The following is a 115,343-nucleotide window of genomic DNA, read 5'->3' as shown; positions in this document are numbered from 1 at the left end:
GACCGAAGCCCGAACCGGTGGCGGTGCCGCCAGCGGTGGTGTTGGAGCTGGTGACGAACGGGTAGGTGCCGTGGTCGATGTCCAGCAGCGAGCCCTGGGCGCCTTCGAACATGATGTTCTCTTCGGCGCGGCGCAGGTCGTGCAGGGTGCCGGTGACGTCGGCCAGCAGCGGCTTCAGTTGCTCGGCGTAGTCCATGCACTCGTCCAGGGTCTTCTGGAAGTCGACCGCCGGCTCCTTGTAGTAGTTCTGCAGGACGAAGTTGTGGTAGTCCAGCAGCTCGCCCAGCTTGGCGGCGAAGCGCTCGCGGTGGAACAGGTCGGCCACGCGCAGGCCGCGGCGGGCGACCTTGTCTTCGTAGGCCGGGCCGATGCCGCGGCCGGTGGTGCCGATCTTGGCGTCGCCACGGGCGCGCTCGCGCGCCTGGTCGAGGGCGACGTGGAAGGACAGGATCAGCGGGCAGGACGGGCTGATGCGCAGACGCTCGCGCACCGGTACGCCTTTCTCCTCCAGCTTGGCGATCTCGCGCAGCAGCGCGTCGGGCGCCAGCACCACGCCGTTGCCGATCAGGCACTGCACGCCTTCGCGCAGGATGCCCGACGGAATCAGGTGCAGCACGGTCTTCTCGCCGTCGATCACCAGGGTGTGGCCAGCGTTGTGGCCGCCCTGGTAACGAACCACGGCAGCAGCCTGGTCGGTGAGCAAGTCGACGATCTTGCCTTTGCCCTCATCACCCCACTGGGTGCCCAGGACTACGACATTCTTACCCATAACACTTGTCCCCATCGTGGATATTCGGTGCCGGCCTCGGCCGGCGGAAACTCGCGGTGCCCGTCGATCACGGGTCAGAAGGGCACCACCTGCCAATTGCCTTCGCGCAGCTGCAGTTGCGCATCGCAACCCGCCTCGCGCGCCGAAGCCGCATCCTGCCCGGGCAGCGCCTGAACCACGCGCCGCCCGTCGCGGCGCAGCTGCTGCACCGCCTGCCAGAGCCCGGCCCCTTCGGCCGGCGCCCAGATGCCTTGCACCGACGCGTCCAGCCGCACCTGGCCCAGGGTCACCAGGGTTTTCAGGTCGGTGGAGAAGCCGGTGGCCGGCCGCGCACGGCCGAAGTCGGCGCCGATGTGGTCGTAGCGACCACCCTGGGCGATGGACTCGCCGACGCCGGGCACGAAGGCGGCGAACACCACCCCCGTGTGATAGTGGTAGCCGCGCAGCTCGCCGAGGTCGAAATACAACGGCAGCTGCGGGAAGCGTTGCGCCAGGGAGTTGGCGATGACGACCAGGTCGGCCAGTGCGGCCTTGACCACCGCCGGCGCATCGGCCAGCACTTCGGCGGCCTGCTCCAGCACTTCGCGGCTGCCGCACAGCTCGGCCAGGGCGCGGAGCATGCCGGCGAGCTGGGCCGGCAGACCGTCGGTGAGCGCGGCGACTTCATCCACCGCCTTGCGCTGCAAGGCGTCGAACAGAGCCTGCTCGGCTTCGCCGGACAGGTCAGCGGCGCGGGCCAAGCCACGATAGATACCGACGTGGCCGAGGTCCATGTGCACGTCCGGCACCTCGGCCATGGCCAGCATGTCGAGCATCAGGCTGATGACTTCGACGTCGCTCGCCGGGCTGGCGTCGCCATAGAGTTCGGCGCCCAGCTGGATCGGGCTGCGCGAGGTGGCCAGGGCGCGCGGGCGGGCATGCAGCACGCTGCCGGCGTAGCACAGGCGGTTCGGGCCCTCGCGGCGCAGGCTGTGGGCGTCCATGCGCGCCACTTGCGGCGTGATGTCCGCGCGGAAGCCCATGAGCCGGCCCGAGGCCGGGTCGGTGACCTTGAAGGTGCGCAGATCCAGGTCCTGGCCGGCACCGGTCAGCAGGGACTCCAGGTATTCGATATGCGGGGTGACGACGAACTCGTAACCCCAGCGCTGGAACAGGTCCAGCACCTGACGGCGGGCTGCTTCCACACGCGCCGCCTCAGGTGGCAGCACTTCTTCGATCCCATCTGGCAGCAGCCAGCGGTCTACCGTTGCCATGTCGCCTCTCCCCTTTCAGCCGGGCGGCAATTCATCTAGTGAATCCAGTAAAGAAGGCCGGTGCCGAGCAGCATGCTGCCCAGCCCGATGAGCCGCAGGCGCCGGTCGTCGAGGCGACCGAGCCCGCTGACGGCCTCACGCCAGCCACGCGGATACAGGAAAGGGAGGATGCCCTCCAGCACCAGCAATAGACAGAATGCTTTGCCGAATTCCTGCCACATGACCCTTGTACACAAATCTCGCGGACGCAAAAAAGCCGGGATTTCCCGGCTGACCCATGATAACACGTTTTCTCCGGCGGGCGCTGCCGCCCGCCGGAGAACCCACTCAGGGCTTGGACTTCTCCAGGTAACGGAAGAACTCGTTGTCCGGGCTCAGCACCAGGACGTCCTTCTTGTCGGCGAAGCTGTCGCGGTAGGCCTTGAGGCTACGGGTGAAGGCGTAGAACTCCGGCTCCTGGTTGTAGGCCTTGGCATAGATGGCAGCCGCCTTGGCGTCGCCCTCACCGCGGGTTTCCTCGGACTGCCGATAGGCCTCGGCCAGCAGCACGCGGCGCTGGCGGTCGGCATCGGCGCGGATACCCTCGGCCAGTTCGCGGCCCTTGGCGCGGTGCTCGCGGGCCTCGCGCTCGCGCTCGGTGCTCATCCGCTCGAACACGCTGCGGTTGACTTCCTTCGGCAGGTCGATGGCCTTGACGCGCACGTCGATGACCTCGATGCCCAGCTCCTTCTGCGCCATGCGGTTGAGCGACGCAGTGATGTCGCCCATCAGGGCGTCGCGCTCGCCGGACACCACCTCGTGCAGGGTGCGCTTGCCGAACTGGTCGCGCAGGCCGGCTTCCAGGCGCCGCGACAGGCGTTCGTCGGCGATCTGCTTGAGGCCCGAGGTCGCGGTATAGAAGCGCTCGGCGTCGGCCACACGCCACTTGGCGTAAGCGTCGACCATCACCGCCTTCTTCTCCAGGGTGAGGAAGCGCTGGGTCGGCGAATCCAGGGTCAGCAGGCGGCCGTCGAACTTGCGCACCTGGTTGACGTACGGAATCTTGAAGTGCAGGCCGGGCTGCACGTCCGACTCGACCACGCGGCCGAAGCGCAGCAGCACCGCGCGCTCGGTCTGCTGCACCACGTAGATGCTGCTCCACAGCGCCACGGCAGCCACCACGGCGGCGATCAGGGCGATCAGGGATTTGTTACTCATCAGCGGCTCTCCCTGGTGCGCAGGTCACGTTGCTGCAGGTCGCTGGCGACCCGCGAGCCGATGTCCGGCGTGCTGCTCGTCGTACCCGCCGCGCCACTGCCCGGGGTCGCCGAGCCACGGCCGTCGATCATCTTGTCCAGCGGCAGGTAGATCAGGTTGTTCTGCCCCTGCTGACCGGTGACCAGCACCTTGCTGCTCTGCGACAGCACGTCCTGCATGGCATCCAGGTACAGGCGCTCGCGGGTGACTTCCGGCGCCTTGCGGTATTCGCCGGCCAGCTTGCTGAAGCGGTCGGCCTCACCCTCGGCGCGGGCCACCACTTCGTCGCGGTAGCCGTTGGCTTCCTCGATGATGCGCTGGGCCTGGCCACGGGCTTCGGGCACCACGCCGTTGGCGTAGGCTTCGGCCTGGTTCTTCTCGCGCTGCTCGTCTTCGCGGGCGCGGATCACGTCGTCGAAGGCTTCCTGCACCTCGCGCGGGGCGGCAGCGCTCTGGATGTTCACCTGGGTCACGGTGATACCGGTCTTGTAGGTGTCCAGGAAACGCTGCAGGCGATCGCGCACCTCGGTGGCCATCTGTTCGCGGCCCTCGGTGAGGATCTGGTCCATGGTGGTGGAGCCGGCCACGTGGCGCAGGGCGCTCTCGGTGGCGTGCTGCAGGCTGACCTCGGGCTGGTCGACGTTGAGCACGAAGTCCTTCAGGTTGCTGACCTTGTACTGCACGGTCAGCGGGACCTCGACGATGTTCTCGTCCTCGGTGAGCATCTGCCCCTGCTTGCTGTAGGCACGCTCGCGGGTGACGTTCTCCTGGAACTTCTTGTCGATCGGCGGGAAGTAGAAATTCAGGCCCGGACCTACGGTGTCGTAGTACTTGCCCATGCGCAGGATCACCGCCTGCTCCTGCTCGTCCACCACATAGATGGCGTTGTACAGCCAGAGCACGGCGAGCACGGCCAGGCCGATGCCGAACAGGCCCAGGCCACCGCCCTTGCCGCCGACGGGGCTGCCGCCGCGCGGTTTCTTGCCGCCGAAGATGCGATTGAGGCTGTCCTGCAGCTTGCGGAAGGCCTCATCGAGATCCGGAGGGCCCTGTCGGCCGCCACCACGGCGCCCGCCCCAGGGGTCCTGATCGTTCTTGTTCGAGTTGTCACCCGGCTCGTTCCAAGCCATAGCGCTCTCCATCTAATAACGCGAAACGCGCCTGCGGCGCGACCACCCATGCTACCGAATGCCCCGCCCGGTGCCAAAAGCACCGTTCCAGGCTTTATTGCAAAGTGTGTTGCGCAATGAACTCCGCCGGCTGCCATCCCTCGCGGCTGATCAGGCGGTTCAACTCGACACGCGGCAGGCGAACCTGCAAAACGGCGCGTCCCTGCTCGTCGTGGTCCTCGGATTGCACCGCGCCCAGCTCGAAGAACTGTGCGCGCAGGCGCCCCAGGCGCTGCGGCAGGCAGAGCGTGCCGACGAACAGGTCGTCGCCCAGCAGCTCGGCCACCGCCTTTTCCAACAGTTCCAGCCCGCGCCCGTCACGGGCGGAGAGCCAGACCCGCACCGGTTTGCCGGTCTCGTCGCGCTGGATTCGCGCGTCCATGTCCGGCAGCAGGTCGATCTTGTTGTACACCTCGAGCATCGGCAGCTCGTTGGCGCCGATCTCGGTCAGCACCGCGTGCACCTGTTCCACCTGCGCGTCGCGCTCCGGCTCGTGGGCATCGATCACGTGCAGCAGCAGGTCGGCGTTGCTCGACTCTTCCAGCGTAGCGCGGAAGGCCTCGACCAGCTTGTGCGGCAGGTGGCGGATGAAACCCACGGTATCGGCCAGCACGACCGGGCCGACGTCCTCCAGCTCGAGCCGGCGCAGGGTCGGATCGAGGGTGGCGAACAGCTGGTTGGCCGCGTAGACCTCGGAAGTGGTCAAGGCGTTGAACAGCGTGGACTTGCCGGCGTTGGTGTAGCCGACCAGGGAAACCGAGGGGATTTCCGCCCGGCGCCGGCCACGACGGGCCTGCTCACGCTGGCTGCGGACCTTCTCCAGGCGCTGCTTGATCTGGCGGATGCGTGCGCGCAGCAGGCGGCGGTCGGTTTCCAGCTGGGTTTCACCTGGGCCACGCAGGCCGATACCGCCCTTCTGCCTTTCCAGGTGGGTCCAGCCGCGCACCAGGCGCGTGCTCATGTGTTCGAGCTGCGCCAGCTCCACCTGCAGCTTGCCCTCATGGGTGCGGGCGCGCTGGGCGAAGATGTCGAGAATCAGACCGGTACGGTCGAGCACCCGGCATTCGAGGACGCGCTCGAGGTTGCGTTCCTGGCTGGGCGTCAGGGTGTGGTTGAAGATGATCAGCTCGACGTCCTGGACTTGCACCAGGTCGCGCAGCTCATCGACCTTGCCACTGCCGATCAGGAACTTGGCCGACGGCTGATGGCGCGAAACGTTGACGAATGCCACCGACTCCGCGCCCGCCGAACGGGCCAGCTCCTGGAATTCCTGCGGGTCTTCGCGCGCCTCGGGGTCCTGACCTTCCAGATGGACCAGAATGGCCCGTTCCCCACCACCCGGGCGCTCAAAGAACAAGGCGGGCTACCGTCAAGCGTTGCCCGGCTCGGCCGGTTGATCGCCGCTGGGCAGACGCACCGGACGGCTGGGCACGACGGTGGAAATGGCGTGCTTGTAGACCATCTGGCTGACAGTGTTCTTCAGCAAAATCACGAACTGGTCGAAGGATTCGATCTGACCTTGCAGCTTGATACCGTTCACCAGGTAGATGGAGACCGGTACGCGTTCTTTTCGCAGGGTATTCAGGTAAGGGTCTTGTAGCGAATGCCCTTTTGACATATGCCGCACTCCTTTAGGGAATCAATAGATTTAGTAGTAGTCGAATGGCTTGTTGCCGTCGGTAACCCCAAGGATAGACGGCTGAATTATGGTCTCGAACCTATATGGAGACCGCCTCAAGATATTTCAAGGCACGCGGCAGATTGTCGCCTGCCAGACTGTCCAACCAGTGTAGATGGCCCCAGCTGCGCAGCCAGGTGAACTGGCGCTTGGCTAGTTGCCGGGTGGCAATCACGCCGCGCTCCTCCATCTCAGCGTAGGACAGTTTGCCCTCGAGGTATTCCCATACCTGTCGGTAGCCCACGGCACGAATGGATGGCAGCCCGGCGTGCAAGTCGTCTCTCGCGCGAAGTGCTTCGACCTCGGCGATGAAGCCCTGTTCCAGCATCTGACGAAAACGTTGTGCGATTCGCGCGTGCAGTACCTGGCGCTGCTGAGGTGCAATCGCCAGTTGCGCCACAGTATACGGTAATTGCGCCGCGCCTGGCGCGCTGGAACCGGCATTTTCAGCCGCCTGGCGGCGGCGGTGGTCGCTCATCGACAAGCCGCTGACGCGTTGCACTTCCAGCGCCCTGACCAGGCGTTGCGGGTCGTTGGGGTGGATGCGCGCCGCCGACTCCGGGTCGACCCGCTGCAATTCGGCATGCAGCGCCGCCCAGCCCTCGGCCGCGGCCCAGGCTTCCAGCTCGGCGCGCACCGCCGGATCGGCGCTGGGCATGTCCGCCATGCCTTCCAGCAATGCCTTGAAATACAACATGGTGCCGCCGACCAGCAGGGGGATGCGCCCCGCCGCGGTGATCTCGGCCATGGCCGCCAGGGCGTCGGCGCGGAATTCCGCCGCCGAATAGCTTTCGGCCGGATCGCGGATGTCGATCAGGCGGTGCGGGAATTCGGCCAGGACTTCCTTCGAGGGCTTGGCCGTGCCGATGTCCATGCCACGGTAGACCAGCGCCGAGTCGACGCTGACCAGTTCGATGGGCAGCAGCCGCGCCAGTTCCAGCGCCAGGTCGGTCTTGCCGGCGGCGGTCGGGCCCATGAGGAAGATGGCGGGAGGCAGGGAGGACATCGGCAACTCTTCGGCAGAACGGGCGCGTGCATACCGCGCGCTGAATCGATTGGCGCGCAGTTTACTGCACTTGGCTTAACGCTGGCTTTATTTCAGCGCCCGCGCAGGAAGAGTTTGTCCAGCTCGTCCAGGCCCAGCTGTGTCCAGGTGGGCCGGCCATGGTTGCACTGGCCGCTGCGCTCGGTGATTTCCATGTCGCGCAGCAGGGCGTTCATCTCCGGCAGCGTCAGGCGCCGGTTGGCGCGCACCGCGCCGTGGCAGGCCATGGTCCCGAGCAGTTCGTTGAGATGCGCCTGGATGCGGTCGCTGGTGCCGTATTCCAGCAGGTCGGCAAGCACGTCGCGCACCAGCTGGGTCGCCTCGGCCTGCTTGAGCAGCGCGGGAACCTGGCGGATCGCCAGGCTTTCCGGGCCCAGGCGCTGCAGTTCGAAGCCGAGCCGGCTGAACCAGCCGCCGTGTTCCTCGGCGCAGTCGGCCTCGCGCTCGCTCACCGCCAGGGATTCGGGCACCAGCAGCGGTTGGCCGCGCAGGCCTTCGCTGTCCATGGCGATCTTCAGGCGCTCGTAGGTGATGCGTTCATGGGCCGCATGCATGTCCACCAGCACCAGGCCGTGGGCATTCTCGGCGAGGATATAGATGCCCTTGAGCTGGGCCAGGGCGTAGCCCAGCGGCGGGACGTCCTGGGCGCTCTCGGGGAGCGGCTGGGGCGTGGACTGCTCCGGCAGCGGCGCGAAATAGGTGCGGTAGGCGCCCTGGGCCTCGGCGGCGGGCGGCATGTCCTGGCGCGGCGGCTGGTAGGAATAGCCGCCGGAGGAACCGGAGGAACCGCCCGAGCCGCTCCAGGTACGCGCCGCGGCCGGGGCCTCCAGCACCTTGTCCGACAGGCTCATCTCGCCCTGCGGGCCGAATTCCCCGGCGGCCTGCCCGGTGGGGCGCGGCATGGTCAGGGTGGTGGCCCCCGGCGGCGCCAGCTGGTCGTCCGGGCGCACCTCGGCGAGCGCCCGGTGCAGGGTGCCGTAGAGGAAGTCGTGGACCATGCGGCTGTCGCGGAAGCGCACTTCGTGCTTGGTCGGGTGCACGTTGACGTCCACCGTCGCCGGGTCGACCTCCAGGAACAGCACGAAGGTCGGGTGGCGGCCGTTGTAGAGCACGTCACGGTAGGCCTGGCGCACCGCGTGGGCGACCAGCTTGTCGCGCACCATGCGGCCGTTGACGTAGAAATACTGCAGGTCCGGCTGGCTGCGGGAGAAGGTCGGCAGGCCGACCCAGCCCCACAGGTGCAGGCCGTTGCGCTCGATCTCGATGGGCAGCGCCTGCTCGAGGAAGGCCGGGCCGCACACGGCGCCGACGCGGCGCGCGCGGGCGGTCTCGTCCGCGGCCTCGTGCAGGCTGAAGATGGTCTTGCCGTTGTGGCGCAGGTGGAAGGCCACGTCGAAGCGGGCCAGGGCCAGGCGCTTGATGACTTCCTGCAGGTGGTCGAACTCGGTCTTCTCGGCGCGCAGGAACTTGCGCCGCGCCGGGGTGTTGAAGAACAGGTCGCGGACCTCGACGCTGGTGCCCACCGGGTGCGCCGCCGGCTGCACCCGCGGCTGCATGTCGCGGCCCTCGGTCTCCACCTGCCAGGCCTGCTCGGCGTCGGCGGTGCGCGAGGTCATGGTCAGCCGCGACACCGAGCTGATCGAGGCCAGGGCCTCGCCGCGGAAGCCCAGGCTCATCACCGCCTCGAGGTCTTCCAGCTCGCGGATCTTGCTGGTGGCGTGGCGCGCCAGGGCCAGCGGCAGGTCGTCGGCGGGGATGCCGCCGCCGTCGTCGCGCACCCGCAGCAGCTTGATGCCGCCCTGCTCCACCTCGATGTCGACGCGCCGGGCGCCGGCGTCCAGGCAGTTCTCCAGCAGCTCCTTGATCACCGAGGCCGGGCGCTCGACCACCTCGCCGGCGGCGATCTGGTTGGCCAGCCGCGGGCTGAGCAGCTGGATGCGGCGTGCTTCGTTCATTGCTGCGCCGCCAGGGAAGTCGCAGGGATGTTCAGCACCTGGCCGATGCGCACGCTATCGGTCTTCAGGTTGTTGGTGCTGCGCAGGGTGGCCATGCTCACGTCGTAGCGCGCGGAGATCATCGACAGGCTCTCGCCGGCGCGCACCACGTGCTGGCGCGGCCCGCTGGAAATCTGCCCGCCGTCGCGCAGCGAGGCGATGTAGGTGCCCGGCGGCGGCGTCTGCACGAAGTACTGGCGCACACCGGCGGCGATGGAGCGGGCCAGGGCCTGCTGGTGCGAGGCGCTGTTGAGCTTCTGCGACTCGCCGGGATTGGAGATGAAGCCGGTCTCCACCAGGATCGACGGGATGTCCGGCGACTTCAGCACCATGAAGCCGGCCTGCTCGACGCGGTTCTTGTGCAGCGAAGTGACGCGGCCGACGTTGGTCAGCACCTTGTGCCCGACGTCCAGGCTGGAGGACATGGTGGCGGTCATCGACAGGTCGAGCAGCACGCCGGCGAGCATGTGGTCCTTGTCGTCGAGGCTGACGCTGCCGTCGCCGCCGATCAGGTCGGAACGGTTTTCGCTGTCGGCCAGCCAGCGCGCGGTCTCGGAGGTGGCGCCGCGGTCGGAGAGGGCGAACACCGAGGCGCCGAAGGCGCTGCGGCTGGGCGCGGCGTCGGCGTGGATGGAGACGAACAGGTCGGCGCCCTTCTTGCGCGCGATGGCGGTGCGCCCGCGCAGCGGGATGAAGTAGTCGCCGGTGCGCGTCAGCTCGGCGCGGAAGCCCTTCATCTGGTTGATCTGCCGCTGCAACTCGCGGGCGATCGACAGGGTGATGTTCTTCTCGTGCAGGCCGTTCGGGCCGGAGGCGCCCGGGTCCTCGCCGCCGTGGCCGGCGTCGATGGCGATGATGATGTCGCGCTTGCCGCCGGCCGGCACCGGCGCCTTGGCCACCGGCTGCGTCGGCGTCACCGGGGTGGCCGGCTGGTTCGGCGTGGGCGTGGCGGGCACGTCGGGGGCGATGTCCGCGCCCTGGTCGTAGAGGTCCACCACCAGGCGGTTGCCGTACTGCTGGTTGGGCGGCAGGACGAAGCTCTTGGGCGTCACCTGGGCGGAGAGGTCCAGCACCAGGCGCAGGTCGGTGGGCGAACGCTGCGCCGAGCGCACCGAGGTGATCGGGGTGTTCTTCAGCTTGAGCTGGTTCAGCGCGGTGCTCAACTGCGCGCCGTTGAGGTCGATGACGATGCGGCTGGGCGCGCTGAGGGTGAACAGGCTGTGCTGCACCGGGCCGGACAGGTCGAACACCAGGCGCGTGTTGTCCGGCGCACGCCACAGGCGCACGCTCTTGATCTGCGTGATTTGCGCGGCGGCAAGAACCTCTCCGGCGCCCAGCGCCAGCAGGATGAACAACCCGGCCAACAGCGCCCGAAGGCGCAACCCCCAACCCATGTTTTTTCTCATGCTCCCGTAGCCAGGACGGCGCACCAGGCTTCGCCCCGCACTCCGTGCGGTTCCAGGCGCAGCATGCGGCCGCCCGCTTGCGGAGTAATGGTAATGTCCAGGTCGGCCTTTGGCAAAATGCCCGCGCCCCTTTCGGCCCACTCGATCAGGCACAGGGCGTCGCCTTCGAAGTAATCGCGGATGCCCAGATATTCCAGTTCCTCGGGGTCGGCCAGGCGGTACAGATCGAAATGGAAGGCGCGCACCTCGCCCAGCTCATAGGGCTCGACCAGGGTGAAGGTCGGGCTCTTCACCGCCCCGGCATGGCCCAGGCCGCGCAGAATGCCGCGCGAGAGCGTGGTCTTGCCGGCGCCGAGGTCGCCGTGCAGGTAGATCACCCCGCGCCCGCCGGTAGCCTGGGCGATCCTCGCGCCCAGTGCGTACATGGCCTCCTCGCCGTCGGCGAACAGCTTCAGTTCAGGCATGGGGCGAACTCCTCGAGCAACTGACGAACGGCAGGGATCAGGTCGCTGGCCGCGAGCCCCCGCCCCTGCGCGCCAAGCAGCTCGCCGGCGCGGGCGTGCAGCCAGACAGCCAGGCAGGCGGCGTCGAAGGGTTCCAGTTTCTGCGCCAGCAACGCGCCAACTATCCCGGACAGCACGTCCCCCAGGCCGGCGGTGGCCATGGCCGGATGACCATGGGAGCACAGCGCCAGGCGGCCGTCCGGCGCAGCGACCAGGCTGCCGACGCCCTTGAGCACGGCCACCGCCTGGTAGCGGCTGGCCAGCTCGCGCACGGCGGCGGCTCGATCGGCCTGCACCTCGGCGGTGGAGCGGCCCAGCAGGCGCGCCGCCTCGGCGGGGTGCGGGGTGATCACCAGGCTGCCCGCCGTGCGCTGCACCTGGCCCTCGGCCAGCAGGTTGAGCGCATCGGCGTCCCACACCTGGGGCAGCTCCAGGCTCGCCGCGGCGCTGGCCAGGCAACGGCCCCAGGCGTTGCGGCCGATGCCGGGGCCGACCACCAGCACGCTGGCGCGCTCGGCGGCGCGCAGCACCTCGGCGGACGAGGACACGCCGCGGGTCATCAGTTCCGGGCAGCGCGCCAGCGCCGCCGGCACGTGGGCGGCGCGGGTGGCGACGGAGACCAGCCCGGCGCCGCTGCGCAGGGCCGCTTCGCCAGCGAGCAGGGTGGCGCCGCCCATGCCGTGGTCGCCGCCGATCAGCAGCAGGTGGCCGAACAGTCCCTTGTGCGCCGCCTTCGGCCGCGGCGCCAGCTGCGCCAGGCTGCTGGGCGCCAGGCGCGTGGCCTGGGCCTCCTCGGGCAACTGCGCGGGGTCGGCGTCGAGGTTGTCGAAGGCCAACTCGCCGCACTGGTCCGGGCCTTCGCCGGTGAACAGGCCGAACTTGAGGCCGATGAAGGTCACCGTCAGGTCGGCGCGCACCGCGCAGCCCAGCACCTGGCCGGTGTCGGCGCTGAGACCGGAGGGGATGTCGATGGCCAGGACCGGCAGTCCGCTGGCGTTGATCCGCGCGATGGCCGTCGCGTACGGGTCACGCACCGCGCCACCGAGACCAGTGCCGAGCAGTGCATCCACCAGCACGCCGTGCAATTCGGCGTGTTCGTGCCAGGGCAGGATGGTCACGCCGGCAGCCAGGGCCTCGGCGTGGGCGGATGCGGCGTCGCCGGCCAGCCGCGCGGTGTCGCCCACCGCCAGCACGCGCACGTTCCAGCCGGCGCGCTGGGCCAGGGCGGCGACCAGGTAGCCATCACCGGCGTTGTTGCCGTGCCCGGCCAGCACCGTCAGGCGCCCGGCGTCCGGCCAGCGCCGGCGCAGGGCACGCCAGGCCGCGTGGGCGGCGCGCTGCATGAGTTCGAAGCCGGGAGTGCCGGCGGCGATCAGGCGCGCGTCGAGGTCGCGCACCTGCCGGGCGCTGTACAGCGCGGTCGGCAGACTGTCGTGAAGGTGCGAATTCATCGGGTTTCCACGGGGAATCGGGCGCCGGTCGGCGCGGTCTGGCAGAATTATACCTACCCCGGTCCCGCTTTCCCGCCCCCGCATGCACGATTCCACATCCGATTACAGCGCCATCGCCGAACGCATCAAGGCCTGGGGCCGCGAGCTGGGCTTCCAGCAGGTCGGCATCGGCGGCCTGGACCTGGCCAGCCACGGCGAGCACCTGCAACGCTGGCTGGCCGCCGGCTACCACGGCGAGATGGACTACATGGGCGCCCACGGCAGCAAGCGCTGGCGCCCGGACGAACTGGTGCCCGGCACCCTGCGGGTGGTCTCGCTACGCATGGACTACCTGCCCGGCGACACGCGCATGGCCCAGCGCCTGGCCGAGCCGGAGAAGGCCTACGTATCGCGCTACGCCCTGGGCCGCGACTACCACAAGCTGGTGCGCAAGCGCCTGCAGCAGCTGGCCGAACGCATCCAGCAGGAGGTCGGCCCGTTCGGCTACCGCGCCTTCGTCGACAGCGCGCCGGTGCTGGAGAAGGCCATCGGCGAACAGGCCGGGCTTGGCTGGATCGGCAAGAACACCCTGCTGCTCAACCGCAAGGCCGGCAGCTACTTCTTCCTCGGCGAACTCTTCACCGACCTGCCGCTGCCCCTGGACAAACCCCACGACAGCGAACACTGCGGGCGCTGCAGCGCCTGCCTGGACATCTGCCCGACCAACGCCTTCGTCGGCCCCTACGTGCTGGACGCGCGGCGTTGCATCTCCTACCTGACCATCGAACTGAAGGGCCCGATCCCCGAGGAACTGCGCGCGCCCATGGGCAACCGGGTATTCGGCTGCGACGACTGCCAGATCGTCTGCCCGTGGAACCGCTTCGCCCGGCCCAGCGAGCAGGGCGACTTCCAGCCGCGCCACGGGCTGGACAATGCCGAGTTGGCCGAGCTGTTCCTCTGGAGCGAGGAAGAGTTCCTCAGCCGCACTGAAGGCTCGCCGCTACGCCGCGCGGGCTATGAGCGGTGGCTGCGCAACCTGGCGGTGGGGCTGGGGAATGCGCCTTCGAGCATTCCGGTGATAGAGGCGTTGAAGGCGCGGCGGGAGTTTCCGTCGGAGTTGGTGCGCGAGCACGTCGAGTGGGCGCTGCGGCGGCATGGGGTGGGACGGTAGGGGTTCTGCTGGCTGGGTTCGGAGCGCGTCTTGAAGAGCCCCTCTCCCCAGCCCTCTCCCTGAAGGGAGAGGGCGCTTGTCCGTGCCGAAAGAAGGAATGGTTTCAGCTGGAAACCATCGGAGCTGCCGGCTGACTCCAGAGTATCCAAGCACTCCGAACGGTCCCCTCTCCCTTCAGGGCGGGGCGCGCAGCCGAGGGTTAGGGAGAGGGAGCGGAGCCAAACCGACACACCTCAGCCACCTGGAAACCCCGTTCGCGAGCAAGCTCGCTCCTACGAAAAACCAGCGACTCAGACCTTGATGAAGGTCTCGCGGTAATAGAGCAGCTCGGCGATGGATTCGCGGATGTCGTCCAGCGCCAGGTGGGTATTGCCCTTCTTGAAGCCATCCCGCACCTGCGGAGCCCAGCGCGCCGCCAGTTCCTTCAGGGTGGAGACGTCGAGGTTGCGGTAGTGGAACCAGGCTTCCAGCTTCGGCATGTACCTATAGAGGAAGCGGCGGTCCTGGCAGATGCTGTTGCCGCAGATCGGCGAGGCGCGCTTGGGCACCCATTTTTCCAGGAAGGCCAGGGTCATGGCCTCGGCCTGGGCGGCGTCGATGTCGCTTTCGCGCACGCGCTGGGTCAGCCCCGACTGGCCGTGCTGGCGGGTGTTCCACTCGTCCATGCCGGCGAGGGTCTCCTCGCTCTGGTGCACGGCGATCACCGGGCCTTCCGCGAGAATGTTCAGCTCGCTGTCGGTGACAATGGTGGCCATTTCGATGATCACGTCCCGGTCCGGGTCCAGGCCGGTCATCTCCAGGTCGATCCAGATCAGGTTCTGTGGGTTCTGCATGGTGCGCTCCTAGGCTCAAGCCCTCTAGTTTAGCGGGAAGAGCGAATGCGCATGCTAAACTCGCCGGCGATTTTTCCCGTGGATTGCATATGGCCAAGCGTCATCTCACCCGCCGGCAGAGCTGGCGCATCGAAAAGATCCAGGAAGAGCGCGCCGCGCGCGCCGCCAAGCGCGAGTCGCGGGCCCTGGAAGAGCTGGAAGGCGGCGACCTGGGGCCGGAGCAGAACGGCCTGGTGATCGCCCACTTCGGCGTCCAGGTGGAAGTCGAGGCGCTGGAGGGCGAGCACGCCGGCGACGTGCTGCGCTGCCACCTGCGCGCCAACCTGCCGCCGCTGGTGACCGGCGACCGCGTAGTCTGGCGCCCGGGCAACCAGGGCATCGGCGTGATAGTCGCGCAGCTGCCGCGCACCTCCGAGCTGTGCCGCCCGGACATGCGCGGCCTGCTCAAGCCGGTGGCGGCCAACGTCGACCGCATCGTCATCGTCTTCGCCCCGCGCCCGGAACCCCACGCCAACCTGATCGACCGCTACCTGATCGCCGCCGAGCACGCCGGCATCCAGCCGCTGCTGCTGCTGAACAAGGCCGACCTGATCGACGAGCAGAACGCCGAGCAGATCGACGCGCTGCTGGGCACCTACCGCGACCTGGGCTACCCGCTGCTGGAGGTCTCGGCCTTCAACGGCCTGGCCATGGACGCCCTGCGCGCGGCGCTGAACGATCACGTCAGCGTGTTCGTCGGCCAGTCCGGGGTGGGCAAGTCGTCGCTGGTCAACGCCCTGCTACCGGGGGTGGACACCCGCGTCGGCGACCTCTCGGAAATCACCGGCAAGGGCACCCACACCACCACCACGGCGCGGTTGTTCCACTTCCCCGCCGGCGGCGACCTGATCGACTCCCCCGGCATCCGCGAATTCGGCCTGGGCCACGTCACCCGCGACGACGTCGAGGCCGGCTTCATCGAGTTCCGCGATCTGCTCGGGCACTGCCGCTTCCGCGACTGCAAGCACGACCGCGAACCGGGCTGCGCGCTGCTCAAGGCACTGGAAGAAGGCCGCATCAGCCCGCAGCGCATGGCCAGTTATCGGCACATTCTCGCCAGCCTGCCGGAAACGGATTACTGATCAGCGCCCGCGCTCCGACAACTTTGTCGGAGCGCCAGGCCCGCCTTCACTGCTTCTTCAGCTCGTCCAGCTTCAGCTTGCCGTCATCGAACAGGTTGAGCTTCTCGCGCACCTGTTCGGCGGGCAGCGGCTGGGACGCGGGCGCGGCGCCCTGGGGCGGCGTCGGCGCGGCACCAGCGGGCGTCGTAGCCCCGGCCGGCTGGCTGGCCGCCGGCTCCTCGGCGGTGCCGTCCTGGCCCTCGATGGCGCGTTGCGCGCGCTTGGTCAGGACGATGATGTCGATGCGCCGGTTCACCGGGTTCAGCGGGTTCTTGCGGTCGAACAGCTGCGACGAGGCATAGCCCACCACCCGGGCGATCTGCCCTTCCGGGTAGCCGCCGGCCACTAGGGCGCGGCGCGCGGCGTTGGCGCGGTTGGCCGACAGCTCCCAGTTGCCGAACTCGTCGCCAGAGTAGGGCTTGGCGTCGGTGTGGCCGCTGATGCTGATCTTGTTCGGCACCTGCTTGATGGTCTCGGCCATGGCCAGCAGGATGTCCTCGAAGTACGGCTGCAGGCGCGCGCTGCCCAGGTCGAACATCGGCCGGTTCTCGGCGTCGACGATCTGGATGCGCAGGCCGTCGCGGGTGATCTCGAACAGGATCTGGTCCTTGAAGCGGCGCAGCGTGGGGTTCTCGTCAACCTTGTTCTGCAGCTCCTGGAGCAGCAGCTCCAGGCGCTCGTGTTCGATCTGCTCGGCCTGGCGCTCGGCTTCGGCGGGGTTGACCTCTTTCTCCGACTCCGGGCTGATGCGCGTCTCGTCCGCCTCCGGCTGGGCCTGGATCTGCGGGTTGAGGGTCTTGTCCGGGGCCGGCGTCGGCGTGCCGCCGAGGTCGATCACGTAGGGGCTGGCGCTCTCGGTGAAGCCGATGGGATCCTGGAAGTAGCCGGAAATCGCCTTCTTCTGCTCGGGGGTGGCCGAGGACAGCAGCCACAACACCAGGAAGAACGCCATCATCGCCGTGGCGAAGTCGGCGAAGGCGATCTTCCAGGAGCCGCCGTGGTGGCCGGCGGCGTAGCGCTTGACGCGCTTGACGATGATCGGCTGGTTGTTATCCATCGCTTAGCGCCCGCGTACCGCCTGCTCGAGCTCGGAGAAGCTCGGACGGTGCGCCGGCAGCAGCACCTTGCGGCCGAACTCCACCGCCAGAGACGGCGGCATGCCCGAGGCCGAGGCCACCAGGCAGGCCTTGATCGCCTCGTAGAGGTTCAGCTCTTCCTTGGCGTCGTGCTCCAGGGCGTTGGACAGCGGGCCGACGAAGCCGTAGGCGGCGAGGATACCGAGGAAGGTGCCGACCAGCGCCGCGGCAACGTGGTGGCCGATCTCCGCCTGGCTGCCCTGGCCGAGCAGGGCCATGGTGATCACGATGCCGAGCACCGCGGCGACGATACCGAAGCCGGGCAGCGCGTCGGCGACGCGGGTCACGGCGTGGGACGGGTGCTCGAAGTCTTCCTTGAGGCTGCCCAGTTCCATGTCGAACAGGCCTTCCAGCTCGTGGGGCGCCATGTTGCCGGAGGACATGATGCGCAGGTAGTCGCAGATGTAGGCGGTCATGCGCTCGTCCTTCAGCACCGCCGGGTACTTGCTGAAGATGGGGCTGGAAGCGGGTTCCTCGAGGTCGGCCTCGATGGCCATCATGCCTTCGCGGCGGCTCTTGTTGAGGATTTCGTAGAGCATCCCCAGCACTTCCAGGTAGAAGACGTGGGTGAAGCGGTTGCTGAACATCTTCGGCGCCTTCTTCAGCACCGTCATGAAGGTGCTGCCGGGGTTCGCCTGGAGGAAGGCGCCCAGCGCGGCGCCACCGATGATCAGCACTTCGAAGGGCTGCACGATGGCCATGATCTTGCCGCCGGAGAGCAGGTAGCCGCCGAGGACGCTGCCCAGCAGGACAATGATGCCGATGATTTTTGCCATTGAAGAGTCGACTGGAACGGTGGACGGGACGGGAGCGCCAATATGCGCCACCCTCTTGTTATCGGAGAAACCGCGCAAGACTATAGGCTGCAAATTGTAAAAACCAGTTCGGCGGCCCCAGCATGCCCATCCAGACACCCGACCCGCAGCGCCTCGCCTCCTGGCTCCAGTTGCTGGAGGAGTTGCCGCTGCCGGTACCCGCCGAACAGCACGAGCGTGTGCGCCGCGCCCTGGCGGACAACCGCCGGTCCCTGCGCGACATCGTCGACCTGCTGCAGGACAGCCCGACCCTGGCCCTGGCCATCCTGCGCGAGGCCAACCGTGCGCGCATGGCCCAGGACAACCCGGCGGAAAGCCTGGAAGTGGCGCTCAGCCGCCTCGGCCTGGTGCGCGCCGCGGCCCTGCTGGAGGGCCTGCCCAGCGTGCCCGCCGCGCAGATGCCGCCGGCCCTGGGGCAGATGCTGCTGATCAGCCGCCACGCCATGCAGCAGGCCAGCGGCCTGTTCGCCAGCCGCCTGGCGCGCCTGTGGCAGGAAATCCACTGGGGCAGCCTGTTCATCCTGGCGCCGGTCTGGGCCCTGGCCACGGCGCGCCCGGACCTGCTCGAAGAATGGCAGCAGCAGGTGCTCGGCGAAGGCCGCGCCAGCGCCGAGGTGGAGCAGGAATTGCTGGGCATGCGCCTGCTGCCGCTGTGCGCGGCCCTGGCCGAGCGCTGGCGCCTGCCGGAATGGATCGGCCAGGGCCTGCGCCTGCTCGGCGAGGACCACGAGCTGCTGGTCCGCGCCCTGCACCTGGCCCACGCCGAAAGCGAGCCGCTGGCCCAGCAGCAGCGCCTGGACGCCGACCCCGAACTGGCGCGTTGGCTGACGCGCCCGGCCAACACCATCCTCCTGGCCAACAGCCTGGCGATGGCCGCGCACCAGTCCTGGGGCGGGCCGCACATGCTGCGCTGGCAGCGGCTCACCGCGCTCTACCTGCAGGAGCCGCTGGAGGCGCTGCAGCAGCAGGTTCACGCCCTGGCAGTGGAGAGCGCCCGCAAGGACGCCGACGCCCGCTATTGGCACCCGGCCCAGGCGCTGCTCTGGCCCTGGGACAGCCAACGCTGGCTGCCGCGCCACGCGCCCACGTCCGGGCCCACGGCGACGAACGCTCCCGCCCCCGCCGCCGGCAACCCCGAACAATGGCGCCGGCTGTGCGCCGAGCTGCTGCGCACGCCCAGTCCGTTCGGCAACCTGGTGCCGCTGCTGGAATGCGCCAGCGAAGCCCTGCACGCCTGCGGCCTGGGCCGCGCCGTGTTGTTGCTCGCCGACCGCCAGCAAAACCTGCTGCAGGCCCGCCGCAGCTTCGGCCTGGCCCCCGCGGAGCAGAGCCTGCAACTGCCGGTGGCCAGCAGCCAACTGCTGCGCCGCCTGCTGGAACGTCCGGCGCGCCTGCACCTCACCCCGGCCAACATGGCCGAGTATTCCGCGCTGCTGCCCGGCCGCCTGAAGGCGGCGCTGCCCGGCGACCACCTGCTGCTGCGTTCCCTGGCCCGGGGCCAGCGCGTGGTGATGCTGGTGGTCGCCGACCGCAACGGCCACCCCATCGGCGAGTTCCAGGGCCAGGCCTTCGACAAGACTTGCCAGTGCATCGAGCGCGCCCTGCAGCAATTCGGCGCACCTGCGGCCCAGTGACACGCCCTGAAGCGATTGCCCGCCAGCGCCCCGCGCTTTTTCGTTAAACTGCGGGGCTTCGCGGGTAGCCCAGGGCGCCAGCTCACGCCATCCCGTCCCCCGCACCCGCCCTCAGGGAGATGCCGACATGTCCGCCTTTTCCGACCTGCCCCTGGTGATAGAACCGGCCAAGCTGGCCACCCGCCTAGACGCTCCCGAGCTGATCCTGGTCGACCTGACCAGCCCGGCGCGCTACGCCGAGGGCCACCTGCCCGGCGCCCGCTTCGTCGCCCCCGCGCGCACCCAGTGGGGCCAGCCGCCGGCGCCCGGCCTGCTGCCGGCCAAGGCCGACCTGGAAGCGCTGTTCGGCGAACTGGGGCACAACCCGGACGCCGTGTACGTGGTGTACGACGACGAAGGCGGCGGCTGGGCCGGGCGCTTCATCTGGCTGCTGGACGTCATCGGCCACCAGCGCTACCACTACCTGGACGGCGGCCTGCACGCCTGGCTGGCCGAAGGCCGCGAGCTGAGCCAGGCGGTTCCGGCGCCGGCCGGCGGCCCGCTGCCGCTGACGCTGCACGACGAACCCACCGCCACCCGCGAATACCTGCAGAGCCGCCTGGGCGCCGCCGACCTGGCCGTCTGGGATGCGCGCAACCCCAGCGAATACAGCGGCCAGAAGGTGCTGGCGGCCAAGGCCGGACACATCCCCGGCGCGGTCAACTTCGAGTGGACCGCCGGCATGGACGCAGCCCGCGCCCTGCGCATCCGCACCGACATGGCGCAGATCCTCCAGAACCTGGGCATCACCCCGGACAAGGAAGTGATCACCCACTGCCAGACCCACCACCGTTCCGGCTTCACCTACCTGGTGGCCAAGGCCCTCGGCTACCCGCGGGTCAAGGGCTACGCCGGCTCCTGGTCGGAATGGGGCAACCACCCCGACACCCCCGTAGAGGTTTAAGGAATGTCGTTCAAAGATCGTCTGTTCATCCTCGGCCAGTACCTGCTGCCACATCACCTGCTGTCGCGCCTGATCGGCTGCGCGGCCGAATGCCGCGCCGCCTGGTTCAAGAACCGCCTGATCGGCTGGTTCGCCCGCCGCTACCAGGTCGACATGCGCGAGGCGCTGGTGGAAGACCTGCAGGCCTACGAGCACTTCAACGCATTCTTCACCCGCGCCCTGAAGGACGGCGCACGGCCGCTGGACGAGACGCCCGGCGGCGTGCTCTGCCCGGCCGACGGCGCCATCAGCCAGCTCGGCCCGATCGAGCACGGGCGCATCTTCCAGGCCAAGGGCCACAGCTTCAGCCTGACCGCGCTGCTGGGCGGCGACGCCGAGCGCGCCGCGCCCTTCATGGGCGGCAGCTTCGCCACCGTCTACCTCTCGCCGAAGGACTACCACCGCGTGCACATGCCGCTGGCCGGCACCCTGCGCGAGATGGTCTACGTGCCCGGCCGGCTGTTCTCGGTGAACCAGCTCACCGCCGAGCAGGTGCCGGAACTCTTCGCCCGCAACGAGCGGGTGGTCTGCCTGTTCGACACCGAACGCGGGCCCATGGCCGTGGTGCTGGTGGGCGCGATGATCGTCGCCTCGGTGGAAACCGTGTGGGCCGGCCTGGTCACGCCGCCGAAGCGCGAATTGAAGGCCTTCGCCTACGACGAGGCGGCCCGCCAGCCCATCCACCTGGAAAAAGGCGCGGAACTGGGGCGCTTCAAACTGGGCTCCACCGCCATCGTGCTGTTCGGCCCCGAGCAGGTCGCCTGGGCCGAGCAACTGGCCGCCGGCAGCCCGGTGCGCATGGGCCAGTTGCTGGGCAACGCCCACCAGGCGTGAGCCTGCACAGGCCGGCCAGCCTGTATCCGGCCTGTTACCTGAAAGCCAACGGCAGGCCTGCTTCCCAACCTGGGTACGGGCTGCCTTCTCAGGTGGATACTGCTAGAGTTTGAAAAAAACCGGCGCCCAGACCGGCACAACGGTCCAGCGAACGGCCCAGATCGTGGAGCACCTCATCCGACCATGGACAATACGAGTCCCCAGCAATTGCTGCGCGTCCCCACCCCGACGCAGGAAAGCCTGAGCTTCTGCAACGTCACTGCGCGCGATATCAAATACTGGCTGGACCACTTGCCCAAGGCCAACCTCGGCGAGACCGCCCGCCAGCTCTACCAGGGCCTGATCGAGCTGAACCAGCTGAAGCTCCCGGTGGAAGCCCGCCTGCAGCTGCTGGAACTGTTCCGCCCGGAAGTCCAGTCGGTCTGCCATAACCTCGAACGCCACTTCCTCAACCAGTCCATCGTCCTCGACGAGCGCCCGCGCAAGGTCGCCAACCTCTGCCAGGCCCTGCAGAACCACCTGGCCGTCGGCTACAAGCTGGTGGTGGTGCGCGAGGCGCCGCGCTTCACCCGCGAACGCGCGCAGATCCTCACCCTCGCCCTGCAGCGGGCGATCCGCAGCCTCTGCGGCCCGCTGATCCGCGCCCAGCAGCTCTACTGCCCGGTGCCGGAAAGCCTGTGGCTGGAGCTGCACCAGCTCTACCAACTGGCGCGCAGCAAGGGCGTGCAGGCCCTGGCGGTCCGCGACGACCTGGCCAAGCACGGCAACACCCTGACCATCGAACAGGCCTACCTGGTGGCCCTGCTGCTGGGCTGCGCCCGCTGCAACCAGATGCGCCAGGCCGGCATCGCCCAACTGGCCGAAGCCCTGGAGGTCTGGGGCGCGCTGGTGCGCCTGCAGGAGGCCGACCTGCCGTCCAGCCTGTTCGTGGTCGCCCCGCAGGTGGACGGCCCGCCGCGCTACCGCTCGCTGTACAAGGCCGGCGACCTGCACAACGGCCTGGGCATGGACCCGCAGCGCCTGGTGGCGGCGATCAAGGAATACATGGACGCCCCCGCCGAGCAACGCGCCAAGCTGCCGCTCAAGGGCGCCGAGCGCATCAGCATCGACCTGCTGCAACACCTGGCCAGCGCCTGGGGCGACATCGCCGAGCGCAGCTTCCAGCGCACCTCCGGCCAGGGCCAGTTGACCCTCTGCATCGGCATGAGCGCGCTGCACTACTACCTGTCCGGCCGGCGCCCCTTCGCCGACCTGCTCAAGCTGCCCGAACCGGTGCAGGCGACCTTCCAGGCGGAAGTGAACGACGCCTGGGCCAATGCCTTCGATGCGCAGAAGGTCACCGACTGGCAACCGGGCATGCCGCTGGAAGAAATCGAATACCAGCCGCTGCGGACGGCGGAGCAAGGCTCGGCCGACGCCGCCGAGTCGGCGACCAGCGACGAGTACCCGGTCTTCGCCCTGCCCATCGTCAACCACAGCCCCGGCGGCTACTGCCTGACCTGGCCGAAGGAAATCCCCAGCCAGTTGCAGGCCGGCGAACTGCTCGGCATCCAGGACGTTCCCGGCCAGGGCTGGAGCATCGCGGTGGTGCGCTGGATCCGCCAGGTCCGCGGCGGCGGCACGCAGATGGGCATCGAGCTGATCGCCCCCATCGCCCAGCCCTGCGGCCTGCAGCTGCTGCGCAAGTCGGAGCAGAGCAGCCACTACCTGCGCGCCCTGCTGCTGCCGGAGATCGCCGCCATCTCGCGGCCGGCGACGCTGATCTCGCCGCGGCTGCCGTTCCAGGAAGGCAGCCGCGTGCAGATCAACCTGCACGGCGAGGAACGCCGCGCCACCCTGACGCGCAAGCTCACCGCCACCGGCAGTTTCAGCCAGTTCGAATACAGTACCCAGGAGCGTCCGAAGGGCGCCGACGATAAGCCCGTCACAGGAGCGAACGGCCACACGGGACACGGGGAGGAAGACTTTGACTCACTCTGGAAGTCGCTGTAGATTCGGCCGCACTCCATTCGTCGCCTCCTGGCTGCCGTCCGGCGCGCCATAAGCAGCTCTTCATGGCCAATGAAAAGAAAACCGTCCGCCTGCTGATCCTGGAAGACTCGCAGAACGAGGCCGAACGTCTGGTCAGCCTGTTCCGCAACGCCGGGCGTGCGACCCGCGTCCACCGCGTGACCTCCAGCGAAGACCTCGGCGAGGCCCTGCAACAGACCTGGGACCTGCTGATCGCCGCCCCGCACAGCAGCGCGCTGGCGCCGGAGGAGGCCCTGGCCAGCCTGCGCCGCCAGGCCAAGGACATCCCCTTCATCCAACTGGTCGAAGGCAACGACTCCGACAGCATCACCGAGGCCCTGGCCCTGGGCGCCCAGGACGCCCTGCCCCAGGGCGAGGACGAGCGCCTGGTGCTGGTGGCCAACCGCGAACTCGCCGCCCTGGAGGAACGCCGCGCCCGGCGCACCGCCGAGGTCGCCCTGCGCGAGGCGGAAAAGCGCTGCCAGCTGCTGCTGGACAGCTCGGTGGACGCCATCACCTACGTCCACGACGGCATGCACATCTACGCCAACCGCGCCTACGTCGCGATGTTCGGCTACGAGGACGCCGAGGAACTGGAAGGCCTGCCGATGATCGACCTGATCGCCGCCGCCGACCAGGCCACCTTCAAGGATTTCCTCAAGGGCTACCAGCACGGCGAGGGCGACAACGAACTGCTGTGCGACGGCGTGCGCGTCGATGGCCAGACCTTCCGCGCGCGCATGGGCTTCTCGCCGGCCACCTACGACGGCGAGCCGTGCATCCAGGTGGTGATCCGCGCCGAGCAGGACAACAGCGAACTGCAGGAGAAGCTGCGCGAGGTCAGCAGCCAGGACCTGGTCACCGGCCTGTTCAACCGCGCCTACTTCCTCGACCTGATGGATGCCGCCGTGGAGCGCGCCGTCACCGCCGGCCAGCCGGCCACTCTCGCCTACCTGCTGCTCGACCGCGCGCAGCACCTGCAGCTGAGCCTGGGCATCGCCAGCATCGACCTGCTGCTGGCCGACCTCGCCCATCTGCTGCGCGAGCACTTCCCCGAAAGCGCGCAACTGGCGCGCTTCAGCGACGACGCCTTCAGCGTGCTGCTCGACGGCCAGACGCCGGAACAGAGCAAGGCCCTGTTCGCCAGCCTGCTGAAGAAGGTCGAGGGCCACCTGTTCGACATCCACGGGCGCACCGCCCAGGTCACCCTGTCGATCGGCTGCGCCGGGCTCGACGAAAAGACCAGCCGCGCCCAGGACGTCATCGACCGCGCCCATCGCTGCGCCGACGAAATCGCCCAGGCCGAGGGCAACGGCATCAAGCTCTACGACCCGGCCGACGAACTGGCCGCCGCCGCCAGCCGCGGCGACCTGCTGGCGATCATCCAGCAGGCGCTGGAGAAGAATGCCTTCCGCCTGCTGTTCCAGCCGATCATCAGCCTGCGCGGCGACAGCCACGAGCTGTACGAAGTGCTGCTGCGCCTGCTCAACCCGCAGGGCGAGGAAGTGCCCGCCGCCGACTTCTTCGGCGCGGCCAAGGCCGGCGGCCTGGCCGAGCGCATCGACCGCTGGGTGCTGCTCAACTCCATCAAGCTGCTCGCCGAGCACCGCGCCAAGGGCCACAACACCAAGCTCTTCGTGCACCTGTCCGGCCCCAGCCTGCAGGACGCCGGGCTGCTGCCCTGGCTGGCGGTGGCGCTGAAGGCCGCGCGCTTGCCGGCCGACTCGCTGATCCTGCAGGTCAGCGAAACCGACGCCGTGGCCCACCTCAAGCAGGCCAAGGCGCTGAGCCAGGGCCTCGCCGAGCTGCACTGCCAGGTCGCCCTCGGCCAGTTCGGCTGCGCGCTGAACCCGTTCAACACGCTCAAGCACATGAACGTCGACTTCGTGAAGATCGACGGCTCCTACGTGCAGGACCTCAGCCGCCCGGAGAACCAGGAGAACCTGAGCACCCTGATGGCCAGCCTGCACGCCCAGGCCAAGCTGACCATAGTGCCCATGGTGGAAAGCGCCACGGCCCTGGCCACCCTCTGGCAGGCCGGCGCCAACTACATCCAGGGCCGCTACCTGCAGGGTCCGAGCCAGGCGATGGATTACGACTTCTCTTCGGAGGAGTGATCCGCTCAAACACGGCACCCCGTAGGATGGGTTGAGCGAAGCGATACCCATCACCACGGCCGCATGGGTTTCGTAAACTCAACCCATCCTACGAAAGACACGTCGGCGCACGAATTCACTTGTAGGAGCGGGCCCTGCCCGCGAATCGCGCGCAGGGCGCGCTCCTACAGGTCGACACCAAGCTCCGTGGCGGGTGATCGGTAGGGCGCATAACCGTTCGCGGTTATCCGCCGATACTCCCGCGCCTTCCGACAAACGTAGGATGGGTTGAGCGAAGCGATACCCATCACCACGACCGCATGGGTTTCGTAAACTCAACCCATCCTACGAAAGGCACCTCGGCGCACAGATTCATTTGTAGGAGCGGGCCCTGCCCGCGAATCGCGCGCAGGGCGCGCTCCTACAGGTCGACACCGAGCTCCGTGGCGGGGCTCGGTGGGCGCATAACCGTCCGCGGTTATCCGCCGATACACCAAGGCCATGGCCAACATCCAGGTCAATCCGGAGCCGCCGGAAGCGGCGGACACCGCCATGGGCACGGCATTTCCCGTAGGAGCGGATTCATCCGCGATCCGGCCGACAGGCCGGTATTCCCACACCGCCTCAGCGCCCGTCCACGCCCTCGCGGTCGCGGAAGCCCAGCAGGTAGAGGATGCCGTCCAGGCCCAGGGTGGAGATGGCCTGCTTGGCCGACTGCTTGACCAGCGGCTTGGCGCGGAAGGCCACGCCCAGGCCGGCCAGGCCGAGCATCGGCAGGTCGTTGGCGCCGTCGCCCACGGCGATGGTCTGCTCCAGCTGCAGGCCTTCCTTCGCCGCCAGTTCGCGCAGCAGGTCGGCCTTGCGCTGGGCGTCGACGATCGGCTCGATGGCCACGCCGGTGACCTTGCCGTCGACGATCTCCAGCTCGTTGGCGAAGACGTAGTCGATGCCCAGCTTCGCCTGCAGCTGGCGGGCGAAATAGGTGAAGCCGCCGGAGAGGATCGCGGTCTTGTAGCCCAGGCGCTTGAGCTCGGCGAACAGCGTCTCGGCGCCCTCGGTCAGGCGCAGCGAGGCGCCGATTTCCTCGAGCACGTCCTCGGACAGGCCCTTAAGCAGCGCCAGGCGCTCCTTGAAGCTGGCGCGGAAGTCCAGCTCGCCGCGCATCGCCCGCTCGGTGATTTCCGACACCTGCTCGCCGACGCCGGCGGCCTTGGCCAGCTCGTCGATGACCTCGGCCTCGATCAGCGTCGAGTCCATGTCGAACACCGCCAGGCGGCGGTTGCGGCGGTACAGCGAGTCGCGCTGGAAGGCGATGTCGACGTTCAGCTCCTGAGCCACGCTGAGGAACTCGGCGCGCAACGCCACCGGGTCGGCCGGCTCGCCGCGCACGGAGAACTCGATGCAGCCCTTGCCGCGCTCGGCCGGCATGTCCAGCGGCATGCGCCCGGACAGGCGGTCGATGTGGTCGATGTTCAGCCCGTACTTGGCGGTGATCGAGCTGACCCGCTGCAACTGCTCGGCGGTCACCCGGCGCGTCAGCAGGGTGACGATCTGGCGCGGCTTGCCCTGGCCGCCGACCCATTGCTGGTAGTCGGCCTCGGAGACGGGGGTGAAGCGCACCTGCTGGTCGAGCTCGTAGGCGGTGAAGAGCACGTCCTTGAGGACCGCGGAGGCCCGCTCGGTATCGGGAATCTCCACCAGGATGCCGAAGGACAGGGTGTCGTGGATCACCGCCTGGCCGATGTCGAGGATGTTCACCCCGCCCTGGGCCAGCACGCCGGTGATGGCGGCGGTGAGGCCGGGGCGGTCTTCCCCGGTGATGTTGATCAGGACGATTTCGCGCAAGGCGCAGTCTCCGCCATGGAAAAAGCGCACATTCTAGCGCCTTTCTCGGCCGCCGCCTCGCCCGCCGGCGGCACAACCGCCGATCGGATCGTCCGTGCCGGCCGGATCACGGACGGACCGGCGCTTTGCCCGTTTCCGGGGCGCCGTTATACTGCCGGGACTGTCCTTCATAGAAGACCGAGCCCGCTGTGACCCGGCCCACGTCCGTCAAGCCCGACAATTTCTTCCTGTTGCTGTACCACGCCCTGCGCCAGCGCCGGGTGCCCATCGCCCTGCGCATCGCTATCCACAGCCTGTTGCTGGTGGCGGCGGCGCTGCTGATCTACGCCTGGGTGATGGGCATGCAGTTCAAGCAGGCCATGCACCAGCAGGCCGACGCCGTGGGCCAGAGCCTGACCACCCAGACCGCGGCCTCGGCCACCGAGCTGCTGGTGTCCAACGACATCCTCAGCCTCAACGTGCTGCTGGGCAACCTGACCAAGAACCCGCTGGTCGCCCACGCCGCCATCTACAGCGCCGACGGCCGCACCCTGGCCGAGGCCGGCTCGCGGCCCAAGCAGGGCCTGCTGGGCGATAGCGAGGGCGTCTACTCGACGCAGATCACCTTCCAGGAGGTCATGGCCGGCCAGCTGCGCATCAGCCTGGACATGGAGCAGTTCCAGCAGCCGATGATGGTCAGCCTGCAGAGCATGGGCCTGATCAGCCTGATCCTGCTGCTGCTCACCCTGACCCTCAGCCTGCGCCTGGGCCGCCACATCTCCACGCCGCTGCTGCAGCTGCGCGTGTGGCTGCGCGACCCGGACGACCCCGCCCCCGGCGCCGGCCTGCAGAACGAGATCGGCGACCTGGCCCGCCAGCTCCAGGCACGCCTGGTGCCGGAGAAGCCGCCGGCCCCCGAGCCCGCTCCCGCGCCGCGCAAGCCCGCGCCCAAGGCAGCCGCGCCGACCCTGGCGAAAGCCGCGGAGAAGCCCGCCAAGCCCGTCGCCGACGACATCGCCAGCGAGCCGGAGGACGAACGCGAACCCCGCCTCGACCTGCCGCGCGACGAGCACGAATTCGACGAGAACATCTTCGCCGAGGACGAACTGCACGACGAAACGCCTGTGGCCACTGAGGCGTTCGCCGAGGACTTCTCCGAAGAAGCCGCCGAAATCGCCGAAGTGCCCGAGGAAGAACCAGAGCCGGTGCTGCCCAACCCCTGCGCCGTGCTGGCCGTGCAACTGGGCAACCAGGAACAGCTGCGGCGCCTGCCGCGCAGCCGCCTGGTGGACCTGCTGGAGCGCTACCGCGACTGCCTGGAACAGGCCGCACGACTGTACAAGGGCCAGCTGTTCACCCTCAGCGACGGCGGCAGCCTGATTCTCTTCCACGCCCGCGACGACGACGACTACCTCACCCACGCCCTGTGCTGCGGCGAGCTGATGCGCGCCCTCGGCCACGCCCTGCAGATCGAGGTGGTGGACAGCGGCATTACCCTGCAGCTGCAACTGGGCCTGACCCAGGGCGACGAGCTGGCGGAACTGGCCCAGGCCGAGCTGCTGCAGGAAGGCGCCGTGCAGAACGCCCTGAACCTCAGCCAGCACAGCCGCAACCTGCTGCTGATCGAGCGCGCCATCGCCGAGGACGAGCAGGTGCGCCAGCGCGCCCGCGTCCGCGCCATCGCCAACCCGGCCGAGGCCAGTTGCGTGGAATGGCTGAAGGAACCCTACCCGTCGATGCTGGAACGCCAGCTCACCCGCATGCGCGCCCTGCGCACTTCCTGACCGTGCTGCCGCCCGCCCGACGGGCGGCCAGTCTCCTTCTGCAACCTGCTATCGAGCGGCCTCAGGGCAGGTACAGCAGCACATGGGGCTCATGGTCGAAGTCGGCAGCCACCAGCGGCTTCAGGCCAGCCAGGGCCGACGGCTGCAGGGCCCGCAAGCGCGCGGCCGACATCACCAGGTAGAGCGGACCACGCAGGTCCTGCAGTTGGCTGTCCTGGTCGATGAAGCGCGGCGTCAGGTCGTGGTCGAGGTTGACCAGGTACTTGATCGCCTTGGCGTCCTTGCCCAGGCCAACGAAGACCACCGGCGCCGGTTTGGCGGCCATGGCGGCATCAGCGGCCAGGGTGAAGGCGCGCGTGCCGTACAGCGCTCGCTCCATGGGCTCGAAGGCGAGGATATAGGCAGCCCACAGCGCCAGCACGGCGCAGCCGGCCAGCCCCGGCGCCCGCAGCCGCGGGTGGCGCAGCACCCACAGGGCCGAGCCCTGCAGGAGCAGCAACAGCGCCAGGGTGACGTACAGGGCGAGCTGATAGCCCTGCAAGGCTCCGGCCAGACGCCGCCAGGCGAATGCCAGTGCCAGCGCCAACAGCCCGGGCAGGAGCAACCAGACACCCTGCATCACCCAGCGCAACGCCGAAGCCAGGCGGCTGCCAGCCACCTGGAACGGGTACGCGGCGACTATCGCCATGTAGGGCGCCGCCGCCAGGATGTAGCGGGCCTTCTTCGCCTGCGGCACGGAAAGGCCGAGCATCACCAACAGCGCCGCCAGGACGCAGGCCCCAAGCAGTATCCGCGCGCCCTCGGCCTCTCCCCGCCCGCGTGCGCCGGGCAGCAGCAACAGCGCCGGCAGCGCCAGGGGGAAGGCCAGGGCGTAATTGCCGGGCGCACTGAGGAAGTAATAGAAGGGCGAACTGGCACCGGCGCTGCCGTCGATGCGACCGATGACCTGCATCTGCAGCACCTCCCGGACGAAACCGGGGCCGCCGCTCAGCTCGGCGGCGCCCAGCAGGGCCAGGCAGCAGATCACCAGCAGGACCGCAGCGAACGGCCCGAAGACCAGCAGCCGGCGCCAGTCCCGCGCCGCCAGCCAGCAGGCGCAGACCGTTGCGGCGGGAATCACCAGGCCCAGCGGGCCACGGACCAGGAAACCGCCCAGCAGCAGCGCCCCCAGCTTTGCCAGCAGGGGCGGTAGCGGACGTTCACGATCGCGATAGGCGAGGTAGAAGGCACCCAGGGCCAGCGCCGCGACCATCTGGTCCAGCGAGACCGCGCGGGTCTCGCTGACGAAGGTCGCGGTGAGCATCAACAGCGCCACGGCGAGCAGCGCCCAACGCTGCGAGATCGGCTCCAGCAGGCGGTACACCAGGGCCACCAGCGCCGCCGCGGCCAGTGCCGAGGGCAACCAGGCGGCCAGGCTGTCGACCTGGCCGAACGGCAGCGACAGCAGGTAGATGAGCAGCGTCGAGGTGCCCGGGTAGTCCGGGTAGGGTTCGCCATAGGTGCTGGGAAACAGGCTCGGCCCGTGGCGCAGCATTTCCTGGGCGAACAGCACGAAGCGCGAGTCGAAGCCGATGATCGCCCGCCCCTTGGCCTGGGCGCAGAACAGCAGCAGGGCGAGCGCGCCCAGCAGCCAGGCGCGGGCGGCCGGGCTCAGGCTGGCCAGCCTGGAGGGCGACAGGGAGAGGGACACGGGCAAGGGCTTACCCCCGCCGGGGGCCGATCGAAGGGATTCCGATCAACGGTGCCGGCAGAACCGCTGCCTTGTTAGCACCGTCGCGGTCAAGAAATCGTCAATGAAGACGGCCCGCGGAGGAGAACCCTCGCGGGCCGCAGCCGATCAGAAACGGAAGACTTCGACGTTGTTGTGGATGGGCACCACCAGCGGCATCTTCGGCCCTTCCTCCTTGGGCTTGGCGGCCTGCTCGGTGCTCGCCGCCGGCTTGCGCGGAGCGGCCGGCTGCTCGGTGGCCACCGCCACCGGGCGCACGTCCTGGGCCAGTTGCCCGGCGAGGCGGCGCAGCAGTTCGCTCTGCGCACGGACCTGGTCCTGCAGGCTGCCGTCGTGCTTTTCCTCTTCGTGGAACACGCGGCTGTCGCGCAGCGTGCCCTTCTGGTCGAGCAGGCGCCAGCGCGCATCCAGCACCGCCGGCTCCTTCGGGCCGGAATCCAGGCGGGTGATGGTCAGCATCACCTGCACCTGCGGGGTGAACCCCGGCTGTTCCGGGAACAGCGCCAGGCGGGTGGTGTCCAGGCTACTGGACAGCTGGCGCACCAGCAGTTGGCTGACGTTGGTTTCCAGGCTGCCGGCCCAGCGCGCCTCGGTGGACAGGTTGAGGATGCCATCGGCCTGGCGCTGGACCATGGACTCACGTTGCAGGTAGTCGGCCAGTTGCACCGGACCGAGGAGTACGGCGATACCGTTGTCGCGGGTCGGCAGCGGGGCCGCACCGGCATCCAGTTGGTACAGTTGCGTCGGCCGATTCACCGTACAGCCCGTCAGCCCGAGGAGGCCGACGAGGGAAAGACATGCGAGGACGCGCAGGGCGCTCATCGTGCAATCACCGTTAATTCGCCGAAGATCGGCGTCACTTGCTACAAAAAACCACAAACCAAAACGACAATGGAGCCATGGCGCCAGCGTCAAAGGGACCTATCATCCCTTAACCGGCGCCATAGCTCCAGAGGCAGAGTGTATCGCAGAGCGTTTCAGTCCTGAGACAGTGACTCGACCAGCAGCGCATCGACCCTCTGGAAGCCACGCGGCAGCTTGTTGCCGCGCCGCCCGCGTTCGCCCTTGTAGTGCTCCAGGTCGTCGCCGCGCAGCGACAGGGTGCGCTTGCCGGCCTGCAGCACCAGGGTCGCCCCCGGCGGCAGAACTGCCAGGTCGGTCAGGTATTCCTCGCGACTGGCCACGCGCTCGCCCGGCACGCTGATGATCTTGTTGCCCTTGCCTTTGGCCAGCTGCGGCAGGTCGGAGACCTTGAACAGCAGCAGGCGGCCCTCGGTGGTCACCGCCGCCAGCCAGTCCTGCTCGACGTCGGCCACCGGCCGCGGGGCCATGACCTGGGCGCCATTGGGCAGGCTGAGCAGGGCCTTGCCGGCCTTGTTCTTGGCCTGCATGTCCTCGCCCTTGACCACGAAGCCGTAGCCGGCGTCCGAGGCCAGCACGTACAGGGCGTTGTCCTCGGGCAGCAGCACGCGCTCGAAGCTGGCGCCCGGCGGCGGCGTCAGGCGGCCGGTCAGCGGCTCGCCCTGGCCGCGCGCCGACGGCAGGCTGTGGGCCGCCAGCGAGTAGCTGCGCCCGGTGGAGTCGATGAACACCGCGTATTGGTTCGAGCGCCCCGGCGCTGCGGCCTTGAAGGTGTCGCCGGCCTTGTACGAGAGCCCTTCGGCGTCGATGTCGTGGCCCTTGGCGCAACGCACCCAGCCCTTGTCGGAGAGCACCACGGTGACCGGCTCGGTGGGCATCAGCTCGGTTTCCGAGAGGGCCTTGGCCTCGGCGCGCTCGACGATCGGCGAGCGGCGGTCGTCGCCATAGGTCTCGGCGTCGGCGATCAGCTCGTCGCGCACCAGCTTGCGCAGCTTGGCGTTGGAACCGAGGATCGCCAGCAGCTTGGCGCGCTCCTTGGCCAGCTCGTCCTGCTCGCCGCGGATCTTCATCTCTTCCAGGCGCGCCAGCTGGCGCAGGCGGGTGTCGAGAATGTAGTCGGCCTGCACGTCGGTGAGGGCGAAGCGCTCCATCAGCACCGGCTTGGGCTGGTCCTCGGTGCGGATGATGTGAATCACCTCGTCGAGGTTGAGGAAGGCGATCAGCAGGCCTTCCAACAGGTGCAGGCGCTTCTCCACCTTGTCCAGGCGGAACTGCAGGCGGCGGCGCACGGTGTCGGTGCGGTAGGTCAGCCATTCGCTGAGCAGCTGGCGCAGGTCCTTGACCTGCGGCTTGCCGTCCAGGCCGATGACGTTGAGGTTCACCCGGTACGAGCTTTCCAGGTCGGTGGTGGCGAACAGGTGGGTCATCAGTTCGTCGGCGTCCACGCGGTTGGAACGCGGGATGATGACGATGCGGGTGGGGTGCTCGTGGTCCGACTCGTCGCGCAGGTCGGCGACCATCGGCAGCTTCTTGGCCTGCATCTGCGCGGCGATCTGCTCCAGCACCTTGGCCCCGGAGACCTGGTGCGGCAGCGCGGTGACCACGATGTCGCCGTCCTCGACGCGGTATACGGCGCGCATGCGCACCGAGCCGCGGCCGGTCTCGTAGATCTTCTGCAGGTCGGCGCGCGGGGTGATGATTTCCGCCTCGGTGGGGAAGTCCGGGCCCTGCACGTGCTCGAGCAGCTCGCCGACGCCGGCGTCCGGCTGGTCGAGCAGGCGCACGCAGGCCGCGGCCACTTCGCGCAGGTTGTGCGGCGGCACGTCGGTGGCCATGCCCACGGCGATGCCGGTGGTGCCGTTGAGCAGCAGGTTCGGCAGCCGCGCCGGCAGCACTGCCGGCTCCTGCATGGTGCCGTCGAAGTTCGGCACCCAGTCGGCAGTGCCCTGGCCCAGCTCGGAGAGCAGGGTTTCGGCGTAGCGCGACAGGCGCGCCTCGGTGTAGCGCATGGCGGCGAAGGACTTGGGATCGTCCGGCGCACCCCAGTTGCCCTGGCCATCCACCAGCGGGTAGCGGTAGGAGAACGGCTGGGCCATCAGCACCATGGCTTCATAGCAGGCCGAGTCGCCGTGGGGGTGGTACTTGCCGAGCACGTCGCCGACGGTGCGCGCCGACTTCTTGTGCTTGGAGTCGGCGTCCAGGCCCAGTTCGCTCATGGCGTAGACGATGCGCCGCTGCACGGGCTTCAGGCCGTCGCCGATGTGCGGCAGGGCGCGGTCCATGATCACGTACATGGAGTAGTTCAGGTAGGCCTGTTCGGTGAACTCGGCGAGGGAGCGGCGCTCCACGCCTTCCAGGCTCAGATCGAGGGTTTCGCTCATGCGTGCCTCACGGGGAAGTGTTCTGGCGCAGCACCAGGGTGCCGTCGCGCTGGGAGAATTCGAGTTGTCTGAGGGCGCTCATGCCGAGCAGCACCTCGTTGCCGCCCATGCCCGGAGCGATGATCGCCGGCACGTCGCGTAGCAGGATGTCGCCAAGCTCCAGGCGTTGCAGGCGCGTGCGCCAGCCCCGGGTGCGGCCGTTGGCGGTGTCCAGGTCGATGGGCGCGCCACGCTGCAGTTGCAGGCGCAGGGCCAGGCCCTCCGGCACGGCCACGGCGCTGGCGCCGGTGTCCAGCAGGAAGGTCGCCGGGGTACCGTCGATCAGACCGTCGAACACGTAGTGGCCCTGGCGGTTGCCCAGCAGGCGCAGCTCCACGTAGCCGTCGCCGTGCAGCGACTGCGGCTGGACGTTGGGGTTGTGCTGGCGCTTTTCCCACAGGCCGAAGAAGTGCGTGGCCAGGCCGATCCCGGCCAGCCAGGCGAGCAGCATCATGGCCTTGCCGAGGCGGCGCCCGGGTTGCGCGTCGTTCATTTGCCACCCAGCCAGCCCTCCGCCGGGGCGGCGAAGCGCAGCACGTAGGGTCGCGCATCGCCGTCGGCGCGGGCCGCGTCGCCATTGTCCAGGCCGATCCAGGCGCCCTTGTCGTCGATCACCAGGGCCTCGGCCACACCGTAGGGCAAGGCGTAGCGGCGCTCCGGGGCCAGGGCGCCGTCGGCGAACGACCAGCAGCGCTCGGCGGCGCCGCTGTCGGCGTTGCGCCGGCAGACCTGGTGCACCAGGCGCTCCAGGGTGAACAGCTTGCCCTGGTACAGCGCCAGGTCGGAGAAGTCCAGGGCCAGCGGCTTGTCGCTTTCCAGCTGCGGCGGCGGCAGCGCCGTCCCGGCCTCGCTGAGCAGCACGCAGGCGCCGTCGCATTTCCAGCTGCCGTTGTCGTTGCGCAGGCGCAGCAGGCCGCGGCGCTGGCGTTCGGCGGCGAGCCACAGGCGCTTGCCGTCGGCGTCGATGGCCAGGCCTTCGTAGTAGGCGTTGTTGACCATCAGCAGGCCGCTGGCGCGCGCCTGGCGCAGCAGCGTCGGCGGCAGCTCCAGCCATTGCGCGGCGCCGGCCTCCGGCACCCGCAGCACGCCGGCATAGGCCTCGCTGACCAGGTAGCGGTTGCCCTTGCCGTCGCAGCTGACGCCTTCGAAGTCCATGGCCCCGCCACGCACCAGGCCATACAGCCAGGTGCGCGCGCGGGCGCCCCAGGACAGGCCGCTGTCGGGCAGCCCGGGCGCGCTGAAGGTCTCGGCGCGAGCCTGCCAGACGCTGCCCGGGGTTTCGTCCGGGCGCAGGCCGTAGAGGCGGTCGTCGTCGCGGTCGGACACCGTCCACAGCTCGCCGCCGCACAGCGCCAGCCCCGACAGGTTGCCCGCGGGCATGCCTTCCACGGCGTGCTCGGAGAGGAACTGCAGGGCCGGCCCCTGCCCTACCGCGGGTGCGTCCGCCAGGGCCTGGGCGCAGCCGAGCACGGCCGCCAGGGCGGCCAGCGCGCGGCGCATCAGGCCAGGACCTCGGCCAGGTTGCCCTTGGTCTCCAGCCAGGACTTGCGGTCGCCGGCGCGTTTCTTGGCCAGCAGCATGTCCATGATCTCGACGGTGCCCTCGGCGTCTTCCAGGGTCAGCTGCACCAGGCGCCGGGTGTTCGGGTCCATGGTGGTTTCGCGCAGCTGCGGCGGGTTCATCTCGCCCAGGCCCTTGAAGCGGGTGACCTGCGGCTTGCCGCGGCGCTTCTCGGCCAGCAGCCGGTCGAGGATGCCGTCGCGCTCGGCGTCGTCCAGGGCGTAGAAGACTTCCTTGCCCAGGTCGATGCGGTATAGCGGCGGCATGGCCACGTAGACGTGCCCGGCTTCCACCAGCGGGCGGAAGTGGCGGACGAACAGCGCGCACAGCAGGGTGGCGATGTGCAGGCCGTCGGAGTCGGCGTCGGCAAGGATGCAGATCTTGCCGTAGCGCAGCTGGCTCAGGTCGGCGGCGCCCGGGTCGACGCCGATGGCCACGGCGATGTCGTGCACTTCCTGGCTGGCCAGGACTTCGCCGCCGTCCACTTCCCAGGTGTTCAGGATCTTCCCGCGCAGCGGCATGATCGCCTGGAACTCCTTGTCCCGCGCCTGCTTGGCCGAGCCGCCGGCGGAGTCGCCCTCCACCAGGAACAGCTCGGCGCGCATCGGGTCCTGGCCGGCGCAGTCGGCCAGCTTGCCGGGCAGCGCCGGGCCCTGGGTGATCTTCTTGCGCTCGACCTTCTTGCCCGCCTTCAGGCGGCGGCCGGCGTTGCTGATGGCCAGCTCCGCCAGTTGCAGGCCCAGCTCGGGGTTGGCGTTGAGCCAGAGGCTGAAGGCGTCCTTCACGACGCCGGAGACGAAGGCCGCCGCCTCGCGAGACGACAGGCGCTCCTTGGTCTGCCCGGAGAACTGCGGCTCCTGCAGCTTCATCGAGAGGACGAAGGCGATGCGTTCCCAGACGTCTTCCGGGGCCAGCTTGACGCCGCGCGGCAGCAGGTTGCGGAACTCGCAGAACTCGCGCATGGCATCCAGCAGGCCCTGACGCAGGCCGTTGACGTGGGTGCCGCCCTGGGCCGTGGGGATCAGGTTGACGTAGCTTTCCTGCAGCGATTCGCCGCCCTCGGGCAGCCACAGCAGGGCCCAGTCCACCGCCTCCTTGCTGCCGGCCAGGGTGCCGCAGAAGGGCTCTTCCGGCAGGCGCGGCAGCTCGGATACCGAGTCGGCCAGGTAGGAACGCAGGCCGTCTTCGTAGTGCCATTCGACGCGCTCGCCGCTGCTCTTGTCCTCGAAAGTGACCAGCAACCCCGGGCAGAGCACAGCCTTGGCCTTGAGCACGTGCTTCAGGCGGCTGACGGAGAACTTCGGCGAGTCGAAATACTTCGGATCGGGCCAGAAGCGCACGGTGGTGCCGGTGTTGCGCCGGCCGACGCTGCCGATGACCTCCAGGTCGCTGGCCTTGAAGCCGTCGGCGAAGGTCATGCGGTATTCGTTGGCGTCACGCTTGACGCGCACTTCCACCTGGGTGGAAAGCGCGTTCACCACCGAGATGCCCACGCCGTGCAGGCCGCCGGAGAACTGGTAGTTCTTGTTGGAGAACTTGCCGCCGGCGTGCAGCTTGGTGAGGATCAGCTCGACCCCCGGCACGCCCTCTTCGGGGTGGATGTCCACCGGCATGCCGCGGCCGTCGTCGATCACTTCCAGCGAGTTGTCCTCGTGGAGGATCACCTGCACGCTCCTGGCGTGGCCGGCCAGGGCCTCGTCCACGGAGTTGTCGATGACTTCCTGGGCCAGGTGGTTGGGCCGCGTGGTGTCGGTGTACATGCCCGGGCGCTTGCGCACCGGATCGAGGCCGGAGAGGACTTCGATGGCTTCTGCGGTATAGGCGTTCTGCTGGGCCATGGGGTCCCTTTTCAGTCAGCAAATTCAGTCGAAAGTGGAGAAATCGAGGTCGTGCCAGCGGCTCGCCGGCACTCCGGCGAAGGCCAGCAGCGCCGGCAGCCAGCGGCTGAAGCCCTGGAAGCTGTGGTCGCCACCGGCCTCGATGCGCAAGGCGCAGGCCCGGTAGAAGACCGCGGCCACCTTGTAGTCGAGGGTTTCGTCGCCGGTCTGCAGCCACACCTGGTAGCGCGCCGCATCGACCGGCGGCGGCACTTCGAGTTCCGCCAGGGCGTCGACGTGTTCCTGGGTCAGCACCCATTCCTCGCCGCTGTAATGGTTCTTCTGCGGCCCCAGGTAGCCGTCGAAACGGCGGTGGGGCAGCACCGCCGGGTTGATCAGCAGGGCCTTGAGGCCGTGCCGCTCGGCGAGATGGGTCGCATAGTAGCCGCCCAGGGAACTGCCGACCAGCAAGGGCCGGTCGAGTTCGCCGATGGCCGCCTGCAGCTGGGCCATGGCCTGCCGCGGGTGGTGGTGCAGTTCGGGCACCCGCAGGTGCGCCTGCAAGCCCAGGCGGCCCATGACGGCCATCAGCTGGCGGGCCTTCTGCGAGGCCGGGGAACTGTTGAAGCCGTGGATATAGAGGATATCGGTCATGGTGCGGGAGGCTACAAGCAGCGGGCAGCTGCCTGCAAGCCGCACACGTCAGTAGCCCTGGACGCTGTAGTCCACCTGGAAATCGATGCCGGTGACCCGCGACACGCCGGTCTGCACGCCGCCATCGGGCAGCAGGCGCAGCCAGCGGTAGCCCGGCGCCAGGGTGTCCACGCCGAAGTCCTCGCTGCCCGGGGCGAACTGCACGCAGGTGGAGGGGGACGCCAGTAGGCGCACGTCGCCGCGCAGGCGGTCGATCTCCTGGTGCACGTGGCCCCAGAGCAGACAGCGCACATGTCGGTGGCGGTCGAGCACGGCGAACAGGTCGTCCGGGTTGCGGATGCCGATGCGGTCCATCCACTGGCTGCCGATGCTCACCGGGTGGTGGTGGAAGGCCACCAGCACGTGGCGATCGCGCGCGTCGTGCAGGGCTTCGTCCAGCAGCGCCAGTTGCTCGGCGGACACCTGCCCGGGCACCGCGCCGGGGATGGTGGAATCGAGCAGGACGATGCGCCAGGCGCCCAGGTCGAGCACCGGGTCGAGAAGGTCGCTGCCGGCGCAGACTTCGCGCATGGGCGCCAGCTCGTCGTGGTTGCCGGGGAACCAGCGGGCCGGTGCCTGAATGCTGGAACAGATATCCAGGAAACGTCTGTACGACTCCGGGGAACCGTCCTGCGAGATATCACCCGTCGCCAGGACCAGGTCGATCCGCGGCTGCTCCTCGAGGACGCGCTTCACCACCTGTTGCAGGCTGTCCGCGGTATCCATGCCGAGAAGCCGGCCATCGTGCTCGGCGAACAGATGGCTGTCAGTGAGCTGCACCAGCAGCACCGGCTCATTTGAGGAAAATTCTTTCGCAGGCAATGCGCCTTCTCCTGTCAGGCGAGGCGTCGTCGTTGAAGGAAGTATGGTGACAGCCCCGGTGCCGGGCAAACCGGGAAAGAGTCACAGTTCACAGTATGCTCGCCGTCGGCCGGACGAACGACATTCTATCATGGCGCAATGCCATCACCCACGCTTTCAGCGTTGCAGGACCGGCTCCAGCTCGTGGCCGCAGGCCAGGCAGTGGCTCAGCCATTCGCCGAGGAAGAGGTTGAGCTGGCTCTTCTCGTCCGGCTGGTGCATGGCCTGGTTCGGGTAAGGGTAGATGGCCAGCAGGCGGCGCGCCTGCTCGGCGCCGACCACTTCGGCCATGCGCGCGTCATGGTAGACGCGCACTTCCAGGCGCGGCGCGGGCAGCCAGGGCAGGCCCAGCTCCTGGCGCACCTGCAGGGTGGTGGTGTAGGGGCAGGCCTCGATCACTTCCAGGGCCAGCACGCCGAGCAGGCGTTCACCCTCGCTCAGCGCCACGCGGCGCTGCGACTGTACTTCGCGCATGTCCGGCAGCAGCCGCATCAGGCGCAGGTAGTTGGCCTCGCAGGTGGCTTGCAGCCCGGCCAGGTCGACACGGTAGCGTTCACGCAGCAGGTTCACACCCATAGGCCACGAACCTCGGCGCGGTTCAGCGCCAGCCATTGCAGGGCGAGCATGCTCGCGGCGTTGTTGACGCGCCCGTCGCGCACGGCCTGCAGGGCATCCTCGAGGGCCAGCACGTGGACGCGGATGTCCTCGCCCTCCTCCTCCAGGCCGTGGATGCCCGAGGCCCGGCTGCTGTCGCAACGGCCGACGAACAGGTGCACCAGTTCATTGCTGCCGCCGGGCGACGGCAGGTACTGGCTGATCGGCCAGAGTGCGCCGAGGTTCAGGCCGGCTTCTTCCACGGCTTCGCGGCGGGCGACTTCCTCGGGCTCTTCGTCCTTGTCGATCAGCCCGGCGACCAGCTCCAGCAGCCAGGGGTTGACCCCCGCCTCCAGGGCGCCGACGCGGAACTGCTCGATCAGTACCACTTCGTCACGCTGCGGGTCGTAGGGCAGCACGCAGACGGCATCGTGGCGGACGAACAGCTCGCGGCTGATCAGCGGCCCCATGTCGCCGGCGAACTGGCGATGACGCAGGTGCAGACGCTCGATGCGATAGAAGCCGCGGAAGCACTCCTCGCGTCGAGTGATCTCCACGTCGTCTGGACCCGCCTTGAAGATATCCGCCATCCCACACACTCATCGATCGGTTGAACTTCGCGCCATCCTATCGCGACGCCGTGCCCCGCGCAGCCTCTTTCCGCCACCGCCCGGCGGGGAGCCGCGCGACACTGCTACACTCGGCGGCGCGGCGAACCCGGCGCGGCTTCGCCGGTCCAAGCCGCGCGGCCAACCGCCGCCGGACACGCAAAGAAGGACTCCCATGCATTTTCTGAAAACCCTTGCCGCCGCGGGCCTGCTGCTGATGCTCGGCGGCTGCCAGAGCCTCTTCGGCCCCGGCCTAGGCGACCCGCTGAGCGCCCGCCACACCGCCTTCGAACACCAGCAGCCGGGCTGCCAGGGCGAGCAGTGCCCGCTGTTCAACCTGGACACCCTGAGCTTCGACGCAGAGCCCGCGCTGAATGCGGCCATCGAGGCGCAGTTGCTCGACCTCACCCGCAACACCCCGGACGACCCGCGCCCGGCCAGCCTCGCCGGCTACGAGCGGGATTTCCTGGCCAGCGCCAAGCCGGGCTGGAGCAGCTACCTGCAAGCGAAGATACGCGAGCAGCATGACGGCCTGGTGATCGTCGAGCTGTCCAGCTACGTCTTCACCGGCGGCGAATACGGCCAGCCGGGGCGCGCCTTCATCAACTACGACCGCCGCCTGCACAAGGTGCTGACGCTGCAGGACGTGCTGCTGCCCGGCCAGGAAGAGGCCTTCTGGCAGAACGCGCGCCTGGCCCATCAGGCCTGGGTGGTACAGAACAAGCTGGTGGAACAGGACGCGAACTTCCTCAGGGACTGGCCGTTCCAGAAGACTCCGCACTTCGCCCTGACCTTCGGCGCACTGACGCTGAAGTACGACATCGACCGCATCGCCCCGCACTCGGTCGGGCACCCGGAGCTGAAAATTCCGTATCCGCGGCTCAACGGCATCGTCAAGCCGTATTACTTCCCGGGGCGTGGGGCGCAGTAGGGCATCGCGGACAAGGTCCGCTCCTACGCGCGATTCCCATGTAGGAGCGCGCCCTGCGCGCGATTCGCGGGCAGGGCCCGCTCCTACAGATCACCGAGAGGCATGGCGCTGCCCGTAGGAGCGGACCTTGTCCGCGAACGGTGTTCACCGGCGGCAGCAGTGCTTCGGATTCGTTCCCTCTCCCGCAAGCGGGAGAGGGGGCTGTCCGGCATGGACGGGGGTTCGGCATCAACCTGCAGGAGCAGCTGTCTTACAGGCTGCACAGAAGTGCTCTTCGTAGGAGCGAGCTTGCTCGCGAACCGCATGGCACCGCGTTTGTTCGCGAGCAAGCTCGCTCCTACGAGAAGCCATGCCCGCTTGCAACGTAGGAGTGGACTCCGTCCGCGATCCGGCCGCCAGGCCGATCAACCCTTCGCGCCGATGCGCCCCAGCGCCAACTGCAGCACCCCGGCCACCAGCAGCGCCGGCAGGGTGGCGCCCAGGTCCGGGGCGTAGTTGGCCAGCAGGTGGTAGGTGACCACGCCGCCGGCCCAGGCCAGCAGCGAGCCCCAGCGCAGGCCGGGGCGGACTTCGGCGGCGGCGCGGCGGCGCAGCAGGAAGTGGTCGACCAGCACCACGCCGAACAGCGGGGCGAACACCGAGCCGATCAGCAGCAGGAAGTTCTGGTACTGCTCCAGCGGCGCGAACCAGGCGATCAGGGTGCAGAGCACGCCGATGATCAGCGCCAGGTGCTCGACCTTCAGCGGCACCAGGATGCCGCTGGAAACCGCCGCCGAGTGGATGTCGGCGAAGGCCTTTTCCGACTCGTCGAGCAGGATCAGCAGCAGCGGGATGCCCATGCCGGCGCCGGCCAGGGCCAGCAGCAGGGCGTTGGCGTCGCTGCCCTGGGCGAACGCCAGGGTGTAGGCCACGCCCAGGCCCATCAACCAGAAGCAGCCGATGAAGAAGCCCAGCGCGGCGCCACCGAAGACCTGCCCGGCGTGCTTGCCGAAGCGCGAGTAGTCGGCGATCAGCGGCAGCCAGGACAACGGCATGGCGATGGCGATGTCGAAGCCCACCGCCAGCGGCAGCGAGCCGTCGCCGCCACGGGCCCAGATGGCCGCGAGGTCGGCGCGGTGCAGCAGGTCCCAGGTCAGCCAGATGCAGGCCGCCAGCAGCAGCCAGATGCCCCACTTGCGCAGCACGCGGCGGACGAAGGCCAGCGGCCCGCTGACCGCCAGCAGGGTGGCCAGGGCGCCGAACACCAGGGTCCACAGCGCCGGGCTGGTCCAGGCGCTGCCCTCGCCGAAGGCGCGCGCGGCCAGCAGGCTGGCGGCGTCGCGCATGACGATCACCTCGAAGGCGCCCCAGCCCACCAGTTGCAACAGGTTGAGCACAGCCGGCAGTGCCGCGCCGTGGCCGCCGAGGCTGAGCTTGAGCGAGGCCATGGCGGCCAGCCCGGTGTCGCTGCCGATCACCCCGGCGGCGGCCAGCAGCAGCACCCCGACCAGGGTGCCGAGGAAGATCGCCAGCAGCGAGCCGGCCAGGCCCAGGCCGGGCGCCAGCAGCGCGCCGGTCTGCAGCACCATCAGGCCGATGCCGAGGGAGAACCACAGGGAAAACAGATCGCGCAGGCCGAGCACGCGCTGGGCGGCGCCAACGGCGACGGCCGGGGAATAGTTGGTTGCGGTGAAAGTGGTCACGATGTGCGCAAGGCTCTGGGGTTATTGGGATGTGTCTTCTTTTCGTAGGAGCGAGCTTGCTCGCGAACCGGCCCCGAGCCCGGGCTGTTCGCGAGCAAGCTCGCTCCTACAGGTGCCGCGGTGTAGCGATCAGACCTGCTTGTAGATCACCGAGCCCTCGTCCTTGAAGCGCGCGGCCTGTTCCTGGAAGCCGGCCTCGATGGCCTTCTGCTCGTCGGTCAGGCCGTTCTCCTTGGCGTAGTCGCGGACTTCCTGGGTGATCTTCATCGAGCAGAACTTCGGCCCGCACATGGAGCAGAAGTGCGCGACCTTGGCCGAGTCCTTCGGCAAGGTTTCGTCGTGGAAGGCACGGGCGGTGTCCGGGTCCAGGCCGAGGTTGAACTGGTCTTCCCAGCGGAACTCGAAGCGCGCCTTGGACAGCGCGTTGTCGCGGATCTGCGCGCCCGGATGACCTTTTGCGAGATCGGCAGCATGCGCGGCGATCTTGTAGGTGATGATGCCGGTCTTCACGTCATCCTTGTTCGGCAGGCCCAGGTGCTCCTTGGGCGTGACGTAGCAGAGCATGGCGCAGCCGAACCAGCCGATCATCGCCGCGCCGATGCCCGAGGTGATGTGGTCGTAGCCCGGGGCGATGTCGGTGGTCAGCGGGCCGAGGGTGTAGAACGGCGCCTCGTCGCAGCATTCCAGCTGCTTGTCCATGTTCTCCTTGATCAGTTGCATGGGCACGTGGCCGGGGCCTTCGATCATCACCTGCACGTCGTGCTTCCAGGCGACCTTGGTCAGCTCGCCGAGGGTTTCCAGCTCGCCGAACTGGGCGGCGTCGTTGGCGTCGGCCACCGAGCCCGGGCGCAGGCCGTCGCCCAGCGAGAAGCTGACGTCGTAGGCCTTCATGATTTCGCAGATTTCCTCGAAGTGCGTATAGAGGAAGTTCTCCTGGTGGTGCGCCAGGCACCACTTGGCCATGATCGAGCCGCCGCGCGAGACGATGCCGGTGACACGCTTGGCGGTCAGCGGCACGTAGCGCAGCAGCACGCCGGCGTGGATGGTGAAGTAGTCCACGCCCTGCTCGGCCTGCTCGATCAGCGTGTCGCGGAAGATTTCCCAGTTCAGGTCCTCGGCGATGCCGCCGACCTTCTCCAGCGCCTGGTAGATGGGCACGGTGCCGATCGGCACCGGGCTGTTGCGCAGGATCCACTCGCGGGTCTCGTGGATGTGCTTGCCGGTGGACAGGTCCATCACCGTGTCGGCGCCCCAGCGGATGCCCCAGGTGAGCTTCTCCACTTCTTCCTCGATGGACGAGCCCAGGGCGCTGTTGCCGATGTTGCCGTTGATCTTCACCAGGAAGTTGCGGCCGATGATCATCGGCTCCAGTTCCGTGTGGTTGATGTTCGCCGGGATGATGGCGCGGCCGCGGGCGATCTCCTCGCGGACGAACTCGGCGGTGATCTCCTGCGGGATGCTGGCGCCGAAGCTCTGCCCCGGGTGCTGGTCCTTGAGCAGGCCGGCGGCGCGGGCCTCCTGCAGCTTCAGGTTCTCGCGGATGGCGATGTATTCCATCTCCGGGGTGATGATGCCCTGGCGCGCGTAGTGCATCTGCGTGACGTTCTTCCCGGCCTTGGCCCGGCGCGGGGTGCGCACGTGGGCGAAGCGCAGGGCGTCGAGGCTGGCGTCGGCCAGGCGGGCCTGGCCGAAGTCGGAGGTCAGGCCGGGGAGGATTTCGGTGTCGCCGCGCTCGTCGATCCAGCGCGAGCGCACGTCGGGCAGGCCCTTGCGCAGGTCGATGCGCACGGCCGGGTCGGTGTAGGGGCCGGAGGTGTCGTAGACGAACACCGGGGCGTTCTTCTCGCCGCCGAAGGCGGTGGGGGTGTCGGCCAGGGAAATTTCCCGCACCGGCACGCGGATGTCCGGGCGCGAGCCGGTCAGGTAGACCTTGCGCGAATTGGGAAAAGGCTGCGCCGACTGGCGATCGAGCTGTTCAAGGCGGGTGACGTTGTTCTTCTGGGTGCTCATCCTGGCTCTCCTGGATTGATTGTCGGGAGAACCTGGGTGACGCGGGAGCCGCAAGGCACTGCGGAGAAAGGACGCGTCCGGGGAGGGCTGGGGCCGGCCGGAAAGGCACTGGGGACGCGGACTTCTTGTTCCCTACGCGGGTGCTAACCCGATCAGGTTCAACGGGATCCGGAACTATCCGATCTCAGCCCCTCGCAATGGGGCACCCCGACAAGAACGTCCGCAGTCTAAACAAGAGTTCGGCGCTTGGCCAATGCCGCCGGGCCGAAAGTATCCGAAGCGACTTCGCGGTCACGCCCCGGCAACTACAATGCTGCAACGAATTGCCCGAAGATGGCGCCTTGACCGCCAATCGGGGCGACCGTAGCCTTGCCCCACCCGCACACTTTCTAGGACGAACGAATGCTGCGCAGACTCTCCCTGGCTGTCGCCGTGGCCGCCTCCACAGGTTTCGTCTGGGCAGCACAGCCCACGTCGAGCACCGCTCCGCTGCCGACCAAGACCGACCTGATCAGCGTCTACAAGGATGCCGTAGACAACAACGCCGACCTCGCCGCCGCCCAGGCCGACTACCTGGCGCGCAAGGAAGTCGTTCCCCAGGCGCGCTCCGGCCTGCTGCCGCAGATCAACGCCGGCGGCAGCCTGGGCACCAGCCGCACCTCGCTGGACACCCCGGACGTCACCCTCAACCGCAGCAGCCAGCTGGTCCAGGCCAGCCTCAGCCAGCCGCTGTTCCGCGCCGACCGCTGGTTCCAGCTCAAGGCCGCGGAAAACATCAGCGAACAGGCCCAGCTGGAGTTCTCCGCGACCCAGCAGCGGCTGATCCTGCAGACCGCCGAGACCTACTTCGGCGTGCTCCGCGCCCAGGACAACCTGGCCGCCAGCAAGGCCGAGGAAGCGGCCTTCAAGCGCCAGCTCGACCAGTCCAACGAACGCTTCGACGTCGGCCTGTCGGACAAGACCGACGTGCTCGAATCCCAGGCCGGCTACGACACCGCGCGGGCCAACCGGATCGTCGCCGAGCAGTCGGTGGAAGACGCCTTCCAGGCCCTGGTGACACTCACCAACCGCGACTACAGCGGCATCGAGGGCATCCTCCACTCGCTGCCGGTGGTGGTGCCGACGCCGAACGACGCCAAGGCCTGGGTGGATACCTCGGTGCAGCAGAACATCGCCCTGCAGGCCAGCAACTTCGCGGTCACCGCCGCCGAGGAAACCCTGCGCCAGCGCAAGGCCGGGCACCTGCCGACCGTGGATGCGGTGGTGCAGTACCAGAAGGGCGACAACGACGCGCTGGGCTTCACCAACGCCGACGGCAGCGTCCCGCACTACGGCAAGTGGGTGGACCAGACCAGCGTCGGCGTGCAGCTGAACATCCCGATCTACAGCGGCGGCCTGACCAGCTCCCAGGTGCGCGAGTCGTACCAGCGCCTGAACCAGAGCGAGCAGCTGCGCGAAAGCCAGCGCCGCCAGGTGGTGCAGGACGCGCGCAACCAGCACCGCGCGGTGAACACCGACGTGGAAACGGTGAAGGCGCGGCGCCAGGCGATCATCTCCAACCAGAGCTCGCTGGAAGCCACCGAGATCGGCTACCAGGTCGGCACCCGCAACATCGTCGACGTGCTCGACGCCCAGCGCCAGCTGTACAGCGCGGTGCGCGACTACAACAACAGCCGCTACGACTACATCCTCGACAACCTGCGCCTGAAGCAGACCGCCGGCACCCTCAGCCCGGCCGACCTGCAGGCCCTGGGCACCTACCTCAAGGCCGACTACAACCCGGACAAGGACTTCCTCCCGCCGGACCTGGCCAAGGCCGCCGAGCAGCAGCTGGAAAGCAGCAGCAAGGCGCGGACCCAGCAGTGAACGACAAGCCCGGCGAAAGCCGGGCTTGTTGTTTGCGGGGTGGACTCCGTCCGCTCCTACGCCACACCCCACACCATTTCCATGTAGGAGCGCGCCCTGCGCGCGAATCGCGGGCAGGGCCCGCTCCTACAGGTTACTGGGGAGTACGGTATTCCTCCTCCCCCGAGCGGACCTTGTCCGCGATAGCCGGACGTCCCGGCGCGGATCGCGGATGAGATCCGCTCCTACGCCACGCCACCCACGCCATTTCCATGTAGGAGCGCGCCCTGCGCGCGATTTCGCGGGCAGGGCCCGCTACAGGTTGCTGGGGAGCACGGTATTCCTCCTCCCCCGTAGGAGCGGACCTTGTCCGCGATAGCCGGATGTCCCGGCGCGGATCGCGGATGAGATCCGCTCCTACGCCACGCCACCCACGCCATTCCCATGCAGGGGCGTAGGGCGGATAACGTTCGACGTTATCCGCCGTTTGACCGGAGTCGAGGACCGCTCAAGGTCGACCTTGGCGTGGACGACCAGCACGGTTAGGCGGCGTATAACCGCGAACGGTTATACGCCCTACGTCAGTTCCTATAGTTCGGCTGGATGCGGTCCAGCATGCGCAGCAGCGCTTCCCAGGCCAGGTCGATGCCGTCCGGGTCGCTCAGTTCGCCCTCGGCCTGCGGCTGATGCGGTTCGTTGAACTGGCGCTCGGTGCGCCGGCACACCGCGTCCGGCGGGATCACCAGTTCGCCGCCAGCCTGGGCGGCGATCTGGATGTCGCAGGCCTTCTCCAGGTAGTACATGCGCAGGAACGCCTGCTTCACGCTCGCGCCCACGGTCAGCAGGCCGTGGTTGCGCAGGATCATCCCCAGGTGGTCGCCGAGGTCGCGCACCAGGCGCTGCTGCTCGTCGAACGATAGCGCGATGCCCTCGTAGTCGTGGTAGCCCAGGCGCCCGTAAAACTCCATGGACATCTGGTTCAGCGGCAGCAGCCCCGCGGCCTGGGCCGCCACCGCGCAACCGGCGCGGGTGTGGGTGTGCAGCACGCACTGGGCGTCCTCGCGGGCGGCATGGATGGCGCTGTGGATGACGAAGCCGGCCGGGTTGACCTTGTAGCGCGTCGGCGTCACCGGGTGGCCGGCCAGGTCGATCTTCACCAGGCTGGAGGCGCTGATCTCGTCGAACATCAGCCCGTAGGGGTTGATCAGGAAATGGTGCTCCGGTCCCGGAAGGCGCAGGGAAATGTGGGTGAAGATCAGGTCGCTCATGCGGAAATGGGCGATCAGCCGGTAGCAGGCGGCCAACTCCTCGCGCAGCTTCCACTCTTCGGCGGAGCAGGTTTCACGGGAAGGCATCGGGATGGTCATGCCGGGGTTCCTCTTGTTGTTCGAACAACAGGCTACAGGCGAAGAGCATGTGCGGGGCTCTTCGTAGGAGCGAGCTTGCTCGCGAACCGGGCGGGCACGGTGCCGGGTTTGGTTCGCGAGCAAGCTCGCTCCTACAGGGGGGACCGGCTCTTCGCTCTTGCCTGCAGCTTGTAGCTTGCAGCCGCTCCTGACCTATTGCGCCGCCCAGGCGTTGAAGCGCTCTTCCAGCTCCTCGCCATGGTCGGCCCAGAACTCGTCGTCCATGGCCAGGCCCACCTTGATGTTCGCCGGCGCGGTCGGCACCCAGCGCGCCAGGTCCTGCGGCAGGCGTTCGGCGGCCTGCTTGTTGGTCGGACCGTAGGGGATGTTGTGCACGTAGTCGACCTGAGCGTCGGCCTGGTTGGCGAAGGCGATGAAGCGCTTGGCCAGGTCGACGTGCTGCGAGCCCTTGATGATCGCCCAGTAGTCCATGCCGTACAGCGCGCCCGGCCAGACCAGGTCGAGGTTGCGCCCGCTCTTGTGAGCGTCGGCGATGCGCCCGGTGTAGCTGGTGGTCATCACCACGTCGCCGGCGGCGAGCCACTGCGGCGGCTGGGCGCCGGCTTCCCACCACTGGATCGACGGCTTGATCTGGTTGAGCTTGGCGAAGGCGCGGTCGACGCCGGCCTTGGTGGAGAGCACCTTGTACACGTCCGCCGGGGCGACGCCGTCGGCCATCAGGGCGAACTCAAGGTTGTACACCGCGCGCTTGCGCAGGCCGCGCTTGCCGGGGAATTTCTTCAGGTCCCAGAAGTCCTGCCAGCCGCTGGGCGCGGTCTTCAGCTTGTCGGCGTCGTAGGCGATGGCCACGCCCCACACCAGCGCGGCCGAACCGCACTCCTTGGCGGCGTTGGGCACCAGCTGGTCGGCGCCGCCCAGTTGCTTCCAGTCCAGCGGCACGAACATGCCCAGGTCGCAGTTGCGCGCCAGGTCCGGGCCCTCGATCTGCACCACGTCCCAGTCGGCGTGGCCGGTGTCGGTCATCACCTTGATGCGCGCCATCTCGCCGTTGTACTCGGCCTGGGTCAGGCGCGCCCCGCTGGCCTTGGCGAAGGGCTGGAAGAAGGCTACGTCCTGGGCCTTCTGCCCGGCGCCGCCATAGCCGACCACGACCATGGAATCCTGCGCCTGGGCGCTGCCGAGACCGAGTCCCAGGAGCAGCAGCAGGGGTTGCAAAGCGTTCTTGCGCGAAATCATCGAGCGGACCCTCTGTGGATGCGAACCGTGGCCACCGCGGTGGCACGGCGGAGGTGGGTTGGGCGTACCGGAACAACTCGCGGATGGAGGCGGCTGGCAGTCAGAGGCGAAGGGGCGCCGCGGCGTGGAGCGGCCGGCGCGGGTAGATACCGTGGGGTACGGTTCATGCGCATCTCCTCTTGTAGTTGTTGTGGAGTACGTCGCTGGGCACGCCTCGTCGGCGACGGGGCGTGGAAATGAAACTACCCAGTCACTTTTAAAAAAACAAGTTGATTTTTTACTGAAGGTAAATTTCCATGGAAATACGTTAGATGACCATCCGCCCACCAGGAGCCCCGCCGTGTCCGACGTCATCCACTTCCAGAAGTCCGCCCTGCAGTTCCAGCCCTACGCCGGCCAGGCGCCGGAGAACGCCGCCATCTGCCGCCTGGTCGGCCCGGCCGACAGCCAGACCATGGGCGCCGGCCTGGCCCGCTTCGACGGCTGCTCCATCGAGTGGACGGTGCTCTACGACGAGTTGATCGTGGTGCTGGAAGGCCACTTCCGCCTGCGCCTGGGCGAGCGCGTCATCGAGGCCGCGCCGGGCGACGTGATCTGGGTGCCGGAGCGCACGCCGCTGGCCTACGAGGGCGAAAAGGCCTGTGTGTTCTACGCCCTCTACCCGGTCGACTGGCAGGCCCGCAACGCCTGAGCCCCCCCGCAGAACAACAAGAAAGGACGACGTCCGTGAGCCATGCCTTCCCGCACCTGTTCAGCCCGCTGCAAATCCGTGGCAAGCGCCTGAAGAACCGCATCATGTCCACCGGGCACGACACCTCCATGCCCACCGACAACCTGGTCAACGACCAACTGGTGGCCTACCACCAGGCCCGCGCCAAGGGCGGCGTGGGGCTGATCGTGATGCAGGTGGCGGGAGTGCACGACAGCGCCCGCTACACCTCCCACGTGCTGATGGCCACCGACGACGCCTGCATCCCCGGCTACCGCCGCGTCGCCGAGGCCTGCCATGCCGAGGGCACCCTGGTGCTGTCGCAGATCTTCCACCCCGGGCGCGAGATCATGGAGTCCAGCGACGGCCTGCTGGCGGTGGCCTACTCCGCCTCGGCCTCGCCGAATGAGCGCTTCCGCGTGATGCCGCGCGAGCTGGACCAGCGCATGATCGACGAGATAGTCGCCGGCTATGCCGCCGCCGCGCGGCGCCTGCACCAGGCCGGGCTGGACGGCGTGGAAGTGGTGGCCAGCCACGGCTACCTGCCGGCGCAGTTCCTCAACCCGCGGGTGAACCACCGCACGGACGGCTACAACGGCGACCTCGACGCGCGCCTGCGCTTCACCCGCGAAGTGATCGCCGCGGTGCGCGCGGCCACGGCCGAGGACTTCATCGTCGGCCTGCGTATCTCCGCCGACGAGCGCGACCCCGAGGGCCTGACCGAGGACGAATCGCTGCAGGCCGTGCAGTCTCTGCAGGGCGAACTGGACTACGTGCACATAGTCGCCGGCACCTCCGCTTCCCTCGGCGGCGCCATCCACATCGTCCCGCCGATGGCCATCGAGGCCGCCTACCTGGCCAACAATGCGGCGACCTTCAAGGCGCGCCTGGACATCCCGCTGTTCGTCACCGGGCGCATCAACCAGCCGCAGGAGGCCGAGCTGATCATCGCCCGCGGCCAGGCCGACGTGTGCGGCATGACCCGCGCGCTGATCTGCGACCCGCAGATGCCGAACAAGACCGAGACCGGCCACGTCGAGGACGTGCGCGCCTGCATCGCCTGCAATCAGGCATGCATCGGCCACTTCCACCGCGGCTACCCGATCTCCTGCATCCAGCACCCGGAGACCGGCCGCGAGCTGCAGTACGGGCACATCGAGCCGGCCACCCAACGCAAGCGCGTGCTGGTGGCCGGCGGCGGCCCGGCGGGCATGAAGGCCGCGGCGGTGGCGGCCCAGCGCGGCCATGAGGTCATCCTCTGCGAGGCCGGCGCGCAGCTCGGCGGCCAGGTCAACCTGGCGCAACTGCTGCCGCGCCGCGCCGAATTCGGCGGCGCCTCCACCAACCTGCAGCGCGAAATGCAGCTGGCCGGCGTGGAAGTGCGGCGCAACACTCGCGTCGACCGCGCCCTGGTGGAAGCCGAGAAGCCCGACCTGGTGATAGTCGCCACCGGCGCCAAGCCCTACTGGCCGCCCTTCGAGCGCGGCGGCGAACTGCAGGTGGTGGACGCCTGGCAGGTGCTGCGCGGCGAGGTGCAGGTCGGCCGCTCGGTGCTGGTCACCGACTGGCGCTGCGACTGGATCGCCCCGGGCATCGCCGAGCAGCTGGTGCGCGCCGGCCACCAGGTGCGCCTGGCGGTGAACGGCACCCACGCCGGCGAGAACCTGCCGCTCTACGTGCGCGACCACCTGGCCGGCGAATTGCACCGCCTGGGCATCGAGATCACCCCCTACGCGCGGCTGTACGGCTGCGACGACAGCAGCGTCTACCTGCAGCACAGCGCCAGCGGCGAACCGATGATCTTCGAAGGCATCGACACCCTGGTGCTGTGCCAGGGCCACCAGCCGGTGGACGACCTGGCCGCCGAGCTGGAAGGCCTGGTGGAATTCCGCCGCATCGGCGACTGCCTGGCCCCGCGCACGGCCGAAGAAGCGATCTACGAAGGCCTCAAGGCAGCCTGGGCAATCTGAGTCGCTGGGGCGGACGTAGGGCGGATAACCGTTCGCGGTTATCCGCCGCTTGGCCTTGGCCAGCGCGCGCTCGGAGCCGAACCCGAAACCGCCCCGTCCCACGCCAAGTCCAACAACAGCGTCCGCGGCAAGCGAGGTGTAGCTGCGTACAACCGCGAGCGGTTGTACGCCCTACGCGACCCACAGGCGCGGCGCATTGTTTAGAATGCCCCACGACCGACTCGCCAGGACCCGTGCCGCATGAGCCCGAAAGCCCCGCAGCAAGCCCCCGCCAGCGCCGAAGCGCAGTTCCTCGGCACGCGCATTCGCGGCCTGCGCAAGCGGCGCGGCATGACCCTGGCCGAGCTGGCCGAGCAGAGCAAGCTCACCGCCGGCTACATCAGCCAGTTGGAACGCAACCTGGCCTACCCGTCGATCCCGGCGCTGTTCAACATCGCCCGCAGCCTGGGCGTGACCATCCAGTGGTTCTTCGCCAGCGAGGTGCAGGCCGACCCGGCCGACGCCGGTTACGTGGTGCGGCGCAATGCGCGCACCAGCGTGCACTACGAGGACGGCATCGTCGACGAACTGCTCAGCCCGCAACCCACCCGCCAGCTGGAAATCCTCCACTCACGCTTCCCGCCCGGCACCTACAGCCAGCAGAGCTACAGCCACGAGGGCGAGGAAGCCGGCTACCTGCTCAGCGGCACCTTCGAGTTGTGGGTGGGCGAGCGGTATTTCCTGCTCAACGAAGGCGACAGCTTCAGCTACTCCAGCCAGGAGCCGCACCGCTACGGCAACCCCGGGGACGTGGATGCGGTGGTGCTTTGGGTGATTACGCCGCCGACGTTCTGATCCTCAGCGTAGGGCGTATAACCGTTCGCGGTTATACGCCGCCTGACCGTACGGGCCGTCCACGCCAAGGTCAGCCCTGGAGCCGCCTGGGGCCACGGTCAAACGGCGGATAACGTCGAACGTTATCCGCCCTACCCCAACAACCGCGCCAGACCGTCGAGCAGCCGCCGCAACGCCCCCTGATTGGCCTTCAGCACCCCCAACCCAGCCTCAGCCATGCGCTGCGCCACCGCCGGCTCATCCCACAACTGCCCCACCGCCACCGCCAGCGTCGGCGCATCCAGCACCTCGCGCAGGGCGCCGACCTCGCGCAGTTGCGCGGCGATCTCGAGGAAGTTGAACAGCTGCGGCCCGGACAGCACTGGCTTGCCCAGCGCCGCCGGCTCCAGCAGGTTGTGCCCGCCGTTGGGCACCAGGCTGCCGCCGACGAAGGCGACGTCGGCCAGCGCGTAGAGGAACAGCAGTTCGCCCATGGTGTCGCCGAGCAGCACCTGGGTGGCGGCCTGCACCGGCTCGCCGCCGGAGCGGCGCAGCGTAGCGAAGCCCTCGCGGCGGCACAGTTCGAACATGCCGTCGAAGCGTTCCGGGTGGCGCGGCACCAGGATCAGCAGAGCGTCCGGGTGCGTTTCCAGCAGCTTGCGGTGGGCGGCGAGAACGATCTCGTCTTCCCCGGCATGGGTGCTGGCGGCGATCCACACCGGCCGGCCCTCGGCCTGCCAGTCGTGGCGCAGGGCCGCGGCGCGGGCGAGCAGTTCGGCGTCGATGCTCAGGTCGAACTTGATCGAGCCGGTCACGCTCACGCACTCCGGGCGCGCGCCCAGGCGGCGGAAGCGCTCGGCCTCAGCCTCGGTCTGCACCGCCAGCCAGCTCATCTCGCCGAGCATCGGCCGCGTCAGCCCCTCGAAACGCGCGTAGCCGCGGGCCGAGCGCTCGGACAGGCGCGCATTGGCCAACGCCACCGGGATGCCGCGGCGGGCGCACTGGTGGATGTGGTTGGGCCACAGCTCGGTTTCCATGATCACCGCCAGGCGCGGCTTCACCCGGTCGAGGAAGCGCGCCGCGGCCCAGGGCAGGTCGTAGGGCAGGTAGCAGTGCTGGACGCTGTCGCCGAACAGCGCGCGGATACGCTCGGAGCCGGTCGGCGTCATGCAGGTGACGGTGATCGGCAGCTGTGGATAACGCTGCTGCAGGGCGCGGATCATCGGCGCCGCGGCGATGCTCTCGCCCACCGACACGGCGTGCACCCAGATGCCGCCCGGCTGCATCGCCGGCAGGCCGAAGGAAAAGCGCTCGCCGATGCGCCGGGCATAGGCCGGCGCCTTGCGCGAACGCAGGAACAGGCGCAGCGCGACCAGCGGCAGGCCCAGGTGGAACAGCAGGGTATAGAGAGTCCGGTTCATGGCGGCGGAGAGTAGCAAATAACGCCGGGGGTTCGCCTGGCGCCTACCTTGCCGACAGGCTCTTCGTAGGATGGTGTTGAGCGAAGCGATACCCATCACCATGGTCCGATGGGTATCGCAAGCTCAACCCATCCTACGAGAAGCCGTGCCCGCCCGCGGGGTAGGAGCGGATTCATCCGCGATCATGAACCACCACAATGGCGCGGGGCGAGCCATCGCGGACGGAGTCCGCTCCTACAGTCGTGCGTCCTATTCCTTCAGGTGTTCGGCGAAGCAGTCGCCCAGCCACTGCGCCGCCGGGCCCAGGGGCTCGTCGCGGCGCCAGACCAGCTCCACCACCAGCGGCGGCGGCGTCCAGTCGCTGGCCAGCTCCACCAGCAGCGGCTGGTAGGCCGGGTACTGCGCCACGTGGCGCGGCAGCCAGGCCCAGCCGAGGTCGCGCATCAGCAGTTCGGCCATGGCGTAGAAGCTGTCGGCGCGCCACACCAGCGGGCTGATCTGCTCGCCGCCGGGATAGTGGCTGTCCTGCGGCGCCATCAGCAGCTGGCGGTGCCGCGCCAGTTCGCGGCGGTCGGCGTAGTCCAGGCTGGCCAGGACGTGGCCGGCGCCGCACACGGTGACCATCTCGATGGTGCCCAGGTGCTGGCGCTCCAGTTCGTCCGGCATGCCCTCGTGGTGGAACAGCAGGCCGAGGTCGGCGCGGCGCTCCAGCAGCTTGCGCGCCACGTCGCCCTGGGCGCCGCTGGCCAGTTGCACCTCCAGGGTGGGGAAGGCCCGGGCCAGCGCCTGCAGGCCGGAAAGCACCGGTTGGTAGGGCATGGCCTCGTCCTGGGCCAGGCGCAGGCGCGCCTCCTCGCCGCGCACCAGGGCCATCGCCCGGCTTTCCAGGCGCTGGCACTGGCGCAGCACCTCGCGCGCCTCGTCGAGCAGCGCCCTGCCCTCCTGGGTCAGCACCGGCTGGCGGCCGCTGCTGCGGTCGAACAGGCTCACGCCCAGGTCGCTCTCCAGCAGCGCGATGGACGAGCTGACCGCCGACTGCACGCGCTGGAGCTGGCGCGCCGCCGCCGAGAAGGAAGATTGATCGGCGACGCTGACGAAGAGTCGCAACTGGTCCAGGTTCCACTGCATAGCCTATCTCCCTTTCAGATAGGTAATGACTTTATCCCATCGCCAGGAACACTAGAATGTCGCTATTCGCAACATCGGCCGCCCGCCCGGCCGCTCCTGGGGAGGACTGAACATGCCCGGCTATCTCTATCTCGCCATCGCCATCGTCGCCGAAGTCATCGCCACCGCTTCGCTGAAGTCGGTGAAAGGCCTGTCCACGCCCCTGCCCCTGCTGCTGGTGATCGTCGGCTACGCCATCTCCTTCTGGATGCTCACCCTGGTGGTGCGCAGCATCCCGGTGGGCATCGCCTACGCCATCTGGGCCGGCCTGGGCATCGTGCTGGTCAGCGTCGCCGCGCTGGTGCTCTACCAGCAGAAACTCGACGCCCCGGCGCTGCTGGGCATGGGCCTGATCGTCAGCGGCGTGGTGGTGATCCAGCTGTTCTCCGGCAGCGTCAGCCACTGAGCCACAGCCCCCTCGGTTATACTGCGCGCTTCGTTTCACGCGAGGCGCGCCCTTCCATGACCCAACCCCTGAGCACCGACATCCTGGTCGTCGGCGGCGGCATCGCCGGCCTCTGGCTGAATGCCCGCCTGCGCCGCGCCGGCTATTCCACCGTGCTGGTGGAGAACGCCGCGCTCGGCGGCGTGCAGAGCATGCGCTCGCAGGGGATCATCCACGGCGGCACCAAGTACGCCCTGCACGGCGCGCTGACCGGCGCCTCGGAAGCCATCGCCGACATGCCCTCGCTGTGGCGCCAGTGCCTGGCCGGCGACGGCGAGCTGGACCTGCGCGGCGTGCGCGTGCTCTCCGACGCCCACTACCTGTGGTCGCCGGGCGGCCTGGCCGGCAACCTCACCAGTTTCTTCGCCAGCAAGGCGGTGCGCAGCCGCGTCGCCCAGGTGAAGGGCGACGAACTGCCGCCGGCGCTGCAGGACAAGGCCTTCAAGGGCAAGGCCTACCGCCTCTCCGAACTGGTGCTTGACGTGCCCAGCCTGGTCGCCCACCTGGCGGTGCTGGGCGGCGACGGCCTGCTGGCCGGGGAACGCATCGAGCCGCTGCGCGAAGGCGACGAGCTGGTCGGCCTGCGCGTCGACGGCCGAGACATCCGCGCCCAGCGCGTGGTGCTGGCCGCCGGCGCCGGCAACGAGGCGCTGCTGCGCGCACTCGGCCTGGAGCAACCGGCCATGCAGCGCCGCCCGCTGCACATGGTGCTGCTCAAGGCGCCGACGCTGAAGCCGCTGTACGCCCACTGCGTCGGCGGCGGGCCCAAGCCGCGGGTCACCGTGACCACCCACCCGGCCGCCGACGGCCAGTGGGTGTGGTACCTGGGCGGCGACATCGCCGAAGCCGAGGGCGTGGCCCGCAGCGAAGCCGAGCAGATCGCCGAGGCCCAGCGCGAGCTGCGCAAGCTGCTGCCCTGGGTCGACCTCTCCGCCGCGCGCTGGGCCACCCTGCGGGTGGACCGCGCCGAGCCGGCGCAATCCGGCCTGCTGCGCCCGGACAGCGCCTTCCTCGCCGACCAGGGCCGCCTGCTGGTGGGCTGGCCGACCAAGCTGGCGCTGGCGCCGAACTTCGCCGACCGCGTCTTCGAGGCCCTGGACCGCGACGGCATCCGCCCCGCCGCCGGGCAGGCGTTGCCGGAGCTGCCGCGCCCGCCCCTGGCCCGCCCGGTATGGGAGGAGCTGCTGCCATGAGCGGCCTGCACGCACTGCATCGCCCGCTGGGCCGCACCGGCCTGAACGTCTCGCCGCTGGGCCTGGGCACCGTCAAGCTGGGCCGCGACCAGGGCGTGAAATACCCCAGCGGTTTCCGCATCCCCGACGACCGCGAGGCCGCCGACCTGCTGGCGCTGGCCCGCGAGCTGGGCATCAACCTGATCGACACCGCGCCGGCCTATGGCCGCAGCGAGGAGCGCCTCGGCCCGCTGCTGCGCGGCCAGCGCCAGGACTGGGTGATCGTCAGCAAGACCGGCGAGGAATTCGAAAACGGCCAGTCGCGCTTCGACTTCAGCGCCGCCCACACCCGCCTGTCGGTGGAGCGCAGCCTGCGCCGCCTGGAGACCGACTACATCGACCTGGTGCTGGTGCACTCCGACGGCAACGACCTGCACGTCCTGCAGCACACCGAGGTCTACGAGACCCTCGAACGGCTCAAGCAGGAAGGCCTGATCCGCGGCTTCGGCTTCTCCGGCAAGACCGTCGATGGCGGCCTGCTGGCGCTGCAGCGCGGCGACTGCGCCATGGTCACCTACAACCTCAACGAACAGGCCGAGAAAGCGGTGATCGACCATGCCCTGGCGCACCGCCGCGGCATCCTGGTGAAGAAGGCCCTGGCCAGCGGCCATGCCTGCCTGGGCGAGGGCCAGGACCCCGTGCGCGCCAGCTTCGAACTGGTGTTCGGCCACCCCGGGGTGGGCGCGGCCATCGTCGGCACCATCGACCCGCAGCACCTGCGGCACAACGTCGCGCTGGCAGCCGAAGTCCTCGGCGGCTGAGCCCTGGCGGCCGAATCCGGCGGCGCCACGACCGTTGATCGGCAGTCACCCAAGGTTGACACAAAGGGCGCATTCCTGTGCCATGCTCAGACTCCGCGGTGAAAAACCGCGGCACGTAAAATTGCCGCCAAAAGCTCGCTGACAGGGAAAACATCCGAAAACAGAGCGCCTTTCAGGGCTAACCTCGAAATAATCGAGGGTTTTCGAAGTTCGCCGTCAACGCCGTAGCCACTGGCAACCCGGAACGATCGGCCAGGCCGCCCACCCTGAAGGCGGCCCGATGCGCCCTGTACGACGAGGACCGCCCATGCCCCGTACGCTCGCCCGCAAGGACCCGACCGCCTTCAAGACCCTGCCGTTGCTGGTCGAGGCCAACCCCGACAGCCTGGTCTACCAGGGCCTCGGCCTGCCGCTGAATTTCTCCCAGGTCCTGGAGCGCCGCCGCCCGGTCGAGGTGGCCGATACCCAGCGCTTCACCGCCGAGCTGGCCAACCTGGGCGTGTCGGTGCGCCTGACGCTCAACTGGCAGGGCCGCGACTACTGGGTGCTGGTGCGCCAGCAGCGCGCCGACCGCGGCGACACCGTGCTCAAGCTGATTTCCGGCTACGTGCCGTCCCACGAACTGAACCTGCCGCTGCTCACCGCCATCCAGGAAGTGGCCGAAGAATGCCTGGTAGAAACCGCCGACGGCTGGCTGGGCGGGCGCTTCGGCGACACCTGGCTGCCGACGCCCTACCAGGGCACCCTGCGCTACCGCGAGGCCAGCCACTTCTCGCTGACGCCGCTGTCCGGCGCCGCGCGCCCGGTGCAGGCCGGCGCCCTGCGTCTGCTTGAGCGCCCGCAAGCCTACGTGCACCTGCCCACCGCTTCGCTGCAGCTGGTCTACGACCTGCGCATGGAGCTGCCCAAGGACGTGCGCGACGTCAGCCTGTTCCACGTCGACGAGCGCCTGGAAAGCGGCCCCCTGGTGGCCCGCCTGGACCGCCGCCGCCCGGACCTGTACCTGCTGCCGCTGGAACACGGCCAGCCCACCGACGCGCTCTTCACCCTGCGCAAGGGCGAGCTGGTGAAGGCTGCGACCCGTGGTATCTGGCTGTCGGAAAGCTTCGCCGAACAGGATGGCTGGCTGGTGCGCGACGAACGCATCCGCTTCCGCGACTGGCTCGACAGCCTGCCGCCGGCCAACGGCAATTCCGGCAAGGGCCGGCGCACGGCCTGAAATCCGCACCTACGCCCCCGGCAAACACAACCCCCGTAGGATGGGTTGAGCGAAGCGATACCCATCGCCACGACCGCATGGGTTTCGCAAGCTCAACCCATCCTACGAAGAGCACTGCGCGTGCGTACGCCCCCGACCTGTAGGAGCAGGCCCTGCCTGCGAATCGCGCGCAGGGCGCGCTCCTACATGTGAACGGCTGCTCCGGTCACTTCAACTGGCTGGAGGTTTTACCCAGCAAGCGGCGCGCCACGATCAGCAGCTGGATCTGCTGGGTGCCTTCGAAGATGTCGAGGATCTTCGAGTCCCGCGCCCATTTCTCCAGCAGTTCGTCCTCGCCGTAACCCAGGGCGCCGGCCAGTTCCACGCATTTCAGGGTGACCTCGTTGGCCACGCGCCCGGCCTTGGCCTTGGCGATGGAAGCTTCCTTGGAGTTGGGCTGGCGGTTGTCGGCCATCCACGCGGCCTTCAGCGTCAGCAGGCGCGCCGCTTCCCATTCGGCCTCCAGGCGGTACAGGGTCGCCTCGGCATGGCTGACGGAGAGCAGCGGCTTGGCGTAGTCGAAACGGCACCCGGCCTTCTTCAGCAATTCGCGGGCGCGGTCCAGCGAGGCCTTGGCCACACCCACGGCCATGGCGGCCACCAGCGGGCGCGTGTTGTCGAAGGTCTCCATTACGCCGGCGAAGCCCTTCTGCACATCGATCTCGGCATTGCCCAGCAGGTTCGCCGCCGGCACCCGGCAATCGCTGAAGCTGATGGAGGCGGTATCCGAGGCCTTGATCCCGAGTTTCTTCTCCAGGCGGGTGACGGTCATGCCGGGGGTGCCCTTCTCCACCACGAAGGACTTGATCGCCGCGCGGCCCAGGCCACGGTCCAGGGTGGCCCAGACCACCACCGCGTCGGCGCGGGCGCCGGAGGTGACGAAGATCTTCTCGCCGTTGAGCACGTAGTGGTCGCCGTCCTTGCTCGCCGTGGCGCGGATCGCCGCCGAGTCCGAGCCGCAGCCCGGTTCGGTGATGGCCATGGCCGCCCAGGTGCCGCCGAAGCGCTTGAGCTGTTCGTCATTGGCCACCGCGGCGATGGCGGCGTTGCCCAGGCCCTGGCGCGGCATGGCCAGCAGCAGGCCGACGTCGCCCCAGCACATTTCCATCACACCCAGGCAGGCGGAGAGGTTGCCGCCGTTCTTCACGCCCTCCTCCGCCGCGGCGCCCTTGCGCTTGCTGGCCGAGGTGGCGCCAACCGCATCCGGCGAGCCGGCGTTCATGCCGTCCAGCAGCGCGGCCAGCAGGTCCAGTTCCTTGGGGTAGGCGTGCTCGGCCTTGTCGTATTTACGCGAGATCGGCCGCAGGTAGTTTTCCGCCACCTGGTGCGCCTGGTTGACCAGGCCACGGAATTTCTTCGGGGTTTCCAGGTACATGCAGGCGCTCCTCAGAGGTGCAGGCCGCCGGCCATCACGGCCACGGCGCGCAGGTCGCGGTACCAGCGCTCGGCTGGGTGTTCCTTGGTGAAGCCGTGGCCGCCGAGCAGCTGCACGGCGTCGGTACCGATCTTCATGGCCTTTTCCGCGCAGAGCAGGCGCGCCAGGTAGGCCTCGCGATGGAACGGCTGGCCGCGCTCGGCCAGGGCGCAGGCGCGCCAGGTCATCAGGCGCATGGCGTCCAGCTCGATGGCGATGTCGGCGACCATGAAGGCTACGCCCTGGCGGTGGCTGATGGGTTCGCCGAAGGCCTCGCGCTCGTTGCAGTAGCCGGTCACGTAGTCCAGCGCCGCCTGGGCAGTGCCCAGGGCCAGGGCGCACCAGGCCAGGCCGCTGAGGTCGAGGAAGGCCTGGTAGTCGAATTTCTCCGCAGCCAGGCGCCGTTCGGCGGCCACCTTCACGCTCTTCAGGCGGATGCGCGCGGTGCCGGCGGCTTTTAGGCCCATGGCCGGTTCCGGACGGCGTTCCACGCCCCTGGCGGCGGCATCGACCAGGAACAGCGCCGGGCCGTCGGCAGTCTGTGCGGCGACCAGCAACTGGCTGGCGTCCAGGCCGCGCACCACCAGGCACTTCTCGCCGGACAGCAGGTAATGGCGGCCGCGCTTGCGCGCCTGGGTCTTCAGTTGCGCGGCGTCGGCCAGCAGCTGCGGTTCGCCGACGGCGATGCCGATCAGCGGCGGGCCGTCCTCGCCGACGAACGCCGGCAGCCACTGCGCCTGCTGCTGCGGGCTGGCCCAGCGGCGGATGCAGTTGGCCGCCGACAGCGGCACCAGCAGCGCGGCGGCCAGGCTCAGGTCACCGCGGGCCAGGGCTTCGGCGATCAGCGCGTTGGTCAGCACGGTGCGCTCACCGGCCATGCCGCCGTGCACTTCGTTCACCCCGTAGTAGGCCAGGCCCAGTTCCAGGGCCTGGTTGAGCAGTTCGGCGGGCACCCCGGCGTTGGCGTCGGCATCGTGGGCGGCCGGGCGCAGCACCTCGGCGGCGAAGCCTTCGAGCATTTCCACCAGCATCTGCTGTTCGTCGGACAGCGACAGGTCGAAGAGCCCGTCCGGGTCGACCTTGCGCGGCGCCTTGAGCTGCTTGGCAGCGCGCTGGCTGGCCATGCGGAAGCCGGTGCGACTGCCGGTGTAGAGCAGTTTCTCGAAGGGTTTGCGCAGTTTCAGGCGGTCCGGCCAGTCGGCCTGGGCCACCCGGTTGAGCACGGCCAGGGCGCGGCCCTGCACGTCGGTGGTCATGGCATCTCGCTCCACGCGGGGATGGGATGCCGGGATCATGCGCCGGGAAGCGGCGGGGGGACCATGACCGCTTTGCCGGGACGCGCTGGCACGACGGTCACTGGGAACGTAGGGCGTACAACCGTTCGCGGTTGTACGCCGTTACACCCAGGCACATCGGCGGCTCCGAGGTCGAGCCCGGAGCACTCTGGGGTCCAACATGGGGGTCGGCCGGAGCGCCTGAGTCTGGCACGGCTGGTGAGGGGCGCTTCGAGTTTGGCAGCGAGCAGGGGTCAGCCGAGGTCAGGCGGCGTATAACCGCGAACGGTTATACGCCCTACGCCCAGGGAATATCGGCGTCAGCGCTTCTGGCGGATCTTTTCGACGATGGCGGTGGTGGAGCTGTTCGGCACCAGGCCGAGCACGCGCACTTCGCCGCCGTAGCCGGCGACTATGTCGGCGCCGACCACCTGGTCGACGGAGTAGTCGCCGCCCTTGACCAGCACGTCCGGGCGCACCTGGGCGAGCAGGCGTTCGGGGGTGTCTTCGCTGAAGCTCACCACCCAGTCCACCGCGCCGAGGCCGGCGAGCACCGCCATGCGCCGGTCGACGCTGTTGATCGGCCGGCCCGGGCCTTTCAGGCGGCACACCGAGGCGTCGTCGTTGACCGCCACGATCAGCCGGTCGCCCTGGGCGCGGGCCTGTTCCAGGTAGCTGACGTGGCCGGCGTGGAGGATGTCGAAGCAACCGTTGGTGAAGACGATCTTCTCGCCGTGGGCGCGGGCGTCCTCGATGGCCAGCAGCAGTTGCTCCAGGCCCAGCACGCCGCGCTCGGAGCCCTGCTCGCGCTGCACCGCGCGGCGCAGTTCGGGGGCGCTGATGGCCGCGGTGCCGAGCTTGCCGACCACGATGCCGGCGGCCAGGTTGGCCAGGGCCACGGCCTGCGGCAGGTCCTCGCCGGCGGCCAGGGCGCCGGCCAGGGTGGAGATCACGGTGTCGCCGGCGCCGGTGACGTCGAACACCTCGCGGGCGCGGGCCGGCAGGTGCAACGCCGGGTGGCCGGGGCGCAGCAGAGTCATGCCGTGCTCGCCGCGGGTCACCAGCAGAGCGCCCAGGTCCAGGTCGCCAAGCAGCTTCAGGCCCTTGGCCACCAGTTCGTTCTCATCCTGGCAGCGGCCGACGATGGCTTCGAATTCAGAGAGGTTCGGGGTGATCAGGCTGGCGCCGCGGTAGATGGAGAAGTCCTTGCCCTTGGGGTCGGCCAGCACCGGGATGTTGCGCTTGCGCGCGGCCTGGATCAGCGCCTGGTGGTTCTTCAGCGCGCCCTTGCCGTAGTCCGACAGCACCAGCACGCGGACCTGGTCCAGCAGCGCCTCGGTCTCGCGGGCCAGGGCCTCGGCGTCAGTCCTGAAGGGTTCCTCGAAGTCCACCCGCAACAACTGTTGATGCCGGCTCATGACGCGCAGCTTGACGATGGTCGGCTGCCCGGCGATGCGCTGGAAGCGGGTGGTCACGCCCACTGCGCCGAGGCTGTCGGCCAGGCTGGCGGCGGCCTCGTCCTCGCCGGTGACGCCGACCAGGAAGGCCGGGGCGCCCAGGGCGGCCAGGTTCAGCGCGACGTTGGCCGCGCCGCCGGGGCGGTCCTCATGCTGCTCGACCCGCACCACCGGCACCGGAGCCTCGGGCGAGATGCGCGAGGTCGCGCCGTGCCAGTAGCGGTCGAGCATCACGTCGCCGACCACCAGCACAGGGGCCTGATCGAAACGGGGCATGGTCAGTTTCATGGGAACTCCGCAGGTCGAAATCGCCGCGGATAATACCATAGCCGCTCGCCCGGCCTCGCGCCGGACGCCGGTCGTTCAGCGCAGCGGACGCACCCAGAACAGCTCGTGGCGACGCACCGCCTTGCGGAAGAATTCGTCCTCGCCGAAGGCCGGCCAGCGGCGCCCGGCCAGGGCCCGCTGGATCAGCCGGCGCAGGCGTTTCTTGGCCGGCAAAGGGACTGTCAGGTCGTGCTGCATGGCCAGGGCCTGGGCCTTGTCGAGGCGCATGGCGGCGTCCAGCGTCGGGCTCCACAGGGCGTCGGCCGGCAGCGGCTCGATGCACGGCGGCAGCGCCACCCCGCCTTCGGCCGGGCCCATGGGCCAGCGGTCGTTGTCGTGCAGGTGGTTGGCGTAAAACAGCAGGGTCTGCGGCTTCCAGGCGCTGCGTTCGATCGCCTCGCACAGCGCGCGCGTGGCGTGCACGTGGTCGGCGTGGGGGTCCAGTTGCGGGTGCGGGGTGACCAGCACTTCGGGGCGGAAGTGCTCCAGCAGCGCCGCCAGGTCAGCCACCAGGTTGTTCCAGCTGGGCACGCCGTCGGCGTCGGCCGGCAGCTGCAGCGGGTTGTGCCGGCGCAGGTCGCGGACGTCGCTCTCGCCGGACTCCCGCGAGCCGAAGCCCTTGTCCGGTTCGCCGCACATCGCCGGCAGTTGCAGGCAGTAGTAGCCCAGTTGCACGCAGCGGCTGGCCGGCACCCCGCCCCACAGCGGCACGGCCAGGCTGTCCCAGGTGCGCAGGCGGCCCTTCAGGCGCGCCGCGGCGGCCTTGTCCAGGCCCAGGCGCTGGTAGTGTTCGGCCTCGATCTCGCCCTGGGTGAGGGTGACGATGCTGGCCTCGGCGGCGCGGCTGTACAGGCCGAAGGCGGCCAGTTCGGCGTCGTCGGCGTGGGGTGCGATCACCATCAGCCGGCGCTCGGCATAGTCCGGGTTGTGGAAGGCGTGCAGGGTGCCCTGGCTGTCGAGGCGGCAATGACGGCCGCGGATGCGCAGGTGCCCGCCGCGCAGGGCCGCGCCCTGGCCGGACAGGTTGAGGTAGCGCACGCCGTTCACGCCGCGCTCGAAGTCCTGGCGATCGATGCCCTCGCTGCCTTCGATCAGCACCTGCGGGTCGAGCCAGCGTCCCAGCCAGTTGGCCTTGACGCGGATCTGCAGCAGCAGCGTCTCGTAGCCCTCGGGCAGCGCATCGGTGGCGACGTGCAAACCATGCGGGCCGAGGGCAGCCGGCAGGCTCAACTGGCCTTCCGGGAAGTCGTAGCGGTAGTCGTCGCGCGGCGAGTAGAACAGGTGGTCGGCGAACCAGGCCTCGTGGGCCACCCAGCTCAGCAGCACGGCCAGGGGTACGCTCCACCAGGGGGCGAACACGCCGAGGGCGAGCAGCGCCAGCAGCGCGACCAGCAGCACCAGGCGCTTCTTGCGGCGGTGTTCCTTGAGCAGTTGCTGCTTGCGGGCGCTCATGGGCGTTCTCCGGGGAGGGGACCTATTGCCTTGTGGATGCAGGAGCGAGCTTGCTCGCGAATGAGTCCGCTGCGGAATCTGTTCGCGAGCAAGCTCGCTCCTACGAAGAGCATTTCGAGCATTTACACCTGGAACACCGGCACCCGGTGGCACCAGCGGTCCTTGTATTCGCGGTCGGCGCGGCCGAAGGAATAGCGTAGCGGCTTGCCCAGCGCCTCGGCCTCGGCCCAGGCCTGCTGGGTGTTGACGTGGGTGAGCACGCTGCCAGGGCTGAACTCGCGGTTCTCCGGGGCCACGCCGCCGTTGATGTATTCGACGCTGATCCACTTCGGCGACTCGACGCGGTAGAGGATCTGGATCGCCACCGGCTCGCCGTCCAGGCGCACCAGCGAGCCGCGCATGAATTCGCGCATCAGCTCCAGCACCTCGGCCAGGCGCGCCTTGCCCGGCACCTCGAAGCCCCAGCGGCGCTGGAACAGCTCGGCGTAGATGCGCGCCTGCTCGGCCGGGCTCAGTTCGTCCATCGGTTGCAGCACGCCGCCCGCCTCTTCCAGCAGGCGCAGCTCACGGCGCTGGTTGTAGCGGAACTTCTTCGAGAAGTCCGCCGGCGCGCGGTTCAGCGCCAGCTCCTCATCCTGCCGGCGGGCGTCGGTCACCTGCTGGTGGTTCAACTCGGACAGGTAGCGCACCCGGTGGCGCAGGGCGATCCGCGCATCCTCGGCGACCGGCAGGATGACCTCGGCATTGCCCAGGTCGAACAGCGCCTTCTTGCCTTCGCGCTTGAGCACGTCCTTGGACAGCGCCAGATGCCGGCCCCAGGTGGGGATGGCGGCGCGCAGCTGGCCGTCGGCGACCCAGCCCAGGTAGCGCACCGGGATGCCGGCCAGGCCGGCCAGGCGCTCCACCACCTGCGGGTGGGTGGCCACGCTGCCGCCGAAGCGTTGCCAGGCCTCGGCGTAGGCCGCGGCGTCGATGGTCGTCCAGCCGCGCTCGCGGAAGCAGCGCAGGCGATCGAGCAGGGCCATTCAGACCGACTCGCCGACGCCGTCCTCGGCCGGCTCGTCGGCGAACTGCCTGGCGTGCAGGCGCGCGTAGTAGCCGTTGAGGGCGATCAGCTCGTCGTGGGTGCCGCGCTCGACGATGTGGCCCTGGTCCATCACCAGGATCAGGTCGGCGCGCTCGATGGTGCTCAGGCGGTGGGCGATCACCAGGGTGGTGCGGCCCTCCATGACCTTCTCCAGGGCGGCCTGGATGTGCCGCTCGGACTCGGTGTCCAGCGCCGAGGTGGCCTCGTCGAGGATCAGCACCGGGGCGTCCTTGAGCAGCGCGCGGGCGATGGCCAGGCGCTGGCGCTGGCCGCCGGAGAGCATCACGCCGTTCTCGCCCACCTCGGTGTCGAAGCCTTCGGCCAGGCGGTCGATGAACTCGCGGGCGAAGGCATCCTCGGCGGCCTTCTCCACCGCGCTGCGCGGCTTGCTGGCGAGGTCGCCGTAGGCGATGTTGTTGAGCACGCTGTCGTTGAACAGGTTGACCTGCTGGGTGACCAGCGAGATGTGCTTGCGCAGGTTGCGCAGGCGGTAGTCGTCGACGTCCACGCCATCGAGGAGGATCTTGCCCTCGCTGTGGTCGTAGAAGCGCGGGATGAGGTTGGCCAGGGTCGACTTGCCGCTGCCGGAGCGGCCGACCAGGGCGACCATCTGCCCCGGCTCAACGCTGAAGTTGAGGTCATTGAGCACGCGCTTGTCGGTGCCCGGGTAGGTGAAGCTGAGGTTCTTCACTTCCAGGCGGCCCTGCACGCGCTCCTTCTCCACGCTGCCATGGTCCACCTCGGGCTGCTCGTCGAGCTGCTCGAAGATGCTCTCGGCGCCGGCCACGCCCTTCTGGATGGTGGAGCTGACCTCGGAAAGCTGGCGGATCGGCTTGGGCAGCAGGCCGGCCATGGAGATGTAGGCCACCAGGTCGCCGACGGTGGCGTCGCCGCGCAGCAGCAGCACCAGGTACAGCAGCACCGCCATGGCGCTGTAGATCACCAGTTGCAGCATCGGCGTGTAGATCGCCGAGGTCTTGTTCATGCGCAGGTTCTTGCTGGTGTTCTCGTGGCTCACCTGCAGGAAGCGCTCGCGCTCGTAGGCCTCGCCGCCGAAGCTGCGCACCACGCGGTAGCCCTGGATGGTCTCGGAGGAAACGTGGGTCACGTCGCCCATGGCCACCTGGATCTTCTTGCTCTGCTTGCGGAACTTGCGGCTGGCGCTGGTCACCATCACGGCGATGACCGGCAGGATGGCGACCATCACCAGGGTCAGCTTCCAGTTCATGTACAGCAGCGAGAGGAACAGGAAGACCACGGTCATGCCTTCGCGGATCACCACCTTGATGGCGTCGGTGGCGGCGCCGGTGACCATGGTCACGTTGAAGGTGATGCGCGAGATCAGGTGCCCGGAGTTGTGGCTGTCGAAGTAGCGGTTGGGCAGCGTCAGCAGGTTGTTGAACAGCGCCACCCGCAGGTCGTGCACCAGGCCCAGGGAGACGCGGGCGATGTAGTAGTTGCCGAGGAAGGAGCCGATGCCCTGCCACACCGCGATCATCACCACCAGCAGCGGCACCGCGTAGAGCAGCGAGAGGTCGCGCAGCCAGGGCCAGGGCGCGTTGGGGAACAGCTTGGCGTCCGGGTGCGTCAGGCCGTCGACGAAATACTTGAGGATGCCGGCCAGCATCGGCTGGGTGGCGGCGAAGATCAGGAAGCCGACGATGCTCAGGGCGAACATGCCCCAATAGGGCCGCACGTAGGTGAGCAGGCGGAAGTAGATCTTCAGGCTCGAGGGCTCTGCGGTGTCTTTGCCGGTCATGAAAGAATCGCACGCTGAAAAGGCCGGCGATTATAACACAGGCCTCTCGTTTGCCCGGCGCCTGGGCTACTATAGCCGGCCCCCGTCCAGGAAGCCGGTATGCAAGAGCTCGACCTATCCGCCTACGAATCGCTTCGCGCCGGCGCCACCGTGCTGGAAGCCGACAAGCACGGCGACAAGGTCCTGCGCCTGCCCGACGGCAACTTCGTCAAGCTGTTCCGGCGCAAGCGGCTGATCTCCTCGGCGGCGCTCTACCCCTACGCCCAGCGCTTCGCCGACAACGCCCGGGCGCTGCAGCGGCTGGGCATTCCCTGCCCCGAGGTGATCGGCGTCTACCGCGTGCCCGGCATCGCCCGCGACCTGGTGCACTACCGCCCGCTGCCGGGCCAGACGCTGCGCCAGCTGATCACCGCCGGCCAGGCCGACAGCGCCCTGCGCGAGCGCCTGGGCGAGCTGATCGCCCGGCTGCACGAGCGCGGCGTGTACTTCCGTTCGCTGCACCTGGGCAACGTGGTGCAGACCCCACAGGGCGAACTGGGGCTGATCGACATCGCCGACATGAAGACCCAGCGCCGCGCCCTCGGCCGCGCCCAGCGCAAGCGCAACTTCGCGCACATGCTGCGCTATGCGGAGGATCGGCAGTGGTTGCTGGCGGATGAGGGCGGCGAGCTGAGCGAGGGCTACCTGCGCCACGGCACGGTACGCTGGGACGCCCGCGAACTGCGGGGCATCCTCAACGCCGGTTGAGTTCGCTCCCGGCTTCCCCGGCCGCGGCCGGGCGCTTCAGGCTCAGGCCGAGCAGGAACACCGCCCAGGGCATCAGCCACATGGCGCGGGTGCGCTCCCACAGGCTGAACACGTCGAACTGCATGGCCACGCTGGCATAGACCCACAGCAGCAGCAACGCCAGGCCCAGTTGCGTATGGCGGCTGCGCCAGGCCCGCAGGCCCAGCATCGCCCAGAGCACCAGCCAGACGAGCAGCGCCGGGATCCCATACTGCAGGGCGGTGTGCAGCAGGAAGTTGTGGGTGCTGCCATGGTAGCCGCCGGCCCAGCCCTGGACCTCATAGGTGGTGCCGTAGCCCACGCCGATCCAGAAATGCTCGCGCAGGATCGGCAAGGCGCTGCGCAACAGCTCCAGCCGCTCCGAATCCCCCCGCGCCATCAGGCTCGGCTCCAGGCAGAACAGCGCGGCACCGCCGGCCAGGGCCGCCAGGGCCGCCAGGCGCTTGCGCCAGCCTGGCAGCAACACTAGGCAGAACACCGCTGTGACCATCAGCGCCAGGAGCGCACCGCGGCTGCCGCACAGACCGACGTAGATCAGCGGGGGGAGTTGCAACAGCAGCCAGGCCAGCCACCAGGCGCGTCTCGTCGGACGCAGCGGCAACGCCATCACCAGCAGGAAACCCGTGGCGTAGGCGGCCGCGTTGGGGTTGTCGAGGAAGCCACCGAAGCCGTTCAGGCGTCCCGGTGCGTAGGCTGGAGCCCACAACAGCGCAGCCAGGCAATAGAGGCTGTTGACCATGCCAAGCAGCACCAGGGTGCCTCGCAGGCGCGACTCGCTGGCCCGGGCCCAGAGCAGCCAGCCACAGACCAACAATACGAAGAGGCTCGACTGCTTGACCCGCGACAATCGGTCGAAATCCCCGACGGCCCACAACAGCGAGAGGTTGGCCCAGGCGAACAGCGCCAGGAACAGCCACATTTCCCTGCGTTCGGCGATCAGCCGCCCCAGCTCGGCGCGGCGGGCAACCACCAGCCAGAGCGCCGGCAGGTACACGAATAGCGCCACCATGGTGTAGTAGAACTTCATGGTCGGCGTCAGCAATACCCCGGCGATGGTCCAGAACACGCCGAACCCCAGCATCGCCTCGGCCACCCGGTCCCTGCGGGCGATTGGTACACCGCCTTGACTCATCGCGGGCCGCCAGGTCTGCCACGCTTGCAACAACATCGACTTCATCCCGGACGCACTCATCCCTCGTGGAACTTGAACATGAGGTGACGCAGGCGACGCCAGGTCACGCGATTCCAGCGCCATGGCGGCAGCCGCAGAAGAAGCCGCAGGGCATAGGCCTTGTCCGACACCACCGAGTACTTGAGCGCCTTGTTGATCACGCAGGTCAGGCCCTGCGAGTAGCAGGGATGGCCACGGTAGGGGGCGATGGCCATCAGGTCGTAGTCGAGCTGGCACTGGTAGGCGGTCTTGGACATGTTGCCCGCATGCCTGCGGTAGAGCGTCACCAGGTCCGGCAGCACATCCGTGCGATAGCCCAGGTGGGCGATCTTCAGGGTGATCTGGAAATCCTGGATGCGGATCGCCGGGTCATAGCCCCCGGCACGGTCCAGCGCCTCGCGTCGATACATGGCCACGGGGGCGCCGATGGCGTGGGCGCGGGACAGCAGCTCGGCGAAGCTGTAGCTGCGCAGCGACTTGCCCTCCTCGGTCTTCAGCCGCCGCCCTTCGGAGTCGACGTATACCACCCGCGCCCCGACGCAGCCCACCTGGGGATGCGCCTCGAGGTAGGCGGCCTGCAGCGACAGGCGGCCCGGCAGCATGACGTCATCGGAATCGGGCGTGGCGATGAACTCGCCGCGGGCATGGCTCAGGGCCGTGTTCAGCGCGGCGCTGACGCCCTGGTTGGCTTGCCGGTAGAACTGGAAGCCGTAGCGCTGGCGCAGGGCCTCGATCTTTTCGGCGCTGGCATCCTGGGAGCCGTCGTCGACGACGATCAGCTCGAAATTCGGATAATCCTGCTCGAGGATGCTCAGCAGGGCCTCCTCGATGTAGCGTTCGCGGTTGTAACAGGGAACCAGCACGGAGATCAGCGGCCTGGGCACGACCACCTCCGGCCCCGATGGCCGCCACGAAAGCTTCGGCGCATGAATGTTCAAATTCCCAGAGCCCGGCGTAATCGCTCCAGCCTGCCCGGTTGCGGACGTGGGCGCAAGGGTGGCGTCATCGCCTCGACGATGCGCGCCCCGATCTGGCTGAAGCCGAAGCCCTCCTCGGCCAGTTGGCGGCCCCGGGCGGCGATGCGCGCCGCCAGCTCAGGGTCCTCGCGCAGCACCTGCAGCTTGCGGCGCAGCTCGGGGATGTCGCGGTAGAACACCACGTTGTGCATGTCCACCAGGCCCAGCGCGCGGTTTTCCTCCTCGCCCTGGTCGTAGGCAAAAAGCACGCAGCCGCAGGCCATGGCCTCGAAGTTCTTGATCATGTACTCGCCCATGCCGACGTCCGCGCTGACGAAGAAGCGGATGCGGTTGAGCGTGTTCAGGTAGTCCTCGCCGGAGTTGGTCTTGGTGACCAGCAGGTTCTCCACCTTGCCCAGTTCGTCCAGCAGCGCCTTGCGCCCGCTGTAGGCGACGCTGCCGGTGCTGCCGACGAAGGCCAGTTCGATGTCGCGCTCGCGGCCCAGGTCGTGGAGCAGGTTCTGGTCGTAGCCCTTGGGCACGAAGACGGCGTCGAAGCCTTCCTCGCGCAGGCGCCGGGCGACCACCGCGCCGGAGCTGATCACCCGCGCCCAGGGCAGGCGCCGGTAGTGGGCGCTGAACTTGCCGGTGTACTTGCAGGGGATGTAGTTCTGGTAGGCGTCGTGCTCGAGGATCACCAAGTTCGGCACGCTGGCGATGAAGGAAGCCTGGCGCATTTCCTTCTTGAAGCGCAGGAAGAACAGGATGCGGTCGTAGCGCGACACGTCGACCTGCTCGCGGAAGTAGCGGCGCAGGTTGGCCTGCTCGTCACTGCTCAGCCAGCGCAGGTCGCAGTCGCAGTGCTCGGCGATGCCGTCGTAGAGACGGTCGAGGATCGCGCGTTGTTCTTTCTGGACCAGGAACAGGACTTTCAAGATTCACCCTTGGCGGCCGCGGCCGTCATTCGGAAACGCCACGCGTCAGCGCACGCACCAGCGGCAGGCTCCAGAACTCCCGGCGCACGGCCCCGTCGGAGAAGCGCTCATGCAGGCGCTCGTCCATCAGCCGGGCGCAGGCCTCGCGCTGCTGCCGGTCGAGCGCCGCCAGGTGCCCCAGGCCCTGGGCCAGGGCCGCGTCGTCGCGCAGCGGGAAGAGGATGCCCAGGCCCTCGACGATTTCACCGGCGCCACCGCCGGCGGTGGAGATCAGCGGCACGCCGGCGGCCATGGCCTCCAGCAGGACCATGCCGAAGGGCTCGTGGTCGGAACTCAGGGCGAACACGTCGAAGGCCTTGAAGTAGCGCTTCGCGTCCGGCACCTGGCCGAGGAACAGCACGCGCTCGGCGATGCCCAGTTCGCGGGCCAGCGCCTTGAGGTCTTCCTCCAGGCGGCCCTTGCCGAGGATCGCCAGCAGCGCATTCGGCGGCAGCTGCGGCAGGGCCGCGGCGAAACCGCGCAGCAGCGTGGCCTGGTCCTTGTCCGGGTGCAGGCGGCCGACGTTGCCGACCACCCAGGCGTTGTCCGCCAGGCGCAGGTGCTGGCGCGCCGGGTAGCGCTCCACCTGCTCGGCCTGCAGGGCGTCGACGTCGACGCGGTTGTACAGCGTCTCGATGCGCTCCACCGGCCAGGCCGGCAGGCACTGGCGCAGCTCGTCGCGCACGGCGTTGGACACCGCCAGCAGGCTCAGGCGCTTGGCGAACAGCTTGGCGAACAGCTTGCGGCCGAGCCGGCGATAGTCGCCGAAGCCGTGGTGCACGCCGATCACCGGCAGGCGCGTGGCCAGCATGGCCACCCAGGTGGGCTTGAAGCGATGGGCGATGCAGAAGCGGAAGTCCCGCGAGCGGGCGATCTCGCGCAGGTCGCGGATGGCGCGCAGCTTGAGGCCGCGCACGTCCTTCGAGCTGTAGTCGAGGAACAGCACCTCGTCGCTGGCGCAGCCGGCGGCCACCTCGGCGTCGGGCGCGCCGGTGAGGAACACCGTGGTCACCCGGTAGCCGGTGCCGGCGAACAGGCTGGCGTACTGACGGGCGCAATCCAGGAAGGGCCCGTCATAGCCGTGGCAGAACTGCAGGACCCGCGGTTCAGCCGAGCGAGTCATAGGCCGCCGCGCCTTCCTTGACCACCAGGATGTCCTGCATGATCAGGTATTGCAGGTCCGAACCGTAGAACATGTTCAGCGCGTCGGTCGGCGAGCAGATCATCGGCTCGCCACGGCGGTTCAGCGAGGTGTTCAGCGCCACGCCGTTGCCGGTGAGTTTCTCCAGCTCCTTCATCAGGTCGTAGTAGCGCGGGTTGAACTCGCGCTTGAGCACCTGGGCGCGGGAGGTGCCGTCCTCGTGGACGACTTCCGGCACGCGGGTCTTCCACTCTTCGTTGACCTCGAAGGTAAAGGTCATGAACGGCGCCGGGTGGTCGATCTTGAACATCTGCGGGCCGACGGTATCCAGCATCGACGGGCAGAAGGGCCGCCAGCGCTCGCGGAACTTGATCTGCGCGTTGATGCGGTCGGCCACGCCCGGCACGCTCGGGCAACCGAGGATGGAGCGCCCGCCGAGGGCGCGCGGGCCGAATTCCATGCGGCCCTGGAACCAGGCCACCGGGTTGCCGTCGGCCAGCACCTTGCCGATCAGTTCGGGCACGTTGTCGATCTTGCGCCAGGCAGGCGCAGCCTCGTGGCGGGCGCAGGCGGCGATGACGTCTTCGTTGCTGTATTCCGGGCCGAGGTAGACGTGTTCCATCTTCTCCACCGGCACGCCGCGCTCCCAGGAGACGTAGGCGGCGGCGCCCACCGCGGTACCGGCATCGCTGGAGGCGGGCTGTACGTACAGCTCCTTCACTTCCGGACGCGAGATGATCTTCTGGTTCAGCTTGACGTTCAGCGCGCAGCCGCCGGCGAAGGCGATCTTGCCGGTTTCGCGGAGGATGTCACCCAGATAGTAGTCCATCATCTCCAGCGCCAGCTTCTCGAACAGCGCCTGGATGCTGGCGGCGTAGTGGATGTACGGGTCGTCGGCGATGTCGCCTTCGCGTTTCGGGCCCAGCCACTCGATCAGCTTGGGCGAGAAGTAGTAGCCCTTGCCCTTTTCCTTGTAGCGGCGGAAGCCGATGACGTTGGCGTACTCGGTGTTGATGATCAGCTCGCCGTTCTCGAACTTGGCCAGGCGCGAGAAATCGTACTTGCTGGCGTCGCCGTAGGGCGCCATGCCCATGACCTTGAACTCGCCGTCGAGCATGTCGAAGCCGAGGTACTCGGTGATCGCGCCGTACAGGCCGCCGAGGGAGTCCGGGTCGTAGAACTCCTTGATCTTGTGGATCTTGCCGTTCTCGCCGTAGCCGAAGAAGGTGGTGGCGTACTCGCCCTTGCCGTCGATCCCGAGGATCGCGGTCTTCTCCTTGAAGCCGGAGCAGTGGTAGGCGCTGGAGGCGTGGGCCAGGTGGTGCTCGACCGGCTGGATCCTGACCTTCTTCAGGTCGAAGCCCAGTTGCTGCAGGCACCACTGGATGCGCTTGTAGTAGCGCTTGTAGCGGCGGTTGCCGAGCAGGATGGCGTCCAGCGCGCGGTCCGGGGCGTAGGCGTAGCGCTTGGCGTAGTGCCAGCGGGCCTTGCCGAACAGGCTGATGGGGGCGAAGGGAATGGCCACCACGTCGACGTCGGCGGGCTTGATGCCGGCCTGCTCCAGGCAGAACTTGGCCGACTCGTAGGGCATGCGGTTCTTCGCGTGCTTGTCGCGGACGAAGCGCTCTTCTTCGACCGCCGCGACCAGCTTGCCGTCGATGTACAGGGCGGCGGAAGGGTCATGGCTTACGGCGCCGGACAGGCCGAGGATGGTCAATGACACGGGTAAGAGCCTCTTTGAAAGCAGCTGGAAGCTTGAAGCCGGAAGCTTGAAGCAACAGCGATGTTCGTCATAGCCCCTGGGGGCTTTCGTCTTCCGGCGTCAAGCCTCGGGCTTGAAACCGGGATAAATTCTCTTAGAAGCAACTCGAAGCCGGAAGTTTGAAACTGGAAGCCAAAAACAACGTCCCCCTCCGGGCTCCTGCCTTTCAGCCTCCAGCCTTCAGCCTTCAGCCTTCAGCCGCCTTTAGGTATGCGTTCATCCAGCAACCGGTGCAACGCGCTGCCCTGCGGCCAGTTGCGCAGGAAACGTGCGCGGTCGCGGGCATAGGCGCGCTCGAAACCGGCCTGGCCGTGGTGCTTGTGCATGGCGTCGAGGTCGATCAGCGCCCAGCGCCCCGAATCGCCTTCCCCCTGCCAGAACAGGTTGTGGCCCTTGAGGTCGCCGTGGCTGATGCGCTCGCGCCGCAGCGCTGCGAACAGGCTGTCCAGGGCCTTGAGTTCGGCCTCCGGCGGCATGCCGGCCCCGTCCGGATCGTCCAGATGGGGTTTGAAACGGGCAATTATATCCTGCCCGGCCAGGTAATCGGTAATCAGGAAGGCCGGCCCGCGCAGCCACAGCCAGCGCCGTTCCAGCACCGCCAGGGGTTTCGCGGTGGCGATGCCGAGGGCTTCCAGGCGGTTGCCCTCGCGCCAGGAGGCCCAGGCGCGGCTGGGGCGCCAGAAGCGCTTGAGCCAGTGCAGCAGGTTCTTGATGTTGTAACGCTTCACTACCAGCGGGCGGCCATCCAGCTCCACTTTCGCCACGGTAGCGGCACCGCCGGTCTTGTAGACATGCCCCCGGTCAATGAAAGCGTCCGGCTCGGCCAGCAGCGGCGTCAGGCCGGCTTCCTCTTCGCGGCGCACCGCGCGCAGGCCGAAGGCGCCGCGGCGCACGCTGAACAGGCTGCAGTCGCGGCCGATCTTCTTCAGCAGGTCGGCGACGCGCCAGCGGCGCACCCGGGCGATCTCCTTCTGCAGGGCCTCCAGCGGCAGCGCGTGCTCGCCGTTGACCAGCAGGTAATGCACCAGCAGTTCTTCGAGGAAGGGGTCGAGGCTGGCCGGCAACTGGGCGAAGAACACCCCGAGGTTTTCCAGCACGTGCTTGCGCGACAGCGGCTGGCCGGGCGTTTCGGCGCGGATGCCGGCGCCGTCGATCAGGTACAGGCGGCCGTCGTGGCGCAGCAGGTTGTCCAGGTGCAGGTCTTCCTGCCAGAGGCCCTTGGCGTGCAGTTCGGCGATGGCCGCCAGGGCCTCGCCGAGCACCGCCTGCTGGGCGTCGGACAGCGCCGGCTCGGCTTCCACCGCGCGCCAGGCGTCGCCCAGGCTGTGGGCGTCGTCGAGGAATTCGAAGAGCAGCCAGCCGCCCTCGCCTTCGCGCAGGCCGTCGGCCAGCAGCAGCGGCGTGGTCAGGCCCTGCTCGGCGAGCAGGCGCACGCCGGCCAGCTCGCGCTGGAAGTGCCGCGCGGCCTTGCCGCCGACCAGCAGCTTGGCCAGCACCTGGCGCCCGCGCCAGTTGCCTGCGCCGACGTAGCGCCGGCCCGGCAGCACACGCAGCAGGCTGTCCAGGCGCAGCTCGGCGGGGCCGGCGCCATCGGCCAGTTCCAGTCGCAGCGGCAGCGTCGGCTGGCGCCCGGCGTTTCGCATCTCGCCCAGCCTCACCCGCGTTTCTCCTTCTTGCGCCGGCGCGCGCCCAGGCGCTTGTACCAGTGCTCCACTTCGGCGCCGCTGGCCGCGCTGCCCAGGTAGGCGGCGAGCAGCTGGCGCACGTCCACCTCGCTCCAATCAGGCGCGCGGCGCAGCAGCGGCTCCAGGTCCTTGACGCGGTCGCGCAGGCCGAACCACAGCGGGCGGGTCTTCTCCAGGTCGATCAGGCAGGCCTGGAAGCCGTCCTCGGCTTCCCGCAGGAAGATGTGCTTGGGATAGAAGCAGCCGTGCATCTGCCCGGCCTCGTGCAGGCGCCGGGCGAGCATGCCGCAGGCGTGCAGGATGGCCTGGCGGCGCTCCGCCGGCAGGCCGGACCAGTCCTTCAGCCAGGCGTCCAGGTCGCGCCAGCCGTCCAGCGCGCGGGTCACCAGGATGGCGCGGCGCTCGCCGCCCTCGCGGCGTTCGCCGAAGAAGGCCGCCTGCAACGCCGGGATGCCCAGTTGCTGGTAGCGCTGGATGTTGCGGAACTCGCGGGCGAAGGTCGGCTCGCCGCCCGGGCGCAGCAGGCTGCGCGTGAGGTGGTTGCTCTGCCGCTTGAGATAGTAGGCGCCGCCGTCCAGCTCCAGGCGGAACACGCAGCTCATGCCGCCGCGCTCGGTGTTGGGCTCGTCCACCGCCTCCAGCGGCAGCGTCCAGAGCGCGTCGAAGTCGGCCAGGCCCTGGCTGTGCAGGCGCTCGCGGTCGTCGTCGGCGATGAAGTCGTTCACTCGCGTCCCTCGTAGAAATGGGCGATGCGCCGCACGCGGACCTTGTCCGAGGCGTTCAGCCGCTCGCGCCGGCGGTACTGCAGGTAGAAGCGCAGGCGCTGGGTGGCGGAAAGGTGGTACTTGGCCACCTTGTCCAGGGTCGCCAGGTCCTTGGTCACGCGGTGGCGCAGCATGAAACTGACCCAGTAGTTGCCGATCGGGCAGTCGATGAAATACACGGTGCCGGCGGCGTCGACCAGGATGTTGCGCCACTTCAGGTCGTTGTGGGTGAAGTGGTGGTCATGCATCAGCCGGGTATGAGCGGCCAGCTGCCGGCTGACGTGGTCGACCCAGGCGCGGTCGCGCAGGCGCGGGTCGTCGCGCCGGGCCAGCGCGGCCAGGTCCTCGGTGCCCGGCACCTCGCGGGTGACCATGGCGCCGCGGACGAAGGCGCCGTGCTTGCGCTCCAGGCCCCAGGCCACCACTTCGGCGGTGGGGATGCCCCACTTGGCGAACTGCTTGAGGTTCTGCCACTCGGCCTTGATCCGCGGCCGCGCCAGGTAGCGGTGGTAACCCTTGCCGGCGCTGTTGTAGCGCTTGACGTAGTAGCGCACGCCGTCGCGCTCGACGCGGATCACTTCGGACTTGGGGTCCTTGGTCAGGCGCTCGCCCTGCAGGGCGAATACCGCGTCCAGGCTGCCGAAGTCGGCGGACAGGTGGCGGTAGGCGGGTTCCAGGGTCCAGCCCGACATCAGAGCAGGTCTCCGTAGCGCTGCTTGCGATCGTAGAGTTTGGCGGCCTTGCGCTCCATCCAGGCGAGCAGAGCGGCCTCCTCGCGGAGGATGTCGCGCAGGGGCTTGCGGAAGTAACCGCGCAGGAAGCGTAGCTTGTCGCGTTGCGTCAGGCCGATGTCCAGCGCCGAGAAGTACAGCGCGGCCAGGTCCTTGTCGCGCCAGCGCCGCGGCGTGGCGGCGCGGGTCTGGGCGCGGTGCAGGTCGATCACCGACAGGCGCAGGTCGTCGGGCGTCGGCGGGCGATCGGTGTGCAGCAGGAAGTGGCAGATGTAGCAGTCGCGATGGTTCACCCCGGCGCGGTGCATGGTGCCGACCATCTTCGCCACTTCGTCGATCAGCGCGCGCTTGAAGCGCGGCGCCGGCGGCTCGCGCAGCCAGTTCAGCGACAGCTGTTCGAGGTCGATGGTGGGCGCCAGCTCCTCGGTGACGATGAAGGAATGCTGGCGCGCCGGGTCGCCGCCGCGCTCGCCATAGGCCACCGCGGTCATGGTCGCCACGCCGGCCTGGTGCAGGCGCTCCAGGGCGCGTTGCTCCTGGCCGGCGCCAAGCACCGGGAGCTTGGCGCTGAGCAGGTTCTTGAAGATTTCGCCCCAGCCGATGCCGCGGTGGATCTTGACGAAGTAGCCGCGGCCGTCGACCTCGGTGCGCAGGGTGCGGCGGCCTTCCAGCTCGCGGTAGACCTTGCCCTGCAGGCGCTCGACCTCGACGAAGGGGTCCTTGCCGGCCCATAGGCTCCTGAACGGCTCGCGCAGCTCAAGCTTCATGGGTACCGCCTTTCGTAGGAGCGAGCTTGCTCGCGAATCGACCTGGCACAAAAGCGTTCGCGAGCAAGCTCGCTCCTACAGGGAGGCCGATGAGTCTGGGGAGGCCGGGGAGGGGGGTGTTCATGGGCGCTCCTGCAGGATCACGTCCGCGGCGTGCTGCGGCATGGAGTACAGGTCCGCCGTGTCGGCGAAGGCCAGGCCGTTGCGCGACCAGGCGGCGCGCGCCGCGTCGTCCCGGAGCATCTCCGCCAGCATGCGGTTGAAAGCGTCCTGCTCGAAGGGCGACGGCACCACGCGGCCGGCATCGGCCTCGGCTATGTAGTGGGCGTAGCCGCAGACGTCGGTGACCAGCACCGGCAGCCCGGCGACCACCGCCTCCAGCAGCACGGTGCCGGTGTTCTCGTTGTACGCCGGGTGGATCAGCAGGTCGGCGCCGAGCAAAAAGCGTGGGATGTCGCTGCGGCCCTTGAGGATCTGCACGTGGTCCGACAGGCCCAGGGCCTTGACCTGTAGCAGGAAGGGCTTGGGGTCGTCCTGGCCGATGGCGATCAGCCGGGTGCGCTTGCGCAGGTCCCGCGGCAGCGCCGCCAGGGCCTTGAGGCTGCGGTCCAGGCCCTTGGTCTTGAAGCCCGAGCCGATCTGCACCAGCAGCAGGTCGTCGTCGGCCAGCTTGAATTCGCGGCGGAAGTCGGCGCGGATTTCCGCGGCGTTGGCCGGCGCGCGGCGGTCCAGGGCGATGCCCGGGGGCAGCAGGTGGAAGCGCTCGATCGGGGTGCGGTAGTGCTTGATGAACAGCGGCTGCTGCACCTCGGAGATCATCAGCACCTCGGTCTTCGACTCGGGGGCGAACACCGCCCGCTCGTAGTCGGCGAAGTGCTTGTAGCGGCCCCAGCGGCGGTAGATGGGGTTGCGCAGGGTCTGCGCCTTGTCTTCGAAGCAGCCGTCGGCGGCGTAGTAGACGTCGAGGCCCGGCATCTTGTTGAAGCCGATCACCCGGTCCACCGGGTCGCGCGCCAGGTCGGCGGCCAGCCAGGCGCTGAATTTCTCGTTGCGGCGGTGGTTGAACAGCGCCTTGACCGGCGCCACGCGCACGTCGAAGCCGGGCGGCACCTCGCCTTCCCAGATCGGCGTGTAGACGCGGATGGAATGGCCGCGCTTCTGGCATTCCAGGGCGATGCGCATGAAATCGCGCTGCAACCCGCCGAACGGGAAGTACTTGTACAGGACGAAAGCCAGTTTCATCGAAGCGTCTCCGGGGCCAGCAGCAGCGCCTCCAGTTGCAGCGCCACGCGCTGCGGGTTCAGGCGCGTGAAGCACAGGGGCTGCTCTTGCCGCAGGTCGAACTGGCGCTTGTCTTCGGCCGTCGGCTGGTAGGTGCAGGTCTTCTGCAGGCAGGGTGCGCAGGGCCAGTCGCTGGCCAGGTGCACCTGGGAACGCCCGTAGGCGCCGGTCAGCCCGGGGTTGGTCGGGCCGAACAGCGACAGCGTCGGCACGTCCAGGGCGGCAGCCAGGTGTCCGAGCCCGGTGTCCACCGCCACGCAGGCGGAAGCGCCGGCCAGGACCTTGGCCATGCCTGCGAGGGATAACCTGGGGAGCACCGAGGTGTTTTCCAAGCCCTGGGCGATGCGCTCGGCGCGCTGGCGCTCGTTGTCGTTGCCCCAGGGCAGGCGCACCGACCAGCCGCGCTCGCCCATGCGTTCGGCCAGCTCGCGCCAGTAGGCCTCGGGCCAGTGCTTGGTGACCCAGGTGGTGCCGTGCAGGAACACCAGGTAGGGCTCGCCGGCGCTCCCGTCGATCAGCAGGCCGCGGTCCAGGCCGTAGTCGCCGACGCCCGCCGGCAGCGGGTAGTCCAGCGCCTGGGCGAACAGCTGGCGCACGCGCTCCACCGCATGCTGGCCCCAGGCGACCGGGTAGCCGCGGTCGTAGAAGCGGCTGGCCGCCGGCTCGCGCGCGGATTCCCTGTCCAGTCCGGCGACCGGCACCTTCTTCGCGTAGCGCGTCAGCCAGGCGCTCTTGAGCAGACCCTGGGCGTCGATCACCAGGTCGTAGTCGACCTCGCGCAGGCGCTTCTTGAAACGCCGCCACTCGCCGTTCTTCAGGGTCTGCCAGAGGTTCTTGCGCCAGCGCCGGATGGCCACCGGGATGACCTGGGCCACCGCCGGGTGCCAGGCAGGGATCTCGGCGAAGCCTTCCTCGACCACCCAGTCGAACTGGATGCCGGGGATGGCCCGGGCGGCGTCGGTGAGCGCCGGCAGGGTATGGATGACGTCGCCCAGGGACGACGTCTTGATCAGCAGCACCCTCATTCGACGTCGACCGGGTCCGCGACCAGGCGGTCGAGCGCCTGCAGCACCATCGACGGCGGCAGCTCGCGCAGGCAGTTGTAGTGGCCGAAGCGGCACACACGGTCGAAGCAGGGGCTGCATTCCAGGCCCAGGCGGACGATTTCCACGGCATCGGCCAGCGGCGGGGTGAACTGCGGCGAGGTGGAGCCGTAGACCGCCACCAGCGGGCGGTTCAGCGCGGCGGCCACGTGCATCAGGCCGGAGTCGTTGCTGACCACGGCGGAGGCGCAGGACATCAGGTCGATGGCCTCGGCCAGGGCGGTTCCGCCGGCGAGGTTCACCGACTCCTCGCGCAGGCCGGGGATCAGCCGCGAGCGGATGTCCTCGCCGCCGGGGTGGTCGTTCTTCGAGCCGAATATCCACACCTGCCAGCCGGCGCGGATCTTCGCCTCGGCGACCTTGGCATAGAACTCCGCCGGCCAGCGCTTGGCCTCGCCGAACTCGGCGCCGGGGCACAGCGCCAGCACCGGACGGTCCAGGCTCAGGCCGAACTTGGCCAGGGCCGCGTCGCGGCTGGCCGGGTCGATGGCCAGGCGCGGCTGCGGGTAGGGCTTGGGCGGCTCGGCGCCCGGCGGGTAGGCCAGGGCCATGAAGCGCTCGATCATCAGCGGGTAGCGCGCCTTGTCGAGCTTGCGCACGTCGTTGAGCAGGCCGTAGCGCATCTCGCCCTTCCAGCCGGTGCGCCTGGCGATGCCGGCGAAGAACGGCACCAGCGCGGACTTGAGCGAGTTGGGCAGGAGGATGGCCTGGTCGTACTGGCCGGCCAGGGACTTGCCGATGCGCCGGCGCGCGGCGATGTCGAGCACGCCGTGGCCGAGCGGGAAGCTCAGGGCCTGGCGCACTTCGGGCATGCGTTCGAGGATCGGCCGGCTCCAGTCGGGCGCCAGCACGTCGATCTGGCAGTCGGGGTGTTCGCGCTTCAGGCACTCGAAGAGCGTCTGCGCCATCACCATGTCGCCGACCCAGGAGGGACCTACGATCAGAATGTTCATATGGGCTGCAGGCTATAGGCGGCAGGCTGCAGGTACAAGGCAGAACGCCTGCAGCCTGGAGCCTGCGGCCTCAGGCCGTTTATTTGACCAGTGTGCGCCACTCCGGATGGGCGCTGGTCTTGCCGGTGACCAGGTCGAAGTAGGCCTTCTGCAGTCGCTCGGTCACCGGGCCGCGGCGGCCGATGCCGATCTGCCGGCCGTCCACCTCGCGGATCGGGGTGACTTCGGCGGCGGTGCCGGTGAAGAAGGCCTCGTCGGCGATGTACACCTCGTCGCGGGTGATGCGCTTCTCCACCACCTTGATGCCCAGCTCGTCGGCCAGGGTCAGCACGGTGTTGCGGGTGATGCCGTTCAGGCAGGCGGTGACTTCCGGGGTGTAGATCACGCCGTCCTTGATGATGAAGATGTTCTCGCCCGAGCCTTCGGCCACGTAGCCTTCGGGGTCCAGCATCATGGCCTCGTCGGCGCCGCCGGAGATGGCTTCCTGCAGGGCCAGCATCGAGTTGATGTAGGCGCCGTTGGACTTGGCGCGGGTCATGGAGATGTTCACGTGGTGGCGGGTGAAGGAGCTGGTGCGCACCTTGATGCCCTGCTCCAGGGCGTCGTCGCCCATGTAGGCGCCCCAGTGCCAGGCGGCGACGATCACGTGGACCTTCAGGCCGGCGGCGCGCAGGCCCATGCCTTCGCTTCCGTAGAACACCATCGGGCGGATGTAGGCGCTTTCCAGGTTGTTCTCGCGGACCGCGGCGCGGGTCGCTTCGTTGATCTCTTCCTTGGTGAACGGCATCTTCATGTTCATGATGTGCGCCGAGTCGAAGAGACGGTCGGTGTGGGCCTGCAGGCGGAAGATCGCGGTGCCCTGCGGGGTGTTGTAGGCGCGCACGCCCTCGAACACGCCCATGCCGTAGTGCAGGGTGTGGGTCAGAACGTGGGTGGTCGCGTCGCGCCACTGCACCAGTTCGCCGTCATACCAGATCACGCCATCACGATCGGCCATCGACATATTTGCCAGCTCCTCACAGAAATTCGTCGTCCGGTCGCCGCGGAACCCAGCCCCGCCGGCGACCTGTGCGTACTGCCCGGGATCAGGCGAGCTCGAGCTCGCACCAGATCCGCATCACTCCGCGGCGTTCTTCATGGAAACGGTCGCCGCCCACTACCCCTGGCTGTTTCTGCAGCGCCAGACGGTGCGCGGCTGCGCGATAGGCCTTGTAGGCCTCCTGCAGGAAACGGACGTCCTCGCTGGCGATCAGGCCAGCCCGCTCCAACCCTTCCAGGATGCGGATGTTGTCGGTGAACTGCAGCAACTCCGGGTGCTGCCACGACCAGGCAAGGGCCGCATATTGCACCATAAATTCGATATCGACGATACCACCGGCATCCTGCTTGAGATCGAAGGGCGCCGCGGCTTCGAAGGCATTCGGCGCGGTGCCGGCGGCGGTCGTGGGGGTGCCCAGGTTGTCGCGCATCTTCGCGCGCATCTCGCTGACTTCCCGGCGCAGCTCGGCCAGGTCGCGGTGCTGCCCCACCACCGCGGCGCGGATGCCCTCGAAGGCTTCGGCCACCCGCGCGCTGCCGGCCAGCACGCGGGCGCGCACCAGGGCCTGGTGTTCCCAGGTCCAGGCCTCGTTCTGCTGGTAGGCCTGGAAGGCCGCCAGCGAACTCACCAGCAGGCCGGCGGCGCCGCTGGGGCGCAGGCGCATGTCCACCTCGTAGAGCGCGCCGGAAGTGGTCTGGGTGGTGAGGAAGTGGATGATCTTCTGCCCCAGGCGGGTGAAGAACTGCGAACCGTCGATGGGCTTGGCGCCGTCGGTCTCGCGCTGCGGGTCGCCGTCGTGGATGAACACCAGGTCCAGGTCCGAACCGTGGCCCAGCTCCAGGCCGCCGACCTTGCCGTAGCCGACGATGATGAAGTCGGTGTCGCAGGGCGTGCCGTCGGCGCGCAGCGGCCGGCCGTGGCGCTGCACCAGCTGGTGCCAGGCCAGGGCCAGGACCTGTTCGAGGATGGCCTCGGCCAGCCAGGTCAGGTAGTCGCTGACCTTCATCAGCGGCAGGGTGCCGGCGATCTCCGAGGCCACCACGCGCAGGCCGTGGGCCAGCTTGAAGTGACGGAGGGTCTCCATCTGCTGTTCGAGGTCGTCCTCGGGGATGCGCATCAGCCGCTCGCGCAGCTCGGCGATCAGTTCCGGCGCCTGCGGCGGGCTGAGCAGGCGTCCTTCATTAAGCAGTTCGTCCAGCAGGATGGGGAACCTGGCGATCTGCTCGGCCACCATCGGGCTGGCCGCGCACAGCGTCAGCAGGCGCTCCAGGGCGCCGGGGTTCTCGGTGAGCAGCACCAGGTAGGCCGAGCGCCGCGCCACCGCCTCCACCAGGGGCAGCACGCGCTCCAGGGTCAGGTCCGGCTTCTCGTGCTCGGCGAGCATGTTCAGCAGCCGCGGGACGAAGGCGTCCAGGCGCTCGCGGCCCAGGCGCTGCATGGCGCGCACCTGGTTGCCGTGGCGCAGGTCGATGAGCCGCTTGAAGGCCGCCGCCGGCTCGGCGAACCCGGCGTCGGCCAGCTGCCGGCAGGCGGATTCCTCGTCCACCTGCTCTTCCCACAGCGGCAGCCACTCGGCGCCGGGCGTGGCGCCTTCGTTCTCTCCGCCCTCGTCTTCGTCGGGGTCGGCGATCACCTGGCGGAAGTGCCAGTCGACGCGCTCGCGCCAGTGGTTGATCGCCTCGTGGAACGCCGACCAGTTGGCGAAGCCCATGATGAAGGCGACGCGGATGCGCGACAGCTCGTCCTCCGGCAGCATCTGCGTCTGCCGGTCGTCGATGGCCTGCAGGGCGTGCTCGGCGTAGCGCAGGAACTGGTAGCCCTCGCGCAGCTCGGCGACCACCGCCGGCGGCAGGTAGCCCTGCCCTTCGAGGGTCGCCAGCACCCGCAGCAGCGGCCGCTGCTGCAGGCTCAGGTCGCGGCCGCCGTGGATCAGCTGGAAGGCCTGGGCGATGAACTCCACCTCGCGGATGCCGCCGGCGCCGAGCTTGATGTTCTCGCTCATGCCCTTGCGCCGCACCTCCTGCTGGATCAGCTGCTTCATGTTGCGCAGCGCTTCGATGGCCGAGAAGTCCAGGTAGCGCCGGTAGACGAACGGCCGCAGCAGCTCCAGCAGGCGCTGGCCGGCGTCCTGGTCGCCGCCGACCACCCGCGCCTTGATCATCGCGTAGCGCTCCCAGTCGCGGCCCTGGTCCTGGTAGTACTGCTCCAGCGCGGCGAAGCTGTGCACCAGTGGGCCGCTGGAGCCGTAGGGGCGCAGGCGCATGTCGACGCGGAAGACGAAGCCTTCGACGGTGATGGCGTCCAGCGCCTTGATCAGCTTCTGCCCCAGGCGGGTGAAGAACTCCTGATTGTCCAGGGCGCGGCGGGCGCCCTGGGTCTCGCCGCCCTCGGGGTAGCCGAAGATCAGGTCGATGTCCGAGGACAGGTTCAGCTCACCGGCGCCCAGCTTGCCCATGCCCAGCACCACCAATTGCTGCGGCAGGCCGGAGCGGTTGCCGATGGGCGTGCCGAACTGCTGGCAGTGCCTTTCGTAGAGCCAGCGGTAGGCCAGGTCGATGCCGTTGTCGGCGAGGTCCGACAGGTCGCGGCAGGTGCCGGCCAGGTCGCTGACGCGGGTCAGGTCGCGCCAGACGATGCGTATCTGCTGGCGTCGGCGGAAGCGGCGCAGGCGGCGGCCCAACTCGTCCTCGTCGGCGCAGTCGGCCAGCAGCGCCTCCAGTTGCGCGCGCATCTCGCCGCGCTCCAGCGGCCGGTCCAGCTGGCCGCTGGCCACCAGCTCGAGGAAGCCCGCGGCATCGCGCGCCGCCTGCTCGGCGACGAAGTCGCTGGCGGCGCAGACCTGGGCGAAGTCGGCGTGGCGCTCGGCGGACCACTGCTCATAAAGGGCGGCGTTTTCGGCGGGAAGATCGGCTACGGCGGTGCTGAAGGTCTGCCCCGCGCGCTCGGCGAGGGGCTTCAAGGTGGCCGGCAAGGCGGCCCGGGACGGCAGAGTCATGCATCGATCCTGATGAACGGCAACCCCGCGGAAGCCCCGCCATTCGGGCGCCTGTAGTTTTACTACTAACTTTTTTCGCCCAAGGGCTGTATCCAGTCGCGTTTTGTAGTAAAACTACAACCCGCCGGAACCACCCCCGGTGCACTTCCAAGAATTCGCGGCGTCGCCCACGAGGCCGGCGCTGCTATCGGCAACGATCTACTGGCTTTCGATTCTGGAAGCCTTTCCGCCCTGGAGCAAGCCATGCAAGACCTCGATCCCGTCGAAACCCAGGAATGGCTGGACGCCCTGGAATCGGTCCTGGACCGTGAAGGTGAAGACCGCGCCCACTACCTGATGACCCGCATGGGCGAGCTGGCCAGCCGGTCCGGCACCCAACTGCCCTACGCCATCACCACCCCGTACCGCAACACCATCCCGGTGACCCACGAAGCACGCATGCCCGGCGACCTGTTCATGGAACGCCGCATTCGCTCGCTGGTCCGCTGGAATGCGCTGGCCATGGTGATGAAGGCGAACAAGCACGACCCGGATCTGGGCGGCCACATCTCCTCCTTCGCTTCCTCGGCGACGCTCTACGACATCGGCTTCAACTACTTCTTCCAGGCCCCGACCGACGAACACGGCGGCGACCTGGTGTTCTTCCAGGGCCACGCTTCCCCCGGCGTGTACGCCCGCGCCTTCCTCGAAGGCCGCATCAGCGAAGACCAGCTGAACAACTTCCGCCAGGAAGTGGACGGCAACGGCCTGTCCTCCTACCCGCACCCGTGGCTGATGCCGGACTTCTGGCAGTTCCCCACCGTGTCCATGGGTCTGGGCCCGATCCAGGCGATCTACCAGGCGCGCTTCATGAAGTACCTGGAAAGCCGCGGCTTCATCCCCGCCGGCAAGCAGAAGGTCTGGTGCTTCATGGGCGACGGCGAGTGCGACGAGCCCGAATCCCTGGGCGCCATCTCCCTGGCCGGTCGCGAGAAGCTGGACAACCTGATCTTCGTCATCAACTGCAACCTGCAGCGCCTCGACGGCCCGGTTCGCGGCAACGGCAAGATCATCCAGGAACTCGAAGGCGTGTTCCGCGGCGCCGAGTGGAACGTCAACAAGGTCATCTGGGGCCGCTTCTGGGACCCGCTGTTCGCCAAGGACACCGCCGGCCTGCTGCAAGCGCGCATGGATGAAGTCATCGACGGCGAATACCAGAACTACAAGGCCAAGGACGGCGCCTACGTGCGCGAGCACTTCTTCGGTGCCCGTCCGGAGCTGCTGGAGATGGTCAAGGACCTCTCCGACGAGGAAGTCTGGAAGCTCAACCGTGGCGGCCACGACCCCTACAAGGTCTATGCGGCCTACCACCAGGCGGTCAACCACAAGGGCCAGCCGACCGTCATCCTGGCCAAGACCATCAAGGGCTATGGCACCGGCTCGGGCGAAGCGAAGAACATCGCGCACAACGTCAAGAAGGTCGACGTCGAGAGCCTGAAGTCGTTCCGCGACAAGTTCGACATCCCGATCAAGGATGCCGACCTGGAAAACCTGCCGTTCTACCGCCCGGAAGAAGGCAGCGCCGAGGCCAAGTACCTGGCCGAGCGCCGCGCCGCCCTGGGTGGCGTGATGCCGGTGCGCCGCGAGAAGAGCTTCCAGGTCCCGGTTCCCCCGCTGGAAACCCTCAAGGCCATCCTCGACGGCTCGGGCGACCGCGAAATCTCCACCACCATGGCCTTCGTGCGGATCATCTCGCAGCTGGTCAAGGACAAGGAACTCGGCCCGCGCATCGTGCCGATCGTGCCTGACGAAGCGCGTACCTTCGGCATGGAAGGCATGTTCCGTCAGCTCGGCATCTATTCCTCCGTCGGCCAGTTGTACGAGCCGGTGGATAAGGACCAGGTGATGTTCTACCGCGAGGACAAGAAGGGCCAGATCCTCGAGGAAGGCATCAACGAGGCCGGCGCCATGTCCAGCTGGATCGCCGCCGGCACCTCGTACTCCACCCACAACCAGCCGATGCTGCCGTTCTACATCTTCTATTCGATGTTCGGCTTCCAGCGCATCGGCGACCTGGCCTGGGCCGCCGGCGACAGCCGCGCCCACGGCTTCCTGGTCGGCGGCACCGCCGGCCGCACCACCCTGAACGGCGAAGGCCTGCAGCACGAGGACGGCCACAGCCACATCCTCGCCGGGACCATCCCGAACTGCCGCACCTACGATCCGACCTACGCCTACGAGCTGGCGGTGATCATCCGCGAAGGCTCGCGGCAGATGATCGAAGAGCAGCAGGACATCTTCTACTACATCACCGTGATGAACGAGAACTACGTCCAGCCGGCCATGCCCAAGGGCGTGGAGGAAGGCATCATCAAGGGCATGTACCTCCTCGACGAGGACAAGAAGGACGCCGCTCACCATGTGCAACTGCTGGGCTCGGGCACCATCCTGCGCGAAGTGGAAGCCGCGGCGAAGATCCTCCGCGAGGACTTCGGCATCGGCGCCGACGTCTGGTCGGTGCCCAGCTTCAACGAGCTGCGCCGCGACGGCCTGGCCGTGGAGCGCTTCAACCGCCTGCACCCGGGCCAGAAGCCCAAGCTGAGCTACGTCGAGGAATGCCTGGGCGGCCGCAAGGGCCCGGTCATCGCCTCCACCGACTACATGAAGCTGTACGCCGAGCAGATCCGCCAGTGGGTCCCGAGCAAGGAGTACAAGGTCCTGGGTACCGACGGTTTCGGCCGCAGCGACAGCCGTCGCAAGCTGCGTGACTTCTTCGAAGTGGACCGCCGCTGGGTCGTTCTGGCCGCGCTGGAAGCCCTGGCCGACCGTGGCGACATCGATGCCAAGGTGGTGGCCGAGGCCATCGCCAAGTTCGGTATCGACCCGGACAAACGCAACCCGCTGGACTGCTGAGGAGACGCATTGTGAGTGAGCTGATCCGCGTACCCGACATCGGCAACGGTCAGGGTGAAGTCATCGAACTGCTGGTCAAGGTCGGCGACAAGGTCGAGGCCGACCAGAGCCTGCTGACCCTGGAATCCGACAAGGCCAGCATGGAAATCCCCTCGCCCAAGGCTGGCGTGGTGAAGAGCCTGAAGGTCAAGGTGGGCGACACCCTGAAGGAAGGCGACGAGATTCTCGAACTGGAAGTCGAGGGTGGCGCAGCCGAGGCTCCGGCCGCGGCGCCTACCCCTGCCGCCGAAGCACCCAAGGCCGAGGCTCCTGCCCCGGCCGCCGCACCCGCGCCTGCCGCCGCCCCGGCGGCAGCGGCCAGCGTCCAGGACATCGCCGTCCCGGACATCGGCTCGGCGGGCAAGGCCAACGTCATCGAGGTCATGGTGAAAGCCGGCGACACGGTCGAGGCCGACCAGTCGCTGATCACCCTGGAATCGGACAAGGCCAGCATGGAAATCCCCTCGCCGGCCGCCGGCGTGGTGGAAAGCGTGTCGATCAAGGTCGGTGACGAAGTCGGCACCGGCGACCTGATCCTCAAGCTCAAGGTCGCGGGCGCCGCTGCCCCGGCCGCCGCCGAACAACCGGCCGCCGCGCCGGCTCCGGCTGCTGCTCCGGCCGCTCCGGCTGCCACTGCTCCGGCTCCGGCCGCCAAGGCCGAAACCCCGGCCCCGGTCGGCGCGCCCAGCCGCGACGGCGCCAAGGTGCATGCCGGCCCGGCCGTGCGCATGCTGGCCCGCGAGTTCGGCGTCGAGCTGGCCGAAGTGAAGGCCACCGGTCCGAAAGGCCGCATCCTCAAGGAAGACGTGCAACTGTTCGTCAAGGAACAGCTGCAGCGCGCCAAGTCGGCCCCGGCCGGCGGCGCCAGCGGTGGCGCGGGCATCCCGCCGATCCCGGAAGTCGACTTCGGCAAGTTCGGCGAAGTGGAAGAAGTGGCCATGACCCGCCTGATGCAGGTCGGCGCCGCCAACCTGCACCGCAGCTGGCTGAACGTGCCCCACGTGACCCAGTTCGACCAGTCGGACATCACCGACATGGAAGCCTTCCGCGTCGCGCAGAAGGCCGCTGCCGAGAAGGCCGGCGTCAAGCTGACCGTGCTGCCGATCCTGCTCAAGGCCTGCGCCCACCTGCTCAAGGAACTGCCGGACTTCAACAGCTCCCTGGCCCCCAGCGGCAAGGCGCTGATCCGCAAGAAGTACGTGCACATCGGCTTCGCCGTGGACACCCCGGACGGCCTGCTGGTGCCGGTGATCCGCGATGTCGACCAGAAGAGCCTGCTGCAGTTGGCCGCCGAAGCCGCCGAACTGGCGGAAAAGGCGCGCACCAAGAAGCTCTCGGCCGACGCCATGCAGGGCGCCTGCTTCACCATCTCCAGCCTCGGCCACATCGGCGGCACCGGCTTCACGCCGATCGTCAATGCGCCGGAAGTGGCGATCCTGGGTGTGAGCAAGGCGACCCTGCAGCCGGTCTGGGACGGCAAGGCCTTCCAGCCGCGCCTGATGCTGCCGCTGTCGCTGTCCTACGATCACCGGGTGATCAACGGCGCCGCCGCCGCGCGCTTCACCAAGCGCCTGGGCGAGCTGCTCGGCGACATCCGCACCCTGCTGCTGTAACCGCATCGGCCCCCTTTCAGGGGGCCGATCGCTTTCTACCAACGAGCACGCCACGCTCGTTCTCTCCAGCCCTGTCGGATGACGGGGCTTTTTTTATTCGCGCCGACCGCCATAATGGCAAACAGCCATTACCCATGGCATTCTCCGATCAACGGCACCCCGCATGCCGCTCAAAATCCTCCCGGTCCCGCCGATACAGGCATTGCTTGTCAGACAAAACCGCATCATGCACCCTTGCCTTCGCCCAACAGAAGTCGGCCGAGGCAAAGTACCTCGCCCAGTAGTGGAAAACCGCCGAGCATGAAGAGTCATCCCGATACCGCCAATCGCCCGGCGGTCGAGGCTGTCACCCAGCTCCCCGTCCCTTCGCGGCTGGGGCTGCTGCGCTTCGAGCGGTTGAATGAACCGAGCTGGACCCTGCTGTTCCTCGACCCGGCCTGCGAGCGCGCCTTCGGCGTGCCCGCCGCCGAACTCTGCGGCCTGCTCGACGCCCCCTACGCCAGCCTGATGGAACCCGAGGCGCGGCACCGCCTGCACGAACAGATCCAGCAGCAACTGGTGGAGCACGCCCACTACCAGGTGCGCTACGCCCTGCACACGCCCCGCGGCGTGCTGAACCTGCTGGAAGTCGGCGAGGCCTTCCAGCAGCGCGGCCGCCAGCTGCTCCACGGCTACCTGCTGCAGGACGAGGAAGGCGCCCGCCAGGAAACCCAGGGCGAACTGGCGGAACAGAACCTGCGCCTGCAGATGTCCCTGGAGATGTACCAGCGCTCCCAGGACGAACACCTGCAGCACCTGGTGCGCTCGCGCGCCCAGCAGAACCTGATCGTGCGCCTGGCGCGGCACCGCTACCAGTCCAGCGACCCGCTGCTGGAGGCCGCGCAGCTGATCGCCCAGGCCGCCAGCGAGGCCTACGACGTGGCCCGCGCCGGCATCTGGCGGCTGACCGCCGACGACCACATGGAACCGATCGCCGTCTACCGCCGCGACATCGACCAGTTCGAGCTGCCGCGCGGCTTCGACGCCAGCCGCTACCCCAACTACCTGGACGCCATCAACAGCGGCCGCGCCATCGACGCCCACAACGTCCTGCAGGACCCGCGCACCCGCGAACTGGCCGAGGCCTACCTGCGCCCGCAGGGCATCAGCGCCATGCTCGACGCCACCATCCGCGTCGGCGGCGAGGTGGTCGGCGTGCTCTGCCTGGAGCACATCGGCGAAGTGCGCCTGTGGCAGAGCGACGAGATCGCCTTCGCCGGCGAACTGGCCGACCAGTATGCCCAGGTCCTGATGAACCACGAGCGGCGCAGCGCCTCCAGCGCCCTGCACCTGTTCCAGCGCGCCGTCGAGCAGAGCGCCAGCGCCTTCCTGCTGATCGACCGCGACGGCGTCATCGAATACGTCAACCCCAGCTTCACCGCCATCACCCAGTATGGCGCCGACGAAGTGCGCGGCCGCCGCCTGGCCGAGGTGCCGGCCCTGGCCAACCTCAGCGAGCTGCTGTTCGACGCGCGCTCCACCCTGGTCAACCAGAACAGCTGGCAGGGCGAGTTCCGCAGCCGGCGCAAGAACCTCGAGCCCTACTGGGGGCAGTTGTCGCTGTCCAAGGTCTACGCCGACGACGGCGAGCTGACCCACTACATCGGCATCTACGAAGACATCACCCAGAGCAAGCTGGCCCAGCAGCACATCGAGAAGCTCGCCTACCGCGACAACCTCACGGGCCTGGCCAACCGGCACTACTTCATCAACGTGCTGGAAGAACGCCTGCGCACCGGCTCCGGCCCGCCCCTGGGCCTGCTGCTGGTGGACATCGACAACTTCAAGCGGATCAACGACAGCCTCGGCCACCAGACCGGCGACAAGCTCCTCGCCAGCCTTGCCCGGCGCCTGCGCAGCAGCCTGGTGGACGGCACCACCCTGGCGCGCTTCGCCAGCAACGAATTCGCCGTGCTGCTGGAGGAATCCAGCCCCGGCCGCGGCGAGCGGGTGGCGGCGCAGATTCTCGACGTGCTCGACAAGCCGCTGTTCGTCGACAACCAGCTGATCAACATCACCGGCTCCATCGGCCTGGCCTACGCGCCGCAGCACGGCCATGACCCGCAGACGCTGATGAAGAACGCCGGCCTCGCCCTGCACAAGGCCAAGGCCAACGGCAAGCACCAGTTGCAGACCTTCACCGAGGAAATGACCGCCGAGGCCAGCCACAAGCTGTTCGTCGAGAACAACCTGCGCCGCGCCCTGGTGCAGAACGAACTGGCGGTGCACTACCAGCCCAAGCTGTGCCTGCGCAGCGGCCAGCTGCTGGGCCTGGAGGCGTTGCTGCGCTGGCAGCACCCGGAGAAAGGCATGATCCGCCCGGACCAGTTCATCAGCGTGGCCGAGGAAACCGGGCTGATCATCCCCATCGGCAAATGGGTGATCCGCGAGGCCTGCCGCATGGGCCGCGAGCTGACGGAAAACGGCCTGGGCGACCTGAACATCGCCATCAACCTGTCGCCCAAGCAGTTCAGCGACCCCGACCTGGTCGGCTCCATCGCCGCCATCCTCCACGAGGAACAGGTGCCGGCCGGGCGCCTGGAGCTGGAACTGACCGAAAGCCTGCTGCTGGACGCCACCGCCGACACCAAGCAGCAGCTCGAACGCCTCAAGCAGCTGGGCCTGACCCTGGCCATGGACGACTTCGGCACCGGCTACTCGTCGCTGAGCTACCTGAAGAAATTCCCCATCGACGTCATCAAGATCGACCGCAGCTTCATCAAGGACATCCCGGACAACCAGGACGACATGGAAATCACCTCGGCGGTGATCGCCATGGCCCACAACCTCAAGCTGCAGGTGGTCGCCGAAGGCGTCGAGACCGCCGCCCAGCTGGCCTTCCTGCGGCGCAACCGCTGCGACATCGGCCAGGGCTACCTGTTCGACAAGCCGATCCCCGGCGCCCAGCTCGCCAGCAGCCTGCAACGCTATCCCTGCCGCGGCGACTGAAAAGCTCCAAAGCCCCGACAAAGGCTGTAATCTCCAGGGTCTTCGCGCGTCTATCGCCACCCAGACAAAGGAGACCCAGGCCATGACCCTTCGCTCGCAGATACTCGTGCACAAGCAGGAACTGCCCACCCAGGCCCAGGCCCTGCCCGGCCGTGAAGCGCCGATGCCGGTGCCGGAAACCCACTACGTCAACGGCCATCCGCTGTGCCCGCCGTTCCCCGGCGGCCTGCAGCAGATCGTCCTCGGCCTGGGTTGCTTCTGGGGCGCCGAGCGGCGCTTCTGGCAGCAGCCGGGGGTGTGGGTCACCGCCGTGGGCTACGCCGGCGGCCTGACGCCCAACCCCACCTACGACGAGGTCTGCTCCGGCCTGACCGGGCACAGCGAGGTGGTGCTGGTGGTGTTCGACCCGCAGCAGACCAGCCTGGAGCAGCTGCTCAAGGTGTTCTGGGAATCCCACGACCCGACCCAGGGCATGCGCCAGGGCAACGACACCGGCACCCAGTACCGCTCGGCCATCTACTGGTACGACCAGGCGCAGAAGGCCGCGGTGGAAGCCAGCCGCGCCGCCTTCCAGAAGGAACTGAACGCCGGCGGCTTCGGCGAGATCACCACCGAAATCCGCGAAGTGCCGCCGTTCTACTACGCCGAGGCCTATCACCAGCAGTACCTGGCGAAGAACCCCAACGGCTACTGCGGGCTGGGTGGCACCGGGGTGTGCCTGCCGGCATAACACGACCCGTAGGAGCGGAGTTGATCCGCGATGGCGCCGGCCTGGCGGCCGGATCGCGGGCAGGGCCCGCTCCTACACCACCGCCATGGGCATGGCGTGATGGTTGAGTCTCTGGATCCCCGCGTTCGCGAGGACGACGTTGTAAAACACGCATCCTGATCCCGTCACTCCCGCGAACGCGGGAGCCCAGAGACAGTTGCGCCTACATCCTCAGGCAAACACCACGCCCGTAGGATGGGTTGAGTAGGAGCGGATTCATCCACACCATTCCAATGTAGGAGCGCGCCCTGCGCGCGAATCGCGGACAAAGTCCGCTACGGTGCAGGCGAGCACGGCTTTTCGTAGGAGCGAGCTTGCTCGCGAATCGGGTTGGCACGGTGCCGGGTCTGGTTCGCGAGCAAGCTCGCTCCTACGAAGAGCGCTCTTCCTCGACCAGCCAATCCAGCCGCCAGCCGCCTTCGCTCTGCGCCAGCACCTCGGCCAGCCAGGGGAGCAGCTCGCGCAGTTCTTCCTCCAGCGGCCATGGCGGGTTGGCGATGGCCAGGCCGGAGCCGTTGAGGCGGTCGGCGCTGTCCGCCGGGTGCACCAGCAGTTCGACGCGCAGCAGCTTGGGCGCCTTGCTGCGTTCCAGGCCCTGGTAGAAGCGCTTGAGTTGGCGCTCGTCCTTGATCGGGTACCAGATCGCCACCACCGTCTGGCGCATGCGCCCGATGGCCTCTTCCAGGGCGATGACGCAGCGTTCCAGCTCGTCGGCCTCCTCGAAGGGCGGGTCGATCAGCAGCACCCCGCGTTTTTCCTGCACCGGCAGCAGCGCCCGCGGCAGCAGCCAGCCGTCGTTCTGGTGCACGGCGATGCGCCGCTCGCCGCCCATGTTGGCCTTGAGCAGGCGGCCGTCCTCCGGGTGCAGCTCGTTCAGGTGCACGCGGTCCTGGGAGCGCGTCAGGCGCCGCGCCAGCTCGGGCGAGCCGGGGTAGTACTGCAGCTCGCCATCGGGGTTCAGCGCGCGCACCACTTCCATATAGTCCGCCGCCAGCTCCGGCACCTCGTCGAGCTGCCACAGGCGGCCGATGCCCGCTTCCCACTCGCCAGTGCGGCTGGCCTCGTCGCCCTGCAGGTCGTACAGGCCGATGCCCGAATGGCTGTCGAGGAAGGCGAAGGGCGTGTCCTTGCGCACCATCAGGGCGAAGATCCGCGACAGGACCAGGTGCTTGAGGACGTCGGCGTGGTTGCCGGCGTGGTAGGCGTGGCGGTAGTTCATGGACGGCAGACTCCTTGGGGGCATGCAGTTTAGCTGCACCGGCATTGTTTTAGGCCTTTATCACGCTCATGGATGTTGCTGTGCCCGCTTCATTCACCAGACTAGACTGCGGCCATTCCCCTGGAGGCCGACCATGTCCGAGACCCTGCTCAGCTCCCGCAACCTCGCCTTCGAGCTCTACGAAGTGCTCGACGCCGAGGCCCTGACCCAGCGCGAACGTTTCGCCGACCACAACCGCGAGACCTTCGACGCCGCCCTGGCCACCGCCCGCGGCATCGCCGAGGAGCTGTTCGCCCCGCACAACCGCAAGAACGACGAGCACGAGCCGCAGTACGTGGACGGCGCCGCGGTGCTGATCCCCGAGGTCAAGCCGGCGGTGGACGCCTTCAACGAAGCCGGCTTCCAGAATGCCTCGCGCAGCTTCGAACAGGGTGGCATGCAGTTGCCGCACCTGCTGTCGCGCGCCTGCTTCGCGCACTTCCAGTCGGCCAACATCGCCACTTCGTCCTACCCGATGCTGAGCATGGGCTCCAGTCACCTGATCGAGTCCTTCGGCGACGAGGAGCAGAAGCGCCTGTTCCTGCAGCCGATGATCGAAGGCCGCTTCTTCGGCACCATGGCCCTGACCGAGCCCCACGCCGGCTCGTCCCTGGCCGACATCCGCACCCGCGCCGAACCGCACGCCGACGGCAGCTACCGCATCCGCGGCAACAAGATCTTCATCTCCGGCGGCGACCATCCGCTTTCGGAAAACATAGTCCACATGGTGCTGGCCAAGCTGCCGGATGCGCCGCCCGGGGTGAAGGGCATCTCGCTGTTCATCGTGCCCAAGTTCCTGGTGAACCCGGACGGCAGCCTCGGCAAGCGCAACGACGTGGCCCTGGCCGGGCTGTTCCACAAGATGGGCTGGCGCGGCACCACCTCCACCGCGCTGAACTTCGGCGACAACGGCGACTGCGTCGGCTACCTGGTGGGCAAGCCGCACCACGGCCTGGCCTACATGTTCCAGATGATGAACGAGGCGCGCATCGGCGTCGGCATGGGCGCCATCATGCTCGGCTACGCCGGCTACCTGTACTCCCTGGAATATGCCCGCGAGCGTCCCCAGGGCCGCCCGGTGGACGCCAAGGACCCGACCTCGGCGCAGGTCTCGATCATCGGGCACGCCGACGTCAAGCGCATGCTGCTGACGCAGAAGGCCTACGTCGAGGGCGCCTTCGACCTCGGCCTGTACGCCGCGCGCCTGGTGGACGATTGCGAGACGCTGCCCACCGAGGATGCGCGCAAGCAGGCCCACGAGCTGCTCGACCTGCTCACCCCGATCGTCAAGTCCTGGCCCTCGGAGTTCTGCCTGAAGGCCAACGAGCTGGCCATCCAGATCCTCGGCGGCCACGGCTACACCCGCGAATACCCGGTGGAGCAGTACTACCGCGACAACCGCCTCAACCCCATCCACGAAGGTACCCACGGCATCCAGTCGCTGGACCTGCTGGGCCGCAAGCTCAGCCAGAACGGCGGCGCCGGCCTCAAGCAGCTGACGCGCCTGATCCACCAGGCCTGCGAACGCGCCCGGGCCCATCCGTCGCTGGACGCCCTGCGCCAGCCGCTGGAACAACTGCTGGCGCGCCTGTCGGAAGTGACCCTGGCGCTGCTCGGCGACCTGATGCAGGGCAAGGTGGCCCAGGGCCTGGCCAATTCGGCGCTGTACCTGAAGGCGTTCGGCCACACGGTGATCGGCTGGCGCTGGCTGGAACAGGCGATCCGCGCCGAGGAAGGCCTGGCGGCAGGAAATGCCGCCGACGAGGACTTCTACCGCGGCAAGCTGCAAGCCGCGCGCTACTTCCTGACCTGGGAAGTGCCGTCCTGCCACCACGAACTGGCCCTGCTCGAAGCCCGCGACGACACCTGTTCCAGCATGCGGGACGCCTGGTTCTAGTCCCGCCTGCCCCTTCCCGCCCCGGTCACGTCCGGGGCTTTTTTATGGGCCAAACCCTGGCGACAGGCTGGCTTTCGTAGGAGCGAGCTTGCTCGCGAACGGAGTATCCCGGTTGCAACGGTATGCCGGGTTGGGCTCCGCCCCTCTCCCCAACCCTCTCCCTGAAGGGAGAGGGGCCGATCGGCATGCGCGGGAAGCCAGGTGTCATCCTGGAACCTTCGGCGGTTCGCGAGCAAGCTCGCTCCTACAGGGGGATCCGGCATCGGGGAAAAGCCCTCTGAAAGCTCGCTGAAAGGCACTGCAATTAGCCTTTGACAGCCTTGCAAATCCGCAGGTTAGAATCCCTTGGCATGCGGCCTGCATCCTTCCCGTCAGCGTCGCCACTCCCCCTCGCCCCGCCAGGAGATCCGCCGCCTTGGATGCCGTCTCGATCAATACCTATTTCCTGGTCGGCGCGGTGCTGGTGGGCATGAGCATCCTGGTCAGTTCGCTGTCCTCGCGCCTGGGCATCCCGATCCTGGTCATCTTCCTCGCCGTGGGCATGGTCGCCGGCACCGACGGCCCCGGCGGCATCGGCTTCTCCAACTACCCCATGGCCTACCTGGTGGGCAACCTGGCGCTGGCGGTGATCCTCCTCGACGGCGGCCTGCGCACCCGCGTGGCGAGCTTCCGCGTGGCGCTCTGGCCGGCCTTGTCGCTGGCCACGGTGGGCGTGCTGATCACCGCCGGGCTCACCGGCCTGGCCGCCGCCTGGCTGTTCAAGCTGAGCTGGATGGAAGGCCTGCTGATCGGCGCCATCGTCGGCTCCACCGACGCCGCGGCGGTATTCTCCCTGCTCGGCGGCAAGGGCCTCAACGAGCGGGTCACCGCCAGCCTGGAAATCGAGTCGGGCAGCAACGACCCCATGGCGGTGTTCCTCACCGTCACCCTGATCGACATGCTCGCCCACGGCCAGAGCGAGATGAGCTGGAGCTTCCTGGCCCACTTCCTGCGCGAGTTCGGCATCGGCGCCGTGCTCGGCCTGGGCGGCGGCTGGCTGCTGCTGCAGATGATCAACCGCATGCAGCTGGCCAGCGGCCTCTACCCGCTGCTGGCGATCAGCGGCGGCCTGCTGATCTTCGCCCTGTCCAACGCCGTGCACGGCAGCGGCATCCTGGCCATCTACCTGTGCGGCCTGGTGCTGGGCAACCAGCCGATCCGCTCGCGCCACGGCATCCTGCACATGCTCGACGGCATGGCCTGGCTGGCGCAGATCGGCATGTTCCTGGTCCTCGGCCTGCTGGTCACGCCCCACGACCTCTGGCCCATCGCCCTGCCGGCCCTGGGCCTGGCGCTGTGGATGATCCTCTTCGCCCGGCCGCTGTCGGTGCTGGTGGGCCTGGCGCCGTTCCGCGCCTTCCATGGCCGCGAGAAGGTGTTCATCGCCTGGGTCGGCCTGCGCGGCGCGGTGCCGATCATCCTCGCGGTGTTCCCGCTGATGGCCGGGCTGCCCAACGCCCAGCTGTTCTTCAACGTGGCCTTCTTCATCGTGCTGATCTCGCTGCTGGTGCAGGGCACCAGCCTGCCCTGGGCCGCCAAGCTATTGCGCGTGGTGGTGCCGCCGGACCCGGCGCCGATCTCCCGCGCCGGCCTGGAAGTGCACCCGACCAGCGAGTGGGAGCTGTTCGTCTACCACCTGAGCAAGGAAAAGTGGTGCATAGGCGCGGCCCTGCGCGAGCTGAAGATGCCCGAGGGCACCCGCATCGCCGCGCTGTTCCGCGGCACCCAGCTGCTGCACCCCTCCGGCAGTACCATCCTCGAGGCCGACGACATCCTCTGCGTGATCGGCCACGAGCACGACCTGCCGGCCCTCGGCAAGCTGTTCAGCCAGGCCCCGGACCGCGGCCTGGGCGCGCGCTTCTTCGGCGACTTCGTGCTCGAAGGCGACGCCCAGCTCTCGGCGGTGGCCTCGCTCTACGGCCTCAAGCTCGACGGCGTCGACGGCGAGCAGAACCTCGGCCGCTTCATCGCCCAGCAGATCGGCGGCCAGGCGATCATCGGCGACCAGGTGGAGTGGAACGGCCTGACCTGGACCGTGGCCGCCCTGGACGGGAACAAGATCCGCAAGGTGGGGGTCAAATTCCCCGAAGGTCGCCCGGGCCCCGGGCTGTTCCTCTAAGCCCCGCGAACGACTGGCGGCGCCACCCCGCTCTTGCTGGCGCCGCCGGGCACACCTACCCTCACTGCAACTTATCGATAGCCGCCCGCGACCATGCCATTCCCGCTGCGAAACCTGCTCGCCGCCGCCCTGCTCGGCGGCTGCCTCGCCGTGCTACCCGTGCACGCCGAGAACACCAACCAGCCGCCGTCCGCCGAAGCCGTCCAGCAGAGCCTCGACGGCCTGGCCGAGCGCAAGCTCGCCGACGCCGATGCCAAGGTCACCAAGGCCAGCCTCGAGCGCACCCTGAAGCTGCTCGACGCCCGAGACGACAGCGAGAAGCAGCTGGGCGAGCTGAAGGCCAGCCTGGCCGACGCCCCCCGGCAGATACTGGAGAACCAGCGCGCCCTGGCGCGCCTGAAGGGCAGCGGCGAGAAGCCGGCGGCCCAGCGCTACGCCGGGGAGAACGTCAGCCGCCTGGAGATGCTGCTCAACGACCGCTCCACCCAGCTGGCCGACTGGCAGAAGCAGCTGACCGAGGCGAAGAGCCAGTACATCACCGCGCAGACCCGCCCGGAACGCGCCCAGTCCGACATCAGCAACGCCCAGGCGCGCCTGCTGGAGATCGGCAACATCCTCAAGGTCGGCAAGGAGACCGGCAAGGCGCTGGCCCCCGAGCGGCGCAACGAGCTGCTCGCCGAGCAGGTCGCGCTCAACGCGCAGATCCAGCTGCTGCGCCAGCAACTGGCCGGCAACAACCTGCTGCAGGACCTGGCCAGCAGCCAGCAGGACCTGCTGGGCGAGCAGGTCGCCCGCGCCGAGCGCGAGACCCTCGAACTGCAGACCATGATCAGCGGCATGCGCCGCGAGCAGTCGGAGAAGACCGTCGCCGAACTGGCCCGCGACGGCACCCAGGGCGCCGGCAGCGACAGCCTGCTGAGCCAGGAGAACGCCGAGAACCTGCGCCTGTCCGACTACCTGCTGCGCACCACCGACCGCCTCAACGAGCTGACGCGGCGCAACCTCGAGGCCAAGCAGCACCTGGACAGCCTGACCCAGCTGGACCAGACCCTCGACCAGCAGATCAACGTGCTGCGCGGCAGCCTGCTGCTGTCCAAGGTGCTCTACCAGCAGAAGCAGTCGCTGCCGAAGATCAAGACCGACCAGGAACTGGCCGACGAGATCGCCGACCTGCGCCTGTACCAGTTCGAGCTGAACCAGAAGCGCGACGAACTGGCCAACCCGCAGCAGTACATCGACGACCTGCTCGCCCAGCAGCCCCAGGAAGCCGTGACTCCGCAGCTGCGCAAGGATCTGTCCACCCTGGCGGACACCCGCAGCGAGCTGATGGAGCGCCTCAACCACGAGCTCAACGCCGTGCTCAACGAGGCCATCACCCTGCAGCTGAACCAGAAGCAGCTCAAGGACACCAGCGACAACCTGCGCGCCACCCTCGACGAGCAGATGTTCTGGATTCCCAGCAACCGCCCGCTGGACCTGTCCTGGTTCAAGATGACCCCGACGCTGCTGCAGCACCAGCTCTCCGAGGTGCCCTGGGGCTCGGCGGTGGTCGAGGTGGGCGAGGGCCTGATCGACCGCCCGCTGCTGTTCCTGCCGCTGTTGCTGCTGATCGCCGGGCTGCTGTGGAAACGCCGCTACCTCTACGACAAGCTCGCCTCGATCAACGACGACATCGGCCACTTCAAGCGCGACAGCCAGGCGCACACGCCGCTGGCCCTGCTGCTGGCGCTGCTGCTGGCGCTGCCCGGCACCCTGACTCTGGCCATCGCCGGCCTGGCCCTGATGCTCGACGCCCGCGGGCAGAACGCCACCCTGGGCGCCGCGCTGCTGCAGATGGCCGAGGTCTGGCTGGTGTTCTACGCCGCGCACCGCATCCTCAGCCCCGGCGGCATCGCCGAGCGGCACTTCCACTGGAGCCAGGCCCAGGTGCGCTTCAGCAGCAAGCTGATCCGCCGCCTCGGCGTGGTGGTCATGGCCCTGGCCGCGGTGGTCACGGTGGCCGAGCGCCAACCCGGCAGCCTGGCCGACGACGTCATCGGCATCGCCGTGGTGCTCAGCGGCTTCGCGGTGATGACCTGGCTGATGGCGCGCATGCTCTTCGCCAGCCCCAGCACCAGCCGGCCGTCGGTGGTGAAGATGGTGGTCGGCGTGCTCTTCACCGCGCTGCCGGTGATGCTCTTCGTCGCCGTGTGCTTCGGCTACTACTACACAGCCCTGCGCCTGAGCGACCGACTGATCGACACCCTGTTCCTGCTCATGGTCTGGGTGGTGATCGAGGCCACCTTCGTCCGCGGCCTCAGCGTTGCGGCGCGGCGCCTGGCCTACCAGCGCGCCCAGGCCAAGCGGCAGAACCCGCCGAAGGAAGGCGCCGACGGCAACGAGACCGCGGAAGAGCCGACCCTGGGCATCGAGCAGATCAACGAGCAGTCCCTGCGCCTGATCCGCCTGGGCCTGCTGATCGGCTTCGTGGTGGCGCTGTACTGGGTCTGGGCCGACCTGATCAGCGTCGCCGCCTACCTGGACAACGTCACCCTCTACCAGTACACCGGCGGCAGCGGCGACAGCGCCACCAGCCTGCCGATCAGCCTCGGCGACGTGCTCATGGCGCTGGTCATCGCCGCGGTGACCGTGGCCCTGGCGCGCAACCTGCCGGGCCTGCTGGAAGTGCTGGTGCTGCAGCGCCTGACCCTGGCCCAGGGCAGCGCCTACGCCATCACCACCCTGCTGTCCTACGCCATCAGCGGCGTCGGCATCGTCAGCGCGCTGTCCACCCTGGGCGTCAGCTGGGACAAGCTGCAGTGGCTGGTGGCCGCCCTCTCGGTGGGCCTGGGCTTCGGCCTGCAGGCGATCTTCTCCAACTTCGTCTCCGGCCTGATCATCCTCTTCGAGCGCCCGGTGCGCATCGGCGACACCGTGACCATCGGCAACCTGTCCGGCACCGTCAGCCGCATCCGCATCCGCGCCACCACCATCACCGACTTCGACCGCAAGGAAATCATCGTCCCCAACCAGACCTTCATCACCGGGCAGCTGATCAACTGGTCGCTGAGCGACACCGTGACCCGCGTGACCATCAAGATCGGCCTGGCCTACGAGAGCGACCTGGCCCTGGCGCGCAAGCTCATGCTCGAAGCCGCGCGCGCCAACCCACGGGTACTCAACGACCCGGCGCCATCGCTGTACTTCCTGGCCATCAGCGCCAGCACCTTCGACTACGAGCTGCGCTTCCACGTGCGCGAACTGGGCGACCGCAACCCGGCGGTGGACGAACTGCTCACCGCCATCGCCCTGAGCTTCCGCGAGCACGGCGTGGACATGGCCTTCAACCAGCTGGACGTGTTCGTCAAGAACGGCGAGGGCAAGGAAATCCACCTGGCGCAGAACGTCACCCAGCTGCCCCTGGCGCTGCCCGGCGCGCCGCTGAAGGACCAGGACCCGCCACTGCCGCCCGGCAGCAAGCCCTGAGTCTGGACGGCTCCGAACAAGTCCGAGCACAATGCTCGGACTTACCGGAGCCCGCCTGTGACCGTGAAACAGCTCGACGAACTGACCTTCGACAACCGCTTCGCCCGCCTGGGCGACGCCTTCTCCACCGAAGTCCTGCCCGACCCCATCGCCGAGCCGCGCCTGGTGGTGGCCAGCCCCGCCGCGATGGCGCTGCTCGACCTCGACCCGGCGGTGGCCGGGGAACCGGTATTCGCCGAAATCTTCTCCGGGCACAAGCTCTGGTCCGAGGCCGAGCCGCGGGCGATGGTCTACTCCGGCCACCAGTTCGGCGCCTACAACCCGCGTCTGGGCGACGGCCGCGGCCTGCTGCTGGGCGAGGTGGTCAACGACGCCGGCCAGCACTGGGACCTGCACCTCAAAGGCGCCGGGCAGACGCCCTACTCGCGCATGGGCGACGGCCGCGCGGTACTGCGCAGCTCGATCCGCGAATTCCTCGCCAGCGAATACCTGCACGCCCTGGGCATCCCCAGCAGCCGCGCGCTTTGCGTCACCGGCTCGGACACCCCGGTGTGGCGCGAGACCAGGGAAAGCGCCGCCATGCTGCTGCGCCTGGCGCCCAGCCACGTGCGCTTCGGCCACTTCGAGTACTTCTACTACACCCAGCAGCACGACAAGCTGAAGGAACTGGGCGACTTCGTCCTGGCCAACCACTTCCCCGAGTGCCTGGAGCAGCCGCAGCCCTACGCCGCGTTCTTCCGCGCAGTGGTGGAAAGCAACGCCGAACTGATCGCCCACTGGCAGGCCTACGGCTTCTGCCACGGGGTGATGAACACCGACAACATGTCGATCCTCGGCATCACCTTCGACTACGGCCCCTACGCCTTCCTCGACGACTTCGACGCCAAGCACATCTGCAACCACTCCGACGACGCCGGGCGCTACAGCTTCAACAACCAGGTGCCCATTGCCCACTGGAACCTGGCGGCCCTGGCCCAGGCGCTGACGCCCTTCGTCGAGGTGGACGAACTGCGCGAAGCCCTCGGCCTGTTCCTGCCGCTGTACCAGGCCCACTACCTGGACCTGATGCGCCGCCGCCTGGGCTTCACCACCGCGGAGGACGGCGACCTGGACCTGGTGCAGCGCCTGCTGCAGGCCATGCAGAGCGGCGCGGTGGACTACAGCCTGTTCTTCCGCCGCCTCGGCGAGCAGGCGCCGGAACAGGCGCTGGCGCAGGTACGCGAAGACTTCGTCGACCTCGCCGGCTTCGACGCCTGGGCCGCCGACTACCGCGCCCGCGCCGAACGCGAAGGCGGCAGCCAGGACGAGCGCCGCGCCCGCATGCACGCGGTGAACCCGCTGTACGTGCTGCGCAACTACCTGGCCCAGGAAGCCATCAGCGCCGCCGAGCAGGGCGACTACTCAGTGGTGCGCGAGCTGCACGAGACCCTCAGCAAGCCCTTCGAAGAACAGCCCGGGCGCGAAGCCTTCACCCGCCGCCCGCCGGACTGGGGCCGGCACCTGGAGATCAGTTGCTCCTCCTGAGGCGAGGAAAATTTATCAGCAACCGACCAGTCGAATTCCTCCAGGGTTTTCAGAAACCCCCTGCACCAGCCATTTGGCATCCAACTTCCTAATAGGCACTTCATGCCTAGCCAGGAAGCCCTGCCATGTTCGCTCCCGCCAACCAACCGAACTTCGGCCTGAGCATCGAAGGGGTCCAGCATGACCTCCAGGTGCTCGCCTTCACGGGCCACGAGGCCATTGGCGAGCCCTACCGCTTCGACATCGAACTGGTCAGCGAACGCGCCAACCTCGACCTCGAGGGCCTGCTGCACAAACCTGCCTTCCTCAGCCTCTCACCGCACGGCGCCGGCATCCACGGCCAGATCCAGCAGGTCAGCCAGGGCGATTCCAACAAACGTCTGACCCGCTACCGGGTCAACCTGGTGCCGCGCCTGGCCTACCTGGCATTACGCATCAACCAGCGCATTTTCCAGCACCTCACGGCCCCGCAGATCATCGCCAGGGTGCTCGAGGAACATGGCATCCTCGCCGACGCCTACTGCTTCAGGCTCGGCCCGAGGGCCTATCCGGAACTGGAATACTGCACACAGTACGGCGAGACCGATCTGGGCTTCGTCCAACGCATTGCTTCCGAACATGGCCTCCATTTGCATTTCGAGCACCGTCGCGACGGCCATCTGCTGATATTCGGCGATGACCAGACCGCCTTTGCACGCCTGGATCAGCCGATCGCCTACGTTCCCGACAGTGGCATGCTCGCCGACGCGCAAGTCGTCAAAAGGTTCTCCGTACGCATAGCCGCCCGCACTTCGCGCGTCACCCGTCGCGACTACAACTTCGAAAAGCCCAGATTGCTGCTGGAAGCAACCAGCAGACCACAACAGGAGGAGCCGCAGCCCGACCTGGAGGACTACGACTACCCCGGCCGCTTCGCCGACCGCGAGCGCGGCACGCTGGTCAGCCAGCACGCCCTGCAGCGCCACCGCGCCGATTACCGTCTGGCCGAAGGCCACAGCGATCAGCTCGCCCTGCGCAGTGGCCATTTCCTGATGCTCACCGAACACCCGCGCGAAGAGTGGAACGATCTCTGGCTGCTCACCGGGGTTCACCACGAAGGCAAGCAGCCCCAGGTGCTCGAGGAGTTCATCGGCGGTGACCAACAGCACGACGAAGCCGGCTTTCACCAAGGCTACCGCAACCACTTCACCGCCATTCCCTGGGATGTCTTCTACCGCCCGCCACTGGATCACCCGAGGCCCCGTGTGCTCGGCAGCCAGAGCGCCGTGGTCACCGGGCCTCCCGGCGAAGAGATTCACTGCGACAGGCACGGCCGGGTACGAGTCCAGTTCTTCTGGGACCGCGAGGGCCGGAACGACGACCACAGCAGTTGCTGGGTGCGCGTGGCCAGCGGCTGGGCCGGCAACGGCCATGGCGCCATCTCCGTTCCCCGGGTCGGCATGGAGGTACTGGTCTCCTATTTCGAAGGCGACCCGGACCAACCCCTGGTGACCGGCTGTCTGTACAACGCCGAAAGCCGCCCACCCTACCTTCTGCCCGAACACAAGACCCGCAGCGTATTCAAGAGCCTCAGCTCACCCGGCGGAGGCGGTGCCAACGAACTGCGCATAGAAGACCGCAAGGGCCAGGAACAGATCTACCTGCACGCCCAGCGTGACCTCGAGTGCCAGGTGCGCAACGATGACCGCCTGCAGGTCGGCGGCCAGCGCAGCGAATCGATCCGGGGCAACAGCGTGCACGTCCTCGAAGGCGAGGAACAGCGCAGCGTAAGCCTGGCGCGCAAGACCTGGCTCGGCGCCGACGATCACCTGAGCGTTGCCGGCAGCGTCCACACTCGCGCAGGCCAGGTGATCAGCGTGGGCGCCGGTCAGGAAGTGCACCTGAGCGCCGGTGCCCATGTAGTGCTGGATGCCGGCGCAAGCCTGACGCTCAGCGCTGCCGGCCAGCACATCGTGCTCAGGCCGGGCGGCATCTTCAGCAGCACGCCGATCCAACTCGGCGGCGCGCCCGTGGCCGGCACGCCGGCCATGCCCCTGCCGCCGGGCACCCTGGAACCACTCGCGGCGCCGCCGATGCCCCCGGCGCCTCCAGCGATCAGCCTCGGCCAGGCCATCCCGATGAACGCCGCCAGGCAATGGGGCAGCGACTACTGCCCCCTCTGCGAAGCCTGCCGGGAAGGTTTCTGCGAAACGGGAGCCCCGGCATGAGCCCGCTCGAACACTGGCTGCGCGAGCAGTCGCGAATGCACCGCCAGCTCTACCTGGTGCTCGATGCCGACGGCAACACCGAAGCCCTGCAGGCCTTACTCAACAGCCCTCCAGCCGCGCCCCATGTCAGCCTCTACGCCGGCACCGAGGCGGCACCGCTGGCCGCGCGAGGCCCCTTCGTCATGCAGTTGGCCAACCGTGCAACACCTGCGCTCGCCACCCTGCTCGCCCATCCCGAACGCCATTGGGGCTGGCTGGCCAGCGCCGAGGGCGATGCCCTGGCGGCGCTGGCCCGGCACTGGCGCGCCCGCATGCTCGTTGGCCAGTCGCCACAGCGCACCCTGTACCGCTTCCACGACAACCGGGTCATTGCCCGGGCCCTGGCCCACCTGCCGGAAGAGGGCCTACCCGCCTACCTGGGCCCGGCCGCCAGCCTTTGCTACTGGAGCGAAGAAGCCAGGCAATGGCTGGCCCGTGACAACCCCATGCCCGGCGAGCACCCACTGCCCGAGACTCCAGCCTGGCTTGCCGCCCCGCAGGACGAAACCACCGCCAGCGCGATGCTTCACCACAACCTGCGCTTCTACCTGCTCGCCCGGCATACCGCGGCCTGCGCGCGGCTGGCCGAACGGTGCGACTTCGACGCCTGGCTCACCGAGCAATTGCGCCAGGCGCGGGAATGGCGATGGACGACGCCGGAGCAACTGCGTTTCTGGCTGCTGGAACGGCTAGAGAACGACGACATGCCCATTCCTGAGGCCTGGCAGCCCCGTCCCGGCGAGACGCCCAGCGCCCATTACGAACGGCTGGGCTACGCGATGAGCGCACAGTCGAAGCAGCTTCCCCCCTCCTATCCGGATACCGCCGAATGATCGCTGCCGCAGTTGCAACCCAGTTCTCTGAAGGCCCCCGCCCCGAATGCAGATCGCCACTGCCACACCTGCTGCTCGCCGCCAGCTTGCTCCTGGGCGGCTGCGCCAGCGGCGCCGGCGACAGCTTCACCCTGCAGGCCGACCTGCCGGCGAACTTCAAGTTCACCGGCGACGCCTACTACGTGCCGGCACCCGGCGAAACCTGCAGCGTCCCCGAGCGCATCGGCGGCCGCAGGCCCGACCGCAAGTTCTTCGAGAGCGACTACGAGGCAGCCGCCCACCGCGTGGAATTCCAGGTGCCGCTGCGCGACAAGGTGCGCGGCTGCCCGCTGGTGCTGCGCAGCATGCGGATCGAACTCGATGCGAAATGGACTGACCGCAAGTTCGGTCGTAACTGGCGAGACACAGGGGGAGACGTCGCCAGCCTGTCGTTCCGCGACGCGCTACCAGCCAACTACCCCGGCATGCCCGCCTCCGGCCTGCGCGCAGTCGAAGGCCAGTGCCATTGGATGTTCCGCACCGTGGGACCGCAGCGCTACATCATCAAGCTGCTGAAGTGCCAGGCACTGGAAGACGGCCAGGTGCAGAAATGGAAACCCGGCGCCGTCCTGCAGCGCGACCAGTTGCCCGGCAAGACCGTGCGGCTGGTGATCGGGATGTCGGAGGAGGAAGAGCCCTACTACCGAGGCTGGTGGCTCCGGACACCCGAAGGCTGGCGCCCCTGTACCGGTCGCTGGGGAACCAAGAATGAAGAGCGCTGTACGGAGCCACCGCAGTTCACCGATTTCAAACTGCCCGATGGCCGCACCTGCACTGTCTACCCCACCTGCACCGAACAGGAGTCCCGGCCATGACGCTACACAAGCTCCCCCCCGTGCTGTTCGCCAGCCTGTTTCTCGGCGGCTGCGCCAGCGGCGCCGGCGACAGCTTCACCCTGCAGGCCGACCTGCCGGCGAACTTCAAGTTCACCGGCGACGCCTACTATGTGCCGGCACCCGGTGAAACCTGCAGCGTTCCCGAGCGCATCGGCGGTCGCAGGCCCGACCGCAAGTTCTTCGAGAGCGACTACGAGGCTGCCGCCCACCGCGTGGAATTCCAGGTGCCGCTGCGCGACAAGGTGCGCGGCTGTCCGCTGGTGCTGCGCAGCATGCGGGTCGAGTTGCGGGGTAAATGGCGACTTAATGCTCCGCTTACAGAAAGCAGTTCCTCCTCCGACACTGCCAGCCTGTCGTTTCGCGACGCGCTACCAGCCAACTACCCCGGCATGCCCGCCTCCGGCGTGCGCGCGGTCGAAGGCCAGTGCCATTGGATGTTCCGCACCGTGGGGCCGCAGCGCTACATCATCAAGCTGCTGAAGTGCCAGGCACTGGAAGACGGCCAGCTGCAGAAATGGAAACCCGGCGCAGTCCTGCAGCACGACCAGTTGCCCGGCAGGACCGTGCGGCTGGCGATCGGGATGTCGGAGGAGGAAGAGCCCTACTACCGAGGCTGGTGGCTCCGGACACCCGAAGGCTGGCGCCCCTGTACCGGTCGCTGGGGAACCAAGAATGAAGAGCGCTGTACGGAGCCACCGCAGTTCACCGATTTCAAACTGCCCGATGGCCGCACCTGCACTGTCTACCCCACCTGCACCGAACAGGAGTCCCGGCCATGACGCTGCACAAGTTCACTCCCGTGCTGTTCGCCAGCCTGTTTCTCGGCGGCTGCGCCAGCGGCGCCGGCGACAGCTTCACCCTGCAGGCCGACCTGCCGGCGAACTTCAAGTTCACCGGCGACGCCTACTACGTGCCAGCGCCCGGCGAAACCTGCAGCGTTCCCGAGCGCATCGGCGGTCGTAGGCCCGACCGCAAGTTCTTCGAGAGCGACTACGAAGCAGCCGCCCACCGCGTGGAATTCCAGGTGCCGCTGCGCGACAAGGTGCGCGGCTGCCCGCTGGTGCTGCGCAGCATGCGGGTCGAGTTGCGGGGCAAATGGCGACTTAATGCTCCGCTTACAGAAAGCAGTTCCTCCTCCGACACTGCCAGCCTGTCGTTTCGCGACGCGCTACCAGCCAACTACCCCGGCATGCCCGCCTCCGGCGTGCGCGCGGTCGAAGGCCAGTGCCATTGGATGTTCCGCACCGTGGGGCCGCAGCGCTACCTCATCAAGCTGCTGAAGTGCCAGGCACTGGAAGACGGCCAGTTACAGAAATGGAAGCCCGGCGCCGTCCTGCAGCGCGACCAGTTGCCCGGCAGGACCGTGCGGCTGGTGATCGGGATGTCGGAGCAGGAAGAGCCTGCATTTAGAAACTATTGGCTGAAGACACAAACAGGCTGGAAGCCCTGTGACAGTGGCTGGAATCGGGACATGGAAGAGCTTTGTGTGAAACCTCCGCGGTTCAAGGATTTCAAGCTACCTGACGGCCGCACCTGCACTGTCTACCCCACCTGCACAGAACAGGAGTCCCGGCCATGACGCTGCACAAATATTCCCCCATGGCGGAATGGGAAAGGCCGTTCTTCAGTGACAAGATGCCCGCCTGTCCGCTGCGTGGCGACGAGACCCGCTTCCAGTTGGTGGACGAATTCGGCGAAGGCGCCCCCTATGCCGGACTTCGCTATGAAGCCACCGATATGGTCGGACAGGTCTACAGTGGGCTGCTCGATGCCAATGGCTACGCCAAGGTGACGAATCATTTCTGTGGGGCGTTGGTGCTGAAATTGGATGTAAGTTATGGCGGTGCTGAAACCCTATACAACGACTTGGTAAACCGACCGCATTACCCCCTCCCCATCACCGAACTCCAGGTCCGCGCCGAACAGACCCGCTTCTTCCACCAGGATGCCGCCCGGCGCAAGAACAACCCGGCCAAGGCGACGGCCGACGAGTTCTACCAGGTCGAGGTGCGCGACCTGGTCAGGCATGGCGCCCACCTGCCACCGCCGGTGAGCGCGCACCACCCACTACCACAAAAACTGCTGGGCACGCTCAACAAGGGGCTCGCCGAGCCGCTGTACGGTGTGACCCTGCTACCCAACGGCCTCACGGTGCTGGAGGTGCGGCCCCTGCGCGCGCTGCGCCCGCTGCTGTCCACCGACAGCGCCTTCTGCGCGCTGAACCTCTACCAGTTGGCGCTGCTGGCGAGCCTGAGCTACACCGACTTCGGCCAGGAGCCGCCGAACCGTCCGGAGACCACGGTGAAGTTCCCCCACGACCCCAGCGTGGGCAACCTGATCGGCCAGCGCCTCGCCCAGGCCGAGGAAGCCTGGAAGGTGGATGCCAAGCAGGTCAAGCGCTACTACCCGCTGTACGAGGACGTGCCCTACTCGCAGCGCCTGGAGATCCTGCCCTTCGACCCCGCGCTGTACCCGCAGAACCACCCGGAGCGTGGCGAGGAACAGGAACACCCGGCGCGCCTGCATTTCTTCGACGATGCCAAGGGCGGTACCAATACCCAGGCCTATATCAGCCACCACGAGGAGGCGATCCTGATCGCCGTGCGCGGCACCGCGGAGGTGCTCGCCGATGGCTGGCGCGATGCCGATGCCTTGCAGGTGCCCTTCGAGGAAGGGGCGGGCAAGGCGCATCGCGGCTTCTACGAAGCCTATCGGGCGCTCAAGGACTTCATTCAGGAATATCTGGACCGGTTCTACAGCGGCCAGAAACTCATTATCTGCGGTCACAGCCTGGGTGGCGCCATCGCCTTGCTGCTGGCCGAGGCCCTGCGGCGCAACGAAATGCAGCAGTACGACATCGTGCTCTACACCTACGGCGCCCCGCGCGCCGGTGATGCCGAGTTCGTCGCCGGGGCCCAGTCCCTGACGCACTACCGCATGGTCAACTACAACGACCCGGTGCCCAGCGTGCCGGCCCCCTGGATGAATGGCCGGCGCTGGCTTTGGGGCACGGGCCTGCTCGGCCTGTTCGTCAACCCCGCGGTGGGCGCGCTGCTGACCGTCGTCGGGGTGGTCCGCGTCGGCGGGCAGCCCTACCGCCACCACGGCGACCTGCGCCATTTCACCCCGGTGGCGCTGGGCCAGGAAGAGCGCTCGGCGATTCTCTGGACGCCGGGCTGCGACACCCTCGACGAGGCCGGCTGCAGCAACGCCCTGCGCAAGCACGGCGACCACCCCGAGCGCGCCTCCTTCCTCGGGCAGCTCTTCAGCGCCGGCGACCACTCCATGGTGAACAGCTACGTTCCCCACTGCTGGGCCACCCTGCGCCGCTGGCAACAGGCCCAGGAAGCCGGACGCACGCTGGTGACCGAACGCGAGTACGACATTGTCTCCGAGCACCTGGAACAGGCACGGCAGCAGTTGCGCGAGGAACGCCGGCGACTCCACGAAGATCGCCATGGCCAGGGGCAGCAGAAGGAGTCCGCCATCGCCGCCCTGAGCGCGGAGATCGAGCGCCTGGAGCAGGCGCGGCAACGCCTGGCGACGCTGCGCTATCGCCACCCCTCGCCGGCCGACCTGTACGGTAGCCTGGCCACGTCGCCGAGCCTGGAAGCGGCGCGTACACGCTGGACGAACCACATGGAGAACCGCGTGCAGGAGCAGTTGGCGATGATTCCCGCATCGCCACTGGACGACTATCGCATGAGCGCGACCCGGGGCGTGCCCGATGTCGATACGCTTGGTTGAGCGGCCTTGGCAGAGGCGGGGAGGACTAGGGCCGGCACCTGGAGATCAGTTGCTCCTCCTGAGGCGGTTATAAGCTCAGGCGAAATCGTTCTGCCGCCGCCGGGCGGGCATTGCTCCGGGTCATTGACCGGCGCTGGCGGCCCTCGCATCCTCCAGGCTTTCTGCCCACCAAGGATGCTCGAACAATGAAACTGGAAACCCTGGCGATCCACGCCGGCTACAGCCCCGACCCGACCACCAAGGCAGTGGCCGTGCCGATCTACCAGACCACCTCCTACGCCTTCGACGACACCCAGCACGGCGCCGACCTGTTCGACCTGAAGGTGGCCGGCAACATCTACACGCGGATCATGAACCCCACCAACGACGTGCTGGAGCAGCGCGTCGCCGCCCTGGAAGGCGGCGTGGGCGCGCTGGCCGTGGCCTCGGGCATGGCCGCCATCACCTATGCCATCCAGACCGTCGCCGAGGCCGGCGACAACATCGTCTCGGTGGCCAAGCTCTACGGCGGCACCTACAACCTGCTGGCGCACACCCTGCCGCGCTTCGGCATCCAGACGCGCTTCGCCCCCCACGACGACGTGGCCGCGCTGGAAGCGCTGATCGACGAGCGCACCAAGGCGGTGTTCTGCGAGTCCATTGGCAACCCGGCAGGCAACATCGTCGACCTCCAGGCCCTGGCCGACGCCGCGCACCGCCATGGCGTGCCGCTGATCGTCGACAACACCGTGGCCACGCCCATCCTCTGTCGGCCCTTCGAGCACGGCGCGGACATCGTGGTGCACTCGCTGACCAAGTACATCGGCGGCCACGGCACCAGCATCGGCGGCATCGTGGTCGACTCCGGCAAGTTCCCCTGGGCGCAGCACAAGGAACGCTTCCCGCTGCTCAACACCCCGGATCCGTCCTACCACGGCGTGACCTACACAGAGGCCTTCGGCCCGGCCGCGTTCATCGGCCGCTGCCGCGTGGTGCCGCTGCGCAACACCGGCGCGGCGCTGTCGCCGTTCAACGCCTTCCTCATCCTCCAGGGCCTGGAGACCCTGGCCCTGCGCATGGAGCGCCACTGCGAGAACGCGCTGAAGGTCGCCCACTACCTGGAACAGCACCCACAGGTGGCCTGGGTGAAATACGCCGGCCTGCCGGAGCACCCCGAGCACGCCCTGGCCAAGCGCTACATGGACGGCAAGCCGGCCTCGATCCTGTCCTTCGGCATCCAGGGCGGCGCCGAGGCTGGCGCGCGCTTCATCGACGCGCTGAAGCTGGTGGTGCGCCTGGTCAACATCGGCGACGCCAAGTCCCTGGCCTGCCACCCGGCCAGCACCACCCATCGCCAGCTCAACGCCGAGGAACTGGCCCGCGCCGGGGTGAGCCAGGACATGGTGCGGCTGTCCATCGGCATCGAGCACAGCGACGACATCATCGCCGACCTCGAACAGGCCCTGGCCGCCGCCGCGGCTTGATATCCGCCGGGTGCGGCTCCAGATTGGGGGAATCCCCTTCCGGAGCCGCGCCATGACCGACCCCCTGCTGATTCCCTGCCCGCACTGCGGCGGGCTCAACCGCCTGCCGGCCGCGCGCCTGGGCGACCATCCGCGCTGCGGGCGCTGCAAGCACGAGGTGCTGCCGGGCAAGCCCTTCGCCGTCGACGAAGCCGGCTTCGCCGCCCAGCTCAAGGGCGACCTGCCGCTGCTGCTGGACGTCTGGGCCGACTGGTGTGGCCCATGCAAGGCCTTCGCGCCGACCTTCGAGCAAGCCGCCGCGCGGCTTTCCGGGCGCTGCCGCCTGGCCAAGCTGGACAGCGAAGCCAACCAGCGCCTGGCCGGGCAACTGGGCATCCGCTCCATCCCCAGCCTGATCCTCTTCAAGGACGGCCGCGAAGTGGCGCGCCAGAGCGGCGCCCTGCCGCTGCCGCAACTGCTCGACTGGCTGGCCCGCCAGGGCCTGTAAGGCGCCGTGACCGCTTCGGTCAGCGCGCCTGAGCGAAGCGGTCATTGCCCGCGCCGACGGCCGGGCTAGGCTTGCTGTGACCCCAGCACAGCGAGACCACCCCATGCTCTTTCCCGAAGAATTCGTCCGCCAGATGACCGAAGAGCACATCGCCTTCGTCAAGCGCACCGGGCTCAAGGCCGAAATCCTCGAGCGCGGCCACGTGCGCCTGCGCATGCCCCTGAAGGGCAACGAGAACCACCTGGGCACCATGTACGCCGCCGCCCTCTTCACCCTGGCCGAATTGCCGGGCGGGGTCCTGCGCCTGACCTGCTTCGAGAGCCACAACTTCTACCCCATCGTCAAGGAAGCCGGCCTGCGCTTCCGCCGCCCCGCCACCAGCGACGTCTGGGTCGAGGCCCGCCTGAGCGACGCCGAGATCGCCCGCATCGCCGAGGAGGCCACGCTCAACGGCAAGGCCGAGTACGTGCTGGACCTGCAACTGAAGGATGAACACGGCGAAGTGGTCGCCGAGAGCCACGCCGTCTATCAGCTGCGCAGCCGTTGATCCGCGGCCCTTGCGCTGCGTCAACATGCGCTCGCGCGGCTGGGCCAGAGTGGTGGGACCGCCGGAGGATCCCACCATGCCCAAGCACATCCTGGTCGCCCACGACCTCAGCGTCGAAGCCGACGTCGCCGTGCGCCGCGCCGCGCAACTGGCCGCCGAGCACGGCGCCCGCGTCAGCCTGCTGCACGTCATCGAACAGCCCCTGGGCGCACCGCTGCTGGCCAAGGCCCGGCAGAGCGCCGTCGCCGCGCTGCAGGACAGCGCCCACAGCGCGGGCCTGGAACACTACCAGCCGCTGGTCGCCGAAGGCCGCCCGGCCAGCGTGATAGCCGCCACGGCGCAGGAGCTGCAGGCGGACCTGCTGGTCACCGGCACCCACCGCCAGGCGCTGGTGGAGCGTTTCGACGGCACCACCCTGGAGCAGATCCTGCGCTGCAGCCGGGTGCCCGCCCTGCTGGTGACCGACTCGCAGCTGCGCCCCTACCAGCGGGCGCTCAGCGCCCTGGACTTCTCCGTCGGCGCCTGCCACGCCTGGCGCAGCGCCTGCGCCTGGCTGGCGCCGGGCGGCGAACTGCTGGCCCTGCATGCCTACGATGCCGGCAACGACCCCGCCAGGTTGCGCGAGCGCCTGGACGAGCAACGCCAGCTGCTGGAACAGCTGATGCACGACGAGAGCCAGCAGGTGGGCGGCCCGCTGCCGCAGCTCGAGTGCCTGGTGAGTTCGATGGGGGTTCGCGAAGCGCTGGACCACAGCCTGGCCGACTGGCGGCCGCAACTGCTAGTGCTCGGCAGCCGCGGGCGCGGCGCGCTACAGCAGGCCCTGCTGGGTAGCACGGCGCGCTACTACCTGCGCCGGCCGCCTTGCGACCTGCTGGTCAGTGCCTGAATAGAGCAGCTTCAAGCTTCAAGCAG

General features: G+C 68.4%; 90 protein-coding genes and 1 riboswitch (2 of these 91 running past the window's edge). Of the genes, 36 read left to right on the top strand and 54 right to left on the bottom strand.

Translation table 11 applies throughout. The features are described 5' to 3' along the window. The 12 genes from M8R19_RS19005 to M8R19_RS18950 form a co-directional block, all read right to left on the bottom strand. On the bottom strand, positions 1–769 hold the 5' portion of the coding sequence (locus M8R19_RS19005; RefSeq protein ID WP_074983342.1) for an adenylosuccinate synthase. 527 nt of this gene lie to the left of the window's left edge; only the first 769 of its 1,296 coding nucleotides appear in the window; it begins with the start codon at positions 767–769; its stop codon lies off the left edge, out of view. Positions 770–843: 74 nt separating this feature from the next. After that, positions 844–2,022, bottom strand: a complete 1,179-nt coding sequence (locus M8R19_RS19000) for an ATP phosphoribosyltransferase regulatory subunit (protein ID WP_116424227.1) — start codon at positions 2,020–2,022, stop codon at positions 844–846. 35 nt (positions 2,023–2,057) lie between these two features. Further along, a complete protein-coding gene (locus tag M8R19_RS18995; protein ID WP_009613466.1) occupies positions 2,058–2,243 on the bottom strand; it encodes a DUF2065 domain-containing protein in 186 nt (61 codons plus the stop codon). A gap of 106 nt (positions 2,244–2,349) precedes the next feature. Further along, on the bottom strand, positions 2,350–3,219 hold the full coding sequence (gene hflC / locus M8R19_RS18990; protein ID WP_074983351.1) for a protease modulator HflC: 870 nt from the start codon (positions 3,217–3,219) through the stop codon (positions 2,350–2,352). Then, positions 3,219–4,388, bottom strand: coding sequence for an FtsH protease activity modulator HflK (gene hflK, locus M8R19_RS18985; protein ID WP_074983354.1), 1,170 nt, complete (start codon positions 4,386–4,388; stop codon positions 3,219–3,221). The genes hflC and hflK overlap by 1 nt, the downstream gene beginning before the upstream one ends. 94 nt (positions 4,389–4,482) lie before the next feature. Further along, complete coding sequence (gene hflX / locus M8R19_RS18980) at positions 4,483–5,784, bottom strand: ribosome rescue GTPase HflX (RefSeq protein WP_074983357.1); 1,302 nt, start codon at positions 5,782–5,784, stop codon at positions 4,483–4,485. Positions 5,785–5,796: 12 nt separating this feature from the next. Beyond that, positions 5,797–6,045: an RNA chaperone Hfq gene (hfq, locus tag M8R19_RS18975; RefSeq protein WP_003095657.1), complete on the bottom strand. Its 249-nt coding sequence runs from the start codon at positions 6,043–6,045 to the stop codon at positions 5,797–5,799. Between the two features lie 100 nt (positions 6,046–6,145). Further along, complete coding sequence (gene miaA, locus M8R19_RS18970) at positions 6,146–7,111, bottom strand: tRNA (adenosine(37)-N6)-dimethylallyltransferase MiaA (RefSeq protein ID WP_116424225.1); 966 nt, start codon at positions 7,109–7,111, stop codon at positions 6,146–6,148. Positions 7,112–7,203: 92 nt separating this feature from the next. Continuing rightward, on the bottom strand, positions 7,204–9,105 hold the full coding sequence (gene mutL, locus M8R19_RS18965; protein WP_249918596.1) for a DNA mismatch repair endonuclease MutL: 1,902 nt from the start codon (positions 9,103–9,105) through the stop codon (positions 7,204–7,206). After that, positions 9,102–10,538, bottom strand: coding sequence for an N-acetylmuramoyl-L-alanine amidase AmiB (gene amiB, locus M8R19_RS18960; RefSeq protein ID WP_249918595.1), 1,437 nt, complete (start codon positions 10,536–10,538; stop codon positions 9,102–9,104). Before amiB ends, mutL begins: the two co-directional genes overlap by 4 nt. Before the next feature lie 8 nt (positions 10,539–10,546). Continuing rightward, positions 10,547–11,014: a tRNA (adenosine(37)-N6)-threonylcarbamoyltransferase complex ATPase subunit type 1 TsaE gene (gene tsaE / locus M8R19_RS18955; RefSeq protein ID WP_069863176.1), complete on the bottom strand. Its 468-nt coding sequence runs from the start codon at positions 11,012–11,014 to the stop codon at positions 10,547–10,549. Beyond that, positions 11,002–12,504 (bottom strand): NAD(P)H-hydrate dehydratase, encoded by a 1,503-nt coding sequence (locus M8R19_RS18950; RefSeq protein WP_249918594.1) that lies wholly within the window; start codon positions 12,502–12,504, stop codon positions 11,002–11,004. Before M8R19_RS18950 ends, tsaE begins: the two co-directional genes overlap by 13 nt. Before the next feature lie 82 nt (positions 12,505–12,586). Between M8R19_RS18950 and queG the strand changes: the two genes are divergently transcribed. Then, on the top strand, positions 12,587–13,654 hold the full coding sequence (gene queG / locus M8R19_RS18945; RefSeq protein WP_249918593.1) for a tRNA epoxyqueuosine(34) reductase QueG: 1,068 nt from the start codon (positions 12,587–12,589) through the stop codon (positions 13,652–13,654). A 290-nt stretch (positions 13,655–13,944) separates the two neighbouring features. On the opposite strand, the gene orn is transcribed toward queG, so the two are convergent. Further along, complete coding sequence (orn, locus tag M8R19_RS18940) at positions 13,945–14,487, bottom strand: oligoribonuclease (protein ID WP_249918592.1); 543 nt, start codon at positions 14,485–14,487, stop codon at positions 13,945–13,947. Positions 14,488–14,576: 89 nt separating this feature from the next. Between orn and rsgA the strand changes: the two genes are divergently transcribed. Further along, the gene (gene rsgA / locus M8R19_RS18935; protein ID WP_074983372.1) at positions 14,577–15,608 is read left to right on the top strand and encodes a small ribosomal subunit biogenesis GTPase RsgA; all 1,032 of its coding nucleotides are present in this window, start codon (positions 14,577–14,579) and stop codon (positions 15,606–15,608) included. Between the two features lie 46 nt (positions 15,609–15,654). On the opposite strand, the gene motB is transcribed toward rsgA, so the two are convergent. Both motB and motA read right to left on the bottom strand, forming a co-directional pair. Next, positions 15,655–16,704, bottom strand: a complete 1,050-nt coding sequence (gene motB, locus M8R19_RS18930; RefSeq protein ID WP_116424219.1) for a flagellar motor protein MotB — start codon at positions 16,702–16,704, stop codon at positions 15,655–15,657. Between the two features lie 3 nt (positions 16,705–16,707). Then, complete coding sequence (motA, locus tag M8R19_RS18925; RefSeq protein ID WP_043268576.1) at positions 16,708–17,559, bottom strand: flagellar motor stator protein MotA; 852 nt, start codon at positions 17,557–17,559, stop codon at positions 16,708–16,710. A gap of 122 nt (positions 17,560–17,681) precedes the next feature. On the opposite strand from motA, the gene M8R19_RS18920 reads away from it, so the two are divergent. The 5 genes from M8R19_RS18920 (at position 17,682) to M8R19_RS18900 (ending at position 25,175) form a co-directional block, all read left to right on the top strand. After that, on the top strand, positions 17,682–19,232 hold the full coding sequence (locus tag M8R19_RS18920; protein ID WP_249918591.1) for an HDOD domain-containing protein: 1,551 nt from the start codon (positions 17,682–17,684) through the stop codon (positions 19,230–19,232). A 127-nt stretch (positions 19,233–19,359) separates the two neighbouring features. Then, positions 19,360–20,175 carry a thiosulfate sulfurtransferase gene (rhdA, locus tag M8R19_RS18915; RefSeq protein ID WP_249918590.1) on the top strand — a complete coding sequence of 272 codons (816 nt, stop codon included), beginning with the start codon at positions 19,360–19,362 and terminating at the stop codon, positions 20,173–20,175. A gap of 3 nt (positions 20,176–20,178) precedes the next feature. Further along, positions 20,179–21,048, top strand: coding sequence for an archaetidylserine decarboxylase (gene asd, locus M8R19_RS18910; RefSeq protein ID WP_116424216.1), 870 nt, complete (start codon positions 20,179–20,181; stop codon positions 21,046–21,048). A gap of 183 nt (positions 21,049–21,231) precedes the next feature. Beyond that, on the top strand, positions 21,232–23,040 hold the full coding sequence (locus tag M8R19_RS18905) for a cyclic-di-GMP receptor FimW-related protein (RefSeq protein WP_249918589.1): 1,809 nt from the start codon (positions 21,232–21,234) through the stop codon (positions 23,038–23,040). Between the two features lie 62 nt (positions 23,041–23,102). Next, on the top strand, positions 23,103–25,175 hold the full coding sequence (locus M8R19_RS18900; protein WP_249918588.1) for an EAL domain-containing response regulator: 2,073 nt from the start codon (positions 23,103–23,105) through the stop codon (positions 25,173–25,175). A 603-nt stretch (positions 25,176–25,778) separates the two neighbouring features. Here M8R19_RS18900 and serB read toward each other — a convergent pair. Next, positions 25,779–26,999, bottom strand: coding sequence for a phosphoserine phosphatase SerB (serB, locus tag M8R19_RS18895; protein WP_009613510.1), 1,221 nt, complete (start codon positions 26,997–26,999; stop codon positions 25,779–25,781). Between the two features lie 188 nt (positions 27,000–27,187). On the opposite strand from serB, the gene M8R19_RS18890 reads away from it, so the two are divergent. Then, positions 27,188–28,762, top strand: coding sequence for an AhpA/YtjB family protein (locus tag M8R19_RS18890; RefSeq protein WP_249918587.1), 1,575 nt, complete (start codon positions 27,188–27,190; stop codon positions 28,760–28,762). Positions 28,763–28,823: 61 nt separating this feature from the next. On the opposite strand, the gene M8R19_RS18885 is transcribed toward M8R19_RS18890, so the two are convergent. From M8R19_RS18885 to M8R19_RS18840, 10 genes are all read right to left on the bottom strand, one after another. Beyond that, the gene (locus tag M8R19_RS18885) at positions 28,824–30,458 is read right to left on the bottom strand and encodes a glycosyltransferase family 39 protein (protein WP_249918586.1); all 1,635 of its coding nucleotides are present in this window, start codon (positions 30,456–30,458) and stop codon (positions 28,824–28,826) included. Between the two features lie 141 nt (positions 30,459–30,599). Further along, entirely contained in the window at positions 30,600–31,313 is a 714-nt protein-coding gene (locus M8R19_RS18880) for a PqiC family protein (RefSeq protein ID WP_074983391.1), read from the bottom strand. 155 nt (positions 31,314–31,468) lie between these two features. Beyond that, positions 31,469–33,733 (bottom strand): DNA topoisomerase IV subunit A, encoded by a 2,265-nt coding sequence (gene parC, locus M8R19_RS18875; RefSeq protein ID WP_009613518.1) that lies wholly within the window; start codon positions 33,731–33,733, stop codon positions 31,469–31,471. 7 nt (positions 33,734–33,740) lie between these two features. Further along, complete coding sequence (locus M8R19_RS18870) at positions 33,741–34,265, bottom strand: retropepsin-like aspartic protease family protein (RefSeq protein WP_074983396.1); 525 nt, start codon at positions 34,263–34,265, stop codon at positions 33,741–33,743. Further along, on the bottom strand, positions 34,262–35,272 hold the full coding sequence (locus M8R19_RS18865; protein WP_074983399.1) for an esterase-like activity of phytase family protein: 1,011 nt from the start codon (positions 35,270–35,272) through the stop codon (positions 34,262–34,264). Before M8R19_RS18865 ends, M8R19_RS18870 begins: the two co-directional genes overlap by 4 nt. After that, positions 35,272–37,170 (bottom strand): DNA topoisomerase IV subunit B, encoded by a 1,899-nt coding sequence (gene parE / locus M8R19_RS18860; protein ID WP_043316906.1) that lies wholly within the window; start codon positions 37,168–37,170, stop codon positions 35,272–35,274. The genes M8R19_RS18865 and parE overlap by 1 nt, the downstream gene beginning before the upstream one ends. A 24-nt stretch (positions 37,171–37,194) precedes the next feature. Further along, positions 37,195–37,803 (bottom strand): YqiA/YcfP family alpha/beta fold hydrolase, encoded by a 609-nt coding sequence (locus M8R19_RS18855; RefSeq protein ID WP_249918585.1) that lies wholly within the window; start codon positions 37,801–37,803, stop codon positions 37,195–37,197. Between the two features lie 48 nt (positions 37,804–37,851). After that, positions 37,852–38,664 carry a 3',5'-cyclic-AMP phosphodiesterase gene (cpdA, locus tag M8R19_RS18850; protein WP_058488188.1) on the bottom strand — a complete coding sequence of 271 codons (813 nt, stop codon included), beginning with the start codon at positions 38,662–38,664 and terminating at the stop codon, positions 37,852–37,854. 156 nt (positions 38,665–38,820) lie between these two features. Further along, complete coding sequence (locus M8R19_RS18845; RefSeq protein ID WP_009613530.1) at positions 38,821–39,279, bottom strand: DUF1249 domain-containing protein; 459 nt, start codon at positions 39,277–39,279, stop codon at positions 38,821–38,823. Next, positions 39,270–39,887: an NUDIX domain-containing protein gene (locus tag M8R19_RS18840; RefSeq protein WP_061562965.1), complete on the bottom strand. Its 618-nt coding sequence runs from the start codon at positions 39,885–39,887 to the stop codon at positions 39,270–39,272. Before M8R19_RS18840 ends, M8R19_RS18845 begins: the two co-directional genes overlap by 10 nt. A gap of 193 nt (positions 39,888–40,080) precedes the next feature. Between M8R19_RS18840 and M8R19_RS18835 the strand changes: the two genes are divergently transcribed. Further along, complete coding sequence (locus tag M8R19_RS18835; RefSeq protein WP_249918584.1) at positions 40,081–40,836, top strand: RsiV family protein; 756 nt, start codon at positions 40,081–40,083, stop codon at positions 40,834–40,836. Positions 40,837–41,240: 404 nt separating this feature from the next. On the opposite strand, the gene cytX is transcribed toward M8R19_RS18835, so the two are convergent. Then, on the bottom strand, positions 41,241–42,518 hold the full coding sequence (gene cytX, locus M8R19_RS18830; protein ID WP_249918583.1) for a putative hydroxymethylpyrimidine transporter CytX: 1,278 nt from the start codon (positions 42,516–42,518) through the stop codon (positions 41,241–41,243). A gap of 129 nt (positions 42,519–42,647) precedes the next feature. Next, positions 42,648–44,528 (bottom strand): phosphomethylpyrimidine synthase ThiC, encoded by a 1,881-nt coding sequence (thiC, locus tag M8R19_RS18825; protein WP_249918582.1) that lies wholly within the window; start codon positions 44,526–44,528, stop codon positions 42,648–42,650. 112 nt (positions 44,529–44,640) lie between these two features. Then, a riboswitch (TPP riboswitch) is annotated at positions 44,641–44,748 on the bottom strand. A 182-nt stretch (positions 44,749–44,930) separates the two neighbouring features. On the opposite strand from thiC, the gene M8R19_RS18820 reads away from it, so the two are divergent. Next, positions 44,931–46,394 (top strand): TolC family outer membrane protein, encoded by a 1,464-nt coding sequence (locus M8R19_RS18820; protein ID WP_249918581.1) that lies wholly within the window; start codon positions 44,931–44,933, stop codon positions 46,392–46,394. 560 nt (positions 46,395–46,954) lie between these two features. Here the strand turns inward: M8R19_RS18820 and M8R19_RS18815 are convergent. Together M8R19_RS18815 and M8R19_RS18810 are read right to left on the bottom strand one after the other, a co-directional pair. Further along, positions 46,955–47,740, bottom strand: coding sequence for a class II aldolase/adducin family protein (locus M8R19_RS18815; RefSeq protein ID WP_249918580.1), 786 nt, complete (start codon positions 47,738–47,740; stop codon positions 46,955–46,957). Positions 47,741–47,932: 192 nt separating this feature from the next. Then, positions 47,933–48,976, bottom strand: a complete 1,044-nt coding sequence (locus M8R19_RS18810) for an ABC transporter substrate-binding protein (protein ID WP_249918579.1) — start codon at positions 48,974–48,976, stop codon at positions 47,933–47,935. Between the two features lie 340 nt (positions 48,977–49,316). On the opposite strand from M8R19_RS18810, the gene M8R19_RS18805 reads away from it, so the two are divergent. The 3 genes from M8R19_RS18805 to M8R19_RS18795 all read left to right on the top strand — a co-directional run bounded on the left by M8R19_RS18805 (position 49,317) and on the right by M8R19_RS18795 (position 52,489). Beyond that, a complete protein-coding gene (locus M8R19_RS18805) occupies positions 49,317–49,667 on the top strand; it encodes a EutQ-related cupin domain-containing protein (RefSeq protein WP_249918578.1) in 351 nt (116 codons plus the stop codon). A 35-nt stretch (positions 49,668–49,702) separates the two neighbouring features. Beyond that, the gene (locus M8R19_RS18800; protein WP_349654699.1) at positions 49,703–51,655 is read left to right on the top strand and encodes an oxidoreductase; all 1,953 of its coding nucleotides are present in this window, start codon (positions 49,703–49,705) and stop codon (positions 51,653–51,655) included. 240 nt (positions 51,656–51,895) lie between these two features. After that, positions 51,896–52,489 carry a helix-turn-helix domain-containing protein gene (locus M8R19_RS18795; RefSeq protein WP_009613541.1) on the top strand — a complete coding sequence of 198 codons (594 nt, stop codon included), beginning with the start codon at positions 51,896–51,898 and terminating at the stop codon, positions 52,487–52,489. A gap of 131 nt (positions 52,490–52,620) precedes the next feature. On the opposite strand, the gene waaA is transcribed toward M8R19_RS18795, so the two are convergent. Beyond that, positions 52,621–53,889, bottom strand: coding sequence for a lipid IV(A) 3-deoxy-D-manno-octulosonic acid transferase (waaA, locus tag M8R19_RS18790; protein WP_249918577.1), 1,269 nt, complete (start codon positions 53,887–53,889; stop codon positions 52,621–52,623). A 249-nt stretch (positions 53,890–54,138) separates the two neighbouring features. Then, complete coding sequence (locus M8R19_RS18785; protein ID WP_249918576.1) at positions 54,139–55,017, bottom strand: LysR family transcriptional regulator; 879 nt, start codon at positions 55,015–55,017, stop codon at positions 54,139–54,141. Between the two features lie 112 nt (positions 55,018–55,129). Between M8R19_RS18785 and M8R19_RS18780 the strand changes: the two genes are divergently transcribed. The 4 genes from M8R19_RS18780 to M8R19_RS18765 all read left to right on the top strand — a co-directional run bounded on the left by M8R19_RS18780 (position 55,130) and on the right by M8R19_RS18765 (position 58,713). Further along, entirely contained in the window at positions 55,130–55,462 is a 333-nt protein-coding gene (locus M8R19_RS18780; protein WP_058488179.1) for a DMT family transporter, read from the top strand. 56 nt (positions 55,463–55,518) lie between these two features. After that, positions 55,519–56,694 carry an NAD(P)/FAD-dependent oxidoreductase gene (locus M8R19_RS18775; RefSeq protein ID WP_116424200.1) on the top strand — a complete coding sequence of 392 codons (1,176 nt, stop codon included), beginning with the start codon at positions 55,519–55,521 and terminating at the stop codon, positions 56,692–56,694. Further along, a complete protein-coding gene (locus M8R19_RS18770; RefSeq protein ID WP_116424199.1) occupies positions 56,691–57,494 on the top strand; it encodes an aldo/keto reductase in 804 nt (267 codons plus the stop codon). Before M8R19_RS18775 ends, M8R19_RS18770 begins: the two co-directional genes overlap by 4 nt. 307 nt (positions 57,495–57,801) lie before the next feature. Further along, the gene (locus M8R19_RS18765; protein ID WP_043268534.1) at positions 57,802–58,713 is read left to right on the top strand and encodes a hypothetical protein; all 912 of its coding nucleotides are present in this window, start codon (positions 57,802–57,804) and stop codon (positions 58,711–58,713) included. A 205-nt stretch (positions 58,714–58,918) separates the two neighbouring features. Here the strand turns inward: M8R19_RS18765 and M8R19_RS18760 are convergent, their stop codons facing one another. From M8R19_RS18760 to msbA, 6 genes are all read right to left on the bottom strand, one after another. Beyond that, the gene (locus tag M8R19_RS18760) at positions 58,919–60,127 is read right to left on the bottom strand and encodes an acyl-CoA dehydrogenase family protein (RefSeq protein ID WP_043316932.1); all 1,209 of its coding nucleotides are present in this window, start codon (positions 60,125–60,127) and stop codon (positions 58,919–58,921) included. 11 nt (positions 60,128–60,138) lie between these two features. Further along, complete coding sequence (locus M8R19_RS18755; RefSeq protein ID WP_249918575.1) at positions 60,139–61,422, bottom strand: acyl-CoA dehydrogenase family protein; 1,284 nt, start codon at positions 61,420–61,422, stop codon at positions 60,139–60,141. 338 nt (positions 61,423–61,760) lie between these two features. Continuing rightward, positions 61,761–63,185 (bottom strand): bifunctional D-glycero-beta-D-manno-heptose-7-phosphate kinase/D-glycero-beta-D-manno-heptose 1-phosphate adenylyltransferase HldE, encoded by a 1,425-nt coding sequence (gene hldE, locus M8R19_RS18750; protein WP_074983432.1) that lies wholly within the window; start codon positions 63,183–63,185, stop codon positions 61,761–61,763. Positions 63,186–63,260: 75 nt separating this feature from the next. After that, complete coding sequence (locus M8R19_RS18745; RefSeq protein WP_249918574.1) at positions 63,261–64,676, bottom strand: PIG-L deacetylase family protein; 1,416 nt, start codon at positions 64,674–64,676, stop codon at positions 63,261–63,263. 122 nt (positions 64,677–64,798) lie between these two features. After that, positions 64,799–65,695, bottom strand: a complete 897-nt coding sequence (locus M8R19_RS18740; protein ID WP_249920196.1) for a GNAT family N-acetyltransferase — start codon at positions 65,693–65,695, stop codon at positions 64,799–64,801. A 6-nt stretch (positions 65,696–65,701) separates the two neighbouring features. Further along, positions 65,702–67,522 (bottom strand): lipid A export permease/ATP-binding protein MsbA, encoded by a 1,821-nt coding sequence (gene msbA / locus M8R19_RS18735; protein ID WP_074983437.1) that lies wholly within the window; start codon positions 67,520–67,522, stop codon positions 65,702–65,704. Positions 67,523–67,621: 99 nt separating this feature from the next. Between msbA and M8R19_RS18730 the strand changes: the two genes are divergently transcribed. Further along, positions 67,622–68,269, top strand: coding sequence for a lipopolysaccharide kinase InaA family protein (locus tag M8R19_RS18730; protein ID WP_249918573.1), 648 nt, complete (start codon positions 67,622–67,624; stop codon positions 68,267–68,269). On the opposite strand, the gene M8R19_RS18725 is transcribed toward M8R19_RS18730, so the two are convergent. From M8R19_RS18725 to glnE, 14 genes are all read right to left on the bottom strand, one after another. Then, entirely contained in the window at positions 68,256–69,440 is a 1,185-nt protein-coding gene (locus tag M8R19_RS18725) for an O-antigen ligase family protein (protein WP_249918572.1), read from the bottom strand. The two genes, M8R19_RS18730 and M8R19_RS18725, sit on opposite strands and share 14 nt — an antisense overlap. Before the next feature lie 56 nt (positions 69,441–69,496). Then, positions 69,497–70,411, bottom strand: a complete 915-nt coding sequence (locus tag M8R19_RS18720; RefSeq protein ID WP_494546291.1) for a glycosyltransferase — start codon at positions 70,409–70,411, stop codon at positions 69,497–69,499. Between the two features lie 2 nt (positions 70,412–70,413). Beyond that, complete coding sequence (locus M8R19_RS18715; protein ID WP_249918571.1) at positions 70,414–71,370, bottom strand: glycosyltransferase family protein; 957 nt, start codon at positions 71,368–71,370, stop codon at positions 70,414–70,416. Positions 71,371–71,395: 25 nt separating this feature from the next. Beyond that, entirely contained in the window at positions 71,396–72,532 is a 1,137-nt protein-coding gene (locus M8R19_RS18710; protein WP_249918570.1) for a glycosyltransferase, read from the bottom strand. Then, on the bottom strand, positions 72,516–74,273 hold the full coding sequence (locus M8R19_RS18705) for a carbamoyltransferase family protein (RefSeq protein ID WP_249918569.1): 1,758 nt from the start codon (positions 74,271–74,273) through the stop codon (positions 72,516–72,518). Before M8R19_RS18705 ends, M8R19_RS18710 begins: the two co-directional genes overlap by 17 nt. Before the next feature lie 233 nt (positions 74,274–74,506). Next, positions 74,507–75,970: a lipopolysaccharide kinase InaA family protein gene (locus M8R19_RS18700; protein ID WP_249918568.1), complete on the bottom strand. Its 1,464-nt coding sequence runs from the start codon at positions 75,968–75,970 to the stop codon at positions 74,507–74,509. After that, positions 75,967–76,722 carry a lipopolysaccharide kinase InaA family protein gene (locus tag M8R19_RS18695; protein ID WP_249918567.1) on the bottom strand — a complete coding sequence of 252 codons (756 nt, stop codon included), beginning with the start codon at positions 76,720–76,722 and terminating at the stop codon, positions 75,967–75,969. Before M8R19_RS18695 ends, M8R19_RS18700 begins: the two co-directional genes overlap by 4 nt. Beyond that, positions 76,719–77,453, bottom strand: coding sequence for a lipopolysaccharide kinase InaA family protein (locus tag M8R19_RS18690; RefSeq protein ID WP_074983453.1), 735 nt, complete (start codon positions 77,451–77,453; stop codon positions 76,719–76,721). Before M8R19_RS18690 ends, M8R19_RS18695 begins: the two co-directional genes overlap by 4 nt. Then, positions 77,453–78,259 carry a lipopolysaccharide core heptose(I) kinase RfaP gene (rfaP, locus tag M8R19_RS18685; RefSeq protein WP_009613579.1) on the bottom strand — a complete coding sequence of 269 codons (807 nt, stop codon included), beginning with the start codon at positions 78,257–78,259 and terminating at the stop codon, positions 77,453–77,455. Before rfaP ends, M8R19_RS18690 begins: the two co-directional genes overlap by 1 nt. A gap of 120 nt (positions 78,260–78,379) precedes the next feature. Next, complete coding sequence (locus M8R19_RS18680) at positions 78,380–79,501, bottom strand: glycosyltransferase family 4 protein (protein WP_249918566.1); 1,122 nt, start codon at positions 79,499–79,501, stop codon at positions 78,380–78,382. Next, a complete protein-coding gene (gene waaC, locus M8R19_RS18675; protein ID WP_074983457.1) occupies positions 79,498–80,565 on the bottom strand; it encodes a lipopolysaccharide heptosyltransferase I in 1,068 nt (355 codons plus the stop codon). Before waaC ends, M8R19_RS18680 begins: the two co-directional genes overlap by 4 nt. Continuing rightward, complete coding sequence (gene waaF / locus M8R19_RS18670) at positions 80,562–81,596, bottom strand: lipopolysaccharide heptosyltransferase II (RefSeq protein WP_249918565.1); 1,035 nt, start codon at positions 81,594–81,596, stop codon at positions 80,562–80,564. The genes waaC and waaF overlap by 4 nt, the downstream gene beginning before the upstream one ends. Positions 81,597–81,675: 79 nt before the next feature. After that, positions 81,676–82,599 (bottom strand): branched-chain-amino-acid transaminase, encoded by a 924-nt coding sequence (gene ilvE, locus M8R19_RS18665; protein WP_043316973.1) that lies wholly within the window; start codon positions 82,597–82,599, stop codon positions 81,676–81,678. An 82-nt stretch (positions 82,600–82,681) separates the two neighbouring features. Next, positions 82,682–85,630, bottom strand: a complete 2,949-nt coding sequence (gene glnE / locus M8R19_RS18660; protein WP_249918564.1) for a bifunctional [glutamate--ammonia ligase]-adenylyl-L-tyrosine phosphorylase/[glutamate--ammonia-ligase] adenylyltransferase — start codon at positions 85,628–85,630, stop codon at positions 82,682–82,684. Between the two features lie 243 nt (positions 85,631–85,873). On the opposite strand from glnE, the gene aceE reads away from it, so the two are divergent. From aceE to msrA, 4 genes are all read left to right on the top strand, one after another. Further along, complete coding sequence (gene aceE / locus M8R19_RS18655; RefSeq protein ID WP_249918563.1) at positions 85,874–88,522, top strand: pyruvate dehydrogenase (acetyl-transferring), homodimeric type; 2,649 nt, start codon at positions 85,874–85,876, stop codon at positions 88,520–88,522. 11 nt (positions 88,523–88,533) lie between these two features. Further along, positions 88,534–90,174 carry a dihydrolipoyllysine-residue acetyltransferase gene (gene aceF, locus M8R19_RS18650; protein ID WP_249918562.1) on the top strand — a complete coding sequence of 547 codons (1,641 nt, stop codon included), beginning with the start codon at positions 88,534–88,536 and terminating at the stop codon, positions 90,172–90,174. Between the two features lie 300 nt (positions 90,175–90,474). Further along, complete coding sequence (locus M8R19_RS18645; protein ID WP_249918561.1) at positions 90,475–93,162, top strand: putative bifunctional diguanylate cyclase/phosphodiesterase; 2,688 nt, start codon at positions 90,475–90,477, stop codon at positions 93,160–93,162. 82 nt (positions 93,163–93,244) lie between these two features. Then, positions 93,245–93,892, top strand: a complete 648-nt coding sequence (gene msrA, locus M8R19_RS18640; protein ID WP_249918560.1) for a peptide-methionine (S)-S-oxide reductase MsrA — start codon at positions 93,245–93,247, stop codon at positions 93,890–93,892. 409 nt (positions 93,893–94,301) lie between these two features. Here the strand turns inward: msrA and M8R19_RS18635 are convergent, their stop codons facing one another. After that, complete coding sequence (locus tag M8R19_RS18635) at positions 94,302–95,150, bottom strand: 23S rRNA (adenine(2030)-N(6))-methyltransferase RlmJ (protein WP_249918559.1); 849 nt, start codon at positions 95,148–95,150, stop codon at positions 94,302–94,304. Positions 95,151–95,283: 133 nt separating this feature from the next. On the opposite strand from M8R19_RS18635, the gene M8R19_RS18630 reads away from it, so the two are divergent. From M8R19_RS18630 to M8R19_RS18565, 14 genes are all read left to right on the top strand, one after another. Beyond that, complete coding sequence (locus tag M8R19_RS18630; RefSeq protein ID WP_249918558.1) at positions 95,284–97,086, top strand: acyl-CoA dehydrogenase; 1,803 nt, start codon at positions 95,284–95,286, stop codon at positions 97,084–97,086. Positions 97,087–97,501: 415 nt separating this feature from the next. Continuing rightward, positions 97,502–99,244, top strand: a complete 1,743-nt coding sequence (locus M8R19_RS18625) for a potassium/proton antiporter (RefSeq protein ID WP_074985560.1) — start codon at positions 97,502–97,504, stop codon at positions 99,242–99,244. 93 nt (positions 99,245–99,337) lie between these two features. Further along, positions 99,338–102,709 (top strand): mechanosensitive channel MscK, encoded by a 3,372-nt coding sequence (mscK, locus tag M8R19_RS18620; protein WP_249918557.1) that lies wholly within the window; start codon positions 99,338–99,340, stop codon positions 102,707–102,709. Between the two features lie 63 nt (positions 102,710–102,772). After that, a complete protein-coding gene (selO, locus tag M8R19_RS18615) occupies positions 102,773–104,233 on the top strand; it encodes a protein adenylyltransferase SelO (RefSeq protein WP_249920195.1) in 1,461 nt (486 codons plus the stop codon). A 125-nt stretch (positions 104,234–104,358) separates the two neighbouring features. Beyond that, on the top strand, positions 104,359–106,440 hold the full coding sequence (locus M8R19_RS18610) for a type VI secretion system Vgr family protein (protein WP_249918556.1): 2,082 nt from the start codon (positions 104,359–104,361) through the stop codon (positions 106,438–106,440). Next, positions 106,437–107,312, top strand: coding sequence for a DUF4123 domain-containing protein (locus tag M8R19_RS18605; RefSeq protein ID WP_249918555.1), 876 nt, complete (start codon positions 106,437–106,439; stop codon positions 107,310–107,312). Before M8R19_RS18610 ends, M8R19_RS18605 begins: the two co-directional genes overlap by 4 nt. Next, positions 107,309–108,166 (top strand): hypothetical protein, encoded by an 858-nt coding sequence (locus tag M8R19_RS18600; RefSeq protein WP_249918554.1) that lies wholly within the window; start codon positions 107,309–107,311, stop codon positions 108,164–108,166. Before M8R19_RS18605 ends, M8R19_RS18600 begins: the two co-directional genes overlap by 4 nt. Next, a complete protein-coding gene (locus M8R19_RS18595; RefSeq protein WP_249918553.1) occupies positions 108,163–108,966 on the top strand; it encodes a hypothetical protein in 804 nt (267 codons plus the stop codon). The genes M8R19_RS18600 and M8R19_RS18595 overlap by 4 nt, the downstream gene beginning before the upstream one ends. Further along, positions 108,963–109,766: a hypothetical protein gene (locus M8R19_RS18590; protein ID WP_249918552.1), complete on the top strand. Its 804-nt coding sequence runs from the start codon at positions 108,963–108,965 to the stop codon at positions 109,764–109,766. The genes M8R19_RS18595 and M8R19_RS18590 overlap by 4 nt, the downstream gene beginning before the upstream one ends. Then, on the top strand, positions 109,763–111,934 hold the full coding sequence (locus M8R19_RS18585) for a lipase family protein (RefSeq protein ID WP_249918551.1): 2,172 nt from the start codon (positions 109,763–109,765) through the stop codon (positions 111,932–111,934). Before M8R19_RS18590 ends, M8R19_RS18585 begins: the two co-directional genes overlap by 4 nt. 185 nt (positions 111,935–112,119) lie before the next feature. Beyond that, a complete protein-coding gene (locus M8R19_RS18580) occupies positions 112,120–113,397 on the top strand; it encodes a bifunctional O-acetylhomoserine aminocarboxypropyltransferase/cysteine synthase (RefSeq protein ID WP_061562989.1) in 1,278 nt (425 codons plus the stop codon). 52 nt (positions 113,398–113,449) lie between these two features. Then, positions 113,450–113,884, top strand: a complete 435-nt coding sequence (trxC, locus tag M8R19_RS18575) for a thioredoxin TrxC (RefSeq protein ID WP_058488157.1) — start codon at positions 113,450–113,452, stop codon at positions 113,882–113,884. A 103-nt stretch (positions 113,885–113,987) separates the two neighbouring features. After that, complete coding sequence (locus M8R19_RS18570) at positions 113,988–114,431, top strand: YiiD C-terminal domain-containing protein (RefSeq protein ID WP_249918550.1); 444 nt, start codon at positions 113,988–113,990, stop codon at positions 114,429–114,431. A 76-nt stretch (positions 114,432–114,507) separates the two neighbouring features. Next, complete coding sequence (locus M8R19_RS18565) at positions 114,508–115,317, top strand: universal stress protein (RefSeq protein ID WP_249918549.1); 810 nt, start codon at positions 114,508–114,510, stop codon at positions 115,315–115,317. 11 nt (positions 115,318–115,328) lie between these two features. Here M8R19_RS18565 and M8R19_RS18560 read toward each other — a convergent pair whose 3' ends face one another. Next, on the bottom strand, positions 115,329–115,343 hold the 3' end of the coding sequence (locus M8R19_RS18560) for a ParA family protein (protein WP_249918548.1). The gene runs 753 nt beyond the window's last position; only the last 15 of its 768 coding nucleotides appear in the window; its start codon lies off the right edge, out of view; it ends in the stop codon at positions 115,329–115,331.

Source organism: Pseudomonas sp. R3.Fl (assembly GCF_023516765.1).
Classification (GTDB): Bacteria; Pseudomonadota; Gammaproteobacteria; order Pseudomonadales; family Pseudomonadaceae; genus Pseudomonas; species Pseudomonas citronellolis.
Note: the sequence above shows the minus strand (reverse complement) of the source record. Positions and strands in the feature narration are given on the sequence as shown.

Bases quoted from the DNA above. Each gene is read 5' to 3' on its own strand.
- M8R19_RS18680 (WP_249918566.1), bottom strand. From the start codon at position 79,501: ATGAAACTGGCTTTCGTCCTGTACAAGTACTTCCCGTTCGGCGGGTTG.
- M8R19_RS18865 (WP_074983399.1), bottom strand. From the start codon at position 35,272: ATGCGCCGCGCGCTGGCCGCCCTGGCGGCCGTGCTCGGCTGCGCCCAG.
- M8R19_RS18870 (WP_074983396.1), bottom strand. From the start codon at position 34,265: ATGAACGACGCGCAACCCGGGCGCCGCCTCGGCAAGGCCATGATGCTG.
- aceE (WP_249918563.1), top strand. From the start codon at position 85,874: ATGCAAGACCTCGATCCCGTCGAAACCCAGGAATGGCTGGACGCCCTG.
- glnE (WP_249918564.1), bottom strand. From the start codon at position 85,630: ATGACTCTGCCGTCCCGGGCCGCCTTGCCGGCCACCTTGAAGCCCCTC.
- amiB (WP_249918595.1), bottom strand. From the start codon at position 10,538: ATGGGTTGGGGGTTGCGCCTTCGGGCGCTGTTGGCCGGGTTGTTCATC.
- M8R19_RS18570 (WP_249918550.1), top strand. From the start codon at position 113,988: ATGCTCTTTCCCGAAGAATTCGTCCGCCAGATGACCGAAGAGCACATC.
- orn (WP_249918592.1), bottom strand. From the start codon at position 14,487: ATGCAGAACCCACAGAACCTGATCTGGATCGACCTGGAGATGACCGGC.
- asd (WP_116424216.1), top strand. From the start codon at position 20,179: ATGTCGTTCAAAGATCGTCTGTTCATCCTCGGCCAGTACCTGCTGCCA.
- msrA (WP_249918560.1), top strand. From the start codon at position 93,245: ATGACCCTTCGCTCGCAGATACTCGTGCACAAGCAGGAACTGCCCACC.
- tsaE (WP_069863176.1), bottom strand. From the start codon at position 11,014: ATGCCTGAACTGAAGCTGTTCGCCGACGGCGAGGAGGCCATGTACGCA.
- mscK (WP_249918557.1), top strand. From the start codon at position 99,338: ATGCCATTCCCGCTGCGAAACCTGCTCGCCGCCGCCCTGCTCGGCGGC.
- hfq (WP_003095657.1), bottom strand. From the start codon at position 6,045: ATGTCAAAAGGGCATTCGCTACAAGACCCTTACCTGAATACCCTGCGA.
- rfaP (WP_009613579.1), bottom strand. From the start codon at position 78,259: ATGAAGCTTGAGCTGCGCGAGCCGTTCAGGAGCCTATGGGCCGGCAAG.
- hldE (WP_074983432.1), bottom strand. From the start codon at position 63,185: ATGAAACTGACCATGCCCCGTTTCGATCAGGCCCCTGTGCTGGTGGTC.
- M8R19_RS18840 (WP_061562965.1), bottom strand. From the start codon at position 39,887: ATGGCGGATATCTTCAAGGCGGGTCCAGACGACGTGGAGATCACTCGA.
- waaA (WP_249918577.1), bottom strand. From the start codon at position 53,889: ATGAACCGGACTCTCTATACCCTGCTGTTCCACCTGGGCCTGCCGCTG.
- M8R19_RS18785 (WP_249918576.1), bottom strand. From the start codon at position 55,017: ATGCAGTGGAACCTGGACCAGTTGCGACTCTTCGTCAGCGTCGCCGAT.
- waaC (WP_074983457.1), bottom strand. From the start codon at position 80,565: ATGAGGGTGCTGCTGATCAAGACGTCGTCCCTGGGCGACGTCATCCAT.
- M8R19_RS18820 (WP_249918581.1), top strand. From the start codon at position 44,931: ATGCTGCGCAGACTCTCCCTGGCTGTCGCCGTGGCCGCCTCCACAGGT.
- M8R19_RS18595 (WP_249918553.1), top strand. From the start codon at position 108,163: ATGACGCTACACAAGCTCCCCCCCGTGCTGTTCGCCAGCCTGTTTCTC.
- M8R19_RS18815 (WP_249918580.1), bottom strand. From the start codon at position 47,740: ATGACCATCCCGATGCCTTCCCGTGAAACCTGCTCCGCCGAAGAGTGG.
- M8R19_RS18600 (WP_249918554.1), top strand. From the start codon at position 107,309: ATGATCGCTGCCGCAGTTGCAACCCAGTTCTCTGAAGGCCCCCGCCCC.
- hflK (WP_074983354.1), bottom strand. From the start codon at position 4,388: ATGGCTTGGAACGAGCCGGGTGACAACTCGAACAAGAACGATCAGGAC.
- M8R19_RS18635 (WP_249918559.1), bottom strand. From the start codon at position 95,150: ATGAACTACCGCCACGCCTACCACGCCGGCAACCACGCCGACGTCCTC.
- M8R19_RS18795 (WP_009613541.1), top strand. From the start codon at position 51,896: ATGAGCCCGAAAGCCCCGCAGCAAGCCCCCGCCAGCGCCGAAGCGCAG.
- parE (WP_043316906.1), bottom strand. From the start codon at position 37,170: ATGGCCCAGCAGAACGCCTATACCGCAGAAGCCATCGAAGTCCTCTCC.
- M8R19_RS19000 (WP_116424227.1), bottom strand. From the start codon at position 2,022: ATGGCAACGGTAGACCGCTGGCTGCTGCCAGATGGGATCGAAGAAGTG.
- thiC (WP_249918582.1), bottom strand. From the start codon at position 44,528: ATGAGCACCCAGAAGAACAACGTCACCCGCCTTGAACAGCTCGATCGC.
- M8R19_RS18690 (WP_074983453.1), bottom strand. From the start codon at position 77,453: ATGTCGGGCTGGACCCTGGAACCCGCCTACCGCCACCTGTCCGCCGAC.
- M8R19_RS18995 (WP_009613466.1), bottom strand. From the start codon at position 2,243: ATGTGGCAGGAATTCGGCAAAGCATTCTGTCTATTGCTGGTGCTGGAG.
- M8R19_RS18760 (WP_043316932.1), bottom strand. From the start codon at position 60,127: ATGTACCTGGAAACCCCGAAGAAATTCCGTGGCCTGGTCAACCAGGCG.
- M8R19_RS18905 (WP_249918589.1), top strand. From the start codon at position 21,232: ATGGACAATACGAGTCCCCAGCAATTGCTGCGCGTCCCCACCCCGACG.
- motB (WP_116424219.1), bottom strand. From the start codon at position 16,704: ATGGATAACAACCAGCCGATCATCGTCAAGCGCGTCAAGCGCTACGCC.
- M8R19_RS18920 (WP_249918591.1), top strand. From the start codon at position 17,682: ATGCCCATCCAGACACCCGACCCGCAGCGCCTCGCCTCCTGGCTCCAG.
- ilvE (WP_043316973.1), bottom strand. From the start codon at position 82,599: ATGTCGATGGCCGATCGTGATGGCGTGATCTGGTATGACGGCGAACTG.
- M8R19_RS18810 (WP_249918579.1), bottom strand. From the start codon at position 48,976: ATGATTTCGCGCAAGAACGCTTTGCAACCCCTGCTGCTGCTCCTGGGA.
- M8R19_RS18855 (WP_249918585.1), bottom strand. From the start codon at position 37,803: ATGACCGATATCCTCTATATCCACGGCTTCAACAGTTCCCCGGCCTCG.
- M8R19_RS18610 (WP_249918556.1), top strand. From the start codon at position 104,359: ATGTTCGCTCCCGCCAACCAACCGAACTTCGGCCTGAGCATCGAAGGG.
- M8R19_RS18590 (WP_249918552.1), top strand. From the start codon at position 108,963: ATGACGCTGCACAAGTTCACTCCCGTGCTGTTCGCCAGCCTGTTTCTC.
- rsgA (WP_074983372.1), top strand. From the start codon at position 14,577: ATGGCCAAGCGTCATCTCACCCGCCGGCAGAGCTGGCGCATCGAAAAG.
- parC (WP_009613518.1), bottom strand. From the start codon at position 33,733: ATGAGCGAAACCCTCGATCTGAGCCTGGAAGGCGTGGAGCGCCGCTCC.
- M8R19_RS18725 (WP_249918572.1), bottom strand. From the start codon at position 69,440: ATGAGTCAAGGCGGTGTACCAATCGCCCGCAGGGACCGGGTGGCCGAG.
- M8R19_RS18900 (WP_249918588.1), top strand. From the start codon at position 23,103: ATGGCCAATGAAAAGAAAACCGTCCGCCTGCTGATCCTGGAAGACTCG.
- mutL (WP_249918596.1), bottom strand. From the start codon at position 9,105: ATGAACGAAGCACGCCGCATCCAGCTGCTCAGCCCGCGGCTGGCCAAC.
- M8R19_RS18730 (WP_249918573.1), top strand. From the start codon at position 67,622: ATGCAAGAGCTCGACCTATCCGCCTACGAATCGCTTCGCGCCGGCGCC.
- M8R19_RS18605 (WP_249918555.1), top strand. From the start codon at position 106,437: ATGAGCCCGCTCGAACACTGGCTGCGCGAGCAGTCGCGAATGCACCGC.
- motA (WP_043268576.1), bottom strand. From the start codon at position 17,559: ATGGCAAAAATCATCGGCATCATTGTCCTGCTGGGCAGCGTCCTCGGC.
- M8R19_RS18755 (WP_249918575.1), bottom strand. From the start codon at position 61,422: ATGACCACCGACGTGCAGGGCCGCGCCCTGGCCGTGCTCAACCGGGTG.
- M8R19_RS18585 (WP_249918551.1), top strand. From the start codon at position 109,763: ATGACGCTGCACAAATATTCCCCCATGGCGGAATGGGAAAGGCCGTTC.
- M8R19_RS18880 (WP_074983391.1), bottom strand. From the start codon at position 31,313: ATGAGCGCCCTGCGCGTCCTCGCATGTCTTTCCCTCGTCGGCCTCCTC.
- miaA (WP_116424225.1), bottom strand. From the start codon at position 7,111: ATGTCCTCCCTGCCTCCCGCCATCTTCCTCATGGGCCCGACCGCCGCC.
- msbA (WP_074983437.1), bottom strand. From the start codon at position 67,522: ATGACCGGCAAAGACACCGCAGAGCCCTCGAGCCTGAAGATCTACTTC.
- M8R19_RS18770 (WP_116424199.1), top strand. From the start codon at position 56,691: ATGAGCGGCCTGCACGCACTGCATCGCCCGCTGGGCCGCACCGGCCTG.
- M8R19_RS18745 (WP_249918574.1), bottom strand. From the start codon at position 64,676: ATGAGCGCCCGCAAGCAGCAACTGCTCAAGGAACACCGCCGCAAGAAG.
- trxC (WP_058488157.1), top strand. From the start codon at position 113,450: ATGACCGACCCCCTGCTGATTCCCTGCCCGCACTGCGGCGGGCTCAAC.
- M8R19_RS18845 (WP_009613530.1), bottom strand. From the start codon at position 39,279: ATGGGTGTGAACCTGCTGCGTGAACGCTACCGTGTCGACCTGGCCGGG.
- M8R19_RS18765 (WP_043268534.1), top strand. From the start codon at position 57,802: ATGCCCCGTACGCTCGCCCGCAAGGACCCGACCGCCTTCAAGACCCTG.
- M8R19_RS18630 (WP_249918558.1), top strand. From the start codon at position 95,284: ATGTCCGAGACCCTGCTCAGCTCCCGCAACCTCGCCTTCGAGCTCTAC.
- M8R19_RS18950 (WP_249918594.1), bottom strand. From the start codon at position 12,504: ATGAATTCGCACCTTCACGACAGTCTGCCGACCGCGCTGTACAGCGCC.
- M8R19_RS18775 (WP_116424200.1), top strand. From the start codon at position 55,519: ATGACCCAACCCCTGAGCACCGACATCCTGGTCGTCGGCGGCGGCATC.
- rhdA (WP_249918590.1), top strand. From the start codon at position 19,360: ATGTCCGCCTTTTCCGACCTGCCCCTGGTGATAGAACCGGCCAAGCTG.
- M8R19_RS18710 (WP_249918570.1), bottom strand. From the start codon at position 72,532: ATGACTCGCTCGGCTGAACCGCGGGTCCTGCAGTTCTGCCACGGCTAT.
- queG (WP_249918593.1), top strand. From the start codon at position 12,587: ATGCACGATTCCACATCCGATTACAGCGCCATCGCCGAACGCATCAAG.
- waaF (WP_249918565.1), bottom strand. From the start codon at position 81,596: ATGAACATTCTGATCGTAGGTCCCTCCTGGGTCGGCGACATGGTGATG.
- M8R19_RS18835 (WP_249918584.1), top strand. From the start codon at position 40,081: ATGCATTTTCTGAAAACCCTTGCCGCCGCGGGCCTGCTGCTGATGCTC.
- M8R19_RS18580 (WP_061562989.1), top strand. From the start codon at position 112,120: ATGAAACTGGAAACCCTGGCGATCCACGCCGGCTACAGCCCCGACCCG.
- M8R19_RS18645 (WP_249918561.1), top strand. From the start codon at position 90,475: ATGAAGAGTCATCCCGATACCGCCAATCGCCCGGCGGTCGAGGCTGTC.
- M8R19_RS18780 (WP_058488179.1), top strand. From the start codon at position 55,130: ATGCCCGGCTATCTCTATCTCGCCATCGCCATCGTCGCCGAAGTCATC.
- hflC (WP_074983351.1), bottom strand. From the start codon at position 3,219: ATGAGTAACAAATCCCTGATCGCCCTGATCGCCGCCGTGGTGGCTGCC.
- M8R19_RS18565 (WP_249918549.1), top strand. From the start codon at position 114,508: ATGCCCAAGCACATCCTGGTCGCCCACGACCTCAGCGTCGAAGCCGAC.